Annotated in this window: 105 protein-coding genes (2 of these 105 running past the window's edge); 69 read left to right on the forward strand and 36 right to left on the reverse strand. The window is 45.6% G+C overall.

Annotated elements, in window-relative coordinates; genetic code table 11:
- Window positions 1-1,902, forward strand: partial view of an elongation factor G gene (gene fusA, locus OCV11_RS03240; RefSeq protein ID WP_261894962.1) — the 3' portion only. The gene continues 186 nt to the left of window position 1, outside the view; only the last 1,902 of its 2,088 coding nucleotides appear in the window; its start codon lies beyond the left edge, outside the window; the stop codon is at window positions 1,900-1,902.
- Between the two features lie 171 nt (window positions 1,903-2,073).
- Window positions 2,074-2,226 (forward strand): hypothetical protein, encoded by a 153-nt coding sequence (locus OCV11_RS03245; protein ID WP_261894963.1) that lies wholly within the window; start codon window positions 2,074-2,076, stop codon window positions 2,224-2,226.
- Window positions 2,227-2,367: 141 nt separating this feature from the next.
- Here the strand turns inward: OCV11_RS03245 and OCV11_RS03250 are convergent, their stop codons facing one another.
- Entirely contained in the window at window positions 2,368-4,050 is a 1,683-nt protein-coding gene (locus tag OCV11_RS03250) for an AMP-binding protein (RefSeq protein WP_261894964.1), read from the reverse strand.
- Window positions 4,051-4,184: 134 nt separating this feature from the next.
- Window positions 4,185-5,327, reverse strand: a complete 1,143-nt coding sequence (locus OCV11_RS03255) for an HD domain-containing phosphohydrolase (RefSeq protein ID WP_261894965.1) — start codon at window positions 5,325-5,327, stop codon at window positions 4,185-4,187.
- A 453-nt stretch (window positions 5,328-5,780) separates the two neighbouring features.
- Here OCV11_RS03255 and galM point away from each other — a divergent pair, with 453 nt between their 5' ends.
- Window positions 5,781-6,830 (forward strand): galactose-1-epimerase, encoded by a 1,050-nt coding sequence (gene galM, locus OCV11_RS03260; protein WP_261894966.1) that lies wholly within the window; start codon window positions 5,781-5,783, stop codon window positions 6,828-6,830.
- Window positions 6,831-6,870: 40 nt separating this feature from the next.
- Here the strand turns inward: galM and OCV11_RS03265 are convergent, their stop codons facing one another.
- The 3 genes from OCV11_RS03265 to OCV11_RS03275 form a co-directional block, all read right to left on the reverse strand.
- A complete protein-coding gene (locus OCV11_RS03265) occupies window positions 6,871-7,425 on the reverse strand; it encodes a gamma-glutamylcyclotransferase family protein (protein WP_261894967.1) in 555 nt (184 codons plus the stop codon).
- Window positions 7,426-7,473: 48 nt separating this feature from the next.
- Complete coding sequence (locus OCV11_RS03270; protein WP_261894969.1) at window positions 7,474-8,412, reverse strand: zinc transporter ZntB; 939 nt, start codon at window positions 8,410-8,412, stop codon at window positions 7,474-7,476.
- A 61-nt stretch (window positions 8,413-8,473) separates the two neighbouring features.
- Entirely contained in the window at window positions 8,474-9,925 is a 1,452-nt protein-coding gene (locus OCV11_RS03275; RefSeq protein ID WP_261894970.1) for a RimK family protein, read from the reverse strand.
- A 70-nt stretch (window positions 9,926-9,995) separates the two neighbouring features.
- Here OCV11_RS03275 and OCV11_RS03280 point away from each other — a divergent pair, with 70 nt between their 5' ends.
- The gene (locus OCV11_RS03280; RefSeq protein ID WP_261894971.1) at window positions 9,996-11,081 is read left to right on the forward strand and encodes a GNAT family N-acetyltransferase/peptidase C39 family protein; all 1,086 of its coding nucleotides are present in this window, start codon (window positions 9,996-9,998) and stop codon (window positions 11,079-11,081) included.
- A gap of 278 nt (window positions 11,082-11,359) precedes the next feature.
- Window positions 11,360-12,538, forward strand: a complete 1,179-nt coding sequence (locus OCV11_RS03285) for a uroporphyrinogen decarboxylase/cobalamine-independent methonine synthase family protein (RefSeq protein ID WP_261894972.1) — start codon at window positions 11,360-11,362, stop codon at window positions 12,536-12,538.
- A gap of 136 nt (window positions 12,539-12,674) precedes the next feature.
- On the opposite strand, the gene OCV11_RS03290 is transcribed toward OCV11_RS03285, so the two are convergent.
- The 4 genes from OCV11_RS03290 to OCV11_RS03305 form a co-directional block, all read right to left on the reverse strand.
- On the reverse strand, window positions 12,675-13,682 hold the full coding sequence (locus tag OCV11_RS03290) for an adenosine deaminase (RefSeq protein WP_261894973.1): 1,008 nt from the start codon (window positions 13,680-13,682) through the stop codon (window positions 12,675-12,677).
- A gap of 150 nt (window positions 13,683-13,832) precedes the next feature.
- Window positions 13,833-14,864, reverse strand: coding sequence for a 2,3,4,5-tetrahydropyridine-2,6-dicarboxylate N-succinyltransferase (gene dapD, locus OCV11_RS03295; protein WP_261894974.1), 1,032 nt, complete (start codon window positions 14,862-14,864; stop codon window positions 13,833-13,835).
- Between the two features lie 272 nt (window positions 14,865-15,136).
- Window positions 15,137-15,436 (reverse strand): YebG family protein, encoded by a 300-nt coding sequence (locus OCV11_RS03300; protein ID WP_261894976.1) that lies wholly within the window; start codon window positions 15,434-15,436, stop codon window positions 15,137-15,139.
- An 89-nt stretch (window positions 15,437-15,525) separates the two neighbouring features.
- Window positions 15,526-16,416 carry a LysR family transcriptional regulator gene (locus OCV11_RS03305; RefSeq protein WP_261894977.1) on the reverse strand — a complete coding sequence of 297 codons (891 nt, stop codon included), beginning with the start codon at window positions 16,414-16,416 and terminating at the stop codon, window positions 15,526-15,528.
- Between the two features lie 193 nt (window positions 16,417-16,609).
- On the opposite strand from OCV11_RS03305, the gene recC reads away from it, so the two are divergent.
- The 3 genes from recC to recD all read left to right on the forward strand — a co-directional run bounded on the left by recC (window position 16,610) and on the right by recD (window position 26,065).
- Window positions 16,610-20,059, forward strand: a complete 3,450-nt coding sequence (gene recC / locus OCV11_RS03310; RefSeq protein ID WP_261894978.1) for an exodeoxyribonuclease V subunit gamma — start codon at window positions 16,610-16,612, stop codon at window positions 20,057-20,059.
- 292 nt (window positions 20,060-20,351) lie between these two features.
- Complete coding sequence (gene recB / locus OCV11_RS03315) at window positions 20,352-23,966, forward strand: exodeoxyribonuclease V subunit beta (RefSeq protein WP_261894979.1); 3,615 nt, start codon at window positions 20,352-20,354, stop codon at window positions 23,964-23,966.
- Window positions 23,963-26,065 (forward strand): exodeoxyribonuclease V subunit alpha, encoded by a 2,103-nt coding sequence (gene recD, locus OCV11_RS03320; protein WP_261894980.1) that lies wholly within the window; start codon window positions 23,963-23,965, stop codon window positions 26,063-26,065. Before recB ends, recD begins: the two co-directional genes overlap by 4 nt.
- A 60-nt stretch (window positions 26,066-26,125) precedes the next feature.
- On the opposite strand, the gene OCV11_RS03325 is transcribed toward recD, so the two are convergent.
- Together OCV11_RS03325 and argA are read right to left on the reverse strand one after the other, a co-directional pair.
- Window positions 26,126-26,323, reverse strand: coding sequence for a hypothetical protein (locus OCV11_RS03325; protein ID WP_261894981.1), 198 nt, complete (start codon window positions 26,321-26,323; stop codon window positions 26,126-26,128).
- A 326-nt stretch (window positions 26,324-26,649) separates the two neighbouring features.
- Window positions 26,650-27,987 carry an amino-acid N-acetyltransferase gene (gene argA, locus OCV11_RS03330; RefSeq protein ID WP_261894983.1) on the reverse strand — a complete coding sequence of 446 codons (1,338 nt, stop codon included), beginning with the start codon at window positions 27,985-27,987 and terminating at the stop codon, window positions 26,650-26,652.
- A gap of 275 nt (window positions 27,988-28,262) precedes the next feature.
- On the opposite strand from argA, the gene OCV11_RS03335 reads away from it, so the two are divergent.
- The 4 genes from OCV11_RS03335 (at window position 28,263) to csdE (ending at window position 31,209) form a co-directional block, all read left to right on the forward strand.
- Entirely contained in the window at window positions 28,263-28,658 is a 396-nt protein-coding gene (locus OCV11_RS03335; protein ID WP_261894985.1) for a DUF2850 domain-containing protein, read from the forward strand.
- A 73-nt stretch (window positions 28,659-28,731) separates the two neighbouring features.
- Entirely contained in the window at window positions 28,732-29,832 is a 1,101-nt protein-coding gene (gene mltA, locus OCV11_RS03340) for a murein transglycosylase A (RefSeq protein ID WP_261894986.1), read from the forward strand.
- 83 nt (window positions 29,833-29,915) lie between these two features.
- On the forward strand, window positions 29,916-30,734 hold the full coding sequence (gene tcdA, locus OCV11_RS03345) for a tRNA cyclic N6-threonylcarbamoyladenosine(37) synthase TcdA (RefSeq protein ID WP_261894988.1): 819 nt from the start codon (window positions 29,916-29,918) through the stop codon (window positions 30,732-30,734).
- Between the two features lie 46 nt (window positions 30,735-30,780).
- Window positions 30,781-31,209, forward strand: a complete 429-nt coding sequence (gene csdE, locus OCV11_RS03350; protein WP_261894989.1) for a cysteine desulfurase sulfur acceptor subunit CsdE — start codon at window positions 30,781-30,783, stop codon at window positions 31,207-31,209.
- Between the two features lie 91 nt (window positions 31,210-31,300).
- Here the strand turns inward: csdE and csdA are convergent, their stop codons facing one another.
- From csdA to OCV11_RS03370, 4 genes are all read right to left on the reverse strand, one after another.
- On the reverse strand, window positions 31,301-32,509 hold the full coding sequence (gene csdA / locus OCV11_RS03355; RefSeq protein WP_261896214.1) for a cysteine desulfurase CsdA: 1,209 nt from the start codon (window positions 32,507-32,509) through the stop codon (window positions 31,301-31,303).
- 7 nt (window positions 32,510-32,516) lie between these two features.
- Complete coding sequence (locus OCV11_RS03360) at window positions 32,517-33,119, reverse strand: DJ-1 family glyoxalase III (protein WP_225250785.1); 603 nt, start codon at window positions 33,117-33,119, stop codon at window positions 32,517-32,519.
- Window positions 33,116-34,027 (reverse strand): 2-dehydropantoate 2-reductase, encoded by a 912-nt coding sequence (gene panE, locus OCV11_RS03365; protein ID WP_261894992.1) that lies wholly within the window; start codon window positions 34,025-34,027, stop codon window positions 33,116-33,118. Before panE ends, OCV11_RS03360 begins: the two co-directional genes overlap by 4 nt.
- A gap of 113 nt (window positions 34,028-34,140) precedes the next feature.
- On the reverse strand, window positions 34,141-34,929 hold the full coding sequence (locus OCV11_RS03370) for a nucleoside-specific channel-forming Tsx family protein (protein ID WP_261894995.1): 789 nt from the start codon (window positions 34,927-34,929) through the stop codon (window positions 34,141-34,143).
- 332 nt (window positions 34,930-35,261) lie between these two features.
- Between OCV11_RS03370 and OCV11_RS03375 the strand changes: the two genes are divergently transcribed.
- The 4 genes from OCV11_RS03375 to OCV11_RS03390 all read left to right on the forward strand — a co-directional run bounded on the left by OCV11_RS03375 (window position 35,262) and on the right by OCV11_RS03390 (window position 38,860).
- A complete protein-coding gene (locus tag OCV11_RS03375) occupies window positions 35,262-35,843 on the forward strand; it encodes an LON peptidase substrate-binding domain-containing protein (RefSeq protein ID WP_261894996.1) in 582 nt (193 codons plus the stop codon).
- Between the two features lie 90 nt (window positions 35,844-35,933).
- Window positions 35,934-36,533 carry a sigma-70 family RNA polymerase sigma factor gene (locus OCV11_RS03380; RefSeq protein ID WP_373332802.1) on the forward strand — a complete coding sequence of 200 codons (600 nt, stop codon included), beginning with the start codon at window positions 35,934-35,936 and terminating at the stop codon, window positions 36,531-36,533.
- Window positions 36,530-37,258: a ChrR family anti-sigma-E factor gene (locus tag OCV11_RS03385; RefSeq protein WP_261894997.1), complete on the forward strand. Its 729-nt coding sequence runs from the start codon at window positions 36,530-36,532 to the stop codon at window positions 37,256-37,258. Before OCV11_RS03380 ends, OCV11_RS03385 begins: the two co-directional genes overlap by 4 nt.
- Window positions 37,259-37,420: 162 nt before the next feature.
- Window positions 37,421-38,860 (forward strand): MDR family MFS transporter, encoded by a 1,440-nt coding sequence (locus OCV11_RS03390; protein WP_261894998.1) that lies wholly within the window; start codon window positions 37,421-37,423, stop codon window positions 38,858-38,860.
- A gap of 42 nt (window positions 38,861-38,902) precedes the next feature.
- Here the strand turns inward: OCV11_RS03390 and OCV11_RS03395 are convergent, their stop codons facing one another.
- The 4 genes from OCV11_RS03395 to OCV11_RS03410 form a co-directional block, all read right to left on the reverse strand.
- On the reverse strand, window positions 38,903-40,258 hold the full coding sequence (locus OCV11_RS03395; protein WP_261894999.1) for an AmpG family muropeptide MFS transporter: 1,356 nt from the start codon (window positions 40,256-40,258) through the stop codon (window positions 38,903-38,905).
- A gap of 63 nt (window positions 40,259-40,321) precedes the next feature.
- Window positions 40,322-40,867, reverse strand: coding sequence for a peptidylprolyl isomerase (locus tag OCV11_RS03400; RefSeq protein WP_261895001.1), 546 nt, complete (start codon window positions 40,865-40,867; stop codon window positions 40,322-40,324).
- Window positions 40,860-41,435, reverse strand: coding sequence for a YajG family lipoprotein (locus OCV11_RS03405; protein WP_261895003.1), 576 nt, complete (start codon window positions 41,433-41,435; stop codon window positions 40,860-40,862). Before OCV11_RS03405 ends, OCV11_RS03400 begins: the two co-directional genes overlap by 8 nt.
- Window positions 41,436-41,469: 34 nt before the next feature.
- The gene (locus OCV11_RS03410) at window positions 41,470-42,603 is read right to left on the reverse strand and encodes a methyltransferase (RefSeq protein WP_261895005.1); all 1,134 of its coding nucleotides are present in this window, start codon (window positions 42,601-42,603) and stop codon (window positions 41,470-41,472) included.
- Between the two features lie 151 nt (window positions 42,604-42,754).
- Here OCV11_RS03410 and OCV11_RS03415 point away from each other — a divergent pair, with 151 nt between their 5' ends.
- The 9 genes from OCV11_RS03415 to nqrM all read left to right on the forward strand — a co-directional run bounded on the left by OCV11_RS03415 (window position 42,755) and on the right by nqrM (window position 50,851).
- Window positions 42,755-43,060 (forward strand): BolA family protein, encoded by a 306-nt coding sequence (locus OCV11_RS03415; RefSeq protein WP_261895007.1) that lies wholly within the window; start codon window positions 42,755-42,757, stop codon window positions 43,058-43,060.
- A gap of 500 nt (window positions 43,061-43,560) precedes the next feature.
- Window positions 43,561-44,901 (forward strand): Na(+)-translocating NADH-quinone reductase subunit A, encoded by a 1,341-nt coding sequence (locus tag OCV11_RS03420; RefSeq protein WP_261895009.1) that lies wholly within the window; start codon window positions 43,561-43,563, stop codon window positions 44,899-44,901.
- A 4-nt stretch (window positions 44,902-44,905) separates the two neighbouring features.
- On the forward strand, window positions 44,906-46,153 hold the full coding sequence (locus tag OCV11_RS03425) for an NADH:ubiquinone reductase (Na(+)-transporting) subunit B (protein ID WP_261895010.1): 1,248 nt from the start codon (window positions 44,906-44,908) through the stop codon (window positions 46,151-46,153).
- Entirely contained in the window at window positions 46,140-46,925 is a 786-nt protein-coding gene (locus tag OCV11_RS03430; protein ID WP_261895012.1) for a Na(+)-translocating NADH-quinone reductase subunit C, read from the forward strand. The genes OCV11_RS03425 and OCV11_RS03430 overlap by 14 nt, the downstream gene beginning before the upstream one ends.
- A complete protein-coding gene (locus OCV11_RS03435; protein WP_261895013.1) occupies window positions 46,925-47,557 on the forward strand; it encodes an NADH:ubiquinone reductase (Na(+)-transporting) subunit D in 633 nt (210 codons plus the stop codon). Before OCV11_RS03430 ends, OCV11_RS03435 begins: the two co-directional genes overlap by 1 nt.
- Window positions 47,558-47,564: 7 nt before the next feature.
- Window positions 47,565-48,161, forward strand: coding sequence for an NADH:ubiquinone reductase (Na(+)-transporting) subunit E (nqrE, locus tag OCV11_RS03440; RefSeq protein WP_261895014.1), 597 nt, complete (start codon window positions 47,565-47,567; stop codon window positions 48,159-48,161).
- A gap of 33 nt (window positions 48,162-48,194) precedes the next feature.
- On the forward strand, window positions 48,195-49,421 hold the full coding sequence (nqrF, locus tag OCV11_RS03445; RefSeq protein WP_261895015.1) for an NADH:ubiquinone reductase (Na(+)-transporting) subunit F: 1,227 nt from the start codon (window positions 48,195-48,197) through the stop codon (window positions 49,419-49,421).
- A 170-nt stretch (window positions 49,422-49,591) separates the two neighbouring features.
- Window positions 49,592-50,599 carry an FAD:protein FMN transferase gene (locus OCV11_RS03450; RefSeq protein ID WP_261895017.1) on the forward strand — a complete coding sequence of 336 codons (1,008 nt, stop codon included), beginning with the start codon at window positions 49,592-49,594 and terminating at the stop codon, window positions 50,597-50,599.
- Window positions 50,600-50,617: 18 nt separating this feature from the next.
- Window positions 50,618-50,851 carry a (Na+)-NQR maturation NqrM gene (gene nqrM, locus OCV11_RS03455; RefSeq protein WP_261895018.1) on the forward strand — a complete coding sequence of 78 codons (234 nt, stop codon included), beginning with the start codon at window positions 50,618-50,620 and terminating at the stop codon, window positions 50,849-50,851.
- A 42-nt stretch (window positions 50,852-50,893) separates the two neighbouring features.
- Here nqrM and OCV11_RS03460 read toward each other — a convergent pair whose 3' ends face one another.
- Window positions 50,894-52,114, reverse strand: coding sequence for a GGDEF domain-containing response regulator (locus OCV11_RS03460; protein ID WP_261895019.1), 1,221 nt, complete (start codon window positions 52,112-52,114; stop codon window positions 50,894-50,896).
- Window positions 52,115-52,276: 162 nt separating this feature from the next.
- Between OCV11_RS03460 and dinB the strand changes: the two genes are divergently transcribed.
- The 3 genes from dinB to OCV11_RS03475 all read left to right on the forward strand — a co-directional run bounded on the left by dinB (window position 52,277) and on the right by OCV11_RS03475 (window position 55,781).
- Window positions 52,277-53,347, forward strand: a complete 1,071-nt coding sequence (gene dinB / locus OCV11_RS03465) for a DNA polymerase IV (protein ID WP_261895020.1) — start codon at window positions 52,277-52,279, stop codon at window positions 53,345-53,347.
- An 87-nt stretch (window positions 53,348-53,434) separates the two neighbouring features.
- Entirely contained in the window at window positions 53,435-54,181 is a 747-nt protein-coding gene (locus OCV11_RS03470; RefSeq protein WP_261895021.1) for a YggN family protein, read from the forward strand.
- A 244-nt stretch (window positions 54,182-54,425) separates the two neighbouring features.
- Window positions 54,426-55,781: a sodium-dependent transporter gene (locus OCV11_RS03475; RefSeq protein WP_261895022.1), complete on the forward strand. Its 1,356-nt coding sequence runs from the start codon at window positions 54,426-54,428 to the stop codon at window positions 55,779-55,781.
- Between the two features lie 55 nt (window positions 55,782-55,836).
- On the opposite strand, the gene OCV11_RS03480 is transcribed toward OCV11_RS03475, so the two are convergent.
- From OCV11_RS03480 to OCV11_RS03505, 6 genes are all read right to left on the reverse strand, one after another.
- Window positions 55,837-56,940, reverse strand: a complete 1,104-nt coding sequence (locus OCV11_RS03480; protein ID WP_261895023.1) for a succinylglutamate desuccinylase/aspartoacylase family protein — start codon at window positions 56,938-56,940, stop codon at window positions 55,837-55,839.
- Complete coding sequence (gene rimK, locus OCV11_RS03485) at window positions 56,900-57,805, reverse strand: 30S ribosomal protein S6--L-glutamate ligase (RefSeq protein WP_261895025.1); 906 nt, start codon at window positions 57,803-57,805, stop codon at window positions 56,900-56,902. The genes OCV11_RS03480 and rimK overlap by 41 nt, the downstream gene beginning before the upstream one ends.
- Window positions 57,802-58,245, reverse strand: coding sequence for an ATP-dependent zinc protease family protein (locus tag OCV11_RS03490; protein WP_261896216.1), 444 nt, complete (start codon window positions 58,243-58,245; stop codon window positions 57,802-57,804). The genes rimK and OCV11_RS03490 overlap by 4 nt, the downstream gene beginning before the upstream one ends.
- 306 nt (window positions 58,246-58,551) lie before the next feature.
- Entirely contained in the window at window positions 58,552-60,024 is a 1,473-nt protein-coding gene (locus tag OCV11_RS03495) for an aminoacyl-histidine dipeptidase (RefSeq protein WP_261895026.1), read from the reverse strand.
- A gap of 774 nt (window positions 60,025-60,798) precedes the next feature.
- Window positions 60,799-62,073, reverse strand: coding sequence for a 4-aminobutyrate--2-oxoglutarate transaminase (gabT, locus tag OCV11_RS03500; protein ID WP_261895028.1), 1,275 nt, complete (start codon window positions 62,071-62,073; stop codon window positions 60,799-60,801).
- Window positions 62,074-62,105: 32 nt separating this feature from the next.
- Window positions 62,106-63,533, reverse strand: a complete 1,428-nt coding sequence (locus OCV11_RS03505; RefSeq protein WP_261895029.1) for an NAD-dependent succinate-semialdehyde dehydrogenase — start codon at window positions 63,531-63,533, stop codon at window positions 62,106-62,108.
- Window positions 63,534-63,924: 391 nt separating this feature from the next.
- Between OCV11_RS03505 and OCV11_RS03510 the strand changes: the two genes are divergently transcribed.
- From OCV11_RS03510 to pgpA, 14 genes are all read left to right on the forward strand, one after another.
- Window positions 63,925-65,214 (forward strand): NCS2 family permease, encoded by a 1,290-nt coding sequence (locus OCV11_RS03510; RefSeq protein ID WP_261895030.1) that lies wholly within the window; start codon window positions 63,925-63,927, stop codon window positions 65,212-65,214.
- A gap of 34 nt (window positions 65,215-65,248) precedes the next feature.
- Entirely contained in the window at window positions 65,249-65,713 is a 465-nt protein-coding gene (gene gpt, locus OCV11_RS03515) for a xanthine phosphoribosyltransferase (protein ID WP_261895032.1), read from the forward strand.
- Window positions 65,714-66,199: 486 nt separating this feature from the next.
- Complete coding sequence (frsA, locus tag OCV11_RS03520) at window positions 66,200-67,447, forward strand: esterase FrsA (RefSeq protein WP_261895034.1); 1,248 nt, start codon at window positions 66,200-66,202, stop codon at window positions 67,445-67,447.
- Between the two features lie 99 nt (window positions 67,448-67,546).
- On the forward strand, window positions 67,547-67,918 hold the full coding sequence (gene crl, locus OCV11_RS03525; RefSeq protein WP_261895036.1) for a sigma factor-binding protein Crl: 372 nt from the start codon (window positions 67,547-67,549) through the stop codon (window positions 67,916-67,918).
- Between the two features lie 141 nt (window positions 67,919-68,059).
- Complete coding sequence (proB, locus tag OCV11_RS03530; protein WP_261895038.1) at window positions 68,060-69,193, forward strand: glutamate 5-kinase; 1,134 nt, start codon at window positions 68,060-68,062, stop codon at window positions 69,191-69,193.
- Between the two features lie 9 nt (window positions 69,194-69,202).
- The gene (locus OCV11_RS03535; RefSeq protein WP_261896218.1) at window positions 69,203-70,453 is read left to right on the forward strand and encodes a glutamate-5-semialdehyde dehydrogenase; all 1,251 of its coding nucleotides are present in this window, start codon (window positions 69,203-69,205) and stop codon (window positions 70,451-70,453) included.
- A 104-nt stretch (window positions 70,454-70,557) separates the two neighbouring features.
- A complete protein-coding gene (gene nrdR / locus OCV11_RS03540) occupies window positions 70,558-71,007 on the forward strand; it encodes a transcriptional regulator NrdR (RefSeq protein WP_261895039.1) in 450 nt (149 codons plus the stop codon).
- Window positions 71,008-71,019: 12 nt separating this feature from the next.
- Window positions 71,020-72,120, forward strand: coding sequence for a bifunctional diaminohydroxyphosphoribosylaminopyrimidine deaminase/5-amino-6-(5-phosphoribosylamino)uracil reductase RibD (gene ribD, locus OCV11_RS03545; RefSeq protein WP_261895041.1), 1,101 nt, complete (start codon window positions 71,020-71,022; stop codon window positions 72,118-72,120).
- A 12-nt stretch (window positions 72,121-72,132) separates the two neighbouring features.
- Window positions 72,133-72,789, forward strand: a complete 657-nt coding sequence (locus OCV11_RS03550) for a riboflavin synthase (RefSeq protein ID WP_261895042.1) — start codon at window positions 72,133-72,135, stop codon at window positions 72,787-72,789.
- A gap of 57 nt (window positions 72,790-72,846) precedes the next feature.
- Window positions 72,847-73,956, forward strand: coding sequence for a bifunctional 3,4-dihydroxy-2-butanone-4-phosphate synthase/GTP cyclohydrolase II (ribBA, locus tag OCV11_RS03555; protein ID WP_261895043.1), 1,110 nt, complete (start codon window positions 72,847-72,849; stop codon window positions 73,954-73,956).
- A 142-nt stretch (window positions 73,957-74,098) separates the two neighbouring features.
- Window positions 74,099-74,569 carry a 6,7-dimethyl-8-ribityllumazine synthase gene (ribH, locus tag OCV11_RS03560; protein ID WP_068712355.1) on the forward strand — a complete coding sequence of 157 codons (471 nt, stop codon included), beginning with the start codon at window positions 74,099-74,101 and terminating at the stop codon, window positions 74,567-74,569.
- On the forward strand, window positions 74,569-75,039 hold the full coding sequence (gene nusB / locus OCV11_RS03565; protein WP_261895046.1) for a transcription antitermination factor NusB: 471 nt from the start codon (window positions 74,569-74,571) through the stop codon (window positions 75,037-75,039). The genes ribH and nusB overlap by 1 nt, the downstream gene beginning before the upstream one ends.
- Before the next feature lie 158 nt (window positions 75,040-75,197).
- Entirely contained in the window at window positions 75,198-76,166 is a 969-nt protein-coding gene (gene thiL, locus OCV11_RS03570) for a thiamine-phosphate kinase (protein ID WP_261895047.1), read from the forward strand.
- A gap of 1 nt (window position 76,167) precedes the next feature.
- Window positions 76,168-76,671, forward strand: a complete 504-nt coding sequence (gene pgpA, locus OCV11_RS03575) for a phosphatidylglycerophosphatase A (protein ID WP_261895048.1) — start codon at window positions 76,168-76,170, stop codon at window positions 76,669-76,671.
- An 86-nt stretch (window positions 76,672-76,757) separates the two neighbouring features.
- Here pgpA and OCV11_RS03580 read toward each other — a convergent pair whose 3' ends face one another.
- The 3 genes from OCV11_RS03580 to map all read right to left on the reverse strand — a co-directional run bounded on the left by OCV11_RS03580 (window position 76,758) and on the right by map (window position 80,842).
- Entirely contained in the window at window positions 76,758-77,141 is a 384-nt protein-coding gene (locus tag OCV11_RS03580) for a DUF3461 family protein (protein WP_261895049.1), read from the reverse strand.
- Window positions 77,142-77,266: 125 nt separating this feature from the next.
- Window positions 77,267-79,891: a bifunctional uridylyltransferase/uridylyl-removing protein GlnD gene (glnD, locus tag OCV11_RS03585; protein WP_261895050.1), complete on the reverse strand. Its 2,625-nt coding sequence runs from the start codon at window positions 79,889-79,891 to the stop codon at window positions 77,267-77,269.
- A gap of 108 nt (window positions 79,892-79,999) precedes the next feature.
- On the reverse strand, window positions 80,000-80,842 hold the full coding sequence (gene map / locus OCV11_RS03590) for a type I methionyl aminopeptidase (protein WP_261895052.1): 843 nt from the start codon (window positions 80,840-80,842) through the stop codon (window positions 80,000-80,002).
- Between the two features lie 340 nt (window positions 80,843-81,182).
- On the opposite strand from map, the gene rpsB reads away from it, so the two are divergent.
- The 21 genes from rpsB (at window position 81,183) to OCV11_RS03695 (ending at window position 103,730) form a co-directional block, all read left to right on the forward strand.
- Complete coding sequence (gene rpsB, locus OCV11_RS03595) at window positions 81,183-81,911, forward strand: 30S ribosomal protein S2 (protein WP_261895053.1); 729 nt, start codon at window positions 81,183-81,185, stop codon at window positions 81,909-81,911.
- Window positions 81,912-82,045: 134 nt separating this feature from the next.
- Window positions 82,046-82,888: a translation elongation factor Ts gene (gene tsf / locus OCV11_RS03600; RefSeq protein ID WP_261895055.1), complete on the forward strand. Its 843-nt coding sequence runs from the start codon at window positions 82,046-82,048 to the stop codon at window positions 82,886-82,888.
- A gap of 163 nt (window positions 82,889-83,051) precedes the next feature.
- Window positions 83,052-83,777, forward strand: a complete 726-nt coding sequence (gene pyrH / locus OCV11_RS03605; protein ID WP_261895056.1) for a UMP kinase — start codon at window positions 83,052-83,054, stop codon at window positions 83,775-83,777.
- Window positions 83,778-83,818: 41 nt separating this feature from the next.
- Window positions 83,819-84,376: a ribosome recycling factor gene (gene frr, locus OCV11_RS03610; protein WP_261895057.1), complete on the forward strand. Its 558-nt coding sequence runs from the start codon at window positions 83,819-83,821 to the stop codon at window positions 84,374-84,376.
- Between the two features lie 96 nt (window positions 84,377-84,472).
- Entirely contained in the window at window positions 84,473-85,225 is a 753-nt protein-coding gene (locus tag OCV11_RS03615) for an isoprenyl transferase (protein ID WP_261895059.1), read from the forward strand.
- A gap of 18 nt (window positions 85,226-85,243) precedes the next feature.
- Entirely contained in the window at window positions 85,244-86,086 is an 843-nt protein-coding gene (locus OCV11_RS03620) for a phosphatidate cytidylyltransferase (RefSeq protein WP_261895061.1), read from the forward strand.
- A gap of 52 nt (window positions 86,087-86,138) precedes the next feature.
- On the forward strand, window positions 86,139-87,347 hold the full coding sequence (ispC, locus tag OCV11_RS03625; RefSeq protein ID WP_261895062.1) for a 1-deoxy-D-xylulose-5-phosphate reductoisomerase: 1,209 nt from the start codon (window positions 86,139-86,141) through the stop codon (window positions 87,345-87,347).
- Complete coding sequence (gene rseP / locus OCV11_RS03630; protein WP_261895063.1) at window positions 87,344-88,702, forward strand: sigma E protease regulator RseP; 1,359 nt, start codon at window positions 87,344-87,346, stop codon at window positions 88,700-88,702. The genes ispC and rseP overlap by 4 nt, the downstream gene beginning before the upstream one ends.
- Window positions 88,703-88,749: 47 nt before the next feature.
- Window positions 88,750-91,161, forward strand: a complete 2,412-nt coding sequence (gene bamA, locus OCV11_RS03635; protein ID WP_261895064.1) for an outer membrane protein assembly factor BamA — start codon at window positions 88,750-88,752, stop codon at window positions 91,159-91,161.
- Between the two features lie 14 nt (window positions 91,162-91,175).
- Window positions 91,176-91,685, forward strand: coding sequence for an OmpH family outer membrane protein (locus OCV11_RS03640; protein WP_261895065.1), 510 nt, complete (start codon window positions 91,176-91,178; stop codon window positions 91,683-91,685).
- 8 nt (window positions 91,686-91,693) lie between these two features.
- Window positions 91,694-92,725, forward strand: coding sequence for a UDP-3-O-(3-hydroxymyristoyl)glucosamine N-acyltransferase (gene lpxD / locus OCV11_RS03645; RefSeq protein WP_261895066.1), 1,032 nt, complete (start codon window positions 91,694-91,696; stop codon window positions 92,723-92,725).
- 119 nt (window positions 92,726-92,844) lie between these two features.
- Entirely contained in the window at window positions 92,845-93,276 is a 432-nt protein-coding gene (gene fabZ, locus OCV11_RS03650; RefSeq protein WP_261896219.1) for a 3-hydroxyacyl-ACP dehydratase FabZ, read from the forward strand.
- A 1-nt stretch (window position 93,277) separates the two neighbouring features.
- Window positions 93,278-94,066, forward strand: a complete 789-nt coding sequence (lpxA, locus tag OCV11_RS03655; RefSeq protein ID WP_261895067.1) for an acyl-ACP--UDP-N-acetylglucosamine O-acyltransferase — start codon at window positions 93,278-93,280, stop codon at window positions 94,064-94,066.
- 130 nt (window positions 94,067-94,196) lie between these two features.
- On the forward strand, window positions 94,197-95,339 hold the full coding sequence (gene lpxB, locus OCV11_RS03660) for a lipid-A-disaccharide synthase (protein ID WP_261895068.1): 1,143 nt from the start codon (window positions 94,197-94,199) through the stop codon (window positions 95,337-95,339).
- A 1-nt stretch (window position 95,340) separates the two neighbouring features.
- A complete protein-coding gene (gene rnhB / locus OCV11_RS03665; RefSeq protein WP_261895069.1) occupies window positions 95,341-95,958 on the forward strand; it encodes a ribonuclease HII in 618 nt (205 codons plus the stop codon).
- A gap of 69 nt (window positions 95,959-96,027) precedes the next feature.
- A complete protein-coding gene (dnaE, locus tag OCV11_RS03670) occupies window positions 96,028-99,507 on the forward strand; it encodes a DNA polymerase III subunit alpha (protein WP_261895070.1) in 3,480 nt (1,159 codons plus the stop codon).
- Between the two features lie 44 nt (window positions 99,508-99,551).
- Window positions 99,552-100,511: an acetyl-CoA carboxylase carboxyl transferase subunit alpha gene (gene accA, locus OCV11_RS03675; RefSeq protein ID WP_261895071.1), complete on the forward strand. Its 960-nt coding sequence runs from the start codon at window positions 99,552-99,554 to the stop codon at window positions 100,509-100,511.
- Between the two features lie 146 nt (window positions 100,512-100,657).
- Window positions 100,658-101,983, forward strand: a complete 1,326-nt coding sequence (gene tilS, locus OCV11_RS03680) for a tRNA lysidine(34) synthetase TilS (protein ID WP_261895072.1) — start codon at window positions 100,658-100,660, stop codon at window positions 101,981-101,983.
- A 26-nt stretch (window positions 101,984-102,009) separates the two neighbouring features.
- Window positions 102,010-102,321: a c-type cytochrome gene (locus OCV11_RS03685; protein WP_261895073.1), complete on the forward strand. Its 312-nt coding sequence runs from the start codon at window positions 102,010-102,012 to the stop codon at window positions 102,319-102,321.
- A 108-nt stretch (window positions 102,322-102,429) separates the two neighbouring features.
- Window positions 102,430-102,768 carry a nitrogen regulatory protein P-II gene (gene glnB / locus OCV11_RS03690; protein WP_068712407.1) on the forward strand — a complete coding sequence of 113 codons (339 nt, stop codon included), beginning with the start codon at window positions 102,430-102,432 and terminating at the stop codon, window positions 102,766-102,768.
- 104 nt (window positions 102,769-102,872) lie between these two features.
- On the forward strand, window positions 102,873-103,730 hold the full coding sequence (locus OCV11_RS03695; RefSeq protein WP_261895074.1) for an endonuclease/exonuclease/phosphatase family protein: 858 nt from the start codon (window positions 102,873-102,875) through the stop codon (window positions 103,728-103,730).
- Window positions 103,731-103,811: 81 nt separating this feature from the next.
- On the opposite strand, the gene OCV11_RS03700 is transcribed toward OCV11_RS03695, so the two are convergent.
- Together OCV11_RS03700 and gloB are read right to left on the reverse strand one after the other, a co-directional pair.
- Complete coding sequence (locus OCV11_RS03700) at window positions 103,812-105,389, reverse strand: LysM peptidoglycan-binding domain-containing protein (RefSeq protein ID WP_261895075.1); 1,578 nt, start codon at window positions 105,387-105,389, stop codon at window positions 103,812-103,814.
- 72 nt (window positions 105,390-105,461) lie between these two features.
- The gene (gloB, locus tag OCV11_RS03705; RefSeq protein WP_261895076.1) at window positions 105,462-106,220 is read right to left on the reverse strand and encodes a hydroxyacylglutathione hydrolase; all 759 of its coding nucleotides are present in this window, start codon (window positions 106,218-106,220) and stop codon (window positions 105,462-105,464) included.
- A 37-nt stretch (window positions 106,221-106,257) separates the two neighbouring features.
- Between gloB and OCV11_RS03710 the strand changes: the two genes are divergently transcribed.
- The gene (locus OCV11_RS03710) at window positions 106,258-107,007 is read left to right on the forward strand and encodes a class I SAM-dependent methyltransferase (RefSeq protein ID WP_261895077.1); all 750 of its coding nucleotides are present in this window, start codon (window positions 106,258-106,260) and stop codon (window positions 107,005-107,007) included.
- 37 nt (window positions 107,008-107,044) lie between these two features.
- Here OCV11_RS03710 and rnhA read toward each other — a convergent pair whose 3' ends face one another.
- A complete protein-coding gene (rnhA, locus tag OCV11_RS03715; protein ID WP_261895078.1) occupies window positions 107,045-107,509 on the reverse strand; it encodes a ribonuclease HI in 465 nt (154 codons plus the stop codon).
- A 56-nt stretch (window positions 107,510-107,565) separates the two neighbouring features.
- Between rnhA and dnaQ the strand changes: the two genes are divergently transcribed.
- From dnaQ to OCV11_RS03735, 4 genes are all read left to right on the forward strand, one after another.
- Window positions 107,566-108,300, forward strand: a complete 735-nt coding sequence (dnaQ, locus tag OCV11_RS03720) for a DNA polymerase III subunit epsilon (RefSeq protein WP_261895080.1) — start codon at window positions 107,566-107,568, stop codon at window positions 108,298-108,300.
- Between the two features lie 8 nt (window positions 108,301-108,308).
- Window positions 108,309-109,562, forward strand: coding sequence for a TIGR03503 family protein (locus tag OCV11_RS03725; protein WP_261895082.1), 1,254 nt, complete (start codon window positions 108,309-108,311; stop codon window positions 109,560-109,562).
- A gap of 175 nt (window positions 109,563-109,737) precedes the next feature.
- Window positions 109,738-110,313: a D-sedoheptulose 7-phosphate isomerase gene (lpcA, locus tag OCV11_RS03730; protein WP_261895083.1), complete on the forward strand. Its 576-nt coding sequence runs from the start codon at window positions 109,738-109,740 to the stop codon at window positions 110,311-110,313.
- Window positions 110,314-110,386: 73 nt separating this feature from the next.
- Window positions 110,387-111,232 (forward strand): class II glutamine amidotransferase, encoded by an 846-nt coding sequence (locus OCV11_RS03735; protein ID WP_261895085.1) that lies wholly within the window; start codon window positions 110,387-110,389, stop codon window positions 111,230-111,232.
- Between the two features lie 64 nt (window positions 111,233-111,296).
- Here OCV11_RS03735 and purN read toward each other — a convergent pair whose 3' ends face one another.
- On the reverse strand, window positions 111,297-111,935 hold the full coding sequence (gene purN, locus OCV11_RS03740) for a phosphoribosylglycinamide formyltransferase (RefSeq protein ID WP_261895086.1): 639 nt from the start codon (window positions 111,933-111,935) through the stop codon (window positions 111,297-111,299).
- A gap of 3 nt (window positions 111,936-111,938) precedes the next feature.
- Complete coding sequence (purM, locus tag OCV11_RS03745) at window positions 111,939-112,979, reverse strand: phosphoribosylformylglycinamidine cyclo-ligase (RefSeq protein WP_261895087.1); 1,041 nt, start codon at window positions 112,977-112,979, stop codon at window positions 111,939-111,941.
- Between the two features lie 250 nt (window positions 112,980-113,229).
- Between purM and upp the strand changes: the two genes are divergently transcribed.
- Window positions 113,230-113,856, forward strand: coding sequence for a uracil phosphoribosyltransferase (gene upp / locus OCV11_RS03750; RefSeq protein ID WP_261895089.1), 627 nt, complete (start codon window positions 113,230-113,232; stop codon window positions 113,854-113,856).
- A 93-nt stretch (window positions 113,857-113,949) separates the two neighbouring features.
- Here upp and rluF read toward each other — a convergent pair whose 3' ends face one another.
- Together rluF and smrA are read right to left on the reverse strand one after the other, a co-directional pair.
- A complete protein-coding gene (rluF, locus tag OCV11_RS03755; RefSeq protein WP_261895090.1) occupies window positions 113,950-115,005 on the reverse strand; it encodes a 23S rRNA pseudouridine(2604) synthase RluF in 1,056 nt (351 codons plus the stop codon).
- 98 nt (window positions 115,006-115,103) lie between these two features.
- Window positions 115,104-115,343, reverse strand: partial view of a DNA endonuclease SmrA gene (smrA, locus tag OCV11_RS03760; protein WP_261895091.1) — the 3' portion only. It continues 342 nt past the right edge of the window; only the last 240 of its 582 coding nucleotides appear in the window; its start codon lies off the right edge, out of view; its stop codon occupies window positions 115,104-115,106.

The raw sequence follows: 115,343 nt of genomic DNA on the forward strand, positions 1-115,343 counted from the left end.
TCAGCTGCAGTAAGTTGTTTCTGGAAAGGTCACCGTTTAAACGTTATCGACACCCCTGGACACGTTGACTTCACAGTAGAAGTATATCGTTCTCTGAAAGTTCTTGACGGTGGTATCGGTGTATTCTGTGGTTCTGGTGGTGTAGAACCTCAATCAGAAACTAACTGGCGTTATGCTAACGAATCAGAAGTTTCACGTATTATCTTCGTTAACAAACTGGACCGTATGGGTGCAGACTTCTACCGTGTTGTTGACCAAGTTAAAAACGTTCTTGCTGCAACTCCACTAGTAATGACTCTACCTATCGGTGTAGAAGAAGATTTCGTTGGTGTTGTTGACGTTCTAACTCGTCAAGCTTACGTATGGGATGATTCTGGTCTTCCAGAAAACTACACTATCCAAGACGTACCAGCTAACATGGTTGACGACGTTGAACAGTACCGTGAAGAAATGATCGAAACTGCTGTTGAGCAAGACGATGATCTAATGATGGCTTACATGGAAGGTGAAGAACCTTCAATCGAAGACATCAAACGTTGTATCCGTAAAGGTACTCGTGACCTAGCATTCTTCCCAACTTACTGTGGTTCTGCGTTCAAAAACAAAGGTGTTCAACTAGTACTTGACGCTGTTGTAGATTACCTACCAGCTCCTCAAGAAGTTGAACCACAACCTCTAATGGATGAAGAAGGCAACGAAACTGGCGAACACGCTATCGTTTCTGCTGACGAAACATTCAAAGCGCTAGCATTCAAAATCATGGATGACCGTTTTGGTGCACTAACTTTCGTTCGTATTTACTCTGGTAAATTGAACAAAGGTGACACCATCCTGAACTCGTTCACTGGTAAAACTGAACGTGTTGGCCGCATGGTTGAAATGCAAGCTGACGATCGTAACGAACTAACTTCCGCTCAAGCGGGCGACATCATCGCTATCGTTGGTATGAAGAACGTTCAAACAGGTCACACTCTATGTGATCCTAAACACCCTGTTACTTTGGAGCCAATGGTATTCCCAACTCCAGTAATCTCTATCGCAGTTAAACCTAAAGATAAAGGGTCAACTGAGAAAATGGGTATCGCGATCGGTAAAATGGTTGCAGAAGATCCATCATTCCAAGTTGAGACTGATGAAGATTCAGGTGAAACTATCCTGAAAGGTATGGGTGAACTTCACCTAGACATCAAAGTGGACATCCTTAAACGTACTTACGGCGTTGAACTAGAAGTGGGTGCTCCTCAAGTTGCTTACCGTGAAACTATCACTAAACCAGTTGAAGATAGCTACACGCATAAGAAACAGTCTGGTGGTTCAGGTCAGTTCGCGAAAATCGACTACCGTATCAAACCAGGAGAAACTAACACTGGCTTTACTTTCAAATCAACTGTTGTGGGCGGTAACGTTCCTAAAGAATTCTGGCCTGCAGTTGAGAAAGGCTTCGAAAGCATGATGCTAGAAGGCCCAATGGCTGGCTTCCCAGTGCTTGACGTTGAAGTTGAACTGTTCGATGGTAGCTTCCACGCAGTTGACTCATCAGCAATCGCTTACGAAATCGCTGCTAAAGGCGCATTCCGTCAATCAATGCCTAAAGCGGGTCCACAACTTCTTGAACCTATCATGCACGTAGACGTTTTCACTCCAGATGATAACGTTGGTGACGTAATCGGTGACTTGAACCGTCGTCGCGGTATGATCCGTAACCAAGAAGCTGGTGCTACTGGTGTTCGTATTAAAGCTAACGTTCCACTATCTGAAATGTTCGGCTACATCGGTCAACTACGTACTATGACTTCTGGTCGTGGTCAGTTCTCTATGGAATTCGATCATTACGCACCATGTCCAGCTAACGTTGCTGAAAAAGTTATCGCAGAAGTTAAAGAGCGTAACGCTAAGAAATAATTGTTCTTTTTGAACAGCTATTGATAAGAAGCCCCTTTCGAGGGGCTTTTTTTATATTGGTAAGATTTAAAATGATCGAAAAATAACCACAAAGTAACTTGATTTAGGTCACACTTTTGGCTATAAAGTGATCTGTGTCTGGTTAATTAATCAGCAGTGAGAGAGATTATTATGAATACTTACAACAATGCAGTTCAACAACAAACAACAACAGTTCAAGCTTCAACTTGGCGTCAAACCGCAAAAGAACTTTTTGGCGTAGTCACTCTATGGGCAGCAGCAAGCGCAGTCGTAGGCGCAATCAGTATTAACTGGATTGCTTAACACCAAGTTGGCTATCTAATGAAGAGATAGTGCCACAGAAAGTGTGACGAAAGAGATGAGCCCTAGCCTGACGCTGGGGCTTTTGTTTATCTGTTTGGTGAGATGGTGACGAGTTTATCCCACCCGTTTACTCTATGTTCTCTACGCTTCCCATTGCACCAATTGTTCATTAGGCCAGTTATCACTGAGATGCTGATAATGCCTTTCTAGTTCAAAGCGTTTGATTTTCAATGTTGGCGTAAGAAAGCCATTTTCAATACTCCAAGGCTTATTGATCATGAGTACTTTCTTAATTTTGGCGTGCGGTTCCAGCGTTTGGTTTATCTCGTCAATGATGAGTTTGGTACGCCGTTCGTAACGGGCTCGATCAAAATGCGGAAACTGATGTGGCACAACTAACAAAATAGGTGATGGATGACCTGAGCCAATGAGACAGAGCATCTCTACACGACTTTTTTCATACAGCTGTTTTTCAATCGGAACTGGGGCAACAAACTTACCTTTGGCCGTTTTGAAGGTATCTTTTTTACGCCCTAGTAGTGTGAGATAACCCAACTCATCTAATGTGCCAATATCGCCAGTGTGTAACCAGCCGTTCTCATCAAAGCTGGATTCGTTAATTTCTTGATGGTAATAGCCTGAGAACATGCCTTGAGTTTTCATCATTACCTCACCATCGTCAGCAATGCGCAGTTCTACCCCTGGGCCTGCCCGTCCGACAGTACCAATTTTGCTTTCAAGAAATGGGTAGTTTAAGGTGCCATAGCCTAATGATTCGGTCATGCCCCACGCTTCGGTAATCTCTAAGCCTAAACGGTTGTACCATCTTAGCAAAGCGGGTGACACTGGCGCTGAGCCACAGCCTAATACTCGTGCTTCTTCTAAGCCTAATCCGCGAATGATCTTTCTGCGTATCAACCGCTTAGTGATGAAAAAACTCAGTAAAAACTGCAATACATGGTCTGGAATTTTATCCAGAATACGTTGTTGAAACAGCTGCCAAAGCCTAGGTACTGAGATAAATAGGGTTGGGTGCTGCATTTTAACATCGTCAATAAATGTCTCTAATGACTCAGGGAAGGCGGTTGGAATTCCGACCATAATCGATGAGCCAAAAATATAAACACGTTCAGTAATGTGGGCTAACGGCAAATAGGAAAAGAGCCGATCTTGGGAGTGAATACCAATATGATCGATGATCTGCTTAGCGGTCCAAGAGAAACTGCCATAAGTTAAAATTGAGCCTTTAGGATAGCCTGAAGTGCCTGAGGTATAGACAATCGACATGATGGTATCATCTTGATGAACTGGGCGTAATTTACTCGGGGAGTAATCGGCAATCAGTTCGGAAAACTGATACTGGCAGGTTGGAGCTGAGTCGTAAGGTAACGCTATGGTCGTTAAAGTGGACATATCTGCCATCACTTGCGTGATAGCTTGATTATCATCGAGTTTCCCAGCGATCAGAAAATGACATTCACTGTGTGTTAGGCAATATTCAATGGTTTGAGCTTGCGCGGTAGGAAACAGGGGAACACTGATAAAATCACCCAGCATCATGGCCAAATCACAGATAAACCACTCAGCGCAATTTTTGGAGATTAATGCGATTTTGTCGCGCGGTTTTGCGCCAAGTGAGGTCAGGGCAGAAACCAGCCGTAGCGCCTGCTCAGCGACTTCAATATAGGTGAATTCTTTAAATTGCCGATCGACAATTTGCCTTAAGTAAACGTCATTGGGCTTCATGCGCGCCCAAATCAGGAGCAATTCGTTAGGTGGCGGCAGTGTGCATTGACTTCCACTGGCTAGAGGGGATGGTTTCATTATCACTCCTGTCGTTTAGATACGTTTACGCTCACTTAAGAGTGTAGACGCAACCTGCTTATCACTGCGCGCTCTACTAAACCAATCTCATTTGCGACCTTAATCATGTTGTTACGTAAATCTAAGCCATGCAGTTAATGAGCGTTAGATTGACATGGATCGGTACCGGGATACTGGCGAATGATCTCTTCCAATTCATCTTGATGTTCGCGTAGGGCATTCACACAGTAGCCATCTAACTTGCCATCAAAGACCATCTTTTCTAAATCAAGCAAAGCATAGGGAATTGAGCGGGCTTGCTTGTGTGGATGATGGCTGGTAAGAGCATCAAAAATATTGGCGACGGTGATGATACGCGCACAAATAGGAATTTGTTCGCCAGACAATCCATAAGGATAGCCAGAGCCATCGAGAAACTCGTGGTGGTAGGCGACGATGTCCTTGAGCAAATGAACACAGTGGTGATTCGGTGATTTAAGTTGCTCAATGATCTGGTCAATAATCTCAACGCCATGCTCGATATGTTGATCGATTTCTCTTCTTTGCGCGACGGTTAAGGTGTCTGAAGAGGTCAAGGTGCTGTAAGGAACTGATATTTTGCCGATATCATGATAGCGCGAGAACTGAGTGATATTTTCGATCTCTTCATCACTAAGTTGATACTGAGCTGCGACTTCTTTGGCGATCACTTGAGTAAAACGCCACATTCGTTCCCGGTGGCACGTTCCTGCAGACCAATGCCTTGGGGCGGATAGATTACGATTTTTTGTTGAATCTAGAAGGTTATGTACTAACTCGTATTCGGAGATGATGGAGATCAGTAAGGTGTCAACGAACTCAGCCAGAGCACTGACGATCACATCAGTAAAAAAGTCCTCTTTATGCGAGTTAATAAACAACATGCCAATGAAATGATGCTGACTATACACCGGTACGGCAACGGATGAATGGAAGCCACGTTCGATTAACCATTGGGTATGATGAGTATTTTTACTAAAGCGTTCGGCTATATTGTTGACTACTCGGGTTTCACCCGATTCAGCACAACTTTTTAGTGTGGGTAAATCGGAAAGCGCGACAGAATACTGATTGAGTTCACTACCGTGAGGGGAGCTGTCGGCATACGTTTTTAGTTGGTCCGTCTCTGGGTCATACAAGGCAAAAGAGAGCCGATCAATATTAGGTATTGATATGCGCATATGGTAATGAATGTCAGATAACTGATGATTTAACGATGCTGATAAACTTGAGCGCGATAAATCATCGTTATGGTCCATCCTCTCCATGTTTCCCCCTTTAATCATATTTCGCTCGGCAACGATTTTCCCAAGTAGGTGTGAGCAATACCGCTAGGTTCCAGCCCGCCACTTTAGCTCTTTGATGAGATGCTCAATGGTTCATCTTGAGTTGTTTAGTTATCCATTAGTGTAGAGGATTATTCTCACTTCAACTGACACGTACGTTCAACTTTTGCAGCGTGAATCTTGCTAAACTGTAACACTAGGTTAGCAGTCGTTAATAAAGGCCTTTTTAACAAAGATCCGGTAAATCATGGTGTTATTCATTCCATAATTGAATTGGAAACGTTTACACTTTGCCGTTTTGATCACAGACCCTAGGGAAAATTGATTGATAGACTGCGAGATATTTCATCCATTCACTGACACTTAGCCAAGTTTGACCGCAAACCATGTGGAGTGATGGCTAAGTTGCACGGGGGAGAGCAGTACATGATTCAAACATACTTACCGTTATTGGCAGAGCAACCCGCTTACGATGGGCATCCGGCTAAATTGGTGACATTAGTCAACGCTAACGGCATGCGTCTATTGTTTATGGATATCGGCGCGACATGGCTTAGCTGCCAAGTGCCCGTTGAAGGTGACCTTCGTGAAGTATTGCTTGGTGTAAGTAGTATGGAAGCTTTCCAAAAGCAGACGAGTTACTTAGGCGCAACGGTAGGTCGCTATGCAAACCGTATTGCCAATTCACAATTTGAGTTAGATAACATCACCTATCATGTGACGGCAAACCAAGGGAAAAACTGCTTACACGGCGGTCTGGAAGGATGGAGTCACCTGCGTTGGAAAATCACAATATTAAGTGAGCAATCCGTTCGTTTTACTATCGACTCGGAAGATGGCGACCAAGGGTTCCCTGGACATGTTGTGGCTAACATGACGGTGGTTTTGACCGATGATAACGAAGTACGCCTGGATTATCATGCTACGACCGATGCCAAAACACCGATTAACATGACTAACCATGCCTATTTTAATTTAATGGGCGCGGAATCTGGCGCTACTGTGTTGGAAGATACCTTGTGTATCCATGCGCAAGAGTATTTGCCAACCACTGATATGGGCATTCCACTCGCCTCTGGGTTAACAGATGTCGCAGGAACGAGCTTCGATTTTCGTGAGCCTACAGTGATTGGTTCAAGACTGTTGGCTGATGAACAGCAAAAATTGGTCAAAGGGTACGATCACAGTTACTTTTTAGGTAATCCAACTTTGGATAATCCTGTTGCCACATTAACGGCAGCGGATGGTGCGGTAAGCGTGAATGTGTTTACCGACAAACCTGCAGTGCAGCTTTATACCGGAAACTGGTTGGAAGGGACACCTAATCGTGTTGGTGGGGTTTACCACGATTACCATGGTGTCGCACTAGAGACGCAATTCTTACCAGATTCGCCGAATCGTGAGTGGCCACATCAAAGTTGTTATTTAGAGCCTAACGACGAGTATCACTTCACAACGGTTTATCAGTTCTGTTAATCCTAATGCTTCCCTTACCTTATCGATAAGGGAAGCGTTATCACGCTTTACATTCGAGCAGCAAGGCATCGATCCACGTTTGATGTTGAGCCGAAACCCCTGCCATACGCGCGTATTTAGGCGACAGACGATCGTTTTCGTAAGGGAACTGCCAGCCAACCGTATTGGCAATAAAGTGGCGTGCAAACTGCTCTGAAATCTCAAGGCAGCCTGTTAATACTGTATCGACATAGCTTTGAACGATCGGGCTGTGCTCACAGGGTGGTAAGTGATACTGAGTCACATAAACCCAAATAGGTTGGCTGTTATCAAAAGCGTGGTCGCTGGAAATTTGCGACGCATCGAGAGCTACTCGTTGGTAACCTGCTTCTCGGCGGTCGAACTCTACCAGCTCTTCTGGGCTCACCTCAAGTAATACCCCAGTGACTTCACCATTGCCTTGGTTAACGACCAAGGGCGACATAATATAACTGTCGTCGATTTTCCCCCAATAGCGAACTAATCCTTTGGCAATGACCGGAATGGCAGCACCGGTTTGACCGGTCAGTTGACGTGACGCAGCATTAATTAAACTGCCATAACCAAAGATGTACATAACTGCTCCTTTACATAGTGACGACTTGAGACATCCTTGCCTCACTTATCACGACTGACTGAAAAATTTCAGCCGGCTTAAGATCCAAAACTCAACCCCAAAGATAACCACTAATCCGAGGCAAAACAATCCAAAGGCAATTGGAGAATCGGTACCTGGTATGCCGCCAACATTGACCCCCAATAACCCCGTTAAAAAGCTGGTAGGGAGGAAAATGGCTGCAATAACAGAGAACAGATAGGTGTTTTGGTTCATCCGTTCTGCATGGTATTGGCGCAATTCACCTTTAATGATTTCCAATTCACTCAAAAAGAAGTCTAAGGTTTCGTTGATGCGCGTGATGGTGTTGACGCTGTGGCGTAAACGGAGATTTTTACTCTGAGATAGGCTTGAATCGCTGTCGTGATAATCATCGATAGCGTATTGCTGCGGCTTGATAAAACGCTTAATTTTCAGCAGCGCTTTATGGGTTTGCATCAGCTCTTCACTCAGTTCGATTTCATCATCAAAGCGGTCAATTTTGTCTTCGACGGTATCGAGATACGCATCGATATTGCTGTTGATGCCATCAATGACTTGAATCACCAACTCGGCCAAATTGGCGGGACCTTTTTGGTCTTCGAGATTTTGGCGAATCGCACTGACGGTTTTCGAGGGAATCTTACGCGTAGAAATCAGCGCACCATTAACATACAGCAGGCGCAAACTAAGCATATCTTCTGGATTAGCATCGGCATTCAGGTTTACGCCGCGCAAAATCAGCAGAAAATCTTGATCTTCGTATTGTTCAAATAGGGGACGAGTATCTTCAGCCAATAAGCTATCGATAATCGAATTTGGGACTTGATTGCGTTCTAACCAGCGGCGAACTTCAGGTTCCTCTCGCTGGCAGTGATACCAATGATCGGGTTGAATCTCATCAGGACTAAGAGCCTGCTTCGTTGCTTTGTCACTGTTAAAATCCCAGTGATCGAGTAAAAAATCCATTCAACCTCCTTTGGTATGCGGAGATTACAGGTGCTCTGCGCACAGAGCACCTGTGTGATGCTTATAACCCGCGTAGTTGGATACGACGTAGGAATTCAGTCATCACGCTGTCATACAGCAAATCACCTAAGAAACCATCTTCCACAGTATGGTCGATGCTTGGGTTATCGTTAACTTCAATAACATAAACTTGCCCGTCTATCTCTTTTAAGTCAACACCATATAACCCGCCACCGATTAAGTTGGCTGCTTTGAGTGCGGTTTCTACCACAGCTTTAGGTACTTGTTTCAAATCGAGGCTTTCAAAGCCACCAGAAGAAACACGACCACTACTGTGGTGTTGGTAAATCTGCCAGTGACCACGGCTCATCATGTATTTACAAGCAAAAATAGGGTGGCGGTTAAGTACCCCAATTCGCCAGTCAAAGTCGGTTGGCATAAAGGCTTGTGCCAAAATCAGAGCACTCTTGTTGAATAACTTTTCAGCTTCAACCGCAAGCTCTTCTTCGTTACGAACTTTCACTACACCACGAGAGAAAGCGCCATCTGGAATTTTCAAAACCAGAGGGAAGCTTAAGTGTTCGAGCAAGCGTTGTTTCCATTCTGGATCGAAGCTTTGCAAAATCACACTGTCTGGTGCTGGTACATTATTGCGTTGCAGTAACTCAGTTAAAAAGACCTTATTGGTGCATTTCATGATCGATTCGGAATCGTCCATCACAATCATCCCCATCTTTTCCGCTTTTTTCGCGAAGCGGTAAGTGTAGTTACTGATGTTAGTGGTGGCACGAATGAAGAGGCCATCAAATTCACCCAAACGAGAGCCATCTTCAGGAGATATGGTCTCAAGGTTCATCCCTAAACGATTGGCGGCACGACGAAAACGCTTTAATGCGGATTTGTCGGAAGGTGGCATCTTCTCTTCTTCATCAACCAGCATAGCGATATCGTAACGATATTTTTTCTCTTGTTTTGGTCGACGCCAAACTTTGCTTGAGAACATCTCTAAAGACTCGATAAAGAAGTCTTCTTCTTGTCCTTGCAAATCTTGGAATGGGAATGGTGCTACTTTCTTGATTTGCCAGTGGCCATTTAATGTGCCCACTTCCAGTTCGATAACTGGCACCATGAATTGTTCAAAAAGTAATCTCGCTAGCTTTTCCAACCCTTTATGCTGAGTTCGGCCAAAATAAATTTTGCAACGAATGGGATCTTCTTCGGTGCAAAGCTTATGCATTTTGACTAAATCGGATGAGAGAAGAAGAGGCTGGTTAATATCGTTGATAGCCATAACACGAGGGATCACTCGGTGACCACGTGCTTCTGCCATCAAGGAGCAGTAATAACCGCTGCTCATATAACCGTAATCGCGACACAGGTTCACTACTTGAACACTCTTGTGATTATGTTTCCAGTCAGCATTAAGATATTGATCGACGCTGACAACTTGCTCCGAAGGGAAGTATTGTTGCCAGTCACTGACTTTGTCGGTCACGATTAAAAGGTTAGCCATAACTATAGGTTTCCTATTGCATTAGATCTATGATTGATGCGCAATCTTGCTAACCACCTAAGGACATCGTATGGACTTTCGTCATGCGAAGAGTACTGATTTAACTGCGCTTAATGCTTTAGAGCTTCAGCTTTTCGACGGAGACCGAATTTCTCCCCGTCAAATGAAGCGTTTTTTACATTCCAACCACGCCATTATTTTTGTGGCTGATTCCGGTACAGAATTGGCCGGATATGCATTGCTACTTTTTCACCAAGGTACACAGCTTTCAAGGTTATATTCGATTGCCGTTAAACCTGATTTCAGAGGCCGGGGGATTGCTCGGAAACTCGTCGAACAATGCGAGCGTGCTGCTCTTGATCAAGGCTCAACTACATTACGTCTTGAAGTGCGGGAAGACAATACAGCAGCGATAAATTTATATGAAAAAATGGGCTATAAAACCCTGAAGCTACTGATTCACTATTACGATGATTTGTGCAATGGACGTCGCCTACAAAAACGCTTAACACCGACCGAACCTAAGGTCATGTTAAACATGCCGTTGTATCTGCAAACCACCAAATTTACCTGTGGCGCCGCATGCCTTTTGATGAGCTTTGGCTGCCTCAATAAAGACTTTGAACCAAGTCGCGCGATGGAGTTACAACTGTGGCGTGAAGCAACCACGATTTTCATGGCAGCTGGCCATGGTGGTTGTAGTGGACAAGGTCTCGCTTTGGCCGCTTCTCGCCGCGGTTATCAAGTAGAGCTGTGGAATCAAACCCGCGGTATTCCTTTTATCGATAGCGTGCGTGATGAGAACAAAAAAACGGTCATTGAAATTGTTCATCAGGACTTCTGCCGTCAACTAGAAGAGCAGGAAGTCGAGATCATCGATGCGCCACCAAGCCAAGCCGATTTTGAAGCGTGGATTCGTGAGGGAGCATGCGTGTTACTTCTCATCAGTACCTATCGCTTTGATGGTAAGAAAGAGCCGCACTGGATCATTTTGAGCGGCATGAGTGAGAAGTTTTTCTTCTTCCACGACCCTCATGCTGAAACCGAGAACGACATTATTGCGTCGGGTTATGTGCCGATTGGTAAAGCTGCGCTGCAACAGATCATCTGTTTTGGTAAACAGAAACAGATCTCCTGTGTGGTGATAAAAAAGTAACCATCGCTCGATTGCTAAGTTCCATGCAAAGTAAGTCCCTAGCGAAACAAATACCTAGCGAAAAGTGTCCCTAGAAAAACGATGTTCCTAGAAAACAAGAGTGGTAGCGCGCACTACCACTCTTACTTGATTTCTTCCTAATGTAAAAATCCTAACTCATTAACTTCTATAGTGAATTTCCCTACATCTCAACATGAATGTTTTTCATTTGGATGTCTATACGGCTGTGGTTAATATGAAACGGTATTAACGAATTCCACTTGTTTAGGGAGAAAACCATGTCTCAATCTCAGCTTAATGCGCCTTTCCATGCCGACGTTGTCGGTAGTTACCTACGCCCTCAGTATCTGCACGATGCTCGTCGCCAATTTGAACAAGGTGCGATCGATGCTAATCAGCTAAAAGAGATTGAAGACAAAGCGATTACTGAACTGGTGGAAAAACAGAAATCACTAGGTTTAAAAGTGATTACCGATGGTGAGTTCCGTCGTTCTTACTGGCACTTAGACTTTATGTGGGGCCTGCAAGGCATTGAACACGTGGTACTCGATAAAGGCTACCAATTTGTGAACATGGTGACTCGAGCTGACAGTGCACGTTTGACGGGCAAAATTGGTGGTGCAAATCACCCATTTATTGAGCATTTCAAGTTCCTAGCTAGCCTTGCTGATGAAACGGTTCTACCTCGCTTGACTATCCCAGCGCCAGCGCAATTTTTAGCGGAGCTACAACGCTCAGATAACCAAGCCTCGACTCAAGCTATCTACAGCGATGAAAATGAGTTGGTAGAAGATATTGCTCAGGCTTATCACACTTTCTTCAAAGAACTTGCAGCCGCTGGTTGCCGCAATGTGCAGATCGATGACTGTACTTGGGGAATGCTAGTTGACCCTAAATTTGCCGCGAAAGGCGCAGCAGATACACCACTTTCTGAAGCAAGCAGCTGTGGTTGTGGTGCAAACCATGAACTGAGCCATGAAGGTCGCGTGGCTGATGCAGCAGAGCTTTATCTAACCGTCAATAACAAAGCGATTGCCGGTGCGCCAGAAGGTCTTACTGTAACCACTCACGTATGTCGTGGTAACTACCGTTCTACTTGGGCAGCAAGTGGCGGTTATGCTCCTGTGGCGAAAGTATTGTTTGGCCGTGAAAACGTGTCTGCGTACTACTTAGAATTTGATACCGACCGTGCTGGTGACTTCTCGCCACTGGCTGAACTGACCGGTGATAAAAAAGTGGTGTTAGGTCTCGTCTCTTCAAAAATTGCTGAATTGGAAGATGCTGATGCGGTTGTTGCTCGTATTAAAGAAGCGGCTCAATACGTTCCTCTTGATCGCTTATTCTTAAGTACCCAATGTGGTTTTGCTTCAACAGAAGAAGGTAATGCTCTGACTGAAGAGCAGCAGTGGGCCAAAATTAAATTGGTACAAGAAGTAGCAAAACGCGTTTGGGAATAATTGGTTTGGGAGTAGCTGATTTGGGAGTGACGGATAGATATTTGCAATCATTTCCCGAGTCAGTTTCTCGGTAAGTTAAAAAAGCCGCTTTCGTAAGAAAGCGGCTTTTTGCTTACTGAAATAAGTGTTGAGCGGCTTAAGCGTGGCTAGCCACGTAGTGATTCACTTTTTCTGCCAGCGTCTGTTTTTCCGCATCGCTGATGAAGCTGGCTTCAATGGCGTTCAGAGTAAATTGCGCCAATTCCGCGTGAGTCATCGGGTGGGCGTTGCTTACTGCATTGAAGTTATCGGTCATGTAGCCACCAAAGTAAGCTGGGTCATCTGAGTTGATGGTCACGCACAGCCCTTTGCGTAGTAGCTCGACAATATTGTGTTCCGTCATTTCTTGGAACACTTTCAGTTTGGTATTGGAAAGAGGGCAGACGGTTAGCGGCATACGTGTTTTGGCAAGCTCAGCAACCAGCGCTTCATCTTCTACGCAGCGCACGCCGTGATCGACACGTTGTACTCCAAGAACATCAATCGCGTTACGAATGTTCAGCGCAGGACCTTCTTCACCCGCATGAGCAACTGCAAGGAAGCCTGCTTCACGCGCTTTGCGGAACACTTCAGTAAATTTCTCTGGCGGATGACCTTGCTCGGAAGAATCCAAACCGACACCAATGATCTTATCTTTGTACGGTAATGCTTGCTGCAGGGTTGTCAGTGCATCATCTTCACTTAAATGGCGTAAGAAGCACATGATGATTTGGCTAGAAATACCCAGTTCGGCTTTGCCTTGTTCCAGTGCTTGGCTGATACCGTTAATCACGGTTTTAAATTCAATACCACGAGCGGTATGAGTCTGTGGATCGAAGAAAATTTCTGTGTGAATGACGTTATCTGCTTTACAACGCAGTAGGTATGCCCAAGTTAAATCAAAAAAGTCCTGTTCATGGATCAGAACGTTCGCGCCTTGATAATAGATATCTAAAAAAGACTGCAGGTTAGTAAACTGATACGCGTCGCGTACTTCCTCTGGTGAAGCGAAGGGTATCTCAACCTGGTTACGTTGAGCCAGTTCAAACATCAACTCTGGCTCAAGAGAACCTTCGATATGAAGATGCAGTTCTACCTTTGGTAGGTGCTGAATAAAGCTTTGCATGCTAACCCCTTTGTATTTCATCAATAGCGAACATCCATAAATAAAAGCAGAAAGTATGCCAAATTATAGATATAGGAAAGAGGCTAGCATCTGCATGCTAGCCTCTTGAACATAGAATTTTATTCTTTAAATACTTTTAAAGACAGCTGATTAGTTGTTGCTGTGCAGCTCGCTATTCAATTCAACAGCGGATTTATTAGCTAGACACTCAACTTGACCAGTTTGTGAATTACGGCGGAATAGTAAATCAGAAACACCTGCTAGGTCACGTGCTTTTACGATTTCTACTTCGTTGCCTTCTTTGTCTAGCATGCGCACTTTAGTGCCTGCAGTCACGTATAGACCAGATTCTACAGTACAACGGTCGCCTAGAGGGAAGCCAAGACCTGCGTTTGCACCAAGCAGTGAGTTTTCACCGATAGAGACCACCACTTTACCGCCACCAGATAGGGTGCCCATGATAGAAGCGCCACCGCCGATATCTGAACCATTACCGACAAGAACGCCAGCAGAAATACGACCTTCAACCATGCTTACGCCAGTGGTACCAGCATTGAAGTTGATGAAGCCTTCGTGCATAACGGTGGTGCCTTCACCCACATGTGCGCCAAGACGTACGCGAGAGGTATCAGCAATACGAACGCCAGTTGGTACCACGTAATCCACCATTTTAGGGAATTTGTCGACACAATCGACAGTCAGAGCACGACCTGCTAGGCGAGCTTCGATTTGACGGTCTGCCAATTCAGGTAGATCGATTGGACCTTCGTTAGTCCATGCGATGTTGTGCAGCAAACCGAAGATACCATCAAGCACGATGCCGTGTGGTTTTGCTAGACGATGAGAGATAAGTTGCAGTTTTAGGAAACCTTCTGCCACGCTAGTTGGTTTTTCATCAGACGCTAGAACGACCAATACTAGTGGTTGGGTCGCTGCCGCTGCTTTCTCTGCGAATGAAGCTGCTTCTGCTTGGTCATTCGCTGCAAAGATGGTTGCGATAGTTGCTGCTTGAGCTGCTGTGATTTCAACCGCTTGATTGCCTTCAGCGTAATCTATTGCTGCAGTTAATTCTGCAACCAATGCATCGCTTGGATTGATGATTGGGGTTGGGAAAAATGCTTCAATGATTTTCCCATCACGATTTTTGGTGGCAGCGCCGAAGCCGATTGCAAAATGAGCCATGAAATTCTCCATATATTTAAATAGTTATATCCAGACACCCTGTTGTTGTAGCCAATGTTTCATCACATCAGGAGCTATGGTTGAGCCGAGCCATAGTGTGTCTTGTTAAGTTGAGAGTCATCTTAAAGAGACTTTTCAGCAGAAGAAAGGGCAAAACGGTAAGAAGTCTGTAGAAAGATACCCTTTGTCTTTTGAGCGATATATGTCTATAAGCGGAAAGCATAAAAAAACCGTTGCGAGGCAACGGTTCTAGGTAAGCTTGGTGAGCGAGATTACGCAGCATCATCCACAGCAGGTTTTGCTTCTTTCACCGCTTTAGGTTTTGCTGGCGCTGGCGCAGGTTTACGTTTGGCACCCAGTGCGCAAAGTACATCTTCTTTATGTTGAGCAAGGAACATCGCCAGTTCTTCTTGTTTCTCTTCTTGCTCGAATAATTCACTCTTACCTAGCAGTTCAAAAAGCTCATCTGCCATATCTAGCATTTTGTCATAAGCGTCAGCTTCGGCCTTAGAGGTAAAAGTCATTTTCTCTTCTCCGTTGCGTTCCACCACGTACTTAACGATGACAGCCATGGTTATTCCTCTGTTGGTTGCTCATAATTTACTGTATTTATATACAGTATTAAAACTTGAAAGTCCAGCGCAGTATACCAAAGTGAGAGCTACTTATCCCACTGATGACAAAATTCCATAAAATGCTTGAGTAGCGGACTTTGATATTTTTCTTTATGGACCAAGATCCAAAAGCGACGTTTCATGTCGAGTGGCACGTCAAGAATCTTGACCCGTCCGTCCGTCATTGCCGCGTGGGCCGCCAATTTGGATAAACAGGCAAAGCCTAAATTCGCCGATACGCAGTTAATGATGGCTTCGGTGGTATTGAGTTCAAAGGCTTCGTGCCACTGTTCGATACGTGGTGCGACAGTGCGCAGGAAGAACTCCCGCGAGCCTGAACCTGCCTCACGTAAAATCCATTCGCTTTGCTCAAAGTCGGTCATCGCGACTTTTCCTTGTTGCGCGAGTGGATGGGCGGGTGAGCAGATCACACACATCTCGTCTTGGCTAAATTGTTGCGACATCAGTTGTGGATGGATGGTTTTCCCTTCAATCAAACCAATATCCAACTCATAATCGACCAGTTTTTGGCAGATTAATGCCGAGTTTGAGATAAAGAGGCTTTGGTCATAGTGCTGATATTGCTGACGAAATTGGCTAAGTAGGTAAGGCACAACTTGATTACCTATGGTGTCGCTTGCGCCAATGTGCAGTTGGCCCGATAGGGTTTGTTGGTCGTTAAACACATGGTCGAGATCAGCAAGGCGATGGAGCAGTTCATCAGCGAAAGGCAGCAGTTTTTGCCCCTCTTGATTGAGTATCAAACGATTATTGACGCGATCAAAGAGTGCATGACCGAGCTGCTTTTCCAGCTCCGACAAGGTCATGCTAACGGCGGCTTTGGACAAATAGAGTTTGTCTGCTGCAGCGGTAATGGTTTTTAGCTGGGTAATCACCGTAAAAACGCGTAACTGTTTGAGGGTAATGTGACTGCTCATCGATCGTTCATGCTGGTCATTGAATGAGGATATGATTCAAGAAAAGAGTGGTCAGTGCAACAAAGGGGCGTTAAGTGATGCTCAAATTGAGTGTTTGCTAACCCTTTGCGTAGCAAAAACAGGAATTTGCTCATAGGGTATAACGAGTTATGTTACTCTCAAATCAGTTAACGTCAGAGATACAGAGCGCATCGTGTTTACCGTTTATCATTCCAATAAAGTCGATTCTCTTAAAATCCTGCTGGTCTATTTAATTAAAAATGACCCGTTGGCCAATCCATTTGATGCCGAGCAGATCCTCGTGCAAAGCCCAGGCATGTCTCAGTGGCTCAAAATGGCGTTGGCCGCAGAGCTTGGGGTGGCTGCCAATATTGATTTTCCGCTACCAGCGACCTTTATCTGGGAGATGTTTACTCGCATTTTACCCGATGTGCCAAAGCGCAGTGCGTTTAACAAAGAAGCGATGACGTGGAAATTGATGGAGCGTTTACCCGCGCTACTGCCACGTGACGAGTTCGCGCCGCTACGCCGCTACCTAGAACATGATGATGACCAATCTAAGTGTTATCAATTGGCGGAGAAAATCGCCGATATTTTCGATGGTTATTTGGTGTATCGCCCAGATTGGATTGCGACGTGGGAAGCGGGAGAAGAGGTTGCTGAACTGGATGGAGAGCAGCCTTGGCAGCCCATTTTATGGCGTGATCTTTATCAGTACACCTTAGATTTGGGTCAGTCTCATTATCATCGTGCCAATCTCTACGACAGTTTTATTTCGGCTTTAGCCAACGGTAAGGTGGATGTGTCGACCTTGCCTAAACGGCTGTTTATTTTTGGTATTTCCTCATTGCCGCCTCGCTATATGGAAGCGTTAAAAGCCTTGGGGGAACACATTGATGTCCATCTGATGTTTACTAACCCCTGTCAGCACTATTGGGGGGACATTCGCGATAAGAAAACCCTTGCGCGGATGGAAAGCCAGCGTCGCAAAAAACTGATCTTAAAAGCGCAATCCATTGAAGTGAGTGGCGAAGTGTCGCCACTTAAAGGCTCAATCGACGATTATGCTACTGATGAGCTGCATACGGCCGGCGCGGTAGGTAATAGCTTATTGGCCTCAATGGGCAAACTGGGGCGCGATAATCTTTATCTGTTAGCCCAAAGCGATAATGAAGAGCATCAACTGTTTATCGATGTCGACCGCGATAATCTGCTGCATCAGCTGCAGGCGGATATTCTCAATCTCGAAGAGCATCAAGACGATCAACTGCTGGAAAGCAGCGACCACAAACCGCAAATTGACCCTGATGACCATTCGGTCACCTTCCATGCGTGTCATAGCCCGATGCGGGAAGTGGAAGTGTTACATGATCAATTGCTGGCGATGTTTGATCGCCATCCCGACTTAAAGCCACGCGATATTATTGTGATGGTATCGGACATCAATGCCTATAGCCCTTATATTCAGGCGGTGTTTGGTAATGCGCCGGGCGATCGCTTTATTCCATATTCGATTTCTGACCGCACTGCCGATCAAGAAAGCCCGCTGCTCACCGCTTTTTTGCAGTTAGTTAATCTTCCTCAATCGCGTTGCCTAGCTTCCGAATTGCTTGAGCTGTTAGAAACCCCGGCGATGATGGCGCGTTTTGAACTCGATGAAGAGGAATTTGCCACTGCCAAGTTATGGATAGAAGAGTCGGGTATTCGTTGGGGACTCAACGAGACGACCGCGACTGAATTTGACCTGCCGAAAACCCAACAAAATACGTGGGAGTTTGGTATTGCGCGCATGCTACTTGGCTATGCGATGCCACCTTGTGTGGACCTTTACGAACAAGGGGAACTGGCGCTTGCTCCCTATAATGAAGTGCAAGGGATGAGCGCTGAATTGGCAGGCAAACTCGCGCACTTTATTGAGACCGTAAGTCGATATCGTAGCCTATTGAGTCAAACTCAATCGGTTGATGCGTGGCGTGAGGTGCTTTACTCATTACTCGTCGATTTCTTCGCTGTGGATCTGGAAGGTGAGTTAGCACTGCAATCGATTCGTGACACCTTAATACAACTGAAAGATCAGTTAGTTGATGCGCGTTATGAGCAGGATATTGCACCGATCATTATCAGCCAGTACCTCAATAACAAACTGTCGGGAACGCGCGTCAGCCAGCGCTTCTTAGCTGGGCAAGTGAACTTCTGTACCTTGATGCCAATGCGCTCGATTCCATTTAATGTCGTCTGCTTGCTGGGAATGAACGATGGTGTTTATCCCCGCACCATGCCGCCAGAAGGGTTTGATTTGATGAACGGTCGCACTCGACCTGGCGATCGCTCGCGACGTGACGATGACCGCTACCTGTTTTTGGAAGCCATGCTCTCAGCACAAAAAACACTGTATATCAGTTATGTAGGACGCTCTATCCAAGACAATACCGAACGCGTTCCTTCGGTTTTGGTTAGTGAGCTATTGGAATATTGCCAACAGAATTACGCGTTATACGGCGATGAAACCTTAGATAGCGACCAGTCGGGCGAGCGATTAGTGGCGCAGTTAGTGCGGCATCACGCCATGGTGCCGTTCAGTCCTGATAGCTTCTTGCGTGATGGCAGTTACGCCCGAGAATGGGTGCCAGCGGCGCTGCGTCAAGGCAGTGCGGCGGGGCAGTTTAATCTTCCGCTGGATGATTATTTGTTGGATGCCACGTTTCCTCTGGAACTCGATCTGGTCGAGCTGCAACGTTTTTGGCGTTTACCAGTGCAGTACTTCTTTAATCGTCGCCTCAAAGTGCAATTTGAAATGCCCCACGCAGTGATGGAAGACGATGAGCCGTTTGCTCTTGGCGGGCTAGAAAGCTATCAATTACGCGATGAGCTTTTGGGTTTATTGCTGAACTGCCAAAGTGAAGTGGAACAACAAGAAGCGATTGCCCACTTTGCTAAACAGCAGCGAGCACAGGGTAAATTACCCGTCGGTGAATTTGGCACCTTAGAGCTGGAAACCAATCGAGTTCAAACCCAAGAATTGGCGCAGCGCATTCGCTTTTTAACCGCGCAGCCCCTTGAGGACATTGAAGTGAATTCTCAACTCAACTTCCTTGGGCAAGGAAAACCAACTCGACTCACCGGCTGGCTGACTCAGGTCTATCAATCAGGGTTACTGCGTTATCGTAGTGGCTCGATTCGCGCGCAAGATATCTTAGCCGCTTGGATTGATCATCTCTGTTTGGCATCCACGGGACATCACAAACCAACGCATGTGATTGGTTACGACCGTAAAGAAGGCGTAGTGCATCAAATATTGCCACCGATGGCATCTAAGGAAGAGGCTGTCGCGATGCTCAATGAGCTGGTGCGTCTGTTCTATCAAGGGCTCACTGAGCCATTAGCCTATTTTCCTCGTACGGCACTCGCCTGTGTTGAAGCTGGATTCTCCCGGGGCAATTGGGTTGATGATGAAGAGAAGTCATTGAAGAAAATGGCAGATACGTTTAACGATGGGTATATGACCACGGGTGAAGGCAATAATCCGTATATTCAACGCATTTGGCCACAATGGCATGATGAACTCGCACAGCAAGTTCGTACCAATAGTGCGTTGGTGTTACAAGCGCCGCGATTGGCAATGCAAGATGGGATGGAACAATGATGGCTTTGAACTTGGGAATGAAGCAGGAATTTGTGGCCGTCAGAAAATCGTTTTTTTGTGTAGGGTGTTCGCTGTACGGCCACGGGTCAGAGGGACCTGTAATTCGGTATCCGTCTGATGATGGATTTCACCATCAGCGCTAAGTTGAAAGAATTCTATCGAGCACCGCGATGGTGCGCTGTGAACAATCTCTCACAAAAACAGGGCATCTTGCTGTTTTATGGTACTAAATAACAATATTGCTGCTTGGATCACATATGTCTTGGCTTACGAATTTAAAGGGTAATGCACCATGTCGGTAACGTCGAAAATCGAACCTATTGCTCTGGATACTATGACATTTCCGCTGCATGGCGCGCGACTGATTGAAGCGTCTGCGGGGACGGGCAAAACCTTTACCATCGCTGGTTTGTATCTGCGCCTTATTTTGGGGCATGGCACAGCTGAAACTCGCCATGCAATGCCGTTAACTGTCGATCAAATCTTGGTGGTGACCTTTACCGAAGCGGCTACGGCAGAGCTGCGAGATCGTATTCGTGCTCGTATTCATGCCGCTAAGATGGCGTTTGCTCGTGGTGTCAGTGAAGACCCAGTGATTAAGCCTTTGCTGGTGGAATACGATGACCATCCTCTTGCGGTGCAACTGCTAACCGAAGCAGAACGTCAGATGGATGAGGCGGCGGTGTATACCATCCATGGTTTTTGTCAGCGCATGCTAACGCAAAATGCTTTTGAATCGGGAAGTCGGTTTAATAACGAATTTGTGACCGATGAGAGTCATTTAAAAGCTCAAGTGGTGGCCGATTACTGGCGTCGTCAGTTTTATCCTTTGCCGCTGCAACTGGCAGCGGAAATTCGTCGTATGTGGGGTTCACCTGCGGATTTATTAGCACGCATTAGTGGTTATTTGACTGGCGCACCGCTTACCTTAACAACTCTGCCCATGAGTGGCGACTTAGCGCAGTTACACCAGCAAAACTTACAGCGAGTGGATGAGCTCAAAGCGCTATGGCGCGAGCACGAATCGGACGTTGAGGGGTGTATTGCCAACTCAGATGTAAATAAGCGCAGTTACACCAAAAAATCCCTGCCAGAGTGGATTGCAGCGGTAAGCCTGTGGGCAAGTTCTGAGACCACAGGCTACGATGTTCCCGATAAGTTAGAACGTTTTTCTCAAGCGGTTTTAATGGAAAAAACGCCTAAAGGCAGCGCGCCGGAGCATCCGCTGTTTGTCGCCATTGAGCAGTTTTTGGCGCAGCCTGTTAATCTTGAAGCGCCACTACTTGCTCATGCGATTAGCGAGTGTCGACAGATGCTGGCTAAAGCCAAGCAAACTAAACAGTGGCTCTCGTTTGATGACCTGCTGACTCAGCTTTCAGCTGCGTTGGATAACGATGATGATGACATTTTGGCAGAGCGAATTCGCCAGCTTTACCCGGTGGCGATGATCGATGAATTCCAAGATACCGACCCATTGCAATACAGTATTTTTAGCCGTATTTACTTGGCGCATCCGCAAACCGGTCTGTTTATGATCGGTGACCCGAAACAGGCGATTTATGCGTTTCGCGGTGCGGACATTTTTACCTATATTCGTGCGCGCAATCAGGTGTCAGCGCATTACACCCTGGGCACCAACTGGCGTTCAAGTGCGGATATGGTAGCGTGCGTCAACCAAGTGTTTGAGCGCCCAGATAGCCCCTTTATTTATGATGAAGACATTCCTTTTTATCCGGTCAAGGCCAGTCCTAAAGCCGATCAAAAAGGGTGGTTCATCGGTAACGAAAAGCAGCCTGCGTTGACTTACTGGTCACCCGATACAGAAGGCTCTTTAATGACCAAAGGGGATTATCTCAACACCATGGCTGAGGCGACGGCCAGCCAAATTCAGACCATTTTAAGTGCTGCGCAGCAAGGTGAGGCGACCTTTAATCAAGATCACGCTATTGCTGCCGGGGATATTGCTGTGTTGGTGAGAACCGGCAGTGAGGGGCGCATGATAAAAGAGGCGCTGGCGGCGCAAGGGATTGCCAGTGTCTACCTTTCTAACCGCGACAGTGTATTTACCAGCAGTGTGGCGAGCGATATTCAGCGTTTGCTACAGGCGGTATTGAACCCAGAAAATGACCGCACGCTAAGAGCGGCGTTGGCAAGTCCGCTGTTTGCGTTGAATGCCAAGCAGCTTGACGCGCTCAATAACGATGAGAACGTGTGGGAAAATGCGGTCAACGAATTTAAATCCTATCGTAAATTGTGGGTTGAGCGTGGTGTATTGCCGATGCTACGCGCGGTACTTAGCCTACGTCATATTGCGGAGCGTTGGCTTGAAGAAGCCGATGGCGAGCGCCATTTGACCGATTACTTGCACATAGGTGAGCTGCTGCAACAAGCTAATCAAGATATCGACAGTGACCACGGTTTGCTGCGTTGGTTAGCGCAGACCATGACCGATGTCGCGCAAGGTTTAGGTGGTAGTGATGACCAAATTCAGCGTTTGGAATCAGAACGTAACTTGGTGCAAATCGTCACTATTCATAAATCGAAAGGGTTGGAGTATGACTTAGTCTTTCTACCGTTTGTGATTGGTTATCGAGCAGCCTCTGAAGGTAAGTACTACGACGCGGCGAGCGGTAAAACCATGTTGGACATTACCGGTAACGAAGCAGCGTTAGCTCAAGCAGATAAAGAACGTTTAGCCGAAGACCTACGTTTGATTTATGTGGCGTTAACCCGTGCGGTATATGGCTGCTTTATTGGTGTCGCGCCGCTGCGTAATGGGCGTTCGACTCAAGAGCCTACCGGAGTGCATCAAAGTGCCATGGGCTTTTTGCTGCAAAATGGCCAAGCCGGTGGCATTGAATTACTCGATAGTTCACTGACTGCGGCGATTGAACACTTGAATGCGTTGGTAAATGAACCGCCAACGCGTCCTGAACAGCCATTTCGAGCGCTCGAAAAACCACATGATTCTTTGCCTGTTAATGAACTGCAAACGACGATAGATCGCCACTGGCGTATCACCAGTTATTCAGGGTTGGTGAAGCAAGGCAGCCATCAGAGTGTCGATGCGACGGTAGAGATTTCTGGCTTTGATATTGATTCTGCCGATGAACAAGATGAAACCTTACTGCTCGAACCTGAGCGTTCGATTTTTACCTTTCCGCGAGGGGCGCAGCCAGGAACATTTTTGCATAGCTTGTTTGAGCATGTGGAGTTCACTCAACCTGCTGGAAGTGACAGTAACCAGCAAATCATCATGGAGTTGATGGAACGAGAGCAACTCGACGTTGAGTGGCTACCCGTTCTAACGCAACTGATTGATTCGGTGATGAATACACCCTTAGATGGCAAGGATCTCTATTTACGAGAAAAAACCGCGCAACAACGTTTAGTTGAAATGGAGTTTTTGCTTCCGATTACCGTATTGGATGCTCCAGGACTCAATCGAGTAACCCATCGTCATGACCCTTTATCCGCCAAAGCGGGCGATCTCGGCTTTTATACGGTGCAGGGCATGCTCAAAGGTTTTATCGACTTAGTGTTTGAACATCAGGGTAAGTATTACGTGCTCGACTGGAAATCGAACCATCTTGGTGATGAACCTGATGCCTATTGTGGGGCGCGGCTTGAGCAGGCGATGGCAGAGCACCGCTACGATTTGCAGTACCAAATTTACTCTTTAGCACTGCATCGTTTTTTGCGCAGTCGTCTTGCTAATTACGACTATGAACGCCATTTTGGTGGGGTCTATTACCTCTTTTTACGTGGTGTGGATGGGCAGCCCCATAACGGTATTTTCCATGCCAAACCGAGTCATACTTTCTTAACTGAGCTGGATCATCTGATCGATGGTCAAGAACCTGATGTACGCCAGACCTCGCAAGGTCAGATGGAGTTGGATCTATGAATACCTCACCCCTTACCGATTTGTCGTTACTGGCTGAGCAGGGCTCCATTCGCCAACTCGATTATCAATTTGCGCGCTTTATCGGCTCTCAATGTCAGTCGCAGGAGTTGCCATTGACCTTCTTGGCGGCGGTATTGAGTGCTGAGCTTGGGCGTGGCCATATCTGTTTGCCAATGTGGGATGAAAACGGCCAGCTCACCGATTTTCTCAGTAAGCTCGGCATGTATGGCGCAAGTGCAGAAGCCTTTCAGCGCGATTGGCTCGAAACGGATTGGGTTAGTTTGCTCACCTCAAGCAGCTTGGTTTCTGCTGGTGAACGTGCCACACCGTTAGTCTTTGATGGGCAGCGACTGTATCTACATCGTTATTGGTATTACGAAGTGGTGCTGGCACAAAAGTTAGGTCAATTTGCTAGCCCTTTGAGCTTTGAGGCTACCGGTGTCCAAAAGCTTCGTGAACGTCTTGATGAGCTGTTTAGCCGTGATTATGCACTGATATTTAAGCAGTTATCTGGTGTCACAACACAAGTCGAACGCCAGCGTAATGTGAACGATCTACTCGATGTTGTCGCTCCTGATGGTTTGGATTGGCAGGCGATCGATCGTTGTATTACGGCAGCGACTACGCCAAATCAGCTGGCTGCATTAGACACCTTAGTCCCGTTATCTGCTTGTCTTAACTGGCAAAAAGTGGCGGCAGCAGTGGCATTAACTCGACGCTTTACGGTTATATCTGGTGGGCCGGGCACCGGTAAAACCACCACGGTCACCAAATTGCTGGCGGCATTGATTAGCCAAGCGACGCAAAATGGGATCACACCCACGATTAAATTGGTCGCTCCGACAGGCAAAGCAGCCGCACGCCTTACCGAATCCATTGCGAAGGCAGTAGAAAAGCTCCCCGTTGAGCCGGAGCTCAAAGCATTGATTCCGACCGAGTCGAGCACTATTCACCGCTTGCTGGGGGCAATGCCTCAAAGCGCTGAGTTTCGTCATAACCTCAATAACCCGCTTCACTTAGATTTGCTGGTGGTCGATGAAGCCTCGATGGTGGATTTGTCACTGATGGTCAAACTGGTTGAAGCCTTACCGAAACACGCCCGTTTGGTATTGTTAGGCGATAAAGATCAGTTGGCATCGGTTGAGGCTGGTGCCGTGCTGGGGGATATTTGTTCCTTCTTATCCGTGGGTTATAGCCATGAACAGGGACAACGCCTAGCGCAGCTAACGGGTTTCTCGACCTTGGCGCATTCTCAACATGGTCTTTCAGATAAAACCAGCGCGATAGCGGATTGTCTATGTATGCTGCAAAAAAGTTATCGCTTTAATGCCGGATCAGGTATTGGGCAATTGGCGCGCGCGGTCAATAGTGGTCAGGCACTGCGCTTGGATACCGTGTGGGAGCAAGAGTTTAGCGATATTGAACATCATCCGTTGAGCAGTGAAGCGTATCAGCAGATGATTCAAACCTTAGTCAAAGGCTATTCTGAGTATCTCGATACCGCGCAGCGCTCTTTTTATGATGAGAGCAAACAGCTCTCGATGACGCTAAAAGCCAAAGCTGCTTTACAGCAGTTCAGTCAAATTCGCTTGCTTTGCGCGGTGCGTGAAGGGGATTTTGGTGTGGTGGGTCTGAACCAAAGAGTGGAACGCGGATTAGCTGCACGTAAGAAAATCAAAACCCAAGATGAGCTTTGGTATCACGGCAGGCCAGTGATGGTCACCAGTAACGATCATGGCTTGGGTTTGTACAATGGTGATATTGGTCTTTGTTTAATCGATGAAACCGATGAAACACGCCGCTTGAAAGTCTACTTTGAATTGCCTGACGGCAGCGTCAAAGGCGTGCTGCCAAGTCGTGTGCCGCCACATGAAACTGCTTATGCGATGACTATTCATAAGTCTCAAGGCAGTGAGTTTGACCACACCTTAATGATTTTACCACCAGAATTTAGCCCGATTTTAACGCGCGAATTGATTTACACCGGTATTACGCGCGCTAAAAAACGCCTCGATCTCTATTGCGATCAAGGGGTTCTGAAACGTGGAATTAAAATTCAGACGCGCCGAGCGAGTGGTCTCACGCAACGGTTACGCTAATTCGAACAGTATGGATAAATCGAGGTTCGAAGCGAATGAGGGAGCTTCGAACCTTGCTTATCACATTGTTAAAGCGTGTTGACGAATGACTTTAGAAAAGCTGATCTGATTGATTTTATAACGATCACGAGTGCCTAGAATGTAGCTTTTAAGTTGATCGTTAACATGGAAAACACAGTGTACGTTGAGGCCTTCTAACAGTTCGTTATCAGCCATATCCCAAAAACTCTGTAGTGAGTTACAAATGACGGTCTTCATTGATTTCTTGCTATGAGTTGAGTCAGTAGTAAAAATCATCCCTGCCAGTAATAAACTATCCTTGATATCCAAACTTGTTGGGCTGACCGTCTTGTTCCATTAGTACAACTTTCTCGCCACTACACTGTAGGGTGATGATCCAATCTGACGTATTCAGCTCATCTATGACACAAAAAAGTATGACGTGCATCACAGAGGTGCGGATTTTACAGACAATGATCTTAAATGGGAAGTGATTATTTAATGATCAATTGTGTGAATGTGGTTGCATTTAAAGGCGGATTTCCCATTTATGAGAAAAGAAATCCGCATTTTTTTGAATTTTATCAAAGATTTAATACTAGAATTTTTGATCTTCTTTGATAGTTATACAAACTTTGCTTGGCAACTGGTAGGGCCTCTACGCCAACTTCGATAAAGCCCTGTTCTCTAAACCAGTGTAAGCTTTGTGTTGTTAAAACAAAGAGTTGTTTGATACCAATGTTTTTAGCTTCATGCTTCATGTGTTCTAACAGCACTAGACCACGATGCCCATCACGATAATCTTGATGAATCGCGACACAAGCCATTTCGGCCATTTTTTCATCATGATAAGGGTAGAGCGCTGCACAACCTATGATTAAGCGATCCTTTTCAATGACGGTGAATTTATGGATCTCTTGTTCAAGTTGTTCACGAGAACGACGTACCAAAATACCTTGTTCTTCTAATGGTAAAATCAGGTCGAAAATACCACTGATATCGTCAATGTGTGCTTGGCGAACTTGTTCGGTGCGGGCGGTAACCACTTGAGTACCAATCCCGTCGAAAGAGAACAGTTCTTGGATTAAAGCGCCATCATCTTTGTAGCTTACCAAGTGGCTACGAGTGACCCCAGCGCGACACGCTGAAACCGATGCGCGTAAGAAGCGTAATGTGCCCGTTGTGTCATCTAAGGTTGGGTTGCTCTCTGATTCCAGCTTTTTCACCAAAGCTTCCACTTCTGCAGGGAAGAGTTCTGCAATCGCGTTACCGCGTTCATCGATAATCCCTTGCTCAGAACAGAAACCGATCAGCTTATCGGCTTTAAGGCGAATCGCTACTTGAGTCGCAATCTCTTCTGACAGCAGGTTAAAGCACTCGCCAGTTACTGAGCTGGCAATCGGGCCAAGCAGCACAATTGAGTCTTGACTCAGGATGCGGTTAATCCCTTCAATATCGATACGACGAACCTTACCGCTGTGGCAGTAGTCAATGCCATTATCGACGCCTAACGGTTGGGCGATAACGAAGTTACCGCTGACAATATTGAGCTTATTGCCTGCCATAGGGGTGTTGTTCATATTCATCGATAAGCGCGCAGTAATGGTCAATTGTAGCTGGCCAGCAGCCTGCATAACTAATCCTAGAGCGGTTTCATCGGTAATACGGATGCCTTTATGGTATGGCGTTGAGTGGTCATTGAGTTCAAGCAGGTGGTTGATTTGTGGACGAGCACCATAAACTAAAACGATTTTCACCCCTAAACTATGAAGTAGGGCTAAGTCGCTAATAATGTTTGGGAAGTTTTTATCTGCTATGCCTTCCCCTCCAAGCATTACTACCATGGTTTTACCACGGTGAGCATTGACGTATGGAGCAGACTGTCTGAAACCCTTTACTAGTGCGGTACTGCGTATTTTCACTGCTTGACACTCTCTATGGTTAAATATGTTTAAATAATGACTTTTTATTCAAGATAGGGCAAGGTGTTTTTTTGATTCCACTGCAAATATTTGTGACTTAGTTTTGGAGTCTACTTCTTATGGGTTACACTTTATTGATAAACCCATCATGGAATGAATTATTGTGTGAAGCGCTTATCACATTTCATTCCTGTTATTGACTCGAACCCAACCAATGATTTTGGGCCAGTTAGCTAATGAAACTTGTAGCTAATGAAACGTGTAGGTAATGAAACTTGGCGACGCGTAAGACAAAAATCCTCGAGTGGTCACTGCTGGCGATAGCGGTGCTCGGAACTCTGATAGCAGCTCTGATGTACGGACACCTTTATCTAAAGGCACAGCGTTTTTTTACCCCAGAAATGGCGATAAGCGGCCTTTGGGTAGAGCAGGATGTCGCACCTTATGCTGCGCAGACAATTGAAGTGCGCAAAAATGCCATTTCAGTGCAGGGGCATACAGTGACCACCCGTTATCAGTTTGATGGAGAGTATTTAACTTATCGAGCGGGGGGCATTAATTACAAATTCAAAATGACCAATCAAGACCTCACCGAAATGAAATTAATCTCGCCTTCTTATTACAGCCCAGTGTTCCGACTGTCAGGAAAATATAAAAATAACATTAGGTAACCTTTCCAACATTGCGCTTCGTAGCGGAGTTTGCCATCCTTGGAGCGAACCTGAATTTACGGATGCCCTACTTGTGATTAAACGTGTTTTACCTCTTGTTTGCCTTTCCCTTTTGTTTGGCTGTGCCCCAACGGATCGTGGTCAGCAATATCTAGACAAAAATTTTCCTAGTATTCTCAACCAAGTTGATCAGGTAAATTCCAACGCTCCGCGCGACTATGCCACCTTTGAAAAGCAAAGCGAGGCGGTTGTTGCGACATCTCCTTCTTTGGCCAATATGTATCAGCCTTTATACGAAAAACTTAATGAGTGGGTGATGGAAAGTGGCGATCCTGCGGAGTTGTCTAAGTATGGCGTTCAATCTGCGCAATTAGGTGGTGGCGATCAGGAAGGTAATGTGTTGTTTACTGGCTATTTTTCTCCAGTAATTGAAATGCGCCATGAAGCGGATGAAACCTACAAATATCCTGTATACGGTGTACCTCAGTGCGACCAAGAGTGTCCTACTCGCGCGCAAATCTACGATGGAGCATTAGCGGGTAAAGGCTTAGAGCTAGGGTATGCGAGCAATTTGATCGACCCATTTATTATGGAAGTGCAAGGGAGTGGCTTTGTCCATTTTGGTGATGATGACTCGCTAGAGTATTTTGCCTACGGTGGTAAAAACAACAAAGCGTATATCTCGATTGGTAAAATCTTGATTGACCGTGGTGAAGTGCCTCGGGAGAAAATGTCCCTTAAAGCGATTAAAGATTGGGTATTAAGCCATAAAGAAGAGGAAGTTCGCGAGCTGCTGGAACAAAACCCTTCTTATGTGTTTTTCCAACCACGTTCAGCGGCTCCAGTGAGTGGTACGGCTGGTGTTCCTTTGCTGCCGATGGCCTCGGTTGCCGGCGATCGTTCTATCTTCCCAATGGGAACGCCAATTTTGGCTGAAGTACCACTTTTGAATGCGGATGGCACATGGTCTGGAGCTCATCAACTGCGTTTGTTGATTGTGCTTGATACCGGCGGTGCGGTGAAACAGAATCATCTTGATCTCTACCATGGGATGGGGCCAAGAGCTGGGACGGAAGCAGGCCACTACAAGCACTTTGGTCGAGTGTGGAAATTGGGGCTAAAAGACTCGAGTACACAAGCCCCTTGGGCTCTGCCGCCAGAAAAGCTAGAATAGGGCTCGTTAAGATAGACATTTGTAGAAAGAGTGCGTATAAATCGCACTCTTTCTTTTTGACAGACCTGCATTGGATTGGTGTTATGCGTGAACTAGATTCTCCAGCCTCAGACAGTTATAACCAACGTTTTGGTGGTACCAGACGCTTATATGGTCATAGCGAAGTAGATATCCTTCGAGCCTCACATGTGTGTGTGATTGGTATCGGTGGGGTAGGCTCTTGGGCTGTGGAAGCGCTGGCCCGTACAGGCATCGGTGAACTGACTTTGATCGATATGGATGATGTGTGTGTCACCAACATCAACCGCCAAATTCATGCAATGACAGGTACGGTTGGGCAAAGCAAAATTGAAGTGATGGCTGAGCGTGTCAAGCTGATTAACCCTGAGTGTAAGGTTAATCTGATTGACGATTTTATCACCCCAGAAAACCAGCATGAATATCTGTCCAAAGACTACGACTTTGTGTTAGATGCGATTGACAGTGTTAAAGCGAAAGCGGCGCTGTTGGCTTATTGTCGCAGTAATAAAATCAAAGTGATTACGACTGGTGGTGCAGGTGGCCAAACCGATCCAACCCAAATTACCGTGGCGGATTTAACTAAGACGATTCAAGACCCGTTAGCGAAAAAGCTCAAAGATCGTTTACGTCGCCACCATAATTTCCCAACCAATCCAGCGCGTAAGTTTGGTATTGATTGTGTGTTCTCAACCGAGCAGCTTAAATACCCACAAGCGGATGGTTCAGTGTGTAACGCCAAAGCGACCGCTGAAGGTCCAAAACGGATGGATTGCGCAACGGGGTTTGGGGCAGCAACGGTCGTCACCGCCACATTTGGTTTTGTTGCCGTATCTCGCATTGTAGAAAAACTAATTAAAAAACATTCAAAAGCAAACAGTTAAACAAAAGAAGGTCGGTAGTTTTCGGCCTTTCTTTACGGAGTGAGTCATGTCGCCTTTTCCAGCAAGCCCTTTCGGTTCAGAGATTACCCAACAGGAGATCATCGCCACGATGAGCCAGTTTCATAGTTGGGAAGATCGTTATCGCCAAGTGGTGATGTGGGGAAAACGGCTGCCAGTGATGAGTGATGTTCTTAAAACTGAGCAAATCACCGTGAGTGGTTGTGAAAGCCAAGTATGGTTATTAGCGCAGCAAGTTCATGACCGTTGGTATTTTCATGCCGATTCTGATGCGCGCATAGTGCGTGGTTTAATCGCGATTGTGTTAGCCGCTTTTGATGGTTTAACCGCGCCTGAAATCGCTCAATTGGATGTGGATGATTACTTTGCTCAGCTCGGTTTAATTGAACACTTATCCCCTTCACGTGGTAACGGTTTAAAGGCCATTGTGGAACAGATTCAAGCTGTTGCTCGATAGCAGACCGATAGCAGACAAATAAAAATAGCCTACCGGATTAAGGTGGGCTATTTGTTTTAACCATAGCGAATGTTTCTAACGATAGAGCAGCCTATAAAATATCGATGGCTTTATTAAGTGCGGCAATCAGGCGCTCGACATCACCAAGTGTGTTGTAAATGCCAAATGAGATACGCACGGTGCCTTTGATATTGAGTGCATCCATGAGCGGATGAGCACAATGATGCCCTTCACGGACCGCAATACCTTGGTGATTAAGCAAGGTTGCGATGTCTTGGTGATGCACTCCTGGGATGATAAAGCTAATCACCGCAGCATTTGGTTGGTAACCAATCACTTCAACATCGGGTATCTGCAGTAAGGCTTGGTAAGTTGCGGTTTGCAACTGCTGCAAATGATGATGTACGGTTTGGCGGTCAAACTGTTGATACCAATCAATCGCGCAGGCTAGACCGATCGCACCAGCGACGTTAGGGGTTCCGGCTTCAAAGCGCGCTGGTGGATTTGCAAAGGTGGTACCAGTGAAGGAGACTTTCTCCACCATTTTGCCACCGCCATGCCATGGGGGCATTTGTGTGAGTAAGTCTGCTTTCCCATACAGCACGCCAATCCCGTTGGGCGCGTAGATCTTATGGCCTGAGAAAAGGTAAAAGTCAGCGTCTAAGGTTTGAACATCCACTTTTTCATGCACAATCCCTTGAGCCCCATCTACTAACACCTTGGCACCGACTTGATGCGCTGCGGCAATCACCTGCTCAATGGGCTGACGAGCGCCAGTGACATTGGTGATGTGGGCAATAGCAACCAGCTTACAGCGCTCGCTCAGCAACTGAGTAAACTGAGCAAAATCGAATTCACCGTTGGCGGTAATGGGCACTTTGACCACTTTTGCCCCAGTTTGTTCGGCGACCAACTGCCAAGGCACGATGTTGGCGTGGTGCTCGTTTTCACAAACCAGTATTTCATCACCGGCGTTGAGCGTATTGCGAGCGTAGCTTTGAGCGACTAAGTTGATCGATTCGGTTGCGCCACGAGTCCAAATAATGGTCTCTTTACTTGGTGCGCCAATAAAATCAGCAACGGTTTGACGAGCTTGCTCAAACTTTGCGGTGGCTTGCGCTGTCATGCTATGGCTGCCACGATGCACATTGGCATTATGGAAACGGTAGTAATCAGCCATGGCATCAATGACGACGGTTGGTTTTTGCGTTGTTGCTGCACTGTCCAGATAGACCAATGGCATGTCATTAATGGTTTGAGTGAACGCTGGAAATTGCGCTCGGATCTCTAAGTCCCACATAGGTTTATTACTGCTCTTCACCAAGTTTGTCGTATTGTAATTGCGGTAGAACGACCATAGGTTCAGCCACTTGTCGCGCGAGCTCTTTACCGGACAATTGAATAATGATCTCAATAGCAAATTCTAATGCCGACCCAGGACCTTGACTGGTCAATAGATTATTGAGCACATCATAAGTGACGCGTCTTGCGCGTAATAAGTCTGCTGGAATTTGGTCTTGGAAATTAGGGTGGCAAGTCATGATGGCTCCAGGGAACAGATCATGATGCTGCAAAACGATGGCAGGCGCAGCGCAAATTGCAGCCACCAGACGACCATCGTATTTTTGTTGGCGCACGATTTCAATGAGCACGGTACTGTCACGAAAGACCTCAGCACCACCGACACCGCCAGAGAGAACCACCGCGTCAAATTCTTCATCAGCAATATCCACTAGAGTGCAATCAGCCGTCAGTGTTACGCCACGCGAGGCCTTCATGGTTAAGCTGCCATTGAAGTCAGCACTAGCGACAGTGACTTGATAACCTGCACGAGTCAGAATATCGATCACCGTAATGGCTTCCATCTCTTCAGTTCCGGGCGCGATAGGGACGAGTATACGTTTTGTCATGATTGTATCCATGGTTGCTCCATCTGCTTTATTTGTTCAAACAGATGTAAGTTGCTTGGCACAGCAATACGGTGTTGCTGTGCTCGTTGAATTAGGTATCCAGTGATGAAGTCTATCTCGGTTCGCCTTTGATGGGCAACGTCCTGTTTCATCGAGGAGTGATTAGCTTTGGTGGCGACAATGACCTGATGGACTCGTAACGAGAGTTCTTCCAGCGAGGTTGTGAGGCCTTCTGCACCCATGACCGAGGCAATTTCACTTAATAAAGCGTTGATTATGGGCCTAAATGGTTCTTCATCCAATGTGCCATTAGGGCATTGATGAATTGCGGTGAGTGGATTGATGACGCAGTTAATCGCTAGTTTGTTCCATAGAGGAATACGAATGTCGCTCACCCAATGCACTTCGCTGAGGGCATGGTTAAATACTTCTGCAAGAAAAGTACATTGTTCGCCAGATAAGTTTGCAGCCCCCAACATGGTTTGGCCCAGTCCCGAGTGGCAAACTTGCTGAGCATCCGTTTTCAATGCGCCATGGGTGGTAGTGGCTAAGATTAGCGGGTAGTGCTGAATCTTATCGAAAATGGCGTCAGTTGCGCCCATGCCATTTTGCATACAGACGATGATGGTATCGGGATGAAGATGAGCAAGTAATGGGGCTAATGCTGTCTCGACTTGCCAGGCTTTTACGGTCACTAACAGCAAATCGGCGTTAGCCAATTCATCGTGGCTGTTGGTGGTGAAACTGACGGCTGGTAAGGTTTGTTTGGCAATAGTTTGTAGTGCGAGAGACATCGCGCCAGATTCCGGCGGATTATGATGCCATAAACTGACATGATGCCCTGCAAGATGCAGGTGATAGGCCCAAAGTGAGCCAATAGCTCCCGGACCAACAACGACAATATTCATTCTCACCTCTGTACTGCGCTAAACAGAGGCAAGAATAATCATTGTGTTTTCGAATGCCAAATAAAAAATGGCGCGGATGTCGCGCCATTTAGACATTCAACAAACAAGTTGGATTAGAACTTGTAAGTTACGTCGAAGTAGTGAGAAACGCCTGAAGAACGGAAAGATGAAGAATCTTTGATACCGTAAACGTCATCAAATACTTTTAGACCGTAACCCGCTGCAAAGCGGTCGTTGTGCCAGTATAGACCGTTGAACATTGCAAGACCGTGGCTAGAAGTTGCGCCAGCTTTTTCTTGTAGGTCAAATTCGTAATCTAAGTAACCTTGGTAAGCGATGAATGAACCGTTTTCGAAGTTAACAACAGGTTTGAACCATACTGTAGATAGTTGGTAACCGTTCCATTCGTTTTTCTTGATGTTGTAAGATTTGTACAGGTTGAATTGTACTTTACCAAACCAAGGAACCATCACGTCAGTACCGATACCGTTTTTGGTTGCGTAGCCACCAGTAGAACCGCCATCGATAGTGGTGTAGTCAGCGATGTACCATTCTTTGATTGGACCTACTGATAGGTCAGTGTTGAATAGGCCGTCAAGAGACATACGAGGCGCAAATTTAGCAAACATTTTGTCGCTACCAGCTTTATCGTTGCTGTCTTTGTCCGCTAGGTTAAATACATCTAGGTAACCGTAAAGATCGAAAATTCCAGAACGACCGCCAAATTCCATTTCGAAGTATTCGTGGTCAGTGTTTCCTGGTTTTTCATCAAGTACATACATTAAGTTGAACTGCATCCACTTGTAATCATTTTTGTGTGTATTGCCATCAGTGTAATCTGCTGCCATTGCAGGTGCAGAAACTGATGCTGCTAAACCCAAAGCTAAAAGTAATTTGCGCATTTCTGTGATTCTCTACGTTTATATTGTGATTCAGAAGGTCGATAACGTTTCTGAGCTTCCATTCAGGGCGATGATAGCGATAACCATCTCAATTAAAAGAGGTAAATTATGTAACGGCTTTGTTTTTTAGTGATCCGAGTCACGTAACTAGAAATTTCAACGGAACTTTATTTTTCTTACACATAATTGCAGGAAATGTGTGATCTTTGTCGCTACTTTGTTGTGGTTCGTAACGAGGAAACGTTTGCTATCCTTAAATAAGGCAAAAGTGAACTGATCGCATTTATCGCGCTAACGTACAACCTGCCATCAGTATCGAAAAGAGGTGATGTGTGGAAGAGATCATGCTGTTTCCTCTGGGGTCTATTTTGATGCCAGAAGGAAAAATGAAGCTGCGAATATTCGAACCCCGCTACCAAAGAATGGTTGCGCAATGCAGTAAAACCGATTCGGGTTTTGGTATCTGTCTTTATGATAGTGGAGCCGATAAAAAGAGTAACCCGTTATCGAACTTTGGCACTTGGGTAAAAATGGTGGATTTTGAATCTCTCGGCGACGGATTGTTAGGTATTACGGTTGTCGGCGTGAAGCGCTTTCAAATTCACAGTGTCCGAGCTGAATCAGATGGGCTTCGCATTGCGAAAGTAGAATGGTTTCCCTCCTGGCCTGTGCGTCAACTGGATGATAAAGAGCTGTTTATGGCTCACCGTTTGCAAAAAGTGTATCGAGACTTTCCTCAACTTGGCGAACTTTATACCCACTGTTTTTATGATGATGCGAGTTGGGTAACGCAAAGGTGGCTGGAGTTAATGCCGCTCACCAATCAGCAATTCGATCAAATCTCGCAAAACCTTGATTGCGACAAAGCGCTCTCTTATCTCTTCAACGCCATCGAATCTTTTGGTGATGGTTGATGATCTTTTACGTTCATTCCCCCGTATAAAGGGTATCCAAACAGTAAGACGGCTTGGATACGCGAAGTCAGCAATAATGGACTAATTGATATGAGTAGTGATTCGATTCAATCTTTGTCTCCCCATCACTATGGTCGGCGTGAATGGACCGAGTGTATGGATCGAGTTAAGCAGCATGACAAGGCTGCTTATGCGATCATATTTCGTTTTTACGCGCCCAAACTTAAATCGTTTGTGTTTAAGTTCGTCCATTCCGAGCAAGTGTCGGCAGAGCTTGTGCAAGATGTGATGAGCGTCGTTTGGCAAAAAGCGATGCTGTTTGATGGCGAAAAAAGCGCCTTGTCGACTTGGATTTTTACTATCGCTCGTAACCTCTGTTTCGACGTAATTCGCAAGCAGAAAGGCGCCGAAGCGTATGTCTATGCAGACGATATTTGGCCAAACGAATATTGCCCTCCTGATTTAATCGAATACTACGCACCTGAGCATGAACGGCTTAAAGAACAGGTTTTGCAGAAACTTGCTCTGTTGCCAAAGCCGCAACAAGACATCGTTCGAGCGGTGTTTATTGATGAAATGCCACAGCAGGAAGTTGCTGATCTATTTAATATTCCATTGGGTACCGTGAAATCTCGGTTACGACTTGCAGTTGAAAAGCTGCGTATCTCGATCGACGTGGAGCACTTATGAGTCATCATCCCTCTTTAGATTTGCTTGAGGCGTATGCCCTTGGGCAGCTAGATCTCGGACACAGCGTTGCCGTGTCTGCACATTTGGAGTTTTGTCCATCATGCCGTCGGCAGTTATTTCACTTTGAAGAGCTGGCCGGTCAGCAGTTGGCAGCTATCTCTCTCGATCAGGGTTTAGACAATAGTAGTTCGCAGCCATTGGACGGGGGACAACTTGAGTCATCTGTCCCTTCGACTAATTGGGATACTATGTTAGATGAGATTACTGTGCAGCCGCAGCACAGTAATCAAAGCTCAGTTCGTTCGTTGTTTTGCGCTCGTACGATCGAAATCAATGGCATTAAACTGCGCATTCCTCGGGTGCTCCAACAGATGGTTGGTGCCAATCCTGAATGGCGCAGTTATGCAGGTAAGGTGTGGAGTTTGCCTTTGCATCAAGATGAGTCTGGGCGTGTTAATTTGCTGTATATCGGGCCAAATGTACTGGTACCACAACATACTCATAAGGGAACTGAATCAACATTGGTGCTGCACGGCGGATTTAGCGATGAAGATGGGGAATATCATGCAGGCGATTTTCTCCAGCGCGATGCTAGTATCAAGCATTCGCCTCAGACTTCGATTGGACAAGATTGCTTATGTCTCACAGTGTTGACGGATACTATGGTATTTACCCAAGGTATTGCACGGCTGTTTAACCTCTTTGGTCGTGGGGTTTATCCTTAACCCCCGTTTTACCTTGGGCCAGTTATACTTGCTGGCCCTCTTTTTGTTTTCCCAATCAGAATAGTGTCTTTTATCTTTAGTCGATGGTAATAAAAGTTGAGGTTGGGCTTCAAAAATGGTTTTTTGGGGCGAAGCGTTATTGAGTAAGGACCTCTCTTTTTTATGGCCACTGAAGTCGACAAATCCACATTCCTCAAAATTTTCACCACGGTATTTTTGCCGATGTTTTTGGCTGCCGTTGACCAAACGTTGTTGGCAACAGCGACTCCCAATATTGTGCGCGAGCTTGGCAATTTGCCCCTTTCATCGTGGATAGCGATTGGTTATATGCTAGCAGGGGCAGCAACAGTACCGATTTACGGCTGGCTTGGTGATCTGTTTGGTCGCAAAAATATGCTTCTAATGGCATTGGGTATTTTTGCTTTGGGTAGTGTGTGCTGTGCGTTATCGACTTCGATGGAATGGTTGGTGATCAACCGAGTGGTGCAAGGCATCGGCAGTGGCGGTTTGATGATTCTGTCACAAGCTTTGATTGGCGAATGGGTCGCGCCACGTCAGAAAGCCAAATATCAAGGTTACTTCTCATCACTGTTTGCGTTATCGAGTATGGGAGGGCCGGTACTCGGTGGCTTTATTGTGACTTATCTGAATTGGCATTGGTTGTTTTGGCTAAATTTGCCTTTGATTGGGATTGCGGTTTACCGTCTTGCTCGTACACCAACTGCGCAAATTCCACGAACCCAGCGTTCGTTGGATCTGTGGGGATTAATGCTGTTTCCGGTAATGACGACTTTACTTATTTACTGGCTCTCTTCTGGTGGACACTACTTTGCGTGGCGTTCTGATACCAGTTATCTGTTGGCAGGAACTTTTATTGTTGTTGCTGTGATATTTGTGTTCCAACAGCGTCGGGTCAAAGACTCCTTTTTACCGCTAGGGTTGCTAAAGCAGAAAATCATCTATCGCCCTTTACGTTCTAGCTTTATTTTCGCCGCGTGTTTATTCTCGCTCGCGTTTTTCTTACCGATCTTTTTACAAATTGTTTTGCACTTGGAGCCTGCAGAAGCCGGAGTCCATATGATTCCGATGTCTGCAGGGATCATTACGGGGTCTTATTGCACTGGTAAGTGGATTGGCCGAACTGGAGTGCCAAAGTATCTGCCGGTCGTGGGCTTTACGCTAAGTGCCACTATGTTTTTGTTACTTGGTACCTGTCCGTTATCACCATTGGTGATCAGTCTATTGGCGTTGGGATGTGGCTTGGGATTAGGAACCGTAATGCCTTCTACGCAAGTCACGATTCAAACTGTATCGGGTAAAGCTAATCTAGGGCGCATTACCGCTATGGCAGGGTTGTGTCGATCTCTTGGCGGCTCGGTGGGTACGGCGCTGTTCGGTACGCTTATCTACTCGTTGATCCCTAATTTTGATGTGAATCACTCTCTGACCGCGCTGCTCAGTGCTCCGCATGAAGAGGTTGTTCAGGCATTTCAAACCGCATTTAAAATTGCTGCTGTTCTGGCGATTGTGGGGGCTTGTAACGCCGCATCGGTGCCACGAATTCACCTTGATGATTTTTCATTTGAAGTCGGGATCAAATAGGGGAAGCATTGCTTCCCCGAGTCAATCACCTATTTACTGAATTCAATCATCACGCTGTCTCGCTTTCTCGAGCAGCGCATCAAAATAGTGCCTTAAGCTATAGAGCATGATTAAGCTTGGAATGACCATCAGAGCTGTTAGTACAAAGAACAATGACCAATCATTGAGGTATTCAGCAAGCTGACCACTAAAAGAAGAGAGTGTGGTACGACTGAAGTTACCTAAAGAGGCGAGCAACGCATATTGGGTGGCAGAAAAGGCTTGCCCAGTGAGCAGTGTTAAGAAAGAAACAAAGGCCACTGTGGAGAACGCAGTGGTGAAGTTGTCGGTCACGATAGCCGCCAGCAGTATGTGCTCATTGGGACCTACTTGCGCTAACCAAGCAAACATAAGGTTGCTGGCTGACATAGCAATGCCACCGACCATCAAGCCACGCACAATACCAAAGCGGACATTGACCATACTTCCGACAAACGTAAACAGCATAGTGATGCCCCAGCCGAGAAGCTTGGAGTAATAACCAATTTGCTCATTACTAAACCCGATCTCTTTGTAAAAGGCGATCGACATTCTGCCAAGGAAAGCCTCGCCAACTTTGAATAAAAAGACGAACAGCAGGAGTGTTAGTGCCACTTGAGTGCCGTTGCGGCGAAAGAAATCAGCGAACGGTTCAACGATAGTGACCGACCACCAGGTCATGACTGGACCATCCATCTTATCGCGATAACGTTGTTCTGCTTGTTGTTGCAATTGTTCGCGGTGATTTTTGGGTTCTTTAACGAGTAAAGTAAACGCCATCAATAGCAACACAATCACTGCCATACCGTAAAACACTGTGTTCCAGCCCGAACTGTCGGCATTGATAAACGCCAAATAGCCCGGCAGAGAATAACCTGTCCACCAACCAATCACCGCCATTGCTGACGCTTGAGGTAATTTACTCTCTTCGGATTTGGCAAAGCTATCGATACGAAAGGCATCAATGGCAATATCTTGCGTGGCTGATGCAGTGGCAATTAAAAAGGCGAGTACTGAGGCTTGCCAAATATGAGCGGCGGGATTGACGCCAGCCAATAGTAGCGTGCCAATAAAAATCACAATCTGGCAAACCAATATCCAACTGCGGCGCTGACCTAGATAGCGATAGAAAAGGGGGATTTTGACGCGATCGACCAATGGTGCCCAACAAAAGTTAACGGCGTAGACAGCAAAGACGCTACCAAAGTAACCGATAGCTGCCAGACTAAGCCCGGCATCTTTTAACCAACCCGACATGCTCGAGCCGATTAAGACCCAAGGGAAACCACTTGAGCAACCTAACATGAAGACCCAGAGCAAACGGCGGTCAAGGTAACTTTGAATCGTTTCTCGCCAAGAAGTGGCTTGGTGGTGAGGCATTGCGCATCCTTGATGAAGTAAAGCTCCATAAAATGGAGCTTTAAAGAGGGTAGTTTTTAAATACTATGGTTTGAGTGTCACCTTGCTGATGACAATTGGCGTGACTGGAACGTCTTGCATATAGCCAACAGTATGAGTCGGCTTTTGCGCCATTTTCTGAATCACGTCAAAGCCTTTAACCACTTTACCAAACACAGCATATCCCGGGTTTTGACGACTGAAGTTTAGAAAGTCATTGTCTTTCAAGTTGATGAAAAACTGACGAGTCGCTGAATCAGGATTATTGGTTCTAGCCATCGCGATGGTTGCCGTATCATTACGCAGCCCATTGTAAGCTTCGTTTTTAATCGGCATTTCAGTGTTGAGCGTTTTAAGATTTGCGTCGTAACCACCACCTTGCGCCATAAAGCCAGGAATTACACGGTGAAACTGACTGCCTACATAACTGCCGTCTTCAACGTAATGAAGAAAGTTAGCTACGGTGATCGGTGCTTTTTCTTGGTTCAGCTCAACAGTAAATGCACCCAAATTAGTTTCAATCGTTACTTCAGGAGCAGCCCAAAGAGTTGAACTAAAGAGAGCGATTAGCGCAACCCACCACTTACCCATGGAAACGTTCCTTCATGTAGGTTTGTAGTTCTGAATCGTTTGCAATCTCTTTAAGTACATTATTCACAACATCGTTGAACACCATTTGCACATCTTGAATATCTGCGCTGAGTGCAGCAGTGCGTTTTGCAGTGCCAGTGTAGGTTTTCACTAGGCGACCTTTGGGTGTTTCAGCGGTCAGTTGGATCACAACTTTCGCATCCATCTGATTTTCCATGATGGAGTGTTTTACATTCACTAATGCCTGTTCTACTTCAACCGTCATGCTGTTTTCGCTGTTGACTGTTACCGTAAAACCTTGCGAACCAAACTGTTCAGCAAGCGCATTTTCTAATGCGATACGTACGTTTTGATTGGCATGAATCGGTTCAATATGGTTACGACCACTATCGACTAAAGCAACGTATTGGGCTGAACGAACATCTTTACTGGTAAGCGTAAAAGAAGCGTTCTTCACGATATCAGAGTTGCTGATGACTGCTTTCGGCATGAAGTTAACTTGTTCTTGTTGCGGTGCAGCACAAGCGGTCAGTAAGGCGATAGACGCCGCGAGAACCAATTTTTTCATGGTCAATTCCTTTCTTTGTTTTAGCATCAGATGCTTAGCCTTTAATAGCTTCTAAGATAACAAACTTTTGATTGCCTGCGACAGTCTTTACGAGCGACTTGCCGAATAAGCGTGATAATTTTATATCGTATCTTAGGTGTCGATTACCAATAACCAGTAATTTGCCACCTTTTTTCAATACCTGTTTGGCATCACAGAACATCTGCCAAGCAATATGATCGGTGATCGCCTGCTGTTGGTGGAATGGTGGATTACATAACACCAACTCAGTGATACCTGCGTCGAATTGATCAAGACAGTTGTTTGCTACGCACTCAATGTCGCGTTCATTACCCAAATTATGAACTAGGTTCTGTCGTGCCGATTCTACCGCCATGAAACTTTCATCTACGCAAGTTATCGCGGCTTGTGGATTGAGTTGCCCCATTTTTACTGAGAGCACACCGTTACCACAACCTAAGTCAATAAAATGCGCTAACTCTGGAAGGGTTGGCAAATGTTCCAATAAAAAACGTGCTCCCTGATCCAGATTTTCTCCCGAATAGACATTGGGGAGGTTGTTGAGTTCAATTTGTTCACCAGCCACTGGCCAAACCGTGTCAGGACTTACGTCACGCACAGGCGAGCAATCGGCAAAACTGAACACCAATCGATGTTTCTTCCATGCTAAAGATGTCGTGGTATTGCCAAGATACTGACTAAACAGATTTAAGGTTGAAGAGTGAATCTCTTTTGCCTTATTCACTGCAATGATCGGTGTTTTGGCATCTACCGCTTGACGTAACTGACTTAACTGCCAGGTCAAATGACGGTTATTGCGTGGAATTTGCATCAAAACCAAATCCACTTTATTAGGTATAGCATCCATTGTGGTGAGTAATGTCACCGCAGGGCAATGATTTTGCTGCAAGTTATGCGTAATGCCTTGGTGGGCTAGATAGGAATCGCTCATAACGGTGACTTGATGCTTCGCTGAGAACCAGCAACTCAGCGCGCCAAATTGGTCGTTGAGTATTAAAATGTCTAATCCATCAGGCAGTGCCATCTCTTCAATGTGGTTAATGAGATACTCATCGCCAGCATCCCATGCTTGCAATGTATCGTTGCTGCGTACCGGATAACGGTGCAATGTCAGCGTGCGTTGATGTAATGAAAACTCAATAGTCATAATTATGATGGGTTTAACTGATGGAAACGCTATTGTCGCAAATGGTGACAGAACAAGAAACCAAAACCTTTCTCTTCTGTAGATTCGCGAGTTACACTGTTATGGTTATTTAAGAGAGATTGTCGACACGGTAGTGTGACAAGGAAGCAATATGATTCAAGAAGTTATCGAAACAAAACTCCATAATGAGTTTGCTCCAGAGTATCTTAGTGTGGTGAATGAGAGCTACATGCATAACGTTCCACCTGGTGCGGAAAGTCATTTTAAAGTGGTCGTAGTGAGCCAAAAATTTGAGAACTTGAAATTGATCGCTCGTCATCGCTTAGTGAATCAATTATTGGCAGAAGAATTGATCCATCACATTCATGCGTTAGCGATTCACACCTATACTCCCGAGGAGTGGAAAGAACGTGCCTCTGGGAGTCCTGATAGCCCCATGTGTGTCGGTGGTCACTAATTGAACTTGTTCGTTTAAAAAACAAGCAAAAACTTTTTTTTTGAGCAATAATGTAACAGGATTTAAACAAGTTAGACCAATATTTACATGATGAATTATTGTTCTGGTTTATATTGAACTGAACAACCTTATTCACATTGTGGATACCATTTACTGTGCGATGTATCAAATAGCAAATGATTTATCAGGAAAAGCGCGAGATTAATGATGATTTTAGCGCTTAATCTGATGATTCTTAATGGCATCAAGTTCGTAAAAAATGCTAAACTATCGCACCTGATAAACCTTGGTGCTTAATTGTGACGAGGTTTTTAAAAGGATGTTGCGACTTTGATGTAATCTTTAACATCAAAGCGGACACTGATAATGTCGTGTCTAGGGGGCGTTAATCATCTACAGTCTCTAATCACAACGATTTCTGGCAAATCGAAGATGATATGCGCCTCAAATTTGCGCAATTAAAGAATCTTTTTCCCGATAAAAAAGTAGTGCAAGTGCGTATGATTACAATAAAAAAGGGTTTGGACCTTCCTATTTCTGGAACTCCTTCCCAGGTGATTAATGATGGCAAAGCCATCAAAAAAGTCGCCTTGCTTGGCGAAGAGTATGTTGGCATGCGTCCAACAATGCAGGTTCGCGTAGGTGATGTAGTGAAGAAAGGCCAGGTACTTTTTGAAGACAAAAAGAACCCAGGCGTGAAATTTACTGCACCAGCTAGCGGTACTGTGATTGAAATTAACCGTGGTGCAAAACGTGTTCTTCAATCTGTTGTGATTGAAGTTTCAGGTGATGACAAGGTTGAGTTCAACAAGTTCGAAGCCAACCAAATTGCAGGTCTTGATCGTGAAGCGGTCAAAACTCAATTGGTGGATTCTGGCCTTTGGACTGCATTGCGTACTCGTCCGTTCAGCAAGGTACCGGCAATTGATTCCAATACTAAAGCTATCTTTGTTACTGCAATGGATACCAATCCTCTTGCAGCAGAGCCTAGCGTGGTTATCAATGAACAAGCTGACGCTTTCAAAGCAGGTCTAGACGTTCTTTCAGTTCTTACTGAAGGTAAAGTGTACGTTTGTAAAAAAGGTACAAGTCTACCTCGTGCGACTCAGTCAAACGTTGAAGAACATGTTTTTGACGGTCCTCACCCAGCAGGTCTTCCTGGCACACACATGCATTTCCTATTCCCAGTGAATGCACAAAATGTGGCATGGTCAATCAACTACCAAGACGTGATTGCGTTCGGTAAGTTGTTCCTAACTGGTGAGCTGAGCTCAGAACGTGTTATCTCTCTAGCGGGTCCAGTTGTTAATAATCCTCGTCTAATTCGTACTCTTGTTGGTGCGAGCCTTGATGAAATCGTGAATAACGAAATCATGCCTGGCGAAGTTCGAGTGATTTCTGGCTCTGTACTTTCAGGTACACAAGCTGCTGGTCCACACGCATACCTTGGCCGTTATCACTTACAAGTTTCAGTATTGCGTGAAGGCCGTGACAAAGAGTTTCTTGGTTGGGCATTGCCTGGTAAGAACAAATTCTCAGTCACTCGTTCTTTCTTAAGCCACCTATTCAAAGGTCAGTTGTTCAATTTGACAACGTCGACTGGTGGTAGTGAACGTGCAATGGTGCCAATCGGTAGTTACGAAAAAGTAATGCCGCTAGACATGGAGCCAACTCTGTTGCTTCGTGATCTTTGTGCAGGTGACGCTGATAGCGCTATGCGCTTAGGTGCTCTAGAACTGGATGAAGAAGATCTAGCACTATGTACCTTTGTATGTCCTGGTAAATACGAGTTCGGCGCGTTACTTCGTGAGTGCCTGGATAAGATTGAGAAAGAAGGGTAATTTCATGGGCCTTAAAAAGTTTCTTGAGGATATCGAGCATCACTTTGAACCAGGCGGTAAATATGAAATGTGGTTTGCGCTTTACGAAGCTGCAGCGACCATTTTCTATACCCCAGGTCAAGTGACTAAAAAAAGCTCGCACGTCCGTGATGCTGTTGACTTAAAACGCATCATGATCATGGTTTGGCTAGCTATTTTCCCAGCGATGTTCTTCGGTATGTACAACGTTGGTGGTCAAGCTATTGCCGCTCTGCACCACATGTATTCTGGTGATCAATTCACTTCTATCGTGAATGGTAACTGGCATTACTGGTTCACTGAGATGATCGGTGGCACCTTGGGTGCAGATGCAGGCTGGGGCAGCAAAATGCTGCTTGGCGCAACTTACTTCCTACCTATCTACCTAACAGTATTTATTGTTGGTGGTTTCTGGGAAGTTGTGTTCTGTATGGTTCGTAAACACGAAGTAAACGAAGGCTTCTTCGTCACTTCGATTCTGTTTGCTTTGATCGTTCCACCTACAATGCCTCTATGGCAAGCTGCACTAGGTATCACCTTCGGTGTGGTTGTTGCTAAAGAAGTGTTCGGCGGTACTGGTCGTAACTTCTTGAACCCAGCATTGGCTGGTCGTGCATTCCTATTCTTTGCTTACCCAGGTCAAATCTCTGGTGACTTAGTATGGACTGCAGCTGACGGCTTCTCTGGTGCAACTGCTCTGAGCCAATGGGCTCAAGGTGGCGGCGGTTCTCTAGTTAACGCAGCAACTGGCCAAACGATCACTTGGATGGATGCCTTCCTAGGTAATATCCCAGGTTCAATCGGTGAAACTTCTACACTGGCTCTATTGATCGGTGCAGCATTCATCGTGTACATGGGCATTGCTTCATGGCGCATCATCGGCGGTGTTATGATCGGTATGATCGCACTGTCTACACTGTTCAACGTGATTGGTTCAGCAACTAACCCAATGTTTAACATGCCTTGGCATTGGCACCTAGTTCTAGGTGGCTTCGCATTCGGTATGCTATTCATGGCAACTGACCCAGTTTCAGCTTCCTTCACCAATAAAGGTAAATGGGCGTACGGTATTCTAATCGGCGTTATGTGTGTGCTGGTTCGTGTAGTTAACCCTGCGTACCCAGAAGGCATGATGTTAGCGATTCTATTCTCTAACCTATTTGCCCCTCTGTTCGACCATGTGGTTGTGGAAAGAAACATCAAGCGGAGACTAGCGCGTTATGGCAAGCAATAACGATAGCATTAAAAAAACGCTGTTTGTTGTTATCGTGTTGAGCTTAGTGTGCTCCATTATCGTATCGGTAGCGGCAGTAGCTCTGCGTGATAAGCAGCAACTCAATGCAGCGTTAGACAAACAAAGCAAAATCCTAGAAGTATCAGGCGTTGATATGTCTAAGGGTAAGGTTCAAGACCTGTACGCACAGTACATTGAACCTAAATTGGTAGACTTTAACACTGGTGAATTAGTCGATAAAACTGCGGATGGCGTTTCAGCAGCTAAGTACGATCAACGTGCAGCAGCAGCGAATCCAAAAACATCGATCAAACTACCAGCGGATAAAGACCCAGGTAAAATCATCAACCGTGCTAACTACGGTCTGGTTTACCTAGTGAAACAAGACGACAAAGTTTCTCGTCTGATTCTACCAATTCACGGTAACGGTCTGTGGTCTATGATGTACGCGTTCGTAGCAGTGGAAACTGATGCGAATACCGTTGATGGCATCATCTACTACGAACAGGGTGAAACCCCTGGATTGGGCGGCGAAGTGGAAAACCCACAATGGCGTGCTCAGTTTGTTGGTAAGAAATTGTTCGATGAGAACTTCAAACCAGCAATTCGTATCGTAAAAGGCGGAGCTCCTCAGGGTTCTGAACACGGTGTAGATGCACTGTCTGGTGCAACACTAACTAGTAACGGGGTTCAACGCCAATTCGATTTCTGGTTAGGTGATATGGGCTATGGTCCATTCCTAGCAAAAGTTCGTGACGGAGGTCTGAACTAATGTCTAGCGCGAAAACTCTTAAAAAGAGCCTGTTAGAGCCAGTATTGGATAACAACCCAATTGCTCTGCAAGTTCTAGGTGTGTGTTCTGCATTGGCAGTAACCACTAAATTGGAAACAGCGTTTGTTATGACAATCGCGGTTATGTTAGTAACTGCTTTTTCTAACTTCTTTGTTTCTTTGATTCGTAACCATATTCCAAACAGCGTACGTATCATCGTTCAGATGGCCGTTATCGCTTCTTTGGTAATCGTGGTTGACCAAATCCTGCGAGCTTACGTTTATGACGTATCTAAACAGCTTTCAGTATTCGTTGGTCTGATCATTACTAACTGTATCGTAATGGGTCGTGCAGAAGCATTCGCTATGAAATCTGCGCCAATTCCATCATTCATCGATGGTATTGCTAACGGTCTAGGCTACGGTTTTGTATTGGTCACTGTTGGTTTCTTCCGTGAGCTTCTGGGTTCAGGCAAACTTTTCGGTATTGAAGTTCTGCCTCTAGTGAAAGACGGCGGTTGGTATCAGCCAAACGGTTTGATGCTACTAGCTCCGTCAGCTTTCTTCCTGATCGGCTTCCTGATTTGGGCGATTCGTACGTTCAAACCTGAACAAGTAGAAGCGAAGGAGTAAGGTAGTCATGGAACATTATATTAGTCTGCTAGTTAAATCGATTTTTATCGAGAACATGGCGCTGTCTTTCTTCTTGGGTATGTGTACATTCCTTGCTGTATCTAAGAAAGTTAAGACTTCATTTGGTCTAGGTATCGCAGTTACTGTTGTACTGACCATCTCTGTTCCGGTAAACAACCTAGTTTACAACTTGCTGCTTAAGCCAGGTGTACTAGGCGAAGGTATCGATCTAAGTTTCCTTAACTTTATTACCTTCATCGGTGTTATCGCAGCGTTAGTACAGATTCTTGAAATGATTCTGGACCGCTTCTTCCCACCGTTGTACAACGCGTTAGGTATCTTCCTACCTTTGATCACAGTTAACTGTGCAATCTTCGGTGGTGTATCTTTCATGGTACAACGTGATTACAACTTCGGTGAATCGGTTGTTTATGGTTTCGGCTCAGGTTTGGGCTGGATGCTAGCGATCGTTGCTCTTGCAGGTATCCGTGAGAAAATGAAGTACTCAGACGTACCTCCTGGTCTGCGTGGTCTAGGTATTACCTTTATCACTGCTGGTCTAATGGCGATTGGCTTTATGTCTTTCTCTGGTGTTCAACTGTAAGTCGGGTAAACCGCAACAATTAAGGAATAGTCAATGGACGTTATTCTTCTTGGTGTAGTGATGTTTACTCTGATTGTACTGGTATTGGTATTAGTGATCCTATTCGCTAAATCAAAACTGGTTCCAACAGGTGACATTACAATTTCTATCAACGGCGATCCTGAAAAATCGTTCGTTACTCAACCAGGCGGTAAGCTACTGACTGCACTTGCTGGCGCAGGCGTATTCGTATCTTCAGCTTGTGGTGGTGGTGGCTCTTGTGGTCAGTGCCGCGTAAAAATTAAATCTGGTGGTGGTGACATTCTACCTACTGAGCTTGATCACATTACTAAAGGTGAAGCTCGCGAAGGTGAACGTCTATCATGTCAAGTTGCTGTTAAAAACGACATGGAACTGATTCTGCCAGAAGAGATCTTTGGTGTTAAAAAATGGGAATGTACTGTTATCTCTAACGATAACAAAGCGACCTTCATCAAAGAACTTAAGCTACAAATTCCTGATGGCGAATCTGTACCTTTCCGTGCAGGTGGTTACATTCAGATTGAAGCTCCAGCTCACCACGTGAAATACTCAGACTTTGATGTACCTGAGAAATACCGTGAAGACTGGGATAAATTCAATCTGTTCCGTTACGAGTCAAAAGTAGATGAGCCAATCATCCGCGCTTACTCAATGGCGAACTACCCTGAAGAACACGGCATCATCATGCTAAACGTGCGTATCGCGACTCCGCCACCACGTAACCCTGATGTGCCACCAGGTCAGATGTCTTCTTACATTTGGTCACTTAAAGAAGGTGATAAATGTACGATTTCTGGTCCATTTGGTGAGTTCTTTGCGAAAGACACTGACGCTGAAATGGTATTTATCGGTGGTGGTGCAGGTATGGCTCCTATGCGTTCTCATATCTTCGACCAGCTAAAACGCCTAGACAGCAAACGTAAGATTTCGTTCTGGTACGGTGCTCGTTCAACTCGCGAAATGTTCTATGTTGAAGACTTCGATACGCTAGCAGCTGAACACGATAACTTCACATGGCACGTAGCTCTGTCTGATCCAACTCCAGAAGATAACTGGGATGGTTACACAGGCTTCATCCATAACGTTGTGTACGAAAACTACCTACGTGATCACGATGCGCCAGAAGATTGTGAATACTACATGTGTGGTCCACCAATCATGAACGCTTCGGTAATCAACATGCTACATAATCTAGGTGTTGAAGACGAAAACATTCTATTGGATGACTTCGGTGGTTAATCTCCGGTCTCTAAGTTGAATGATGGCTGGCTTCCAATGGAAGTCAGCCATTCTTTCTTTTTAGACGCCATTCTTTTTTGGACTCCATTGTTTCGTTTTTGGCAGCATAAGCTGTGATAGGAAAGGTGATGAATTATTTTCCCTATCCCAGTTTTTAAAAAGGTGAGTGTGTGAAAACCCTGTTGGTATTGTTCTCTTGTCTAGCCTTAATGGTGGGTTGTGATCGCCAAGCTGAGCAAGTGCATTTAAGCGGTCCCACTATGGGCACGACTTATAATGTCAAATATTTGGTTTCGGATACTTCACCAGATGTGACGAGCTTGCAGCAAGGCATTGATAAGATTCTGGTGCAAGTGAATGACCAGATGTCGACGTATCAAAAAAACTCTGAATTAAGTCGTTTTAATCAAATGCAAGAGACGACACCTTATTCGTTATCGGTCGAAACGGCTACGGTGGTGAAAGAGGCAATGCGTCTGAATCAAGTGACGCTGGGAAAATTAGATGTGACGGTAGGGCCGTTGGTAAATCTATGGGGATTTGGTCCTGAAGGTCGCCCGAATAAAACGCCTTCACCGCAAACCTTAGCGCAGCGACGTGAGCGAGTTGGCATTGCTCATTTGACCTTAAATGGTCAGCAGTTAACGAAAGATATTCCCAATCTGTATGTGGACTTATCAACCATTGCCAAAGGGTGGGGAGTCGATCAAGTCGCTAATTACCTTGAGCAGCAAGGTGTCCAAAATTACATGGTCGAAATTGGTGGTGAAATTCGGCTTAAAGGTATCAACCGTGATGGTGTAAAATGGCGTATCGCGATTGAGAAGCCAGTAGCGAATGAGCGCAGCGTCCAAGAAATTATCAGTCCTGGAGAGATGGCGATGGCTACCTCTGGAGACTATCGTAACTACTTTGAACAAGATGGTATTCGATACTCGCATATCATCGACCCTCACACGGGGATGCCAATCAACAATCGTGTGGTGTCAGTGACGGTATTACATCCTTCTTGTATGACCGCAGACGGTTTAGCCACTGGGCTGATGGTTTTAGGCGAAGAGCAGGGAATGGCTGTCGCAGAGCAACATCATCTTGCAGTATTGATGATGGTAAAAACGGATACAGGATTTGAAGAACGAGTTTCAGAGGCATTTCGCCCCTATCTGAAACAGCAGTAAATAAGTGAGCAGATTATTATGAGTACATTTTTAATTGCATTTGCCATCTTTGTCTGTGTAATTGCAGCAATGGCAGTCGGTTACATTTTCCAGAAGAAAGTGGTTCGTGGTAGCTGTGGCGGCCTAGGTGCTGTAGGTATCGAGAAAGTGTGTAATTGCCCAGAGCCTTGTGATGCTCGTAAACGTCGTGAAGCAAAAGCGGCAAAACGCGCAGCTATGATCGCTGAGTGGGAAAAAGATCGTATCGCTTAATCACAGTAAAGCAGTACTAAACACAGGAAAACCGGGTTGATGTTAGTCGCTGATAAGCTGATTACGTCCCCGGTTTTTGGCTAAGTAGAGTCGGCTATCGGCCAAAGTGAGCAGTTGATTGATATCACCTGTATCACTTTGGGCAACACCAATGCTGATGGTGACACGGATTGAACTATCCAAAAATGAAATGGAGGTCTTTTCTATGCGTTGCCGTAAATTCTCTAAGCGCTGAATAAACTGCGCAAATTCACCACAGAATTGAATACAAAACTCTTCTCCACCAAAACGTGCCACGATCGAATCAGAAAAATAGAGGTTCAAGATGTGCGCGATGGAGGTCAGCACTTTATCACCCCCATCATGACCCCAAGTGTCATTTACTTTCTTAAAGTGATCGATATCCATCATAGCAACATGGCAGTTATCGGCTTGATGTTCTTGGCGTTGATTAAAGAAATACCGACGATTCCATAATCCAGTTAATGCATCTTGGTTTGCCAGCCGAAACAGCTCAGTGTTTGCTTCTTTGATATCAAGTAGTTGGTGGACGCGACAGTAGAACTCTTCTTGGTTGAATGGCTTATTTAAAAAATCATTCGCCCCCGCTTTTAGAAAGCGTGCTGTCATGGTTTTATCGTCAGAGCTCGATACCCCCAATATCGCCAATTCGTTTTTACTTATCGATTGGCGAATCTCTCGGATCATCTCAATCCCATCTTGATGGGGCATATCATGGTCGGTAATGATGATGCTAATGTCTTTATGTTGTTGCAGCTTTTTTAGTGCATCGAGTCCATCCACTGCTGTGGTGGTACGAATGTATTGATGTTCGAGTAATTGTGAGACATAGCGGCGCACCGTCTGAGAATCATCCACCACTAGGGCGTGATGATTTTGGTTGTTCAATAGCCGCTTCATCATCGGGATAAGATAGGAAACAGAGCTCATGCTATCTTTGAGGATATAGTCCAGTACACCTTTAGCGATACAACGTTCGCGGACTTTTTCATTGAAGGTGGCGGTTAGCACCACCACTTTTTGCTTCGTTGACAATACAAGATCGATGACTTCACCATCTTGAGCGTCGGGTAAGCAGTAATCTAACACCGTACAGAAAAAACGGTGGTCTTGGGACAATATGGCTTGTGTCTCGGCGAGGGACTCTGCACAGATGACCTCATAACCAAGTTGAGATAATTGATTAAACAAGTAATTGCGAAATGCTCTGCTGTCTTCCACGACCAGAATTTTATGACTCAATTCCTCACCTTTACGCTAACGAATCCATGCTCACGGCTCTTTTGATAACTCTAAAAAGGATAGAAGTAAATTTGAGAAACGCCCTTATTATTGCCTGCATTTGTGTGTGTGCTCCGTGATTATTGTGTATACTGTTTTTACATACAGTATTGTCGGATTGAAATGGTGGACACAGAGCGTCTTCGTAAAATTATTCATGTTGATATGGATTGTTTTTATGCCGCGGTCGAAATGCGTGATCACCCAGAATATCGTGGGCGGCCGTTGGCTGTCGGTGGAAGCGAGAAACAACGTGGAGTGCTGAGTACTTGTAACTACGAAGCACGCCGATTTGGATTGCACTCAGCAATGCCAACTGCTCAAGCATTAAAATTGTGTCCTCACCTGCTGCTGGTTCCCGGTCGTATGCAAGTGTATAAATCGGTTTCCCGCCAAATTCACGAAATCTTTCAGCGTTATACCTCGATTATTGAGCCGCTATCACTCGATGAAGCATTCCTTGATGTGAGTGATAGCCCAAAGTGCCATGGGAGCGCCACTTTGATCGCAGAGGCGATTCGGCGTGATATCTGGCAAGAGTTACAACTCACGGCATCTGCTGGTGTTGCCCCTGTGAAGTTTCTGGCCAAAGTAGCCTCAGACATGAATAAGCCCAATGGGCAATTTGTCGTTCCGCCGGAGAAAGTGCAGGAGGTAGTGGATAAGCTGCCTCTGGGCAAAATCCCCGGAGTTGGAAAGGTGAGTTTAGAGAAATTGAACCGAGCCGGGTTTTATCTCTGTGAGGACATTAAAAACAGTGACTATCGCGATCTATTGATCAAATTTGGTCGTTTAGGGGAATCGCTTTGGAAGAAAAGCCACGGTATCGATCGCCGCGAAGTCATTGTTGAACGGGAACGAAAATCCGTCGGTGTCGAACGAACGTTTAGCCAAAACATCTCCACCTATGAAGAGTGTTGGCAAGTTATCGAAGAGAAGTTATTTCCGGAACTTGACCAGCGGCTAACCAAAGCGAGTCCGGAAAGAGCCATCATCAAACAAGGTATTAAAGTGAAGTTTGCGGATTTTCAATTGACGACCATCGAGCACATTCATCCGCAACTAGAGCTCGGTGATTTTCGCGGTTTACTGAGTGAAGTACTAAGACGGCAACAAGGGCGGGAAATTCGCTTGCTTGGATTATCCGTGATGCTCAAACCCGAAGCACCTGGTGAGCAATTGAGCTTTTTTTAATTTGCTGCGAAATTGAGTACACTGTTGCTTATACTCAAGTCACTTGTGATTTCCCATCTACCCAGTTACCTGTTTTTAAGAGAGAAAATGATGAGACCAATACTCTTTGTTGTCACCCTACTGACGTGCACTTCAGCGTTAGCTGCTCAGTGTCGCGTAGATGTGAAAAATGAAGTGCATATCAACAGTGAACACGTTGAGATTCATCGTGCTGATGGACAGATTGCGACAATGACTGCGAATAACCAGCTCAGCATTGATGGCAAATCTGTACCGCTGGATTCAGAGCAAGCCTCTGCGATGGAGCGCTTTCGTCAAAGCATGAGCGATAGTGTGCCGAGAGTGAAGCAGGTGATTAACGATGGGTTGGTGATGGCCGATTCTGTCATCGATGATATCTCGACCAGCTTAGGAAAACCGGGTGCATTTGATAATCTCAAACAAGGCGTACGCTCTTACGCTCAAGAGTGGGAAAGCCGTTACTACAAAAATGGTGAATTAGTATTACCGGCAAGTAGTTATGAACAGATGCAGCAAGAGTGGATGGCTGAATTTGATAAGGCAAAGGTCTTTTTTAGTCGTGAATTTATGACCAGTGCTTTCGATACGATAGCTAAGAGCATGAAGCAAGAAGGTGGTTTTAATCTTACCCAGCTCAATGATGTTATGGCTAAGCTCAAAACCTCGATGGCAGAGCATTTAAAAGCACATCAAAAACAGATGGATAAGCAGCGTGATGAGCTGTGTGATTCATTAGATAACATTGTTGAGCAGGAGAAATCACTGCATAAGAAGATTCCACAACTAAAAGATTATCAAGTCTTCACTATTTAAGCTCACTAAGCTTAGATATCCCAATTTAATAAGGCGCTGTTTTACAGCGCCTTATTAGTTTTTATTGAGGCAAGTTATTGCTCGATTGAATGAAAGAATAAAAAACAACCAGAGAGGATGAGATTAAGATAATTGTTTATTGTTTGGCACTTTATTAGTTCACATCACTTAAATTCATTGCCTAATTAGCAGATTTAATTTAATGTACTAGTCAACTAGTTCGTAAGTGTATTTGTGAGTGGTAATGACGCAATCAGCATCTCGAGAGACCTTTGGTTCTCGTCTTGGATTTATTCTTTCTGCAGCAGGCGCAGCGGTAGGCTTAGGCAATATTTGGGGATTTCCTACTCAAGCCGCCAGTAATGGTGGTGGCGCATTCTTGCTCGTCTATCTAGTCCTGATCTTGGTTGTTGCCTATCCCATGTTGGTGGTGGAAATGGCAATTGGCCGTTATGGCCAAGCGAACCCAGTTGATAGCATGCGAGCATTAACCAACAATGCTATGGCGAAGCGAGCCGGCAGTGTTGTAGGTTGGTTGGGGTTAAGTGTTCCTAGTGCCGTGTTGGCTTTCTACAGTATCGTTGGCGGCTGGATCATCTGTTATATGCTTGGCGCAATAACGGACATTGCTGGCTTGCAAGCGGCGACTGAGTGGTTAAAGGGGTTTAGTGTTGAGCGTAACCTGTTTGGTACCGTGCTGTTTTATGTCTTTACCATTTTAATTGTGCAGGGTGGGGTGAAAGATGGGATCGAAAAATGGTCCACTCGATTGATGCCCGCGTTGTTTATCCTGTTTGGTGTGATGTTTGTTTACATCATGATGCAACAGGGGGCGATGGAAGGTCTACGTCACTACTTGATTCCAGACTTTGCCAAAGTGTGGGATAAAAAACTGATTCTCGCTGCGATGGGGCAAGGCTTCTTCTCTTTGACCATTGGTGGTTGTTCGATGCTGATTTACGGCTCTTATCTCAGCAAGAAAGAAAATTTGCCGAAAATGGCGATGAACGTCACCTTAGTCGATACGGCAGTGGCTTTCGTTGCTGGCTTAGTGGTGTTGCCTGCCATGTTTGTTGCAATGCATAAAGGTGTGCCAATCTATGGCGCCGATGGTTCACTGCTGAGCTCTGATACGCTGGTGTTTCGCGTGCTACCTATGCTGTTTGATAGCTTAGGTCTCTTGGGACAAATGTTTGCAGTGGTGTTCTTCTTACTGCTGACCATTGCCGCATTGACATCATCCATCTCAATGTTGGAATGTCCAGTGGCTTTGGTTGGTGAACGCTTCAATACCAAACGTACACCAACTGCTTGGGTACTCGGTTTGATTATTGCTCTGTTTAGTATTGTTATCGTTTATCACTTTGAAACCTTATTTGGTTTAGTGGCTATGGTCGCAACGCAATATCTACAACCTTTTACGGCACTGCTGTTCTGTTTGTTTGGTGGTTGGGTATGGAGAAGCAATGCGAAGTTTAATGAGCTTTCTCTAGGGTTTGAAGAGTTCCGCAATAGCCTGTTTGGTAAAATCTGGCCTTGGTATGTACGCATCGTATGCCCTGTATTGGTGGCTGCGATCATCTGGGCATCGTTTAATTAAACCAATCAAAATATCGAATAGAAAAATGCCCCTAACTTTAGGGGCACTTTTATGGTTAAGGCTGGGCCGGATGAAGGTGCCCTGTGGTGAGCGGTTCAAGTTCCATATCACTGATGTCTTCAATAAACTCTTCCACAATCTGCTCAACAATTTCATCATCTTGCGAGAAGTAGGCAATGTTAAATACGGCATCCCCCTCATTGACTAGCGGTAGGGTTTGCTGACCAATGATGATCCCGCCTTTGTTCGCTTTGAGTTCTTCTTTGATTTTACCTAGCGGCGAGTTCACGTAAGCGAGAATCTGACCTTTCTCTACCTTGTCGCCTAGTGTTACTAGGGTACGCAAAATGCCATCGGTTTCAGCCCGCGCCCAACTGGTGGATTTAGCAATCACGGTACTTGGTGTTTTCTTGCGACTCTTACGTAACATACCGACCGCTTGCATCGTTCTGAGGATACCCATGACGCCAGCATGAATCGCAATCGGATCGAAGCGTAACGCTTCTCCCGCTTCGTAAGTCAGTACTGTGATTCCACACTGTTCCGCTTCACTGCGTAGAGAACCGCCGCGCAGCGGGGAGTCTAGGGTTACAGGGGTTGCAAAAGCTTGGGCAATACGTAGTGTTTCAGGATTACTCAAGTCAGCACGAATTTGCGGTAGGTTCGTTCGGTGAATTGCACCGGTGTGCAAATCGATAATGTAGTTACAGCGAGTGACCACTTGAGAAAAGAAGGTGTGTGCCATTCGTGAGGCTAGGGAGCCTTTTTCACTGCCAGGGAAGCAGCGGTTTAAGTCACGACGGTCGGGCAAATAACGGGATTTGTGAATAAAGCCAAACACGTTGACTATCGGAACGGCAATCAAGGTGCCTTTGAGTTTACTGGCATCAATCGAATTGACGAGCTGTCTTACAATTTCTACACCATTTAATTCATCACCATGAATGGCGGCATTAACCATCATGACTGGCCCTTCGTGGGCACCGTTTACGATTTCTATGGGGATGGATAATGGGGAGTGGGTATAAAGCTTGGCGGCTTCGAGCTCAATAACAGCTCTGCCAGCTGGGGGAACAGACTCCCCCAGAAGATGAAAAGCGACGTTTTTTTTAACTTTGTTAACCTTTTCCACGTGTTTTGGTCCTTTTGCTTGCCGCATTCTTTTCGATAAATTCGACAATCATTCCGGCAATATCTTTCCCTGTTGCGGCTTCTATGCCTTCAAGGCCGGGAGATGAGTTGACTTCCATGACAAGTGGACCACGTTCTGAGCGCAGTAAATCGACGCCCGCGACATTCAGTCCCATTGCTTTAGCTGCTTCGATAGCGGTTTTACGTTCTTGAGGGGTGATTTTCACCAATGAAGCCGTACCACCTCTATGAAGATTAGAACGGAATTCACCTTCTGCACCCTGACGTTTCATCGCCGCGATCACTTTATCACCAATCACAAAGCAGCGAATATCCGCGCCGCCTGCTTCTTTGATGTACTCTTGTACCATGATATTGGCTTTTAAACCCATAAAAGCTTCAATCACGCTTTCTGCAGCTGTACGTGTTTCTGCTAGAACCACCCCAATACCTTGAGTGCCTTCAAGCAGTTTGATTACAACCGGTGCACCACCAACCATATCCAGAAGATCTTTAACATCATCTGGTTTGCTGGCAAAGCCAGTGATCGGCATACCGATCCCTTTGCGTGATAGTAGCTGCATTGAGCGTAACTTATCACGAGAGCGGCTAATTGCAACGGACTCATTCACTGGGTAGACGCCCATCATTTCAAATTGGCGTAAAACCGCAGTGCCATAGAAAGTCACTGAGGCACCAATGCGTGGAATGACCGCATCAAAACCAGTCAGTTCTTCACCTTTAAAGTGAATTTGTGGCTGATCCGAATTGATATTCATATAACAGCGTAGTGCATCAATAACTTTGACTTCGTGACCACGCTGTTTGCAAGCATCTATCAGGCGTTGGGTCGAATAGAGCGAGCCGTTGCGCGACAGAATACCAATTTTCATTCTTCAGTTTCCTCAAATGGGATTAAAAACGATTCAACAGGATCAACAACGATGCGTTGGTGCATAGCCGTACGGCCAAGCAGCATACGAAATGCCATGTTTTCTCTGTTAGTTAGTGTAATTTCAGCTGGCCAACTTTGGCCACCTAAGCAAATGTCTGTACGAATCACGTAACGCTTCTCTTCATGACCACCGGAATCACGAACGATGCGTTCATCAACGATGGGCGCTTCGCATTCGGCAATCTGATCTTCGTTACGTTGTTTTGGGTGGATCCAAAAGCGCACCCAAGGCGCACCGTCACGCTCAAACGTTTCTAAACGGAAGGCGTGTAAACAGGAGGTTCGTGCACCTGTGTCGATTTTGGCTTTAATCTTATTAATGCCTAAGCCAGGAAGGCTGAGGGTCTCTCGCCATCCGACAATCATTTTTTCTTTCATCATAATGTCTTTCGTTGGAGAGTTTGAAATTCATCTTTGGACCAGCGATCTTGGTTTCGCTGTCAGGAGCGGCATTTGTGGACGAAATCTGTCCTAAGCCTTGAGGGGGCGAACTCTAGCAGCTGACTCTTTGCTGTTGCCAATGAAAAATATCATTCGTATCGACAAATTTAATTAATCATTCTCAAAGCTTTTCAGGATAAATCTGAACGCAAATCACAGCTTATTGCGTTTGTGTGACCACCTAATGACACTGTCGACCCGACAGAGACAAAAAAGCCGAATCCAAGGATTCGGCTTTTAAGGTTAGGCTTTTGTTGGAATATTTTCTAGCAAACAAAGCATTTGTTGCCAGAATAATTCCACGGTATCAATTTTGACTTTCTCATCAGGAGAGTGTGGGAACTTGATGGTTGGGCCAAAAGAGATCATATCCATGTTTGGATAAGGTTTTTTGAACAGACCACATTCAAGGCCAGCGTGAATCACCATGATGTTTGGCTTGTGACCATAGATGCCTTCATACATGTCACGGAAGATGTGCATGATGGCTGAGTCTGCATCCGGTTTCCAGCCTGGGTAAGCGTTAGCAAAACGAATGCTTGCGCCAGCCAGTTGAGCAACCGAGGTCAACATACCTTCAATTTGTTCACGGCCTGAGTCGATCAATGAACGAATCAAACAAAGTACCGTCACTTTATCTGCTTTGGTAGTCACCACGCCCACGTTCAATGAGGTTTCAACCACACCTTCAATTTCATCACTCATGCGCATCACGCCGTTTGGACAAGCGTTTAGACCAGCGATAAAGGTCTGCTGTGATGCAGCAGAGAATACGTCGAATGACCCCGTCACTTCTTCATTAAACGTAACGATGTTGGTTTCGATTTTATTTAGCTCTTCTTTAATTAGAGCAGTAAAGGCGCTAAATGCTTGCTCAAGAGCGGATTGATTTTGTTCTGCAACAGCAACAGTCACGAAGCCTTCACGTGGAATCGCATTACGTAGGCTACCGCCACGAAAATCGATAAGACGCAGATCCAAACCTTGAGTATGATCCGCTAGGAAACGGCCCAGTAGTTTGTTGGCATTAGCACGACCTGTATGAATGTCTGCACCTGAGTGGCCGCCTTTTAATCCTTTTAGAATCAATTTACGAACCACGAAACCTGCAGGTAGCGCTTCACGTTGAATTGGGAAAGTGAATGCGCCGTCTACACCACCAGCACAGCCCATGTACACTTCGCCTTCGGTTTCAGAATCGGTGTTAAGTAGGATGTCACCTTCTAACCAACCTTCTTTCAAACCAAATGCGCCAGTCATACCCGCTTCTTCATCGATCGTCAGTAGCACTTCTAGTGGACCGTGTTTGATCTCTTTAGAGGCCAGAACAGCAAGACAGGTTGCCATACCGATACCGTTATCCGCACCAAGAGTTGTGCCTTTAGCGGTTACCCATTCACCATCAACGTAAGGTTGAATAGGATCTTTGGTAAAGTCGTGATCGGTATCTTCATTTTTCTGAGGCACCATATCAATGTGAGCCTGCAGCACCACACCTTTACGGTTTTCCATTCCTGCCGTGGCAGGTTTTTTGATAATCACGTTGCCTGTTTCATCACGGCGAACATCCAAACCTTCGCTGCTTGCCCAATCAACAATATAACTTGCTAACTGTTCTTCGTGTTTTGAAGGGTGTGGAATTGAACAGATCTTATCAAAGAACTGCCAAACAGGGGCCGGGGACAATAGGCTAATTTCAGAATGGAATTCAGACACGGATAACTCCTAGATGTGTAATCTTTCCTGATGCGACTCGCCGCTTGGTGCGGCATGGGATCAAGAGGGATAAATTTGTTTCACAGCATACCACTCTGATCGTGATGGGAGTAGCGTTTCAACGTGAAAGTGGCGGATCTCACGCTTCTATTTACAAAATTATCTATTAAATCATTGAGATAAAAATGATCGGATCGACATAATATGGGAGGTTTAATTACCTTGTTTCATATGTTTTTTGCGCTCCATGTCCTAAAATCTCCATTAAAATGTAATTTTATTACCAAAAATAATTGAGTTAGATCAATAAAAGAAAGTTTTGTGATTTTTATCACCTTAACTCTTGTAATAAATTTTCTTGGTGGTATATTTATAACCAACTTCGATGTTGAAGTTAAATTGCTCAATGGACGAGTCTTGAAGATCCTTCTTAGGAAGATCAAAAAATCGGTTAGCAGTCAGATTTTTTGCTGGATCTTGAAAGGTTTACCCAGTGGTGTTTGAGTGTCTGACGATAACATCACTGATCATTAGGTGCTGGTTTTGCGACCAAACCTTGTGACTCGAACAGTTTGTTCACCCCTATTATTGGAATTCATTCGTAGTCCGTTTTGGGCTCATCATGATTCACCGCCATCTCACTATGAGGTGGCGTTTTTTTTTGCCTGAAATTTGATTCGGGAGAGGGTGAGTCGAGTGAAAAAATAAAGGCAGTATCAATACTGCCTTTATAGGTTATCTATTCTCTACTCAAGCTGAAGTGAGTTTGATTGGTTATTTAACCAGAGCTTGTAGCTGAGTTTTCACGATGTCCAAACCTTTCACAACCAGTTCAGATTCGATGGTTAGCGGTGGTAGGAAGCGAATAACGTTACCTTTCACACCACAAGAGAGCAGGATAAGACCGTTAGCATTACATTCTTTGACTAACTGTTTGGTCAGTGCAGCTAAAGGTGCGCCTGTTTCTGGATCGTTTAACTCGATAGCGACCATCGCACCCACTTGGCGAATATCACCAATGTGCGGAATGACTTTCTGCATGCTTTCTAGCTGTTCTCTAAAGAGCAGGCCAATGTGTTGTGCACGTTCAACCAGTTTTTCTTCTTTAATGATCTTCAGTACTTCAACTGCTGCGGTACAAGCGATCGCATTACCCGCGTAAGTGCCACCAATACCGCCAGCTTGTGGGTGATCCATGATATCAGCACGACCCACGACACCAGAGATTGGGAAACCACCACCAAGGCCTTTGGCAATCGTGATCAAATCAGGCACTACATCGTAGTATTCACAAGCGAACATGCGACCAGTACGAGCAAAACCGCTTTGGATTTCGTCACAAATCATCACGATACCGTGTTTGTCACAAAGTGCGCGTAGGGCTCTAACCCAAGAGGCTGGCGCTTGATAGAAACCACCTTCACCTTGGATTGGTTCAAAAATGATCGCTGCAATTTGAGTCGGTTCGATGTCACAAGCAAATAGGTCATCAAATGCGGCTAGGCTCTCTTCTTCAGTTACACCGTGGTACGCATTTGGGTAAGGTAGGTGATACACATTATTTGGGAAAGGACCAAATCCTGCTTTATAAGGGTTCACTTTACCGGTTAGACCCATACACATGTTGGTACGACCGTGGAAACCGCCTTTGAAAGCAATAACACCAGGACGACCTGTGAAATGGCGAGCAAATTTAATCGCGTTTTCTACTGCTTCTGAGCCTGTGGTTAAGAAAGCCGCTTTCTTCTCAAAATCACCAGGGGCAACTTCTACTACGCCTTCACCTAATTCAACAAAACTGGTGTAAGGAACCACGGTAGAACAGGTGTGGCTGAAGTTTTCTAGTTGAGCTTTTACCGCTTCAACGATACGTGGATGGCAGTGGCCAGTGTTAACCACAGCAATACCTGCTGAGAAATCGATGTACTCATTGCCTTCGATGTCGGTAATGGTGGCATTTTTAGCTTTTGCTGCATAAACAGGGGCTAGGTTTGCTTCGCCTTTACAGATTACTTTTTCTTTACGGCTTTGCCATTCCTGATTCGTCATGATGTATGTCCTTATAAAAACGAGCTGAGGTATTAAAAACCACCAAAGCAGAGGTATTTAGTATTGAGATATTCGTCGATGCCTTGTTTCGCGCCTTCGCGACCAAAGCCAGATTGTTTCACGCCGCCAAATGGAGCGACTTCGTTAGAAATTAAGCCTTCATTAATCCCAACCATGCCGTACTCCAACGCTTCTGCGACGCGAAAGGCACGGTGAATATTGTTGGTATAGAAGTAGCTAGCCAGACCATAAATAGTGTCGTTGGCTTTCTTGATGAGATCGGCTTCGTCACTAAAACGCAGCACTGGAGCGATTGGGCCAAAGATTTCGGTTTGGACAATGTCCATCTCTTGCGTTACGTCCGTTAATACGGTGGGTTCAACAAAGAGACCGTCTAAATCGCGACCACCAAATGCAACCTTGGCACCTTGTGCTTTGGCGGTTGCGATGTAACCCATCACGCTCTCTTTGGCACGAGCATCAATCAATGGTCCAACTGTGACGCCTTGCTCTAAGCCATTACCCACTTTGAGTTTGGCTACTTCAGCAATGAACTTGTCGACAAATTGGTCGTAAACCGCATCATGGATATAAAAGCGGTTAGCACACACACAGGTTTGGCCTGCATTACGGTATTTACTTGCAATCGCACCTGTCACCGCTGCATCAATATCGGCATCATCAAATACGATAAATGGCGCATTGCCACCCAATTCCATTGAAGTGCGTTTTACCGTGTCGGCACATTGGGCAATCAATACGCTGCCAACTTGCGTTGAACCTGTAAAAGAGAGCTTTTTAATGTCTTGGTGATGACTCAATACATCGCCTATTGCCACGGAAGAGTGGTGGTTGACGATGATCAGCAAATCACGAGGTAAGCCTGCTTGATAAGCCAGCTCTGCTGTAGCGTAGGCGCACAGTGGCGTTTGGTTAGCTGGCTTAACAATGAAGCTGCATCCTGCTGCTAATGCTGGAGCAGCCTTACGTGTGATCATCGCGATTGGAAAGTTCCAAGGGGTGATAGCAGCTGCTACACCAACAGGTTGTTTAATGGTTAGTAGGCGCTTACTGCTGGCTGGTGTTGGAATGGAGTCGCCGTAAGCACGTTTACCTTCTTCGGCAAACCATTGTACAAATGAGGCGCCATACATCACTTCCCCTTTAGCTTCCGCTAACGGCTTTCCTTGTTCCAAAGTCATGATACGCGCTAGGTCATCGGCATTGGCTAACATCAAGTCATACCAACGTTTTAGTATGGTCGCGCGCTCTGCTGCCGTTTTTTCCTGCCATGTTTTTTGGGCGGTTTTTGAACGCTCAATCAATTGATTAAGAGTGGCCGTATCCGTTGAAGGAATGTACGCCAAAATCTCTTGGGTGGCAGGGTTAAGTACGGCAATCGCATCATCACTTGCGGTGCAAGTGGCTGCGAGCAGTGTCTTATTGGCAATCTGATCCATGATTTGTCTCTAGGTTAGCTTTGATGAAGTTATGTTAGCGACAAAAAAGCAGGAGACTTAGTACCAGTTAGTAGAAAACGTTAGTACCAGATAAAGCGATAGGAGAGGGTGAAAAAACATACAAACGCCTCACTTTGACAATTCCAGCATAAAGAGTCAGAAATCAATCTTGAACAATTGGTCAGGAGTTGTTTGTCTCGGCATCTGATTTTTTTGCGGAACTAAGATCCTAATTCTTATGCAGAACGAGCGGATTGTTTGCATCATTTTCGGCGAAAAGTGTGATGAGTAACGAATTCCATCTGGAATTTGTTATTTTATGACTTTATAATCTGCGCCCAATCGATTACGCAACCGTTTACTAATTTCACTTTATAGGAATCGAACGAACATGCTGGAAAAACTCTTTAAACTCGGTGAACACGGTACTTCCGTACGCACTGAGGTCATTGCAGGGTTAACAACCTTCCTGACAATGGCTTACATCATTTTTGTGAACCCAGCGATTTTATCTGAAACAGGGATGGATCGTGGAGCAGTATTTGTAGCTACCTGTCTAGCTGCAGCGGCGGGTTGTTTTATTATGGGCTTTATCGCTAACTACCCAATCGCATTAGCGCCAGGTATGGGCTTAAACGCCTTCTTTACCTTTGCTGTTGTGAAAGGTATGCATTACTCATGGGAAGTAGCGCTAGCGGCAGTATTCTGTTCTGGTGTGCTGTTTATTCTGCTTAGCCTGTTCAAAATTCGTGAGTGGATCATTAACTCCATTCCAATGTCTTTGCGTACTGGTATTTCTGCTGGTATCGGTCTGTTCTTGGCATTTATCGCGCTACAAAGTGCGGGTATCATCGTTGATAACCCAGCAACTTTGATTTCATTAGGTGACATCACTTCAATGAAATGCCTTTTAGCTGCAGCAGGCTTCTTTATCACTGTGGGTCTGGTTTACCGTAATGTTACTGGCGCTGTAATGATTTCAATCTTAATCGTTACTGTTCTAGGTATTATCTTTGGTGATGTTCAATACCACGGTATCTTCTCTGCGCCACCAAGCATTGCCCCAACTTTCCTTCAATTGGATTTCGCTGGTGTATTCCAAGTAGGCATGATCTCTGTTGTCTTTGCGTTCCTATTCGTTGATATCTTTGATACTGCAGGTACGTTGATGGGCGTTGCTACTAAAGCTGGTCTTATCGGTGAAGATGGTAAATTACCTCGTTTGAACCGTGCACTGCTTGCTGACTCAACAGCAACTTCAATTGGTGCTCTATTTGGTACATCAAACACTACCTCATTCGTTGAAAGTACTGCGGGTGTTGCGGCTGGCGGTCGTACTGGTTTAACTGCAGTTGTTGTTGGCATTTTATTCCTGCTTGCATTATTCTTCTCACCAGTTGCAGGAATGATCCCTGCTTATGCAACAGCTGGTGCGCTGCTGTATGTATCTGTACTTATGCTTTCTGGTCTGGCTAACGTTGATTGGCACGACCTAACAGAAGCGGCACCTGCTGCCGTTACATGTATCATGATGCCAATGACTTACTCAATTGCAGAAGGCATTTCATTTGGTTTCATTTCCTACGCTATTATCAAATTGCTAAGTGGCAAAGCTCGTGACGTGTCTGTTAGTGTTTGGTTTATGGCAATCGTATTTGTTCTCAAATACGCACTGGGATAAGCGGTACAACACTTTACAAATTTAGGTTATACAAATGAGCAAAAAATTCGTTATCACTTGGGACAATATGCAGGCTTACTGCCGTCAGCTAGCTGAGCTACAAATGCCTGCAGAACAATGGAAAGGTATCCTAGGTGTGAGCCGTGGTGGCTTAGTTCCTGCTGCTATTCTAGCTCGTGAATTGGGAATTCGTTATGTTGATACAGTATGTATCGCTAGTTACGATCACGATCACCAGCACGATATGACAGTACTAAAGGCACCTGAGCACGATGGCGAAGGTTTCTTGATCGTTGACGATTTAGTGGATAGCGGTGATACAGCACGTAAAATTCGTGAAATGTACCCTAAAGCTAAATTTGTTACTGTTTGTGCTAAACCTGCAGGCAAAGACTTGGTTGACCAATATATTGTGGATATCCCACAAGATACATGGATTGAGCAGCCATGGGATTTGTCTCTGTCTTTCGTTGAGCCAATCAACCGTAAACAAAAGTAAAGCTTGCATTATTGAGTAGAAAATGGCCCTTTGAAGGGCCATTTTTTTTATTACTATATATACCCAAGTAACCTCAAGATGCCGTTTCAGCGAGAAGGTATTCGCTCTTAGGCAAAACATTGATTTAAATCGTAGAAATCGGTTACGCAGCATTGGAGCGAAGAAAACTCGCCCTTAGGGAGCTCATTAACAAACCCATTTCTGCGCCCAATGACGTTGAAAGGTAATGACCAATTCCTTCCGTCCTTGCGCTTGACCAGTGCTCGTTGATGAAGATCTGAATTCTGCATCTTGAGGTCATTTAGGTATAACCAAAAGAGTTGGTGGGAATTTGCCATACTTGCTGTCATTAAGACGATTGAACATAGACAGTGACCGCTCGAGCGGGATACCCTAAAGCCTCCTTTCTTGATGACATTAGATAAACACCTAAAGTGTTGGCTAATGTCACCTGCGATTAGACAACCTAAGTTGAGACGTGCAGTTATGTCTGAAGAACGAAGTAAAAATCTTTCCGAAACGCTATTTAAAAAACACAAACAAGCGAAGGAAACGTCGATTCTTACGCCTTACATGCCAAGTAGCGCTGAATTTTTGGAACAGAAAAAACAGAGTGAAGGTTTTGCTTGGTATCGCAATTTGCGCAGATTGCAGTGGGCTTGGCAAGGGATTGATCCTGTTGAGCAAGAGGAAGTGCTGGCTCGTATAGCCGCTTCGAAACATTCACGCAGTGAAGAAAACTGGCTTGATACCGTCATCGGTTATCACAGTGGTAACTGGGCGTATGAGTGGAATAAAGTGGGGATGCGCCATCAGCAGCGCGGTCGTGAACTCGAAGGCGAAAAGGCGGCTGATGAACTGTTTCGAGCTTCTCTTTGTTACAGCATCGCGGGTTACCCACACCTGAAAAATGACAACTTGGCGCTTCAGGCGCAAGGCTTAGCCAATGCGGCTTACCAAGAGGCAGCTAAAAAGACCGGCTATGTGATTAAGCGTCTCGAATTTCCTTTTCAAAATAAAAAGATTGTTGGTCATCTGCATCTAGCTAAAACGGATACGCCGAAACCTATCGTGATTGTGAGCGGCGGGTTAGATAGCCTGCAAACCGATATGTGGCGTCTATTTCGTGACTATTTGGCACAACGCGATATTGGTATGCTCACGTTAGATATGCCTTCGATTGGTTTTAGTAGTCATTGGTCGGTAAGTGAGAACTCATCATTACTGCATCAAGAAGTGCTCAATCAGCTTTACTCACTGCCTTGGGTGGACCACCGCCGAGTTGGCCTGATTGGTTTTCGTTTTGGTGGTAATGCGATGGCTCGTTTGTCGTTCTTAGAACCGGATAAAATAAAAGCCTGTGTTACCTTAGGTGCACCGATTCATGATGTGTTTGTCTCTCCGGATAAACTCAAAAAAATGTCGAAAATGTATCTGGATGTGCTGGCGTCTCGATTGGGTAAAAACGTCGTTGATGTGAACAGTATGGCCGGACAAATCATGGCGTGGTCTTTGAAAGTGCAGGGCTTTTTATCGAGTCGTCGCACTAAAGTGCCGATTTTGGCGCTTGGATTGGAAGGCGACCCAGTATCTCCGCATTCTGACAACCAATTACTGGCGCTCTTTAGTCAATATGGCAAAGCTACGCAAATAAAAAGCAAAACAATTTCACGAGGATATGAGCAAGCGCTCGATTTGGCGATAAAGTGGCTAGAAGATGAACTTTGTAGGTGACTTTTCCACCAAATTGGATAAGAGTGGGAACTGTTACTTTTTAACCAACTGATAAATAAAAGTAATAGTTATGCTTTGCAATTGAAATGGAGAGTCAATATGCCAGAGGTGACAAAGCTTCCTACTCATTTTCGCTTGTTGGCAGCCTTCAAGGCCCTAGGTCCTTATTTGCGTGAAGAGCAATCGAAAGATGGATTGTACTGGTTTGATTGTTTATCTGTGTGTGTAAGTGATAAGAAAGCACCAGAAAAGCGTGAGTTTTGGGGATGGTGGATAACGCTGACTCCAAGTGATGAAGGCTTCCAAGCTGAATATCACACTGGTCGATACAATATCGACGGTGATTGGGTTGATGAATCAATTCCTGCTGCTGCTCAAGCTGAGGTTGAAAGGACCCATGGCGATTTTGCACAAAAATTGTCAAAAATGCTCGCTGACCGCTTTGCTAAATCCCTATCTACGGTAGAATAGCGCTACCAATCTTGTCGTACACGATACGAACAATCCAGTCTTAATGAAAAAGGTGCTTGAAGCACCTTTTTTTGCTTGTTTATTGGCTGGTTGATTGTTAAAACATCCACTCTTAAATGTTTTCCCATTACAGAAGAAATCATGACTAAACATCAACAAAACGGCAATACAACGCATACTATCGTTGTTAAGCTGGGAACCAGTGTTCTTACCGGTGGTACACTTGCTCTTGACCGTGCTCATATGGTTGAGTTAGCTCGTCAGTGTGCTGAACTGAAAAAACAAGGTCACAATGTTGTGATCGTGTCCTCTGGCGCTATTGCAGCTGGACGTGAACATCTTGGTTACCCCGCACTGCCCAACGCTATCTCAAGTAAGCAATTACTTGCGGCAGTAGGGCAAAGCCAGTTGATTGAAGCATGGGAACGTCTGTTCTCAATCTACGGCATCAAGATCGGCCAAATGTTATTAACTCGTGCAGACCTTGAGGACCGTGAACGTTTCCTTAACGCTCGCGATATGATTCATGCTTTAGTTGAGCATGGTATCGTGCCGGTAGTGAACGAAAACGATGCGGTAGCGACCAATGAAATCAAAGTCGGTGATAACGATAACTTATCGGCACTGGTCGGCATTTTATGCGGTGCAGATAAACTACTGCTGCTGACTGACCAAAAAGGCCTATTCACAGCCGATCCTCGTAAAGACCCTAACGCCGAGCTTATCAAAGAGGTGAAAACCATCGACGATACGCTACGTAAAATTGCAGGTGGTAGTGGTACAACTTTAGGTACGGGTGGTATGGCAACCAAGCTCCAAGCTGCTGATATTGCTCGCCGCGCGGGCATGGAAGTGATTATTGCTGCGGGACGTGCGCCTAACGTTATTTTTGATGCGTTAAGCGATCATCCACAAGGTACACGTTTCCTACCGTTGGAAGAGGCATTGGAAAACCGCAAAACGTGGATTTTGGCCGGTCCTGCGCCATCGGGTGATTTGGTGATCGATGATGGTGCGGTGCGCGCTGTCGAATCGAAAGGCAGTAGTCTGCTGGCGAAAGGGGTAGTGAGTGTCAGTGGTTCGTTTGCTCGTGGTGCGGTGGTGCGAGTGTTGGATCGTAAAGGTCAACAAAAAGCCCGTGGTATCGCTGCTTATTCAAGTGAAGATTTAGCTAAGATCGCTGGCAAACACAGTAAAGTGATCTTTGATATCCTTGGTTATGACCATGGTTCTGAAGTGATTCATCGTGACAACATGGTTGTGATTCAGGAGTAGGAGATGAGTGTGGATTTAACTAACATGGGGAAAGCGGCTAAAGAAGCGGCTTTCACCTTGGCTATTGCCCCAACAGCCCAGAAAAACCAAGCTTTAGCGATCATCGCCGATGAGTTGGAAGCTCATGCTCCAGCTATTTTGGCTGCTAATGCAAAAGATATCGAAGCAGGTAAAGCGGCAGGCTTGAGTGATGCGATGCTCGATCGCTTATTGCTTAATGAAGCTCGCCTAAGGGCTATTGCTGCTGATGTGCGTAACGTTATTGCGTTACATGATCCGGTTGGCAGTGAAATTGACAGTCGCGTGCTAGAAAACGGCATGTCGCTTTCACGTCGCCGCGTACCGCTTGGTGTGATTGGCGTGATTTATGAAGCTCGTCCAAACGTAACGATTGATATCGCTGCTTTGTGTCTAAAAACCGGCAACGCGAGTATTTTGCGTGGCGGTAAAGAGACCTTCCATTCCAACATGGAGTTGGTAAAGGTGATTCAATCGGCGCTGAGCAAGGCCAATTTACCCGCGGCGGCAGTGCAGTACATTGAAAAACCCGATCGTGAGTTAGTCTCTCAGTTGCTCAAACTTGATGATTACGTGGATATGATCATCCCGCGTGGTGGTGCTGGCTTACATAAAATGTGTAAAGAGAACAGTACTATTCCAGTGATCATCGGTGGCTTTGGTATCAGCCATATGTTTGTTGATGAGAGTGCTGATTTAGCGCGTTCTATTTCGGTTATCGAGAACGCTAAAACGCAGCGTCCTTCGGCGTGTAATTCCCTCGATACCTTACTGGTTCATCAAGATGTTGCGGAGCAACTGTTACCTCAGCTCATTGCGTCACTTGGTGAGCGCGTGACTTTTGTGACTGATGACTCGGCAACTCAATGGTTTGCGAATGCACCGAAAGTGCGAGCGGCAGAAGCTGGGGATTTTGATACTGAATGGCTAAGCTACACCTTGGGCGTTAAAATCGTCGCAGGCGTAGACGAAGCGATTGATCACATGCGTGAACATAATGCGAGTCACTCAGATGCTATCTTGACCAACTCGATTATCAACGCTGAAAAATTTGTCAATGCTGCGGGCTCAGCCGCCGTGTATGTCAATGCATCAACTCGCTTTACCGATGGTGCGCAATTTGGCTTAGGTGCTGAAGTTGCGGTATCAACTCAGAAGCTGCATGCTCGAGGCCCGATGGGGCTGGAAGAGCTCACCAGCTATAAATGGGTTGGCGTAGCAGATTATCTGTCGCGTAGCTAGCATTTTTACTATCAAGTTACGCGAAATAGGGGTCTGATGGCCCCTTTTTCTTTTCTTCCCGGAATGAATTCCGTTACACTGGAATTCATTGAGATGGAGGTGATATGCATTGTCCTTTTTGTTCTGCGAGCGATACGAAAGTCATCGACTCAAGACTGGTTGCAGATGGCCATCAAGTACGCCGTCGTCGCCAGTGTTTAGCTTGTAATGAGCGCTTTACCACGTTTGAAAGCGCTGAGCTGGTTATGCCGCGAGTGATTAAATCCAATGGTAATCGTGAACCATTTGATGAAGATAAAATGATCGGCGGTATGCAGCGCGCGTTGGAAAAACGTCCAGTGAGTGCCGATTCGATTGAATTGGCGATCAGCACGATTAAATCGAAGTTACGTGCCACCGGTGAACGTGAAGTACCAAGCAAGTTAATTGGTAACCTAGTAATGGAACAACTTAAAGAACTCGATAAAGTCGCTTATATTCGTTTTGCGTCTGTTTATCGTAGCTTTGAGGATGTTCGTGAATTTGGCGAAGAAATCGCTAAGCTTGAAGATTAATTCCAAACCCCTATGCCTCAATTTACCTCTTTTGATTATCAGATGATGTCCCGAGCGATTAGCTTGGCTAAACGCGGGACTTACACGACTACACCAAACCCAAATGTAGGGTGCGTCATTACGCTTGGCGACCAAATTGTGGGTGAAGGTTATCATCGTAAAGCTGGTGAGCCTCATGCTGAAGTTCACGCGATGCGCATGGCTGGCGATAAAGCCGCAGGCGCAACGGCTTATGTCACTCTTGAACCTTGTTCTCATTATGGGCGTACACCTCCGTGTGCTCTCGGTCTTATAAAGGCAGGAGTAAAAAAAGTCATATGTGCGATGACCGATCCGAATCCTCAAGTAGCAGGTCGTGGTATTGGTATGTTGCAAGAGGCAGGTATTGAGGTCTTGGTTGGTTTGTTGGAACAAGATGCTCGCGCGCTTAATCCGGCATTTTTAACTCGTATGGAACGTGGCCGCCCGTATGTTCAATTGAAAATGGCCGCCAGTTTGGATGGACAAACAGCCTTAGCGAATGGTCGTAGCCAGTGGATTACTTCTCCTCAGGCACGCCGTGATGTGCAGCATTATCGCTCTCTGGCGAGTGCGGTATTGTCGACCAGCCAGACCGTGTTAGCGGACGATGCCTCTTTGAATGTACGCTGGAGTGAACTCTCTACTGATGTTCAAGCTGATTATCCAGAACACGAGCTGCGCCAACCGACACGAGTTATTCTTGATCGCCAACATCAGTTACATCCGCAACTCAAATTGTTCGCCGCAGACGGCGCGATTTTAACTGTGGCACAGCAAGATGCGGATCTCTGTGTTGAACTCGATGATCAAGGGCAACTATGTTTGGTGGAGACGTTAGAGAAACTTGCTAGCGAACATAATATCAACCATGTTTGGGTAGAAGCAGGAGCAACATTAGCCAAATCTTTTATTGAACAAGAGCTGGTGGATGAAATTGTGCTGTATCTAGCGCCGAAAATTATGGGGTCGGATGGCCGTGGACTGTTCGGTGCCTTAGGTCTGACCGATATGTCTCAAGTACAGAATTTTACGATTAAAGATCTGCGTCAAGTTGGGCCAGATATGCGCGTTGTGTTAACGCCGAAGAGATAAGAAGAGTCAATTATGTTTACTGGAATTGTTGAAGCAGTCGGTCGATTACGCGCCATTACCCCGCGTGGTGAAGATGTAACGGTCACCGTTGAGGTGGGGAATCTGGATATGTCCGATGTTAAATTGGGCGATAGTATCGCGACCAATGGGGTGTGTCTGACCGTTGTTGCTTTCGACCAACACTCATATCAAGCTGACCTTTCAGTTGAAACGCTTAAAAAATCGAGTTTTGCTAACAGCCAAGCCGGTGACAAGGTGAACTTGGAAAAAGCCATGTTACCTACCACTCGTTTTGGTGGACATATCGTGTCTGGTCACGTCGATGGCGTCGGTGAAATCGTTGAACGTAATCATGTTGGTCGCGCGATCGAGTTTTGGGTACAGATGCCATCTGAGCTCTCTAAGTATGTCGCGGAAAAAGGCTCGATTACGGTGGATGGTATTAGTTTAACTGTCAATGACTTACGTAAAAATGCGTTCAAATTGACTATCGTGCCACACACTACAGCTGAAACCACAATCGATTCATTCCATGTCGGCCGTAAAGTGAATTTGGAAGTCGATGTATTGGCTCGTTATATGGAGCGTTTACTGCGTGGTGCAGAAGCGGATGCTCAACCAGAGTCGCGAATTACGCTAGAATTCTTACAACAAAATGGTTTTGCTTAAGCCAGTGGCATAGCTAAACCGACATTTGACCAATGATGATGCAATAGGATAAGTAGTATGACAATTAGTACGCCTCAAGAAATTATCGATGATATCCGTCAAGGCAAAATGGTCATTTTGATGGATGACGAAGACCGTGAAAATGAAGGCGATATCATTATGGCGGCTGAGTTTGTAACGCCAGAAGCGATCAACTTCATGGCAACTCATGGTCGCGGCCTGATCTGTCTTACGTTAACCAAAGATCGTTGTGCACGCCTTGGCTTGAACCCGATGGTGAAAGATAACGGCGCTCAATTCTCTACTGCCTTCACCGTTTCTATCGAAGCGGCAGAAGGGGTGACCACTGGTATTTCAGCAGCAGATCGCGCACGTACTGTGCAAGCAGCGGTGGCGAAAGAGGCTAAGGCTGCGGATCTTGTGCAACCAGGGCACGTGTTCCCATTAGCAGCGCAAGATGGCGGCGTGCTAATGCGTGCTGGACATACCGAAGCTGGATGTGACTTAGCGCGTTTAGCCGGTCTTGAGCCAGCTTCTGTGATCGTGGAAATCCTTAATGACGATGGCACCATGGCTCGTCGCCCTGACTTGGAAGTGTTTGCAGAAAAACACGGGATTAAATTAGGTACGATCGCAGCACTCATTGAATACCGCAATAATACCGAAACTACCATTGAGCGTGTTGCTCAGTGTAAATTGCCAACCGAATTCGGTGAGTTTGATTTGGTGACTTACCGCGATGTGATTGATGATCAGATTCATTATGCTTTGGTGAAGGGCGATTTAACCGACGCAGCACCTTTGGTGCGCGTGCATCTGCAAGATACTTTTACTGATTTGTTGCGCAGTAATCGCAATTCAGATCGTAGCTGGACTCTCGACCAAGCGATGACACGTATTGGTAATGAGGGTGGCGTACTGGTTATTTTGGGTAAAGAAGAGACCAGCGATCTCCTGATTCACCGCGTAAAAGCATTTGAATTGCAAGACAAAGGCGATGCTCCTGCGATGGCTAAAAAGCCAGGAACGTCTCGCCGTGTTGGTGTGGGTTCGCAAATCTTAGCCGATTTGGGGATTACCAATATGCGTTTGCTCTCTTCTGAGAGTAAAAAATACCACGCTCTAGGTGGTTTTGGTTTAAACGTCGTCGAATACGTTTGCCAATAAGTTAATGAAAAATGCCTTCCTCCACAGCGTGAATGCAGTGGGGGCGGGATATTATTGGCGTAAATACTATTAGATATGCCTCACAAATTTGTGCTAGAATCCGGCGATTCTCACGTGATGATTAGAGTTTAAAGGATAGCTTATGAAAGTGATCGAAGGTGGCTTCCCAGCGCCAAGTGCGAAAATTGCAATCGTAATTTCTCGTTTCAACAGTTTTATCAATGAAAGTTTACTGTCTGGTGCCATCGATACTTTGAAGCGTCATGGTCAGGTTGCTGATGATAACATTACCGTCGTTCGTTGCCCTGGTGCTGTTGAACTCCCTCTAGTTGCACAACGTGTTGCTAAAACTGGCAAATTCGATGCGATTATTTCTCTTGGCACAGTAATCCGTGGTGGCACACCACACTTCGAATACGTAAGTAGTGAGATGAATAAAGGGTTGGCGCACGTTTCTCTAGAGTACAGTATCCCTGTTGCTTTTGGTGTGCTGACAGTTGATACCATTGATCAAGCAATTGAACGCGCAGGAACCAAGGCTGGTAATAAAGGTGCAGAGGCTGCACTGAGCGCGCTTGAAATGATTAATGTTCTTTCTGAAATTGATTCCTAATGGGGGCCAGTGTGAAACCAGCCGCACGTCGTAATGCACGTCAATTTGCACTACAAGCTATTTATTCGTGGCAAATTACACATGAAAATGTGGCTACGATTGAAGAACAATTCCTTACTGGTGGCAAATATGATGAGGAAGAGCATCGTGATGCAGAGCCTGCACTTGCAGCGCCAGAAACCGATGTGGAATACTTCCGTGACCTGCTTACCGGTGTGGTCCTTGGCCACAAAGAGTTAGACAGCAAACTTCGTCCTTTCGTATCTCGTCCAATGCAAGATTTGGATATGATGGAATTGGCGCTGCTTCGTCTAGCTATGTACGAAATGACGCGTCGTGAAGACGTACCGTACAAAGTAGTGATTAACGAAGCTATTGAACTAGCAAAAGTTTTCGCTGCAGAAGAAAGTCATAAGTTTGTGAACGGTGTGCTAGATAAAGCTGCACCGCATGTACGCAAAAAAGCGTAATTCGCGATACAATCCTAAGGTCAGCTCTGCTGACCTTTTTTATTACCTGTGTTTCGTCACAGGCATCTGCCCTTCAAAACGTAGACCATAAATCAAAGGGCAGAACGCGAGCCACTTGGTTCGCTGTTTCACGTCAACCTGAATCTAGGAATAAGCTCATGCCTGGTGAATTTGATTTTATACAGAGATACCTGTCCAATCGACAGGTGAATCGTAAAGATGTTCATCTGTCGCTTGGTGACGATTGTGCCATCGTAAAAGCGCCAGATAATGTACGTATCGCGCTCAGTACCGATACGCTTGTCGCGGGCACCCATTTTCTTTCTAATGCTAACCCTGCGTGGGTGGCGCATAAAGCACTGGCTTCTAATTTAAGTGATCTTGCCGCCATGGGGGCAACTCCGGCGTGGGTATCACTTGCCTTGACCCTGCCAGAAATGGATGAAGCATGGCTCGCGCCATTTTGTGATACTTTCTTCGAACTCGCTAACTACTACCATGTGCAATTGATTGGTGGTGATACTACGCGCGGTCCTCTGAGTATGACATTGACAGTACAAGGATTTATTCCGGAAAACACCGCCTTGCTGCGCAGCGGGGCAAAAGTAGGGGATTGGATTTTTGTGACGGGTGAACTCGGTGACAGCAAAGCGGGTTTGGATGTTATTTTAGACAACTCATTGAGCACAAAACCTTTTGCTTCGGAGCTTGAGAAGCGCCACTATATTGCTACACCTCGTATTGTGGTTGGACAAGCCTTATTGCCTCATGCCTCTGCAGCAGTAGATATTTCCGATGGTTTAATTGCCGATTTGCGCCATATTTTAAGCCGCTCCGGTGTTGGTGCGAGTATTGATGTAAGCCAACTGCCATTCTCGCCTGAGCTACTGGCGTATTGCGGTGATGAGAATGTGGCTCGTCAATATGCGCTAACCAGCGGTGAAGAGTATGAACTCTGCTTTACTGTGCCAGCGGCGCAGCGTAAAACAGTAGAAAATGCATTGGCACATACGGGGACTAAAGTGACTTGTATTGGTCAAATTCGTCCGCAAGGTGTGTTTGAATTGCACGATAAAGGCCGAGCAGTTGATTGGCAACTGACGGGATACGATCATTTTAAGGCGTAGTATGACGAACCCTAAACAACGCATTTCTCTAGCTAACCCTTGGCATCTTTTAGCCACTGGTTTTGGCAGTGGACTTTCTCCAGTGGTTCCAGGAACCATGGGTACTCTTGCTTCAGTACCTTTTTTTCTCCTGCTTGGTCAGTTACCTATCGCAGTGTATGTGTTAGTGGTCGTTGTTGCTTCCATCATTGGTATCAAAATTTGCCAAGTCACTTCTGACGATATGGGTGTGCATGATCACGGCTCAATTGTGTGGGACGAGTTTGCTGGTTTTTGGATCACTATGTTTATTGTGCCTTTCCTCGGTATTTCCGTCTTGGATTGGCATTGGCTTGTCACTGGCTTTGTGCTATTTCGCTTTTTCGACATGCTAAAACCTTGGCCGATCAGTTGGTTGGATAAACGGGTGCATGGCGGTTTAGGCATTATGATCGATGATTTGGTCGCAGGTGTGATTGCTGGCTTGTGTCTTTTCGGCATTGGTTCGTGGGCTGGCTGGATCTAGCCATTTGTGACATCGTTGCCGCATAACAAAAACGCCTGCATCAAGCAGGCGTTTTGTTATCTCACTAAAAATTCTTTTCGTAACAACTATTTTAGCTTAGCTAGATCCGCTTCAATTTCAGCGATCTTACTGGAGACAACTTTTTCCAGATGTTGCAAGTCAGCTAGGATTTTCTCTTTCACATCGACTTCTGGTTTAACTTCTGGTTTGGTGATCTTATTTAGCTCATCAATGATCAGGGTAAGATTACGGCTAATCTCCGTAATTTCCTTGTATTGGTGGGTGCCACTATCAACCAACACATTTTTAATCTGGCGAGGAAACTTAAACTTAACACTCTTCGCAAACAGTTCGCCTTTCTGTTTTTTGAAGTAAATTTTCAGCACGTCCTTATGTGCTTCCTGACGAAGAGAATAACGTTCAATCAGTGTAGGATCCTGAATACCTAAACCATTGAGGTGTGGAAACATAAGAAACCTCTATCTATATCAAAGAGAAAACAATCCAATCCAATGTAGCAGCCAGACCCCGTGGTAGATAGAGCCAGATGCAGAAAAAACAATCACTTTGTGGACAAGATCGCTTTACTCACAAGTTAGTTCGGAGCGAGCTCAGATATATTGTCAATCAATGACTGACGTAGCTGCTGTTCTTCCTCTTGATTTAATCGTCCACCATTGGTGCGAGTGAGAATAAATAAGTCTTCTGCACGTTCGCCGATAGTGGTGATTTTTGCTCCATGCAAGTCTAAGTTTAGCTCAGCAAACGTCGCACCGATGGTGGCAAGTAATCCAGGTGTGTCCAATGCCACTAATTCAATCAAAGTTCGTTTACGACTGCGAGTTGGCAAAAAGTCCACTTGTGTTGCCACTTTAAAGTGTTTCAAGTTGCGCGGAGCACGACGAGTCTTGCCTTTGTGCGAATCGGTATTCTGTACCACTTTCTCTAATTGGCAAATCAACGCTGGATGGGCATCTTCATCAATCGCTTCTCCATTTTGATCCAATACCATAAAGGTATCGAGTACGTAGCCATCTTTACTCGCCATGATCTGTGCGTCATGAACGTTGAGATTTCTGCGGTCAAGCTCTGCCACCACACTGGCAAACAAGGCTGGCTGGTCTTTGGTATAGACGAAAATTTCCGTACCACCACGAGTTGGCTTTTTGCTGATCAGCACTAAGGTTTGGGATGGATCTTCTAAGCGCATTAAATGTGCACAGTGCCAAGCTATCTGCTTGTGGGTATGACGCAAGAAGTAGTCGGCCTTAAAGCGTAGCCATAGCATATCGATTTGCTGTGGAGAAAAGCCCTCTTTGCGCAGTAATGCAGAAGCCATTTGTTGATTGTGGCGAACACGATCGCGCACATCGACCGGGTTTTCTAGGCCGCGGCGCAGCGCACGTTGGGTTGAATAGTAAAGTTCAGCCAACAGGGTGCGTTTCCAGCTGTTCCACAATTCAGGATTAGTCGCGCAAATATCGGCAACGGTTAAACAAACTAACGCATCAAGATACTCTTCATCACGCACGGCTTTCGCAAAATTGGTGATCACTTCAGGATCGTAGATATCGCGACGCTGTGCGGTCACTGACATCAAGAGGTGATTTTGTACTAGCCATGAAACTAAACGTGCTTCGGGTTTGGATAAGCCATGTTCAATACAAAAGTCATATGCTTCCGTGGCACCAATTTCAGAATGGTCACCACCACGTCCCTTACCGATGTCGTGGAAAATCGCCGCTAATGTGAGTAGCTCTTTTTTCTGCGTTCTTGGGTAGATTTCACAGCAGATCGGATGTTTTTCGTAATTTTTTTGGTCGTTGAACGTGTTGATATGTTTCAGTAATCGAACACTGTGCTCGTCTACGGTGTAAACATGGAACAGGTCAAATTGCATCTGTCCTACAATGTGACTCCATTGTGGCAAGTACGTCGCCAGTACGCCGAGTTCGTGCATTTGCGGGAAGGCATTTTGCAGCGCGTTAGGATGACGCACCAGCGCCATAAATTTTTCACGCGCTTCGGGAATCGAGTGTAGGAAGCGATTCAAACGACGTCTTGCGGTACGCAATTGGCGCATAGTCGTGGGGGCAACGCCTTCAATCGATGAGTCGTTGGCCATGTGCAAAAACATATCGAGGATCGTTTCGGGACGTGCTTGAAATAGCGCTGGTTTACGCGCTTCAATCAGATTGCCACGACGCTGAAAATCGTCATCAATAATTTGTGGTTCATCTTCTTCGCCATTATTGAGGATTGCTTGGTCAAACAACATAAGCAGCATGCGATTCAGCTCTACCACGCGACGCAAGGTGCGGTAGAACTCTTTCATCATCATCTCAACAGGGCGGTTAGCTTCACCAGTAAAGCCGAGATGTTCCGCGACCTGAGCTTGATGGGCAAAAGTGAGGCGGTTGTCGTAGCGTTTGAGTTCTAGGTGCAATGCAAAACGCACGCGCCACAGAAAGTCCTGACATTCGAGCAACTCTCGGTATTCGGCATCGGTCAAAAAGCCAAAGCGACTCATTTCATAAAGCGACGTTGCGCCAAAGTGGCGACGAGCAACCCAGCTTAGCGTATGAATATCGCGTAAGCCCCCAGGAGTGGATTTTATGTCCGGTTCTAAGTTGTATGTGGTGTCGTGATAACGAGCATGACGTTCACGCTGCTCTTGAATTTTGGCGCGGTAAAAGGTTTCGCTTGGCCAAAAAGATTCCGACAGAATGACCATTTTGAGGCGATGAAAAGTATCTGCGCAGCCACACAGCAGACGAGCTTCTTGTAAGTTGGTGGCGACAGTCAAATCTTCACTGCCGATCTCGGCACATTGAGTCACGGTACGCACCGCATGACCTACCTCAAGACGCAAATCCCAAAGGAAGGTAATGAATTCACTGATCTTATGGGCTAGCTCTTCGGGCAGTGGTTGTTGTGAAACCACCAAAATGTCGATGTCGGACAGCGGATGCAATTCACCACGGCCGTAGCCACCTACCGCAACAAGGGCAATCTCTTCTATGCGGTCAAAATGGTAGTAATTCCATAGACGCTGTAACAGCTCATCCATGTAATAAGAGCGACCGTGGACCAAATCGGCAATCGGTTCACGCAGTAAAAATTGTTCTTTCTGATAAGCAGCGAATATCTCAAGCTGCTTTTTGATCTCAGGTAGCGTTAATTGCTCATCCTGAAAAGTTTTGGGGGATTGAAAAGGCATAACTGCATTCCATGCGAGTAGATTCCAACTGGATCTGACTGTAGCAGATTGGCACAGATAAAAAAATATCCCAGCTAGGCTGGGATACGGATAGAAGTAGAAAAGTGCTTAAGCGTTATGGAAATGACGAGGAATGGTTTCGTCTTTACGTAACGTTAGAATTTCACAACCATCTTTGGTTACCAGTAGGGTATGTTCCCACTGTGCTGAATTTTTGCCATCAGCGGTGTAAACCGTCCAATCGTCTTCTTCATCTAGGCGACAACCGAATTTACCAGCGTTAATCATAGGTTCGATGGTAAAAATCATACCTTCACGAAGGATTGTACGATCGTTATTACGGTAGTGAACCACTTGAGGCTCTTCATGGAAGCCAGCGCCCACACCATGACCACAGTAGTCACGAACGATAGAGAATTTCATCGTTGGGTTGTTTTTGTTGTTGGTCTTGATGTGTTTTTCAATCGCAGTACCAATTTCACCGAGTTGAGCACCCGGTTTCACTTTTTTCAGTGCAATGTACAAACACTCTTGAGCAACAAAGCATAGACGTTTGTCGGCTGGTGTAACTTCGCCAACCAAGAACATTTTTGAAGTATCACCGTGGTAGCCATCTTTGATGACAGTGATGTCGATGTTCATGATGTCGCCATCTTTCAGTACAGCTGGGCGTACATAAGGGCCGTATTCGCCATCTTGTGTTGCGGGAATACCGTGGCACACAATATGGTTAATCGAAGTACAGATAGATTTAGGGAAACCGTGGTAGTTAAGTGGTGCTGGAATCGCATTCTGAACTTCAGTGATGTATTTGTGGCAAATTTGATCCAACTCTTCAGTGGTTACACCAGGTTTTACATACGGTTCAATCATTTCCAGCACTTCAGCTGCCAAACGGCCAGCGACGCGCATTTTTTCAATTTCTTCAGCGTTCTTAATGATTACAGACATCGGCTTTCTCAATTCGTATTCGAGCACGGGTATGTGCGATGGGCAACATTGTAACAGCCGAGCGATGAAGCGCAATAATCCAATTAATACGAATAAGAATATCTCTCACTCATGGGGTCTTCACAATTGGAAAAGTCATTTTTTACTAGCCATAACAGGGCAAAATATGGTATAAAGCGCGCCGAACTCTAGGTCTGTTTTCTTCAAATATGGCGAAGCAGAGTTAGTGTTTAAACTTAACTTTTAATTTCACACACATTCCGTCACGTGTTCCGGGGTGCCCTTTAGTGGGTCGGATGCATGGGGAGTGTGGAGGCCTAACCCCATAGAGGATTATATAATGGCAACTGTATCAATGCGCGATATGCTAAAAGCTGGTGTTCACTTCGGTCACCAAACTCGTTACTGGAACCCAAAAATGAAGCCATTCATTTTCGGCGCTCGTAACCGCGTGCATATCATCAACCTAGAAAAAACTGTACCAATGTTCAACGAAGCTCTAGCTGAGCTAGTTAAAGTTGGCGAGAAAAAAGGTAAAGTTCTTTTCGTTGGTACTAAACGCGCTGCATCTGAAGCTGTTAAAGAAGCTGCTATCGCTAGCAACCAATTCTACGTTAACAACCGCTGGTTGGGCGGTATGCTGACTAACTGGAAAACTGTTCGTCAATCAATCAAACGTCTGAAAGATCTAGAAACTCAATCTACTGACGGTACTTTTGACAAACTAACTAAGAAAGAAGCTCTAATGCGTACTCGCGAAATGGAGAAGCTAGAGAAATCTCTTGGTGGTATTAAAGACATGGGCGGTCTTCCAGATGCTCTATTCGTAATCGACGCTGATCACGAGCACATCGCTGTTAAAGAAGCAAACAACCTAGGTATTCCAGTATTCGCAGTTGTTGATACTAACTCTAACCCAGACGGTATCGACTACATCATCCCAGGTAACGACGACGCAATCCGCGCTGTTCAACTTTACCTGAACGCAGCTGCTGAATCTGTAAACGAAGGCCGCAACAAAGACGTTGCAGCAATCGCTGAAAAAGACGGTTTCGTAGAAGCTGAATAATAGCGGCTCTAAGTCACACTTAGTTTGCACTGTCATCAAGGTGTCATTGTAGATTAAGTTATAGTTAGCATTGGGGGCCGAAAATGTAGGCCCCTAATTTTTACCAACTCCAGAATTAAACTGAGGAATAGAGAATGGCTGTTACTGCTGCTCTAGTAAAAGAACTGCGCGACCGTACTGGCGCAGGTATGATGGAATGTAAGAAAGCACTTGTTGAAACTGACGGTGACATCGAGCTAGCGATCGAAAACATGCGTAAAAGCGGCGCTGCTAAAGCGGCTAAAAAAGCGGGTAACATCGCTGCTGAAGGCACTATCATTATCAAAGAAGGCGAAGGTTTCACTGCTCTAGTTGAAATCAACTGCCAAACTGACTTCGTTGCTAAAGACTCAGGCTTCAAAGCATTTGCTGAAGAAGTTGCAACTGTAGCTGCTCAAGAAAAAGTAACTATCGAAGAACTTCAAGCTAAATTTGAAGAAATCCGTGTTGCTCTAGTAGCTAAAATCGGCGAAAACATCAACATCCGTCGCGTATCATACATCGATGGCGCACACGTAGCTTCTTACCGTCACGGCGAGAAAATCGGTGTTGTTGTTGCTGGTGAAGGCGATGAAGAAACTCTTAAACACGTTGCAATGCACGTTGCTGCATCTCGTCCAGAGTTCCTAAACCCATCTGACGTTCCTGCTGAAGTTGTTGAGAAAGAAAAACAAGTTCAAATCGAAATCGCGATGAACGAAGGTAAACCAGCTGAAATCGCAGAGAAAATGGTTATCGGCCGTATGAATAAATTCACTGGCGAAATCTCTCTGACTGGTCAACCATTCATCATGGAACCTAAGAAAACTGTTGGCGACGTGCTTAAAGAAGCAGGCGTTACAGTATCTGCATTCATCCGCCTAGAAGTGGGTGAAGGTATCGAGAAGAAAGAAGCAATGAGCTTTGCTGAAGAAGTTGCAGCGGCACAACGCGGCTAATTCTTAGCGATATTGCTTAAATAAAGACCGTAGCTCAGGCTGCGGTCTTTTCACGACTATCGGTCGGTTAGCTGTGACGAATTGGTTCTAAACAAGGAAGTCTCCGGTTTAGAATTTATTCTTGATTGTTAATTAATTAACCACTCTTTGAAAGGTAAGATCCATGACAACGAACCCTAAACCAGCATATCAACGGATTTTGTTAAAACTTAGCGGTGAAGCTCTGCAAGGTGAAGAAGGTTTTGGTATTGACCCAACCGTTCTTGACCGCATGGCTCAAGAGATTAAAGAACTGGTGGAACTTGGGGTTCAAGTTGGTGTTGTCATCGGTGGCGGTAACTTATTCCGTGGTGCTGGTCTTGCAAAAAATGGCATGAACCGAGTTGTTGGTGACCATATGGGTATGCTAGCAACAGTAATGAATGGTCTTGCTATGCGTGATGCACTGCACCGTGCTTATGTTAACGCTCGTGTGATGTCTGCTATTCCTTTGAATGGCGTATGTGATGACTACAACTGGGCTGAAGCTATCAGCCAACTACGTGATGGTCGCGTGGTGATTTTCTCTGCAGGTACAGGTAACCCATTCTTCACAACCGATTCTGCTGCGTGTCTACGTGGTATCGAAATCGAGGCGGATGTTGTATTGAAAGCAACAAAAGTTGATGGAGTTTACAGTGCTGACCCTGTAGCCAACCCAGACGCACAACTGTATGATAAGCTTGCTTATAATGATGTGCTAGATAAAGAGCTGAAAGTGATGGACTTGGCAGCATTTACGCTGGCTCGCGATCACTCTATGCCAATTCGTGTTTTCAACATGAACAAACCTGGCGCATTGCGCCGCGTTGTAATGGGTGAAGCCGAAGGCACGCTAATCAGCGCTTAAGTATAATCACTCTCGAGATGAAAAAAAATTAAGGTGATATCGTGATTAATGAGATCAAAAAAGACGCTCAAGAGCGCATGGACAAAAGCGTTGAAGCGCTGAAGGCCAACCTGACTAAGGTTCGTACTGGTCGTGCACACCCAAGTCTTCTTTCTGGTATTTCTGTAGATTACTACGGAGCTCCAACACCGCTAAACCAAGTAGCAAACGTTGTTGCAGAAGATGCTCGTACTCTAGCAATCACAGTATTCGACCGTGACCTGACACAGAAAGTTGAAAAAGCGATCATGATGTCAGATCTAGGTTTGAACCCAATGTCTGCGGGTACCGTTATCCGCGTTCCACTTCCACCGCTAACTGAAGAACGTCGTCGCGATTTGGTTAAAATCGTACGTGGTGAAGCGGAAGGTGGTCGTGTTGCAGTACGTAACATTCGCCGTGATGCAAACAGCGACCTAAAAAATGCGCTTAAAGACAAAGAGATCTCTGAAGATGAAGATCGTAAAGCGCAAGAAGATATCCAAAAACTGACTGATGCAGCGATTAAACGAATCGACGATATTCTTGCTGCAAAAGAAAAAGAGTTGATGGACGTCTAATAATTCTAATAATTAAATGAAATAAAACGCTGTGCTCACAGCTCAGCGTTTTTTTTCGTTACTATCTACGTCTTTTGGTATTAAACATAATAAACAATGCAAGATTCACAACTCTCTTCTGAGGTGCTACCTCAACACATTGCCATCATCATGGATGGTAACGGCCGTTGGGCAAAGGAACGCGGTAAGCCGCGGGTTTTTGGCCATAAAAAAGGAGTGGATGCAGTACGCAAAACCATCTCTACCGCGGCAAAATTGGGTATCAAGGCAGTGACTCTTTTCGCTTTCAGTAGCGAGAACTGGCGACGTCCAGAAGATGAAGTAGGGTTGCTGATGGAGCTGTTTATCACAGTCTTGTCATCAGAGGTCAAACGACTTCATAAGAATAATCTACGCTTACGTATTATTGGTGATGTCACCCGTTTTAACCCTCGTTTGCAACGTAAAATTGAACAAGCTGAAGAACTGACTCGTAATAATACTGGGATGGTCCTTAATGTGGCGGCGAATTACGGTGGTAAATGGGATATTACGCAAGCAGCAAAAAAACTTGCTCAGCAGGTGGCGGCTGGGGACTTAAACCCTGACGACATCGATGAGAGCAAAATGGCTCAGTTTATTTCAATGGCCGATCTACCTGATGTTGATCTGCTCATCCGTACCAGTGGTGAATGTCGTATCAGTAACTTTTTGTTATGGCAATTGGCATACGCTGAGATGTACTTTACGCCAGTTTATTGGCCAGAATTTGGTGAAGATAGCCTAGTTGAAGCTATCTCTTGGTTTGTGAACCGTGAACGACGCTTTGGTTGTACTGGGGAACAGATTAAGGCCTTAATGGAAAAATAATAAAATAGGATCCTAAGTTTGAAGCAGAGAATTATCACAGCGCTCATACTTGCCCCTCTCGTTATCTTGGGCATTCTTTATTTGCCCCTTGCTTGGTTTCTTTTCGCATTAGCGGTGATTACACTAATCGGTTTCTGGGAATGGACGCAATTTGTTAATGCTAAATCTCGTCATTTGGCGTTAATTCCTTCACTCGTCGTTGGAGCAGCAAGTTTCGCTTGGTTGCATCCCGATATGAACTCTCTGAATCATTTGACCTCTGCCCATTACTCCTTTTTGCTTGTCGGCACTTTATGGTGGGTCGCATCCAGTTATTTGGCCATCACTTACCCAAAGTCTCGCCCATGGTGGGAAAATAGTCGGGTATTGCGCCATATTTTCGGCTTGCTTACACTACTGCCATTCTATTGGAGTGTGGTTTGCCTGCGCGCAGAATCGATGGATATCGATGCGTTACATGGAGCGAAATTGGTTCTGTTTGTGTGTTTGATCGTTTGGTCTGCAGACAGTGGCGCTTACTTTGCTGGTAAACGCTTTGGTAAACGCAAAATGGCTCCTGCCGTTAGCCCAAATAAGACCATCGAAGGTTTGATGGGGGGTATGGTGATTTCTGTTGTGGTTGGCGGTGTTGTGGCCAGCTGCTTTGAATTGCACTTTAGTTCAGCGTTAATGATGTACGTCACCATCTTGTGTACCGCCGGTATTTCGGTATTGGGCGACTTGGTTGAGAGTATGTTTAAACGCGTCTCCAACATTAAAGACAGTAGTCATATCATTCCTGGACACGGTGGTATTTTGGACCGCATCGACAGTCTTACGGCTGCCTTCCCAGTCTTTGCGTTTCTGTATTTCTTTTTCTAATTGAGCGGACAAGCCTAGTGCTTGTCCGTTTTATCTAACAACGGTTTTAGCTATGCGTAAGTTAACGATTCTTGGTGCAACAGGTTCTATTGGTGCGAGCACATTGAAAGTGGTCGCTGAAAACAAAGAGCAGTTTGAAGTGTTTGCTCTGGCAGCCGGAAGAAACGTAGCCAAAATGCGCTCGTTATGCGAAACATGGCGACCGACCTACGCAGTTATGGCTACGGCTGACGCTGCTCAAGAATTGCAAGTTGAACTTAGCAAAGCGAACATCGCAACTGACGTGCTTTATGGTGAAGAGGCCATGTGCCAAGTGGCATCTTGTGCTGAAGTTGACACCGTTATGGCAGCGATCGTGGGCGCGGCAGGTTTAGTACCTACCATGGCAGCAGTAAAAGCGGGTAAACGTATTTTACTGGCTAACAAAGAAGCCTTGGTAATGTCTGGTCAACTGTTTATCGATGCGGTTGAGCAGTATGGCGCTGAACTGTTACCAGTTGATAGCGAACACAATGCGATTTTTCAATGTCTGCCAACTGAAGTTCAAACCAAAATGGGACGCTGTGATTTAGCAGGCGCTGGTGTTTCACACATTATTTTGACCGGTTCTGGTGGCCCATTTCGTTATACCGACGTAAGTGAACTTGCTGCGGTGACTCCAGCACAAGCTATTGCGCATCCTAACTGGTCAATGGGACCTAAAATTTCAGTCGATTCAGCCACTATGATGAATAAGGGCCTTGAGTACATAGAAGCTCGTTGGTTGTTTAATGCGGCAAAAGATCAGCTTAAAGTGTTGATTCACCCTCAATCAGTGATTCACTCCATGGTGCAATATCTCGATGGTTCGGTAATGGCGCAGTTGGGTGAGCCTGATATGGCTACACCTATCTCGGTGACAATGAACTATCCAACACGCATTAAAGCCGGCGTTCGTCCGCTTGATTTTACCCAAATCAGTGAGCTGACCTTTATGGCTCCTGATTTTTCGCGTTACCCATGTTTGAGTTTAGCGATCGATGCTTGTTACCTTGGTCAACATGCGACAACGTCTCTTAACGCTGCTAATGAAATGGCAGTGGACGCATTTCTTAAAGGCCATATTCGTTTTACGGACATTGCGCGTATCAATGAAAGCACATTGTCAAAAGTGTGCGCGACAAATACTTCGTTACATAGCTATGACTTGGAAAGCTTACTTGAGCTAGATACAATGGCTCGCAAACAAGCTAGCCAAATTATAAAAGAGCGTATGTTATGACCGGCATAATATGGAATTTATTTGCTTTCATTGTAGCCCTAGGTGTTTTGGTTGCAGTTCATGAATTTGGCCACTTTTGGGTGGCAAGACGCTGCGGAATCAAAGTCGAAAAGTTTTCCATCGGTTTTGGCAAGTCGCTTTGGCAACGCGTGGGTAAAGATGGTACCCAATACAGCATTGCTGCTATTCCTCTTGGTGGTTATGTCAAAATGCTCGATGGGCGTGTGGACGACATTCCCGCTGAGCTTCAAGGTCAAGCGTTTGACCAAAAGACCTTATGGCAACGTGCTGCGGTTGTTGCGGCAGGTCCTGTATTTAACTTCCTTTTCGCTATCATTGCCTACTGGTTAGTGTTCACTATTGGTGTTCCAACCGTAAAGCCAGTGATTGGTGACGTTTCCTCTTATTCGATTGCTGCAGACGCAGGCCTTGAGTCTGGTATGGAGATTTTGGATGTCTCTGGTACTCGTACGCCGGACTGGGAAAGCGTCAACATGGAATTGGCGTCGCATATTGGCGATGACAGCTTAACTTTGACCGTCACTTCTCCAGAAGGTGTCGGACTGCAAGAAATAAAAACTTTAAATCTATCTACTTGGAACTTTGACCCTGAATCAGAGTCTGCTATGGGAGCGCTTGGATTTAAGCCTTTTACTCCTGAGATTTCGATGACGTTAGTGAACGTTGCGAAAGACGGAGCAGGGGAAAAAGCAGGGCTTAAAGTGGGCGACGAGCTGCAGTTTATGGGTGGACAAAAAATCACTCAATGGCAGCAAGTGGTCAATAGTATTCAGAATCATCCTGGCGAACCTATTACGGTAGACGTGTTACGCCAAGGAGAGCCTGTCTCTTTGATTTTAACGCCAGAGCGTAAAGATCTTGGTAAAGGTAAAGTGATTGGATTTGCTGGAATTGCTCCTAAAGTCGCAGATTGGCCTTCAGATTATCGATTTGAACTTCAATTTGGTGTATTTGAGTCTTTCAGTAAAGCAGTTGATAAAACGGGACAAATCATTGGTTTAACCGTTAGTATGCTTAAAAAACTGCTGGTCGGTGATGTTGGGTTAAATAACCTAAGTGGGCCTATCTCTATTGCGAAAGGAGCGGGTGCCACTGCCGATTACGGATTGGTGTACTTCTTAGGGTTCTTAGCACTGATCAGTGTGAACCTTGGCATTATTAACCTTGTCCCATTACCAATGCTCGATGGAGGACACCTGTTGTTCTTTGCTATTGAAGCTGTGATTCGTCGTCCTGTGCCAGAGAAGGTGCAGGAGATGGGATACCGCATTGGTGGAGCCATCATTTTCTCTTTAATGGCCGTGGCAATATTTAACGATTTTACTCGCCTGTGATTTTAAGCATTGGGCAAGGGTTGTAGTAAGGAATAACTCATAGAACTATGGCGATGAAAAAGATCCTCCTCGCGACAATGCTCGCAACAAGCGTGTCAGCGAACGGTGCCGAAAACTTTGTTGTAAAGGATATCCAGATTGAAGGTTTACAGCGTGTAGCACTGGGTGCCGCGTTGTTGAAAATGCCTGTCCGTGTTGGAGATACCGTAGACTCACAAGATATCGCAGACATTATTCAGTCATTGTATGCCTCTGGTAACTTTGAAAATGTCAAAGTAATGCGCGATGGTTCTGCTTTAGTCGTTCAAGTGAAAGAGCGTCCTACGATTGCTAGTGTTTCTTTTTCTGGCAATAAAGCGATTAAAGAAGAGCAACTCAAGCAAAACCTAGATGCGTCTAATATTCGCGTAGGTGAAGCCTTAGATCGTACTAAGCTCACTAACATCGAAAAAGGCTTAGAAGATTTCTACTACAGCGTGGGTAAATATAACGCGACAGTAAAAGCGGTTGTGACCCCTTTACCGCGTAACCGTGCTGACCTGAAATTTGTCTTCACTGAAGGTGTTTCCGCCAAAATCAAACAGATCAACTTTATCGGTAACCATGTGTTTAGTGATAAAGACCTGCTGAGTAAATTTGATTTAAATGCCGACGTTTCTTGGTGGAACTTCCTCTCTAGCGACAAATATCAAAAACAAGTACTGGCTGGCGATTTAGAAAAGCTGAAAACTTTTTATCTGGACCGTGGCTACCTGAAATTCAAAGTGGAATCGACGGAAGTCTCTATCTCTCCAGATAAGAAAGGGGTTTATATAACTCTGAATATCAACGAAGGTAAACCGTATACGGTGAAATCTGTTGATTTTAAAGGTGATTTACTTGGCAAAGAAGATGAGTTTAAAGCGCTAGTTGATTTCGATATGGGCAGTACCTACAAAGGTTCTGCTGTGACTGCGTTAGAAGAGAACGTGAAAAAAGTACTGGGTGAGGCGGGTTATGCGTATCCTCAAGTGCGTACCGTTCCAACTTTCGATGACGAAAAACAAGAAGTGTCTTTGACGGTACAAATTGACCCAGGCAAGCGTATGTATGTACGCGATATTCGCTTTATGGGTAACACGGTAACGAAAGATGAAGTGTTGCGTCGTGAAATGCGCCAAATGGAAGGTAGCTGGCTTAACTCTAAATCAGTTGAGTTGGGTAAAACTCGTCTAAACCGTCTTGGCTTCTTCGAAACCGTCGATGTTCAAACTGAGCGCGTTCCTGGCACCGATGACCAAGTTGACGTGGTCTACAAGGTAAAAGAAGCCAACTCAGGTAGCATTAACTTTGGTGTCGGTTACGGTACTGAATCTGGTGTGAGCTTCCAAGTTGGTTTAACGCAAGATAACTTCTTGGGTAGTGGTAACCGAGTTAGTATCAGTGCCACAACCAATGATTACCAACAAAACATTACTCTGGAATACAAAGACCCATACTGGACCTTAGATGGTGTGAGTTTGGGTGGTAAAGTCTTCCTGAATAAATTTGAAGCATCTGATGCGGGCATCGTCGACTACGACAACACCAGCTATGGTGTGAACTTTACATGGGGCTTCCCGTTTGACGAACTGAATCGTTTTGAGTTCGGCGTTGGGTATACTCACAGTAAAATCGGTAACTTGAAACCTTATCTGCAAGTTGAACAGTTCCTTAAAGCACAATCAGGTAACCTGAATTCCGACGGTAGTTTGGAAACGGATGATTACGATGTGAGTGTGGCTTGGACACGTAATAACCTTAACAAAGGTTACTTCCCAACCGCGGGTAACTACCAACGTGCATACTATGATATGACCGTTCCTGGTTCAGATGCCTTGTACTTCAAGATGCAATATGATGTGCGTCAGTACATTCCTCTGACCAAAAAAGAAGATTTCACCCTATTGCTACGTGGTCGTCTAGGCTATGGTAACGGCTACGGCCAAACGGATGGCCAAGATAACCTCTATCCATTCTATGAAAACTTCTATGCTGGTGGTTTCTCTACACTGCGCGGATTTAGCTCTAACACGGCGGGTCCAAAAGCGGTGTACCGTAGTTATGCCGACTCAAACAACGGTACCGATATTGCAACAGATGAATCTGTTGGTGGTAACGCAACTTGGCTAGCAAGTGCTGAGTTGATTGTACCTACACCATTTGCGTCGGAAGAGGTACAAAGCCAAATTCGAACCAGTGTCTTCTTCGATATGGCGAGTGTTTGGGATACCGAATTCCACTATAATGGTGACGTTTCATATGGCGATAAGTATTATTATGACTACTCAGACCCAATGAACTACCGTTCATCTTACGGTATGGCGTTACAGTGGATGTCACCAATGGGACCTTTGGTCTTCTCGGTAGCGAAACCTGTTAAAAAATATGAAGGTGATGACGAAGAATTCTTTACCTTTACCATCGGGAAAACCTTTTAATATAGGACTATATTTTGAAAAGTATCTTCAAAGCGGCTGGTGTCAGCCTTGTTATTCTTAGCTCATCATTTTTTGCCAATGCAGCACAAGCAGCTCAAAAAGTAGGCTTTATTAATACAGCCCAAGTTTTTCAGGCGCTTCCTCAACGTGAAGTGGTACTTCAAAAACTTCAATCTGAGTTTAAAGACAAAGCGGATGAGCTAAAAAGCATTCAAGAACAAGCTAAAGACAAAATGGAAAAGCTAAAACGTGATTCTTCTCTTATGAGCCAAGATGACGTTGAGAAGCTACGTATTGAAATTGGTCAACTTGAAAGCAAATACAAGATCAAAGCTCAAGCGTTAGATCAAGCATCAAAACGCCGTGAAGCAGAAGAAAAACAGAAACTATTCCAAATCATTCAGGATGCTGTGAAGAAAGTGGCTGAGAAAGACGGCTATGACATGATCGTTGATGCTGGTGCTCTGCAGTACGCGAAGCCTCAATACAACATCTCTGAAGAAGTGATTAAATCTATTAAGTAATTGTTATTATGACCACACTAACTTTAGCCGAATTGGCAAAAATTACCGGGGGTGAGCTGTTTGGCGATCACTCTGCGGTTGTGACAGCTGTAGCACCTATGGACAAAGCGCAAGAGGGGCATGTGACCTTCTTGTCTAATCCTAAATACAGTAAACACCTTGCAGCATGTAAAGCAACGGTCATCATGGTAAAAGCGTCTGAGCGTGAACTTTGTCCGGCCAATGCATTGGTGGTGGCAGACCCTTACGTTGCTTTTGCCCGCGTAACTCAAGCGCTAGATACGACACCTGCTCCTGCGGTGGAAATTGCGCCATCAGCGGTTATCGCTAAGGATGCTAAGTTAGGTAAAAATGTTGCGGTTGGCGCAAATGCAGTGATTGAATCTGGCGTTGAGCTAGGTGATAACGCGGTGATTGGCGCTGGTTGCTTCATTGGTAAGAACGCAAAAATTGGTCAAAACACCAAGTTGTGGGCAAACGTATCGGTTTACCACAACGTGGTGATTGGTGATCACTGTCTGGTTCAATCAGGCACGGTTATCGGTTCTGACGGTTTCGGTTACGCAAACGAAAAAGGTGAGTGGATCAAGATTCCTCAACTTGGTTCTGTGCGTATTGGCAATCGTGTTGAGATTGGTGCATGTACTACGATTGACCGTGGCGCACTAGACGACACGGTTATCGAAGATAACGTCATTATCGATAACCAACTGCAAATCGCCCATAACGTGCACATCGGATATGGTACAGCGATGGCAGGTGGTACTATCATCGCCGGCAGTACCACCATAGGTAAGTACTGTATTATTGGCGGAGCATCGGTCATTAATGGCCATATCGAAATTGCTGATGGTGTCACCATCACCGGTATGGGCATGGTAATGCGCAGCATTACTGAGAAAGGTGTTTACTCTTCTGGTATCCCGCTACAGACGAATAAAGAATGGCGTAAAACCGCAACACGTGTTCATCGTATTGAAGAGATGAATAAGCGTTTGAAAGCGGTAGAAAAGCTGCTTGAACAAAAAAACGACGCTTAGTTCGGTTTTTTGTCAAAAAGGCTCGCATGCTGCGAGTCTTTTTCGTCTATAATGCCCGCAGTTTAATTTAATCTGTATTTTTGAATAGGAATATGACTTTGACTACTGAAAAGAAAACGATGAATATCACTGAAATTCAGGCGCTTCTTCCTCATCGCTACCCATTTTTGTTGATTGATCGCGTTACGGATTTTGAAGAAGGTAAGTATCTGATTGGTCTGAAAAACGTTTCAGTGAATGAGCCTCAGTTTACTGGTCATTTCCCTCAACTTCCTGTATTTCCAGGCGTATTGATCCTTGAAGCTATGGCTCAAGCAACAGGTCTGCTTGCATTCAAAACTTTTGGTGCACCAAAAGAGAATGAACTGTATTACTTTGCTAGTATTGATAATGCTAAATTCCGTAAGCCAGTGACCCCAGGTGATCAACTGATCATCGAAGTGGAATTTTTGAAAGAGCGCCGTGGTATTGCGCTATTCAATGGTACGGCAAAAGTAGACGGTGAAGTTGTGTGTTCAGCTGAACTGAAATGTGCACGTCGAGAGTTTTAATATGATCCATGAAACCGCTCAAATCCATCCATCTGCGGTGGTAGAAGAGGGTGCCGTAATTGGTGCCAACGTAAAAATTGGTCCATTTTGTTACGTAGACAGCAAAGTTGAAATTGGCGAAGGCACTCAACTGATGTCGCACGTGGTGGTAAAAGGACCAACTAAAATTGGTAAAGATAACCGTATCTTCCAATTTGCTTCCATTGGTGAAGAGTGTCAGGACCTGAAATACAAAGGTGAAGATACTCAACTGATCATTGGTGATCGTAATACCATTCGTGAAAGTGTGACAATGCACCGTGGCACTGTTCAAGATCACGGTATCACTCAAGTTGGCAGCGATAACTTGTTTATGATCAACGCACACGTTGCACATGACTGTGTTGTCGGTAACCGTTGTATTTTTGCTAACAACGCGACACTGGCTGGTCACGTTACGATTGAAGACAACGCGATTGTTGGCGGTATGTCTGCCATTCACCAGTTCTGTAAAGTAGGCGCTCATGCGATGCTTGGCGGCGGTTCAATTGTGGTTCAAGACGTTCCTCCTTACGTGATGGCACAAGGTAACCACTGTGCGCCGTTCGGTATTAATATCGAAGGCTTGAAACGTCGTGGTTTCGAAAAAGCAGAAATCCACGCGATTCGCCGCGCATACAAAGCGATCTATCGCGCTGGTATTACTTTGGAAGAAGCGAAAGCGGAAATTGCCAAAGATGCAAGCGAATTCCCAGTCGTACAGCGTTTCTTGGACTTCCTTGAAGATTCAAAACGCGGCATCATTCGTTAATTTTTGCCAAAGTTAATGAAGCAAGAGATCGCTATTTTCGGGTAGCGATCTTTTCCATTTTTATGGAATGTCACTTTACGAAGTGCTTTTCCATAAAATCGGACAGAGCATTGATCAAGAGGATAAAAACGTGGAGAGACCACTGCGTATCGGTATTGTCGCCGGTGAGTTATCTGGAGATACGTTAGGCGAGGGATTCATTCAAGCGGTAAAAGCGCGTTATCCTAATGCTGAATTTGTCGGTATTGGCGGCCCTAAAATGATCTCCCAAGGATGCCAATCTCTTTTCGATATGGAAGAGTTGGCTGTCATGGGCTTGGTTGAAGTGTTAGGTCGTTTACCACGCCTCTTAAAAGTGAAAGCTGAACTCGTTCGCTATTTTACCCAAAATCCTCCTGATGTGTTTGTCGGCATTGATGCGCCAGATTTTAACTTGCGCCTTGAACTCGATCTCAAACAGGCGGGGATTAAAACTGTTCATTACGTCAGTCCATCGGTTTGGGCATGGCGTCAAAAGCGCATCTATAAAATTGCCGCAGCGACGAATTTGGTGCTCGCCTTTTTGCCCTTTGAAAAAGAATTTTACGATCGCTTCAATGTGCCTTGTGAATTTATCGGCCATACCTTGGCTGATGCCATTCCTTTTCATACCGATAAACAGCAAGCACGCCAACTGCTCGGCTTAGCGCAAGATAAACAATGGCTGGCTGTTCTACCTGGGAGCCGCGGCGGTGAGATGAAAAAATTGGCGGAGCCATTTATTCGTACTTGCCAGCGTTTACGTGCAACGCACCCTGAATTGCAATTTGTGGTGGCACTGGTTAACGCTAAGCGACGAGCTGAGTTTGAAGAAATTCGTCAGCAAGTGGCTCCTGAACTTGAATTTACCCTAGTGGATGACACGGCGCGTAATGTGATTGCTGCATCCGACGCGGTGATGCTCGCGTCAGGTACTGTCGCGCTTGAGTGTATGTTGCTGAAACGTCCGATGGTAGTGGGTTATCGCGTGAATGGGTTTACCGCATTTCTTGCCAAACGCTTATTGAAGACTAAGTATGTCTCTTTACCCAATATTTTGGCGGACCAACTATTGGTGAAAGAGCTTTTGCAAGACGATTGCACCGTCGATAATCTGTACGCAGAAGTGTGCCGTTTACTGGATGAAGACAACCAGCCTATGCTGGATAAGTTTGATGAAATGCACCATTGGATTCGCAAAGACGCTGATGTTCAAGCGGCGAATGCAGTGCTCAAGTTAGTAGAGAATGCGTAACATGGCGAAAGCTCCTGTAAAAGAATTACCTCCATTTGAGATTCCCACTGGCTATGCATTGATTGCCGGTGTTGATGAAGTCGGTCGTGGCCCACTAGTGGGTGATGTTGTGACTGCTGCTGTGATTTTGGATCCGAATAATCCGATTGAAGGATTAAATGACTCTAAGAAATTGTCAGAGAAGAAACGTCTGGCACTTTTCCCTGAGATCCAAGAAAAAGCGTTAGCTTGGGCGGTAGGTCGTTGTTCGCCACAAGAGATCGATGAACTGAATATTTTTCAAGCGACGATGGTGGCGATGCAGCGCGCTGTGGCTGGTTTAAAGATTCAGCCCGATTTGGTGCTGGTTGACGGTAATAAAACACCTGCTTTACCAATGGACGCCCAAGCCGTCGTGAAAGGGGATATGCGCGTGGCACAAATCAGTGCTGCCTCGATCATTGCGAAAGTTATCCGTGACCACGAGATGGAAGAGTTGGATAAAGCGTATCCGCAGTTTGGCTTTGCCCAACATAAAGGTTATCCGACTAAAGCGCATTTTGAAGCGATTGAAAAACATGGTGTGATTGACCAACACCGTAAAAGTTTTGGTCCAGTGAAACGCGCACTCGGTTTATGATTTTGACCTCATCAGGGGAACGTTCTCCTGATGAGCAATTTGAACACAAGGTAACTAGGATAGAATTGAATGTCTGACCCAAGGTTTATCCACTTACGTATTCACAGTGACTATTCCATGGTGGATGGTCTAGGAAAAGTCCCTCCACTGGTGAAAAAAGTGGCTGAAATGGGCATGCCAGCGATGGCATTGACCGATTTTACAAACTTGTGTGGTTTGGTGAAATTTTATGGCAATGCGAACAGCAATGGGGTTAAGGCTATTGTTGGTGCCGACTTTTCAATGCGTTCTGACGAGTTTGGCGAAGAGCTCACCAAGTTAACTATTCTGGCCAAAGATAACGTTGGGTACAAAAACCTTACTTTATTGATCTCTAAAGCCTATTTACGCGGACATATCCAACATCAACCGGTTATCGATAAAGAGTGGTTGATTGAATATGCTCCAGGGTTGATTGTGCTGTCTGGTGGTAAATGGGGGGAAGTTGGCCGAGCTTTGCTTAAAGGCAATAACGCTTTAGCTCAGCAATGTGTTCAATTCTATCAAACCCATTTCAAAGATAACTTCTATCTCGAGTTGACCCGAACAGGGCGCGCCGATGAAGAAGCGTATCTGCACTTTGCGCTGCAAGTAGCGCAGCAAAATGATCTTCCGGTCGTGGCAACCAACGACGTGGTGTTTTTAACTGAAGATCTTTTTGAAGCGCATGAAATTCGCGTGGCGATTCATGATGGCTATACCTTAGACGACCCTCGTCGACCAAAAAATTACAGTCCACAGCAGTACCTTCGTAGTGAAGAGGAAATGTGTGAGCTGTTTGCCGATATTCCTGAAGCGCTACAAAACAGTGTTGAAATCGCTAAACGTTGTAACGTAACTGTACGTCTGGGCGAATACTTCCTGCCAAACTTTCCAACCGAAGGGATGGAAATTGAAGAGTTCCTGGTTAAGAAAGCCCATCATGGATTGGAAGAACGCTTAGAATTCTTGTTCCCCGATCCGCAAGTTCGGGCTGAACGTCGTCCGCCATACGATGAACGTTTGGAAATCGAACTGGGCGTAATCAACCAGATGGGGTTCCCAGGTTACTTCTTGATCGTGATGGAGTTCATCCAGTGGTCAAAAGATAACGATATCCCAGTGGGACCCGGTCGTGGTTCAGGCGCCGGTTCATTGGTGGCCTATTCACTGAAAATCACCGATTTGGATCCGCTTGAATACGACTTGCTGTTCGAACGTTTCCTTAACCCAGAACGTGTTTCCATGCCCGACTTTGACGTCGACTTCTGTATGGATAAACGCGATAAGGTGATTGACCACGTTGCTGAGATGTATGGCCGTGATGCGGTATCACAGATCATCACCTTTGGTACGATGGCGGCAAAAGCGGTAATTCGCGATGTGGGCCGCGTGCTAGGTCATCCTTTTGGTTTCTGTGACCGCATTTCTAAATTGATTCCACCCGATCCGGGCATGACGTTGGAAAAGGCATTCAAAGCAGAACCGGCGTTAGGTGAACTCTACGAAGCCGATGAGGAAGTGAAAGAACTCATCGACATGTGTCGTATTCTTGAAGGTTGTACCCGAAATGCGGGTAAACACGCTGGTGGTGTGGTGATCTCGCCAACCACTATTACCGATTTCGCGCCTATTTATTGCGATGCTGAAGGTAACCATCCGGTTACTCAGTTCGATAAAAGTGACGTGGAATATGCGGGGCTGGTGAAGTTTGACTTCTTGGGGTTACGTACCCTAACCATTATCGATTGGGCTCTGGGGCTGATTAACCCTCGCCAAGAGAAAAAAGGGCTACCTCCGGTTCGCATTGAGTCGATTCCACTTGATGACCATGCGTCATTTACCGTGTTGAAAAAATCGGAAACCACGGCCGTATTCCAGTTGGAATCACGTGGGATGAAAGAGCTGATTAAACGTCTGCAACCTGACTGTTTTGAAGACATCATCGCATTGGTGGCGCTGTTCCGTCCTGGGCCTTTGCAATCGGGCATGGTGGATAACTTTATCGACCGTAAACACGGTTTGGAAGAGATCTCCTACCCAGATGAAAAATGGCAGCATGCGTCGTTAAAAGAGATTTTGGAGCCGACCTACGGCATCATCCTGTATCAAGAACAGGTTATGCAGATTGCTCAGGTTCTGGCTGGCTATACCTTGGGTGGCGCGGATATGCTGCGCCGTGCGATGGGTAAGAAAAAGCCAGAAGAGATGGCAAAGCAGCGTGCGGTCTTCCAATCGGGTGCAGAGAATAACGGCGTCGACGGCGAATTGGCGATGAAGATCTTTGACTTGGTGGAGAAATTCGCCGGTTATGGCTTTAACAAATCGCACTCTGCAGCCTATGCTTTGGTTTCGTATCAGACCCTGTGGTTGAAAACACACTATCCTGCTGAGTTCATGGCAGCGGTAATGACCGCTGATATGGATAATACCGAAAAAGTGGTAGGCCTTGTTGATGAGTGTATACGGATGGGGCTAACTGTGCTGCCACCCGACATAAACAAGGGTTTATATCGCTTTAACGTCGACGATGATGGCGCGATCGTGTATGGTATCGGCGCGATAAAAGGTGTGGGTGAAGGTCCGATTGAAGCGATTCTTGAAGCGCGCAACGAAGGCGGGTATTTTAAGGACCTGTTTGATTTCTGCGCCCGTATTGATTTAAAACGTGTTAACAAACGTGTTTTGGAAAAATTGATACTGGCAGGTGCGTTGGATCGACTAGGTCCGCATCGTGCGGCCATGATGGCATCGCTCGATGATGCAGTGAAATCAGCCAGCCAATATCACCAAGCAGAAGCATTCGGTCAAACCGACATGTTTGGGGTATTAACCGATGCGCCTGAAGAAGTGGAGCAGAAATACACTCAAGTTCCACCTTGGCCAGAGAAGGTGTGGTTGGAAGGAGAACGAGAAACACTCGGTCTATACTTAACCGGTCACCCAATTAATGAATATTTAAAAGAACTGACTCATTACGTCAGTTGTCGATTAAATGAAGCCGTACCAACTCGCCGTGATCAATCTTTGACAGTGGCTGGGTTGGTGATATCTGCTCGTGTGATGACAACCAAGAAAGGTTCTCGGATTGGACTCATGACTCTTGATGACCGTTCAGGTCGAATGGAGGTGATGTTGTTCTCCGATGCGCTCGATCGTTACGCTGAACTGTTAGAAAAAGACAAAATTTTGGTGATTTCTGGACAGGTCAGCTTTGATGACTTCAATGGTGGTCTTAAAATGTCCGCGCGTGAAGTCATGGACTTGGGCAGCGCACGAGAAAAATATGCCCGAAGCTTGTCACTATCGATTGCACAATCGCAAATTGATGAGCAGTTTTTTGAGCGCTTTAGTCAGATATTAGAGCCTCACCGAGCAGGGACGGTACCTGTCAATGTATATTACCAGCGTGCAGATGCAAGAGCGCGACTCGCACTCGGTACTGAGTGGCGTGTGACGCCAAACGATACATTGTTAGATGAATTAAAACAGCTACTTGGTCAAGACCAGGTAGAACTCGAATTTAACTAAAAATTCAACGGTATTGTGCCAGTTGAATAGAAAAGGATCGTTAGATGAGCCTAAATTTTCTCGATTTTGAAAAACCTATCGTAGAACTGGAAGCTAAAATTCAGGCGCTTCGTGATGTATCTCGTCACGGCGGTGATGCTTCAGTAGATCTTGAAAAAGAGATCGAACAGTTAGAAAAGAAAAGCTTAGAGCTTAAGAAAAAGATTTTTGGTGATTTAGGTGCATGGCAAGTTGCTCAACTTGCTCGTCATCCACAGCGTCCTTACACGCTAGATTACATCAAAAACATGTTTACCGAATTTGATGAACTTGCTGGTGACCGTGCTTTTGCTGATGATAAAGCTATCGTTGGTGGTATGGCTCGTCTAGATGGTCGTCCTGTGATTGTTATTGGTCACCAAAAAGGTCGTGAAACTCGTGAAAAAGTGAAACGCAACTTTGGTATGCCAAAACCTGAAGGTTACCGTAAAGCAAAACGTTTGATGGAAATGGCTGAGCGTTTCAATATGCCAATCATTACTTTCATCGATACTGCTGGTGCTTACCCAGGTGTGGGCGCTGAAGAACGTGGTCAATCTGAAGCGATCGCAACCAACCTTAAAGTGATGGCTGGCCTTAAAGTGCCTGTTATCTGTAACGTTGTTGGTGAAGGCGGTTCAGGCGGTGCACTAGCGATTGGCGTGGGTGACTACGTGAATATGCTGCAATTCTCAACTTACTCAGTCATCTCTCCAGAAGGTTGTGCATCGATTCTTTGGCGTGATTCTGAAAAAGCACCACAAGCTGCTGAAGCCATGGGTCTGATTGCTCCTCGTCTAAAAGAGCTTGAATTGATTGATGAAATCATTGAAGAGCCACTAGGCGGCGCGCATCGCGACCACGCATTGACTGCAGCCAACATGAAAGCGACTTTGATTCGCCAGTTAGCCGACCTCGATAAGTTGGAAACCAATGATCTTCTTGATCGTCGTTACCAACGTTTGATGAACTACGGTTACTGTTAATCACCTAGTCTAGGTGTTTAATAAGTGGAAAGAGGGTTAGCTGCGGCTAGCCCTTTTGTTTTTCCGTGCTTTGCTTTTTCCCAGCTCTTTTGGTTTGGCTAGCGAAGCGGTAAACTTCTTCTGTTTTCTCGTTGGATTCCTTAACCATGAATGACTTATATGCAGATGTTGCGCGTCAACTTGATGAGCTTAAGCCTGCTCGCTTAGTGGTGGCTTTTAGCGGTGGGGTGGACTCACGAGTGCTGTTGCATCTTGTCGCTCGCTATCGTGAGCAACATGCGATTCCTTGCGTTGCAGTGCATGTTCATCATGGTTTAAGTGCGCATGCCAATGAGTGGGCAGCGCAGTGCCAAGAGTGGGGAGCGCAAGCGGGAATTGAGGTGTGCGTTGAACGTGTCACCTTATCGAGTGATTCTGGTGAGAGCTTAGAGCAGTTGGCTCGTGATGCACGTTATGCCGCGCTTGCCAAACATGTTGATTCTCAAACCCTCATGCTGCTTGGGCAACATGCGGATGATCAAGTGGAAACTTTCCTGCTGGCACTTAAGCGTGGTAGCGGTCCTAAGGGGTTGGCCTCGATGGCTGCTCACGGTAATTTTGCTCAAGGGCAGTTATTGCGTCCATTACTGACAGTGACACGTGCTGCCATTGAAGCGTATGCCCAGCAAGCTCAATTAAGCTGGGTGGAAGATGAAAGTAACCAAGATACGCGCTTTGACCGTAATTTTTTACGCCATCATGTTACGCCAACCTTAACGAAGCGGTGGCCAGGATTCTATCAAGCGATTCAACGTAGTGCGGAGTTGTGCGCAGCGCAAGAGGCGCTATTAACTGAGTTGTTGCAAGAAAAGCTGCAATTGGCGCTAAATGCGGATAACAGTTTGTCTGTGGACGTTCTCGACTCTTGTTCAGCATTGGTGCGTGGACAACTGCTGCGACAATGGCTTCAGCAGCTTAAGGTGCCGATGCCGAGCCGCCAACATACCGATATGATTTGGCATGAAGTCGCGTTAGCTCAGCAAGATGCCAATCCCAAGCTGCAGTTGGGTAAATATCAGGTTCGTCGTTTTCAGCAACGTTTGTATTGTATTGAAACTGAGAAAGATTTTTCGAGTTGGCGTGCTACGCTCAACATGAACCAGACGTTGAGGTTACCCGACTCGCTCGGCACTTTGCGTTTAGCCGCTGGAGAAAATAATACGCTTAGCCTACCTGAAGGGCATCACTCTTTTACCGTCGTCTTTGATCCCAGTGGTTTATCTGCATGCCCGGTTGGCCGTAGTGGCAGTCGTAAATTGAAAAAGTTATATCAAGAATATGGTGTGCCAAGTTGGCAACGTAGACAACTGCCGATCGTGATGTGTGATGATAAGGTCGTGGCGGTGGTGGGTTTATTTATTAGCCGTGATTTTAATGGCAAAGATTGTGAGCTCATCTGGGATAAATCTGAGAAGTTCATGGCAAACTCTTAACAAATATAGAATAACAAGGTGAAGCAATGAGAGGGTTCTCGTTAGTATGTGTTTTGGCTAGTGTATTTTTCGCTGGGCAGGTTATGGCAGCAGACGAAGCTGCGGGTCAGAAAAAAGCCGCTAGTTGTGTTGCCTGTCATGGCGCTAATGGGGTTGCGATTATTCCTGGCTATCCAAGCCTTAAAGGTCAAAACGAACAATATTTAGTCATGTCGATGCAAGCGTATAAAAACAAGCAACGCACTGGCGGTATGGCCAGTATGATGCAGGCGCAGATGTCGATTCTTAGTTATGAAGATATTGAAAATATCGCCGCTTATTTTGCTAACATGAAGTAAGTATTCTCAGTCAGATTGAATGCATATGCATCAGTCCGGCTTTTTCATTGATTGTTTGCTATGGCTAGATAATAATGCCGGCAAGTGTATGAAGTGTAAGGGACGAACATGAAAAAAATTGAAGCGATCATCAAACCGTTCAAACTTGATGATGTCCGTGAAGCATTGGCTGATGTTGGTATTACCGGTATGACTGTGTCTGAAGTGAAAGGGTTTGGTCGTCAAAAAGGTCATACTGAACTTTACCGTGGTGCTGAATACATGGTGGACTTTCTACCAAAAGTGAAACTGGAAATCGTGGTCTCCGATGACGTAGTGGAACAGTGTGTTGACACCATCATCGAAGTTGCCCAAACTGGCAAGATTGGTGACGGTAAAATCTTCATCACCGAAGTGGAGCGTGTCGTGCGTATCCGTACTGGTGAAGAAGACGAAGACGCGATCTAGTCGAATCAATTCGGTTGTATGGAGTGGTGGATTGACGCCACTCCACTGTTAAAACCATTGAAAAACAAGGAGCCAATGCTCCTTTTTTTATAGTGAAAAAACGTATGAGAAAACGCTACTTATTCTTTTCCAGCTTGCTGTTAATTGGCTCGGGGGTTAGCAGTTTCCTTACTATTTTCTCTGTCCCCAAGCATCCCCAATTATTGACGGTTAATGAAGAAGGGGAAGAACAGCCTCTCGTTTGTTACCAAGGCCATCCGCAACAGACGTTGGATCGCGATGGCGAGCTCAATCTTCTGGTGTGGAACATTTATAAGCAAAACCGCGCTGCATGGTCTGATGCTTTAACCGGTTATAGCTCTGAGGCTGATCTGCTATTGCTGCAAGAAGCCAGTATGAATGAACCGCTCAAACAATGGATTTCTCAACACAACTGGGATGGTGCGCAGGCTAACGCGTTTCGTGTCTTAGGTGAGTCTACCGGGGTGCTTAACCTGTCTAAACTGATGCCAAGTTTAGCTTGCGCCTACACTGAGGTAGAGCCTTGGCTACGCCTTCCTAAATCAGGCATCTATGCCGAATATCCACTGAGCTCTGGAGAGACTTTAGCGAGCGTTAATCTTCATGCGGTTAACTTTACTTATGGTACTGCTGAGTATGAAGCGCAGTTAAATCGTTTACTGGATCGATTAGCTCATCATCGTGGGCCGATTATTCTGGCTGGGGATTTTAATAGTTGGAGTTCTCGCCGAATGCATGTGTTAACCCATGCACTGTCGGAAATTGGCTTACGGGAAGTGGCATTTGAACCGGATAATCGTATTACCTTTTTTAACGGCCTCCCGCTAGACCATGTTTTTTATCGCGGATTGACCTTGAGAAGTGCTCAAGTGCCGAAGACAGAAGCTTCCGATCATAATCCGATGTTGGTGTCGTTTACCCTGCCCGCAAAGCGCCATTAATCAGGTTCAACTTAATTCAGATAATAAAAAAGAGTCTCATGGGAGACTCTTTTCGATTCTGTGCAAGATAACTAACTGAGCTTAAACGCTCACTTTGGTTACATCGACATACAACTTGAGCTTTTGCCCCGGTTGTAAATATTTCTGGTTGGACATTTCGTTCCACTCAATGATATCGCCCGTTTTCACTTTAAAGCGGTTAGCAATGTCACTTAAGGTATCGCCATTACGTACTTCGTAGAATACGGTGCGGATAATAGCACCATCGGAACTGGTTTTCCAAATCACCAGTTTTTGCCCTACGCGCAGGGTGTCGATTGGGCTCATGCCATTCCATTTCGCTAATGAACGATAAGGAACGTTGTTGGAGCGAGCAATGGTCCATAAACTTTCACCATCACGTACCGTGTGATCAATTTTGTATTGACCACGAGCGAGTGATTGCAATTTCGCTAGACGGTTGCTGGCGGTAAGCGCATACGCCTTGTCATCTTTCACCGCGGTTGGAATCATCAGATATTGGCCGACACGAATCGTGTTGCCCGTGAGGCTGTTAGCCGTCTGAATCACTTTGGTGGTGGTGTTATGTTTTTGCGCAATCACGCTTAGCGTATCGCCTGACTCCACTTGGTAGCGGATAAGCTTCATGCCAGAACCACGATGTTTATCGACATTAGCGACAAACTCGTCCACTCGACCCACGGGAATAAGCAGCTGGTAAGGGCCGTCTGGTGAGGTCGCCCATTGGTTATACGCTGGGTTGTAGCTTTGCAGCTCTTTCACTGTCATGCCGGCGTATTTCGCCGCAATCGCTAAATCAAGTTGCTCTTCTGGGTCAACCAATTGCAACACAGGTCTGTTTGGAATCTCAGGTAAACTGATCCCGTATTTTTTCTGATGCGCGATGATATCGGCTAACGCGAGAAGCTTAGGTACATAACCTGTCGTTTCGTCAGGTAAGTCGAGCGAGAAGAAATCGGTTGGTTTACCAAGGCGTTGGTTTTTACGAATGGCACTGGAAATTCGACCACCACCACTATTGTAGGCCGCAATGGCTTGATACCAATCACCGTTAAAACGCTCACCTAACACGCTCAGATAATCTAATGCAGCATCCGTGGCTGCATCTACATCGCGGCGACCGTCATACCAAAAATTCTGTTCTAAACCGTACATTTTGCCGGTGCTAGGAACAAACTGCCACAAACCGGCAGCGCTGCCATGGGAATAGGCAAAGGCGTCAAAGGCACTTTCAACGATAGGCAATAAGGCAAGCTCTAAAGGTAAACCACGGTCTTCGATCTTGGTTGTGATGAGATAGAGGAACGGTTTTGCACGCTCGGCAACGATTTGCAAATGATTGGGATGCTTGAGATACCACGTTCGGTAGTAATCGACAGACTTATTATGCGGAATACCAATGCTCAGTTGCATACCAATCCGCTGCCACACATCATCTTGCTCTGAAGGTAGGATAACCTTAGGCTTCTTTACCTTAGTGGTATCGTCTTTTTTCTGCGTGGCAGAGGCTTGCACCACTGCGCTGTCAGATTGAGACGCAAGTTCCCCATTTGTCTCTGATGTTGTTTGATTCTCTGGCTGGGTAATTTGACAACCGGCTAGCAGCAGAGCCAATACCCAACTGAAATGTACTCGCATGTAAGACAGCCTTTCTTCTAAATGGCTGCTGATAATACTTGTCGTATTGACATCATGACAAGTAAGAAAACGTCAAAATTCGTTTTTCCACTCGCGCAAGGCTGCAAATACTGACACAGGCTCAGCATTTAATGTGCGGTTAGCCACTGATTTTGCGACACTTGTTATGTGGGTGCGCAAAAATGGGTTGACCGCTTTTTCGATTTTTATGGTGCTAGGTAGGGTTGACCTATCCTGCGCTCTGAGGCGAATAACATCGTCTCGATAGAGTTTAAGTTCTTGATTGTCTGGCTCAATTGCCATGGCAAACGCAATATTGCTGGTGGTGTACTCGTGGGCACAGTAAACCTCGGTTTCGTCGGGTAACGTCAGCAACTTGTTAAGGGAGTGAAACATTTGCTCCATGGTTCCCTCAAAAACACGGCCACATCCCGCGGAGAATAACACATCTCCACAAAAAAGCTTATTATCGCCAACATAACCGACATGGCCTAAAGTATGGCCTGGCAGATCTAATACGGTAAAAAGTTCACCAAAAAGTTCAATTTGATTGCCGTCTTCTACCGGATGAGTCAGCGTTGGAATTGGCTCATTTTTCGGTCCGACTACATTTAGGTGTGGGAAATGGTGGACTAAATCAGGCACGCCGCCAATATGATCATGATGGTGATGCGTAATTAAGATGGCTTCTGGGGTCAATTGGTGCTCTTCTAAGTAACGAAGCACAGGGGCAGCATCGCCGGGATCGACAATAGCACAACGCTGATCGCTATTTTGAATCAGCCAGATGTAATTATCGTTAAATGCAGGTATGCTTTTGATATGTAACATGAGTTATCTCCAGTCGCCTAGGTGAAACGAGTTAGCAATGAAACCAGCACGCAGCAAAAGAAAAATTGAACAGCCTCATTCTTGGGCCCAACTGAAAAATGGACAGTGGGTTAGTGAGTCCATTCAAATGCGCCTTGATGAGTGGAGCCCAAAACTGTTTGGCTACCACTTGCTCAAATTGGGTGGATTAAGCTGTGAGCTTGCCAGCAGTCACTGCAATATTCAACACCAAGTGCATATGGATATTGAAAACCCTCTGCATACCGTGATCGCTGATGGTTATGAATTACCGTTTCTCGAAAAAAGTATAGATGCGGTCATCTTATCCCATCAGCTCGACTACTGTAACGACCCGCACCGTTTATTGCGTGAGGTTGACAGAGTTCTGATAGATGATGGCTGTCTGATCATTACTGGATTTAATCCTGTCAGTTGGATGGGGTTAGCACGACTGATGCCGTGGCGTAAAAATAATCTGCCGTGGAGTGGGCGCATGTTTACCCCTAATCGAGTCAAAGACTGGTTAGGGCTGCTCAATTATCAAGTGGTGGATTGTGAACAATACGCCGTCTTTCCGATCTATAAATACCGCACCGTATGGACTTGGTTAGAAAACTCGTTGGGTGAGTGGGCTTCCGGTTTCGGCTGCCTCTATTTTATCGTGGCGCGCAAGCGTACCTATCCGTTACAACCGATTAAACCCCACTGGCGCTTTAAACGGCGTTTTTATCCAGTAGGGATCAATTATCGATTAAAAGACGATGGAGAATGCCCGCCGCGCAGTTAGGTCGTAAAGTTAGCTCTACCTTTAGTGGGATCTGAGCTTAGCTAGGTTGGTAACCGGTATCTTCTTCGGTTGGATTGCTGGCTGCAGTGCGAGCTAACTCATCACACAATTCGTTTTCACGATGGCCCGCATGACCTTTTACCCAATGCCACTCAATGTCATGACGCTGAGTTTCTTGGTCTAACAGTTTCCAAAGGTCAGCATTTTTAACTGGTTTTTTATCTGCGGTTTTCCAATCGCGTTTTTTCCAGTTATGAATCCATTGTGTGATGCCTTGACGCACATATTGGCTATCGGTAGTTATTTTTACCGTGCAGGACTCTTTGAGTGTTTGCAAAGCCACAATGGCTGCCAACATCTCCATCCTGTTGTTAGTAGTGAGTTTATAGCCTTTAGCTAGCGTTTTTTCGGTCTGTTTATAGCGCATAACAACGCCGTAGCCGCCCGGTCCCGGGTTGCCTAAACAGGAACCATCAGTGAAAATTTCCACCAGTTTCTTCATGATTTGATACTATTGGTTTACGCACACAATTGGCATAGTCTGACATAGATATCCTAATGAATACTAGCATCAATTCCGAATACAGCCGTATCGTCGTACTCGATACGGAAACCACAGGTATGAACCGCGAAGGCGGTCCACACTACGAAGGCCACCGAATTATTGAGATCGGTGCGGTTGAAATCATTAACCGCAAACTGACCGGTAAGCATTTTCACGTCTACTTAAAACCGGATCGTTTGATTCAGGAAGAGGCGATCGATGTCCACGGTATTACCGATGAATTCTTGGTAGATAAACCAGAATATCGAGACGTGCATGAAGAGTTTCTTGATTTCATTAAAGGCGCTGAATTAGTTGCCCATAACGCGCCCTTCGACGTGGGTTTCATGGATTATGAGTTTGGCAAACTTGGTAATACATCGGTAAAAACCGCAGATATCTGCAAAGTTACCGATACCTTGGCGATGGCGAAGAAGATCTTCCCTGGTAAACGTAACAACTTGGATGTGTTATGTGAGCGCTATGGCATCGATAACTCTCATCGTACTCTGCACGGGGCATTGCTCGATGCGGAAATCCTTGCGGATGTATACCTATTAATGACCGGCGGCCAAACGTCGATGCAGTTTGCGGCGTCTGGTTCTGCTTCGGGAGAAATGGGAGCAAACTCTATAAAACGAGTTACTACCGAACGAAAACCATTAAAGGTTTTGCATGCAACGGCCGATGAAATACAAGCACATGAGGAACGATTAGGGTTAGTGAGTAATAGCCTCTGGGGACAGTAGGAGAGTCTATGTGGAAGGTTTTGATGGGTACGTTAGCCTTATTGGCGAGTATCCATGTTTGGGCGGCCAGTGAGTCCACTATGTCTCTGTTAGATAACCGCTTTCGAGTGGATCCGAGCATAGAGCAAATTACATTTGTCATCTACCGAGCGAATAATTCTCGTCCGGTGGTGTTAGTGCGTCCAGATGGCAAAAAATACTATGCGTGGAAAGTGCCTGAAAACGTTCGTTGGTACGAAGAGTCCTCGATGGACATCATTTCTGTGGAACATCCGATGCCCGGACCTTGGCAAGCGGTGGGTAAAGTCACGCCCAAAAACCACATCAAACTCATTTCCAACCTCAAATTGGCCTCTGATACCTTTCCCGCTCGTTTGTATCAAGGCGAAGAAATTAAGTTTACTGCGCGCTTAACTTCAGATGGTAAGCCGCTACAGATTCGTGAGTTTCTCGATAAAGTTCACCTCAAAGTCACCTTTACCAAATACATCGAAAACGAAGAAGCGTTAGTCAAAGAAGCGCGTCCTATTCCTGATGTGCTGGGTGAGTTTACTGATGATGGCAAAGGGCTAGACGAAAAAGCCGGTGATGGGGAATTTACGGTCGCTCTCAAAATTCATTCTGAGCCAGGCAAGTACCGTGTTCGCATTACCACGGGTAATGGAGTCTTTTTACGAGCTCAAGAGCAAGAAGTGTTGGTTTATCCGGCGCCTTACTCGACAACTTTCATTCAGTCCCGAGTAGCAGGACAGCCACATCAAATCGTTATCAGTGGCGAACAGGGTATGGTGACGCCAGGATCTCTTGCAACACAAATCGCGCATAAAGATGCCCAAGGGGCGACAGCGTATTACGATGGGCAAGCAGATAAAGAGGATTTGAAAGTCTCGGTGAATATTCCCAACAGTGGTGAATTAGGGCAGTACTCTTGGAGTGGCACCCTATATACCAATGACTTGGCATCGGGGCGCTCGCTGGTTTTCCCTCTCAATGAACATACTTACAGTATTGTTAATGAAATCGATTTGGAACAAACCCGCTTGATGCGAGAAAAAGAAGCGGAAATGCAGCGTAAAGAGCAGCAAGAAAAAGACATGCTGTTAGCGCGAGAAGAAGCGCGTAAAAGCCGGGTGATGTACATCATTATCGGTAACGTGGTTGTGATTGTCCTTGGATTGGTTGCTTGGTTTGTGATTCGTAAAGTGAAAGCGAAAAAAGCGATGCAACCGGAAATGCAACTCGATATGCCGAAGAAAAAATAGTTTTAGCCAGCTCTTACTCACGGCACATTGAACTTAAATTACGCAGAAACGTCGGAAAGGTGTAAATCTTTTGCGTAAATGGTCGACAGTGTGAGTGGAATGGGTAAACTCTCACTGTTTATGAGCATTTCCCTAAGAGAATGTCCTACACAGAACAACAAAGAGAACCAGACCTATGTACCATGATTTGATCAAAAGTGAACTAACTGAAGCGGCACAAGTGTTGAACGCTTTTTTGAGTGACGATCATAACATTGCTCAGATTGAAGCTGCGGCAAAAATGATTGCAGATTCGTTTAAACAAGGCGGTAAAGTATTGTCTTGTGGTAACGGTGGCTCACACTGTGATGCAATGCATTTTGCAGAAGAGCTAACCGGTCGTTACCGTGAAAACCGCCCTGGTTACCCAGGTATCGCGATTTCAGATCCAAGCCACCTTTCTTGTGTGAGCAATGATTTTGGCTACGATTTCGTATTTTCTCGCTATGTTGAAGCGGTTGGTATGAAAGGTGATGTGCTATTTGGTCTATCCACTTCTGGTAACTCAGGCAACATTTTAAAAGCGATTGAAGCCGCAAAAGCGAAAGGCATGAAAACCATCGCTCTTACTGGTAAAGATGGCGGTAAAATGGCCGGTGTTGCGGATGTTGAGATTCGTGTTCCTCACTTTGGCTACGCAGACCGAATTCAAGAAGTGCATATTAAAATCATTCACATCGTGATCCAATTGATCGAAAAAGAGATGGCGTAATGACATTCATCCCCATAGAGAATGTCGTATTGTTTATGGGGATGGTGGTTTAAAAGAAGGAGTGGTTTAAACCATGTGTGAGTTGCTCGGAATGAGCGCAAATGTGCCCACCGATATCTGCTTTAGTTTTACTGGCCTAATTCAACGTGGTGGCCGCACTGGTCCACACCGTGATGGTTGGGGGATTGCCTTTTATGAAGGAAAAGGTTTTCGTACTTTTAAAGATCCTGCGCCAAGCTGCCAGTCCAAAATCGCACAATTAGTGCAAAGTTACCCGATCAAAAGTCGCGCAGTCATCAGTCATATTCGTCAAGCGAACCGTGGTAGCGTGTGCTTAGAGAACACTCACCCTTTTACTCGCGAGTTGTGGGGACGTTACTGGACTTTCGCTCATAATGGTCAATTGACCGGTTATGAAACGATGGAAACCGGACATCATCGTCCTGTCGGTCAAACGGATAGCGAACTTGCTTTTTGTTGGCTACTCAATCAACTCGAACATCGTTATCCTGAGCCACCTGTCGATATGAGCGAAGTGTTTCGCTTTGTGACGGCCTTGTGTGATCAGCTCAGAGAGAAAGGCGTGTTTAACATGCTGCTTTCTGACGGTGAGTATGTGATGAGCTACTGCACAAATCATCTTTACTGGATTACACGTCAGGCACCATTTGGTCATGCCAATTTGATTGATGAAGATGTCGAGATCAATTTCCAAGAAGAGACGACGCCAGAAGATGTTGTGTCAGTGATTGCGACTCAGCCTCTAACAGGCAATGAGAATTGGCAACGAATGAAGCCGGGGGAATATGGCCTGTTTCATTTTGGTAAACGGATCGCCACGAACCAAGCTGAGTTGTCTGATGTTCCTTTTGCTGCCCCGCGTCCTGGGAATCAAGCTCCGACAGAACCTCTGGTTTAGTTTTAAATCGATAACAAAAAAGGGTTGAACTGAGTTCAACCCTTTTGTTTAGTTCTGGCAAATATTATTCGTAAGCGTGGCCATGTATGCCAAGTGCTTTACCGTCGAGGAAGGCTTTGCCTTCTTTCATCTCTAAACGGCCATCAACAAACCACTGCACTACCAATGGGTAGATACGGTGTTCTTGCGCTTGGACGCGTTCAGTTAGAATCTCAACAGTATCTTCATCGAAGATTGGCACTTTTGCTTGCAGGATAACAGGGCCGCCATCGAGCTGCTCTGTTACGAAGTGCACGCTAGTGCCGTGCTCTTCATCACCGGCCAAAATGGCACGCTGATAAGTATTCAAACCAGGGTATTTAGGTAATAGAGATGGGTGAATGTTAATCATTCGACCCATATAGTGACGAACAAAATCGCTGCTCAAAATACGCATAAAACCAGCAAGAACCACTAAATCAGGATTGAATTCGTCCATTTGACGCATCAACTCTTGGTCGTATGCGTCACGGGTATCAAATGACTTAGGATCGATGAATACTGGTTGAGCGCCCGCTTTGGCTGCTCGTTCTAACCCGTAAGCAGTTGCTTTATTCGAAAAAACAGCCGTCACTTTGCCGCTCTTAATGCTTGATTTACAAGCATCAATAATCGCTTGCAAGTTGGTACCATTTCCTGAAATTAAAACAACAATACTTTTCATAGGTTAATTTATCTCTACTTGACCTTCATTAGAATTTGCTGCGGCAATTGTACCGATTACCCACGCAGTTTCACCTTCTTTTTGTAGAAGCTGCACTGCATCTTGCGCTTGATCAGCAGGAAGAGCGATGATTAGGCCAACACCACAGTTGAAAGTGCGGTACATTTCGTGAGTAGTCACGTTACCTTGCTCTTGTAGCCATTTGAAGATCACAGGCCATTCCCAGCTCTTACCATCGATAACTGCTTTAGTATTTTCTGGTAGTACGCGTGGGATGTTTTCCCAGAAACCGCCGCCAGTGATATGAGAAATCGCGTGAATGTCGTGTTCCGCAATCAGTTTAAGACCAGATTTGATGTAAATCTTGGTTGGAGTCAATAGGTGCTCACCAATGGTTTTACCTTCAAGCATTTCATTTTTGTCTGCTTGAGAAACTTCAAGGATTTTACGAACCAGTGAGTAGCCGTTTGAGTGTGGACCGCTTGAGCCAACAGCGATCAGTGCATCACCTACTTGTACTTTAGTACCGTCGATGATCTCTTCTTTTTCAACAACACCAACACAGAAGCCAGCGATATCGTAATCATCACCGCCGTACATTCCAGGCATTTCAGCGGTTTCACCACCGACTAGAGAACAACCAGCTTGTAGACAGCCTTCTGCAATACCAGTCACTACGCTTGCTGCTGTATCAACATCCAGTTTGCCTGTTGCGTAGTAGTCTAGGAAGAATAGTGGTTCAGCGCCTTGAACGATCAGGTCGTTCACACACATTGCCACTAGGTCGATACCAATGGTGTCATGCTTTTGCATATCCAAAGCAAGGCGTAGCTTGGTTCCTACACCGTCAGTACCTGAAACTAACACTGGCTGTTTGTATTTGGTTGGTAGCTCACACAGGGCACCAAAACCACCCAGGCCACCCATTACTTCTGGGCGACGAGTTCGTTTTACTGCGCCTTTAATGCGATTGACAAGTTCGTTACCTGCATCGATGTCTACACCAGCGTCTTTATAGCTTAGAGAAGTTTTGTTACCGCTCACGGGGGAAGTCCTCGGTCTTAGTTGGATATGAAAACGGCGCTATTCTACCGTCTTAAAGTGAAAAGGAAAACGTTTGCGCGAGTTTTTTCGTAAGATTTTTTTTTGTTTTTCCCCTTGCATTCGCGTAATTGCCATTTAGGTAAATTAACCTTACGTAGTTGGTCATTGGTGCAATTAGTCTAAACCGTACAAATTAGCAATAAACCTGTGTATAATCCGAAGGTTTGTTTAAATTATGCCGGAGATGGAAATGAAAGTTGTTGAAGTAAAACACCCGCTAGTAAAACACAAGATTGGTTTGATGCGCGAAGGTGATATCAGCACGAAACGTTTTCGTGAGTTAGCGACCGAAGTAGGTAGTTTGCTAACTTATGAAGCGACCGCAGACTTTGAAACCGAAAAAGTCACCATTGAAGGGTGGATGGGGCCGGTGGAAATCGACCAGATCAAAGGTAAAAAGGTCACTGTGGTTCCAATTCTTCGCGCAGGTTTAGGCATGATGGATGGTGTATTGGAACACATTCCAAGTGCACGTATCAGCGTTGTCGGTATTTACCGTGACGAAGAGACACTTGAGCCAGTGCCTTACTTCAACAAATTGGCTTCAAATATCGAAGAGCGTATGGCGCTAGTGGTTGACCCTATGTTGGCAACAGGTGGCTCTATGATCGCAACCATCGACCTTCTGAAAGAAAAAGGCTGTAACCAAATCAAAGTATTGGTGCTTGTTGCTGCTCCTGAAGGTATCGCAGCTCTTGAAAAAGCGCACCCAGATGTAGAGCTTTACTGCGCCGCTATCGATGAGAAGTTGAACGATAAAGGCTATATCGTCCCTGGTCTTGGCGATGCAGGCGATAAAATTTTCGGTACTAAGTAATCACTGCTTTATCGATAAAAGTGAGAACAGTGATAATAAGAGAGGGAGCCTAATGGCTCCCTCTCTTTTTGCTTTGTTAGCCTTCACTGATGTCTATTTTTTCAGACTCAATGTGCCACCGACTTTGCTTTTAGGTGCTGAACGGTTCGGACGGCCTGCATTATTGTTTGAGCGAGCAGAGTCATCTCGTCGTTGATTCGGTTTACGCGCATATTCAGAACGCTCGTTGTCTCCCTCAGAGCGAGATTGGCGACCTTTCTTTGAGTTTGGAGCGTGACGAAACTCTTCAGCATTATTGCCGCGGAAGGTGCGTGGTTTTTGATTACGACGTGCTTTCGAAGTTTGGTTCTCTTCGCGACTGTCATACAGTTTAGGGGCGGTTGCTTGACGAATTTTTTGCCCTTTAGCACTCATAGCGGACGCTTCTTCTGTGCCGCTTGAGTCTTCACACATCGCCAAAATTTGCGCCACTTCTTCATCGCTTAGATAACGCCATTCACCGTTTGGTAGACCATCAAGGGTGATATTCATGATGCGTACGCGACGTAGCTTATACACTTCGTAACCCAAAGCTTCACACATGCGGCGAATTTGACGGTTTAATCCTTGTGTTAAGACAATACGGAAACTGAACTTAGTTTCTTGCGTCACTTTACATGGCAGAGTGACGGTGTCGAGAATATTCACGCCATTGGACATCTGTTTGATAAAGTCATCGGTGATAGGTTTATCAACCCGCACCACGTACTCTTTTTCGTGATTGTTTCCTGCGCGCAGAATCTTATTCACGATGTCGCCATCATTGGTCAAAAAAATCAAACCGTCAGACGGTTTATCGAGACGACCAATAGGGAAAATACGTTTTGAGTGACCAATAAAATCAACGATGTTACCCGGAATGTCACGTTCGGTCGTACAGGTGATCCCGGTTGGCTTATTGAGGGCGATATAGATGGTACGAGGTTTGGCACCAATCGGCTTGCCATCGACACACACTTCATCGAGTTCGGTGACTTTGGTGCCCATCTCTGGTTTATGACCATTAATGGTGACACGACCTTGTTCGATCAGTTTGTCCGCTTCACGACGGGAACAAAAGCCCGTTTCGCTAATGAATTTGTTGAGGCGTTTTTCTTCCGGTTGCGACATGGAAATCTCCTACCAATCGTAAAAAGGGGCCAGTAAAAGAGCCACAACTCAACGCGCTCTTTAGTCAAAAGAGCGCGCATTCTAACAGGTCTATGGTTTCAGCCAAGTCGTTTTTGATGACGCTCGCGGTTTTCCATTTTTTTCTCATCGCTCTTGCGCAGCAAGATATAAACCGCGCCTGTTCCACCATGAAATTGCAACGCACTATGCACACACTGAACTTCTTTTATCTGTGGTAGCCAAGACGCAACATAGCTCTTCATCAGTGCTGGTGGATTAGATCGAGCCCCTTTGCCATGCACGATCATGACGGTGCGGACATCCATGCGCATACACTG

This window comes from Vibrio porteresiae DSM 19223, from assembly GCF_024347055.1.
GTDB lineage: Bacteria > Pseudomonadota > Gammaproteobacteria > Enterobacterales > Vibrionaceae > Vibrio > Vibrio porteresiae.

Bases quoted from the DNA above. Each gene is read 5' to 3' on its own strand.
- OCV11_RS03285 (WP_261894972.1), top strand. From the start codon at position 11,360: ATGTCTCAATCTCAGCTTAATGCGCCTTTCCATGCCGACGTTGTCGGT.
- gpt (WP_261895032.1), top strand. From the start codon at position 65,249: ATGAGCAAAAAATTCGTTATCACTTGGGACAATATGCAGGCTTACTGC.
- OCV11_RS03410 (WP_261895005.1), bottom strand. From the start codon at position 42,603: ATGACTATTGAGTTTTCATTACATCAACGCACGCTGACATTGCACCGT.
- pyrH (WP_261895056.1), top strand. From the start codon at position 83,052: ATGACAACGAACCCTAAACCAGCATATCAACGGATTTTGTTAAAACTT.
- OCV11_RS03475 (WP_261895022.1), top strand. From the start codon at position 54,426: ATGACGCAATCAGCATCTCGAGAGACCTTTGGTTCTCGTCTTGGATTT.
- OCV11_RS03400 (WP_261895001.1), bottom strand. From the start codon at position 40,867: ATGGGTAAGTGGTGGGTTGCGCTAATCGCTCTCTTTAGTTCAACTCTT.
- OCV11_RS03480 (WP_261895023.1), bottom strand. From the start codon at position 56,940: ATGCGGCAAGCAAAAGGACCAAAACACGTGGAAAAGGTTAACAAAGTT.
- OCV11_RS03415 (WP_261895007.1), top strand. From the start codon at position 42,755: ATGATTCAAGAAGTTATCGAAACAAAACTCCATAATGAGTTTGCTCCA.
- OCV11_RS03290 (WP_261894973.1), bottom strand. From the start codon at position 13,682: ATGCAAAGCTTTATTCAGCACCTACCAAAGGTAGAACTGCATCTTCAT.
- bamA (WP_261895064.1), top strand. From the start codon at position 88,750: ATGGCGATGAAAAAGATCCTCCTCGCGACAATGCTCGCAACAAGCGTG.
- OCV11_RS03725 (WP_261895082.1), top strand. From the start codon at position 108,309: ATGTGGAAGGTTTTGATGGGTACGTTAGCCTTATTGGCGAGTATCCAT.
- purN (WP_261895086.1), bottom strand. From the start codon at position 111,935: ATGAAAAGTATTGTTGTTTTAATTTCAGGAAATGGTACCAACTTGCAA.
- OCV11_RS03395 (WP_261894999.1), bottom strand. From the start codon at position 40,258: ATGCCTCACCACCAAGCCACTTCTTGGCGAGAAACGATTCAAAGTTAC.
- lpxA (WP_261895067.1), top strand. From the start codon at position 93,278: ATGATCCATGAAACCGCTCAAATCCATCCATCTGCGGTGGTAGAAGAG.
- csdA (WP_261896214.1), bottom strand. From the start codon at position 32,509: ATGTGGGACTTAGAGATCCGAGCGCAATTTCCAGCGTTCACTCAAACC.
- OCV11_RS03265 (WP_261894967.1), bottom strand. From the start codon at position 7,425: ATGTACATCTTTGGTTATGGCAGTTTAATTAATGCTGCGTCACGTCAA.
- OCV11_RS03280 (WP_261894971.1), top strand. From the start codon at position 9,996: ATGGACTTTCGTCATGCGAAGAGTACTGATTTAACTGCGCTTAATGCT.
- panE (WP_261894992.1), bottom strand. From the start codon at position 34,027: ATGAATATTGTCGTTGTTGGTCCGGGAGCTATTGGCTCACTTTGGGCC.
- ribH (WP_068712355.1), top strand. From the start codon at position 74,099: ATGAAAGTGATCGAAGGTGGCTTCCCAGCGCCAAGTGCGAAAATTGCA.
- OCV11_RS03550 (WP_261895042.1), top strand. From the start codon at position 72,133: ATGTTTACTGGAATTGTTGAAGCAGTCGGTCGATTACGCGCCATTACC.
- rnhB (WP_261895069.1), top strand. From the start codon at position 95,341: ATGGCGAAAGCTCCTGTAAAAGAATTACCTCCATTTGAGATTCCCACT.
- OCV11_RS03710 (WP_261895077.1), top strand. From the start codon at position 106,258: ATGAAACCAGCACGCAGCAAAAGAAAAATTGAACAGCCTCATTCTTGG.
- accA (WP_261895071.1), top strand. From the start codon at position 99,552: ATGAGCCTAAATTTTCTCGATTTTGAAAAACCTATCGTAGAACTGGAA.
- OCV11_RS03255 (WP_261894965.1), bottom strand. From the start codon at position 5,327: ATGGACCATAACGATGATTTATCGCGCTCAAGTTTATCAGCATCGTTA.
- OCV11_RS03420 (WP_261895009.1), top strand. From the start codon at position 43,561: ATGATTACAATAAAAAAGGGTTTGGACCTTCCTATTTCTGGAACTCCT.
- galM (WP_261894966.1), top strand. From the start codon at position 5,781: ATGATTCAAACATACTTACCGTTATTGGCAGAGCAACCCGCTTACGAT.
- tilS (WP_261895072.1), top strand. From the start codon at position 100,658: ATGAATGACTTATATGCAGATGTTGCGCGTCAACTTGATGAGCTTAAG.
- tcdA (WP_261894988.1), top strand. From the start codon at position 29,916: ATGCGTGAACTAGATTCTCCAGCCTCAGACAGTTATAACCAACGTTTT.
- OCV11_RS03305 (WP_261894977.1), bottom strand. From the start codon at position 16,416: ATGAGCAGTCACATTACCCTCAAACAGTTACGCGTTTTTACGGTGATT.
- ispC (WP_261895062.1), top strand. From the start codon at position 86,139: ATGCGTAAGTTAACGATTCTTGGTGCAACAGGTTCTATTGGTGCGAGC.
- rnhA (WP_261895078.1), bottom strand. From the start codon at position 107,509: ATGAAGAAACTGGTGGAAATTTTCACTGATGGTTCCTGTTTAGGCAAC.
- upp (WP_261895089.1), top strand. From the start codon at position 113,230: ATGAAAGTTGTTGAAGTAAAACACCCGCTAGTAAAACACAAGATTGGT.
- pgpA (WP_261895048.1), top strand. From the start codon at position 76,168: ATGACGAACCCTAAACAACGCATTTCTCTAGCTAACCCTTGGCATCTT.
- OCV11_RS03405 (WP_261895003.1), bottom strand. From the start codon at position 41,435: ATGAAAAAATTGGTTCTCGCGGCGTCTATCGCCTTACTGACCGCTTGT.
- OCV11_RS03270 (WP_261894969.1), bottom strand. From the start codon at position 8,412: ATGGATTTTTTACTCGATCACTGGGATTTTAACAGTGACAAAGCAACG.
- OCV11_RS03505 (WP_261895029.1), bottom strand. From the start codon at position 63,533: ATGGATCAGATTGCCAATAAGACACTGCTCGCAGCCACTTGCACCGCA.
- rpsB (WP_261895053.1), top strand. From the start codon at position 81,183: ATGGCAACTGTATCAATGCGCGATATGCTAAAAGCTGGTGTTCACTTC.
- OCV11_RS03425 (WP_261895010.1), top strand. From the start codon at position 44,906: ATGGGCCTTAAAAAGTTTCTTGAGGATATCGAGCATCACTTTGAACCA.
- OCV11_RS03435 (WP_261895013.1), top strand. From the start codon at position 46,925: ATGTCTAGCGCGAAAACTCTTAAAAAGAGCCTGTTAGAGCCAGTATTG.
- dapD (WP_261894974.1), bottom strand. From the start codon at position 14,864: ATGGCTCATTTTGCAATCGGCTTCGGCGCTGCCACCAAAAATCGTGAT.
- thiL (WP_261895047.1), top strand. From the start codon at position 75,198: ATGCCTGGTGAATTTGATTTTATACAGAGATACCTGTCCAATCGACAG.
- OCV11_RS03390 (WP_261894998.1), top strand. From the start codon at position 37,421: ATGGCCACTGAAGTCGACAAATCCACATTCCTCAAAATTTTCACCACG.
- frsA (WP_261895034.1), top strand. From the start codon at position 66,200: ATGTCTGAAGAACGAAGTAAAAATCTTTCCGAAACGCTATTTAAAAAA.
- OCV11_RS03470 (WP_261895021.1), top strand. From the start codon at position 53,435: ATGATGAGACCAATACTCTTTGTTGTCACCCTACTGACGTGCACTTCA.
- crl (WP_261895036.1), top strand. From the start codon at position 67,547: ATGCCAGAGGTGACAAAGCTTCCTACTCATTTTCGCTTGTTGGCAGCC.
- OCV11_RS03490 (WP_261896216.1), bottom strand. From the start codon at position 58,245: ATGAAAGAAAAAATGATTGTCGGATGGCGAGAGACCCTCAGCCTTCCT.
- nqrE (WP_261895014.1), top strand. From the start codon at position 47,565: ATGGAACATTATATTAGTCTGCTAGTTAAATCGATTTTTATCGAGAAC.
- rluF (WP_261895090.1), bottom strand. From the start codon at position 115,005: ATGTCGCAACCGGAAGAAAAACGCCTCAACAAATTCATTAGCGAAACG.
- nusB (WP_261895046.1), top strand. From the start codon at position 74,569: ATGGGGGCCAGTGTGAAACCAGCCGCACGTCGTAATGCACGTCAATTT.
- OCV11_RS03430 (WP_261895012.1), top strand. From the start codon at position 46,140: ATGGCAAGCAATAACGATAGCATTAAAAAAACGCTGTTTGTTGTTATC.
- rimK (WP_261895025.1), bottom strand. From the start codon at position 57,805: ATGAAAATTGGTATTCTGTCGCGCAACGGCTCGCTCTATTCGACCCAA.
- OCV11_RS03700 (WP_261895075.1), bottom strand. From the start codon at position 105,389: ATGCGAGTACATTTCAGTTGGGTATTGGCTCTGCTGCTAGCCGGTTGT.
- OCV11_RS03380 (WP_373332802.1), top strand. From the start codon at position 35,934: ATGAGTAGTGATTCGATTCAATCTTTGTCTCCCCATCACTATGGTCGG.
- recB (WP_261894979.1), top strand. From the start codon at position 20,352: ATGTCGGTAACGTCGAAAATCGAACCTATTGCTCTGGATACTATGACA.
- OCV11_RS03580 (WP_261895049.1), bottom strand. From the start codon at position 77,141: ATGTTTCCACACCTCAATGGTTTAGGTATTCAGGATCCTACACTGATT.
- OCV11_RS03370 (WP_261894995.1), bottom strand. From the start codon at position 34,929: ATGCGCAAATTACTTTTAGCTTTGGGTTTAGCAGCATCAGTTTCTGCA.
- OCV11_RS03325 (WP_261894981.1), bottom strand. From the start codon at position 26,323: ATGAAGACCGTCATTTGTAACTCACTACAGAGTTTTTGGGATATGGCT.
- OCV11_RS03735 (WP_261895085.1), top strand. From the start codon at position 110,387: ATGTGTGAGTTGCTCGGAATGAGCGCAAATGTGCCCACCGATATCTGC.
- OCV11_RS03300 (WP_261894976.1), bottom strand. From the start codon at position 15,436: ATGGCTGTCATCGTTAAGTACGTGGTGGAACGCAACGGAGAAGAGAAA.
- OCV11_RS03360 (WP_225250785.1), bottom strand. From the start codon at position 33,119: ATGACAAAACGTATACTCGTCCCTATCGCGCCCGGAACTGAAGAGATG.
- lpcA (WP_261895083.1), top strand. From the start codon at position 109,738: ATGTACCATGATTTGATCAAAAGTGAACTAACTGAAGCGGCACAAGTG.
- recD (WP_261894980.1), top strand. From the start codon at position 23,963: ATGAATACCTCACCCCTTACCGATTTGTCGTTACTGGCTGAGCAGGGC.
- rseP (WP_261895063.1), top strand. From the start codon at position 87,344: ATGACCGGCATAATATGGAATTTATTTGCTTTCATTGTAGCCCTAGGT.
- nqrF (WP_261895015.1), top strand. From the start codon at position 48,195: ATGGACGTTATTCTTCTTGGTGTAGTGATGTTTACTCTGATTGTACTG.
- fabZ (WP_261896219.1), top strand. From the start codon at position 92,845: ATGAATATCACTGAAATTCAGGCGCTTCTTCCTCATCGCTACCCATTT.
- lpxD (WP_261895066.1), top strand. From the start codon at position 91,694: ATGACCACACTAACTTTAGCCGAATTGGCAAAAATTACCGGGGGTGAG.
- proB (WP_261895038.1), top strand. From the start codon at position 68,060: ATGACTAAACATCAACAAAACGGCAATACAACGCATACTATCGTTGTT.
- map (WP_261895052.1), bottom strand. From the start codon at position 80,842: ATGTCTGTAATCATTAAGAACGCTGAAGAAATTGAAAAAATGCGCGTC.
- OCV11_RS03695 (WP_261895074.1), top strand. From the start codon at position 102,873: ATGAGAAAACGCTACTTATTCTTTTCCAGCTTGCTGTTAATTGGCTCG.
- gloB (WP_261895076.1), bottom strand. From the start codon at position 106,220: ATGTTACATATCAAAAGCATACCTGCATTTAACGATAATTACATCTGG.
- OCV11_RS03685 (WP_261895073.1), top strand. From the start codon at position 102,010: ATGAGAGGGTTCTCGTTAGTATGTGTTTTGGCTAGTGTATTTTTCGCT.
- glnB (WP_068712407.1), top strand. From the start codon at position 102,430: ATGAAAAAAATTGAAGCGATCATCAAACCGTTCAAACTTGATGATGTC.
- OCV11_RS03245 (WP_261894963.1), top strand. From the start codon at position 2,074: ATGAATACTTACAACAATGCAGTTCAACAACAAACAACAACAGTTCAA.
- dnaQ (WP_261895080.1), top strand. From the start codon at position 107,566: ATGAATACTAGCATCAATTCCGAATACAGCCGTATCGTCGTACTCGAT.
- dnaE (WP_261895070.1), top strand. From the start codon at position 96,028: ATGTCTGACCCAAGGTTTATCCACTTACGTATTCACAGTGACTATTCC.
- tsf (WP_261895055.1), top strand. From the start codon at position 82,046: ATGGCTGTTACTGCTGCTCTAGTAAAAGAACTGCGCGACCGTACTGGC.
- OCV11_RS03615 (WP_261895059.1), top strand. From the start codon at position 84,473: ATGCAAGATTCACAACTCTCTTCTGAGGTGCTACCTCAACACATTGCC.
- glnD (WP_261895050.1), bottom strand. From the start codon at position 79,891: ATGCCTTTTCAATCCCCCAAAACTTTTCAGGATGAGCAATTAACGCTA.
- ribBA (WP_261895043.1), top strand. From the start codon at position 72,847: ATGACAATTAGTACGCCTCAAGAAATTATCGATGATATCCGTCAAGGC.
- OCV11_RS03250 (WP_261894964.1), bottom strand. From the start codon at position 4,050: ATGAAACCATCCCCTCTAGCCAGTGGAAGTCAATGCACACTGCCGCCA.
- OCV11_RS03385 (WP_261894997.1), top strand. From the start codon at position 36,530: ATGAGTCATCATCCCTCTTTAGATTTGCTTGAGGCGTATGCCCTTGGG.
- nqrM (WP_261895018.1), top strand. From the start codon at position 50,618: ATGAGTACATTTTTAATTGCATTTGCCATCTTTGTCTGTGTAATTGCA.
- OCV11_RS03275 (WP_261894970.1), bottom strand. From the start codon at position 9,925: ATGGCTAACCTTTTAATCGTGACCGACAAAGTCAGTGACTGGCAACAA.
- csdE (WP_261894989.1), top strand. From the start codon at position 30,781: ATGTCGCCTTTTCCAGCAAGCCCTTTCGGTTCAGAGATTACCCAACAG.
- gabT (WP_261895028.1), bottom strand. From the start codon at position 62,073: ATGACGAATCAGGAATGGCAAAGCCGTAAAGAAAAAGTAATCTGTAAA.
- OCV11_RS03510 (WP_261895030.1), top strand. From the start codon at position 63,925: ATGCTGGAAAAACTCTTTAAACTCGGTGAACACGGTACTTCCGTACGC.
- nrdR (WP_261895039.1), top strand. From the start codon at position 70,558: ATGCATTGTCCTTTTTGTTCTGCGAGCGATACGAAAGTCATCGACTCA.
- dinB (WP_261895020.1), top strand. From the start codon at position 52,277: ATGGTGGACACAGAGCGTCTTCGTAAAATTATTCATGTTGATATGGAT.
- ribD (WP_261895041.1), top strand. From the start codon at position 71,020: ATGCCTCAATTTACCTCTTTTGATTATCAGATGATGTCCCGAGCGATT.